Genomic DNA, 114077 nt, shown 5'->3' with positions numbered 1-114077 from the left:
AGCGCGTGAGGTCCGTGCCGTGCGGGTCCGGGTTCACGTAGACGTCTCCGGCCTGGCCGTAGGACGTGAAGTTGGAGGAGGAGGTCTCGCCATCGTCCAGGTAGCCGGCCTTCAGCGCGGTCTTGTTCGGGGAGTACACCGGGTGCGAGGACTCGTTGAACAGGTACGCCATGTGGCCCTCGTGCTCGTAGGTGTGGCGGGGGGCCAGCGGCTGGTTCACCGGCAGGTGGCGGTAGTTCGGCCCGATGCGGTAGCGGTGGGCGTCCGCGTAGGCGAACACGCGACCCATGAGCATCTTGTCCGGGGAGAGGCCCACGCCGGGAACCAGGTTGGAGGGATCCAGCGCGAGCTGCTCGATCTGCGCGAAGAAGTTCTCCGGGTTGCGGTTGAGCACGAAGTAGCCGACGTCGATGCGCGGGTAGTCCTTCTTGGACCAGGTCTTGGTGAGGTCGAAGGGGTTGAAGCGGTAGTTCTCCGCCTCCGCGAAGGGCATGATCTGCACCTTGACGTCCCAGATCGGGTAGTCGCCGCGCTCGATGGCGTTGTACAGATCCTCGCGCAGGTAGTCGGCGTTCTTGCCGGCCATCTCCTCGGCCTCGGGGCCGGTGAAGTTATGCACGCCCTGGCGGGAGAGGAAGTGGTACTTCACCCAGAAGGCCTCCCCGGCCTCGTTGACCCACTGGAAGGTGTGGGAGCCGTAGCCGTTCATCTCGCGCTCGGAGCGGGGGGTGCCGCGGTCGCCCATGAGGTAGGTGACCTGGTGCGCGGACTCGGGCGTGCGGGTCCAGAAGTCCCACTGCATGTCCGCGTCGCGCAGGCCGGAGCCGCCCAGGCGCTTCTGGGAGTGGATGAAGTCCGGGAACTTCATCGCGTCGCGCAGGAAGAAGGTGGGGGTGTTGTTACCCACGATGTCGTAGTTGCCCTCGGTGGTGTAGAAGCGCAGGGCGAAGCCGTGCACGTCGCGCCAGGTGTCCGGGGAACCCTGCTCGCCCGCCACCGTGGAGAAGCGCGCCGCCATCGGGGTGACGGTGCCCTTCTGGAATAGCGCGGCCTTGGTGTACTGGGACACGTCCTCGGTGATGTGCAGCTCGCCGAAGGCGCCGTTGCCCTTGGCGTGCGGGTTGCGCTCCGGGACGCGCTCGCGGTTGAAGTGCGAGAGCTTCTCGATGAGGTGAATGTCGTTGAGCACGGTGGGGCCCTGCGGACCGGCGGTCACCGACAGGTTCTCGCTGGGAACCGGGGCGCCGTTCTCGCGGCGGGTGCACCCATCGTGATTGTCCACGCGGCCCTTGGCCAGGACCTCGTCGGCCGCCGACTTCTCGATAGCCATAGTGATAACCTCCCTGAAATAGTGGCTAGAAAATTCATAGCCTTCAGAGTCCGAGCCTATCGCCGCGCGGAGCGGGGCGGCAACCACAAGGGGGTAAAATCAACCTTTTGTACGACTCGCCGAAATCCCGCCCTGAGCAGGGATAATCATTCCTGCTGGTAACGTAGTTCCGCGTGAAGTACCACTCCGACAGCGACGACGCTCGCGTCACCGACCTCGCCCTGCGCGCGGGGCGAGGCGACCGCGCCGCGCTCACGGACTTCATCCGCGCCACGCAGACGGACGTGTGGCGGCTGCTCGCCCACCTCGGCGGCGCCACCAACGCGGACGACCTCACCCAGGAGACCTACCTCCGCGTCATGCGCGCGCTGCCCCGCTTCGCCGCCACCGCCCCCGCCCGCACCTGGCTGCTCGCCATCGCGCGGCGCGTGTGGGTGGACAGCGTGCGCCACGACATGGCCCGCCCCCGCACCTCCCACACCGAATACCAGGACCTCACCGGCACCCACGAGCCCGCCGAATCCACCTGGTCCGACTGGATCGACACCCGCACGCTCATCGACGCCCTCCCCGCCGAGCGCCGCGAAGCCCTCGTGCTCACCCAGGTCCTCGGCTACACCTACGAGGAGGCCGCCAAGATCGCCGGGGTCCGCGTGGGCACCATCCGCTCCCGCGTGGCGCGCGCCCGGCGCGACCTCATCGCCGCCGCCGACGGCGCGAACCCCGCCGGAAGCGTCCCCTGAGATCACAAAACGATCACAACTTGGCCACAATGTTAAACGTCGCTTCCTGCGTATATAACGATTAGCGGGGCGTCGATAAGCGAAAAATGGTCCATGCGCAGCGCGGCCGCCAGATTCCTTGTGTTGAATAGTTACTCGAATCGAGTTCATAGGAGATCTGTATCGTGTTCAAGAGAGCCATCGGAATCGCTCTTGCCCTGATCGGCTTGATCGTGGGCGCCGGCTTTGCCTCCGGCCAAGAAATGCTGCAATACTTCGTTGCCTTTGGCACCAACGGGCTGTGGGGCGTGGCCCTGGCCGCCATCATCATGATCATCGGCTCCATCGCCATGATGCAGCTCAGCAGCCACCTCCAGGCCCGCGAGCACACCATGGTCTTTGACCGCGTCACCCACCCCATCGTGGCGCGCTTCCTGGACGTCGCCACGCTCGTCACCCTCTTCGGCATCGGCTTCGTCATGTTCGCCGGCGGCGGCGCCAACCTCAACCAGCAATTCGGCTGGGCGCCCTGGGTGGGCACCACCCTCATGATGCTGCTGGTCATGGCCGTGGGCATGCTGGACGTGGACAAGGTCTCCACCGTGATCGGGGCCGTGACCCCCTTCATCATCCTCATGATCGTGGGCACCGCCGCCTACACGCTGGCCACTGCGGACTTCGACCTCTCCGGCCTCGGAGCCGTGGCCAGCGCCGAGGTAACCAGCAGCCTGCCCAACTGGTGGCTCTCCGCCTTCAACTACGTGGGCCTCTCCCTCATCGTGGCCGTGTCCATGGCCATGGTGATCGGCGGCAACAACCTCGACAGCCGTGCCGCGGGCATCGGCGGGCTGCTCGGCGGACTGTGCTTCGCGCTGCTGCTCGCCGCCGCCACCCTCACCATCTTCCTGCGCGTGGACGACGTGGCGCACGACGACATGCCCATGCTCAGCGTGGTCACCGACATCCACCCGGCGCTCGGCATCGTCATGACCTTCACCATCTTCATGATGATCTTCAACACCGCCCTGGGCCTCTTCTACGCCCTGGCCAAGCGGCTGACCCGCAACAACCCCTCGCGCTTCCGCGTGGTGTACATCGCCAGCGTGCTCGTGGGCTTCGTGCTCGGCTTCCTGCCCTTCAAGGAGCTCGTGGCCTACGTCTACCCGGTGCTCGGCTACGCCGGCATCATCCTGGCCCTGACGCTCTCCATCGCCTGGCTGCGCGGCCGCGCCACGATCCGCAAGGAATACCGGCGCCGCCACCGCATCCGCGAGCTGCTCACCCGCAAGCTCGACCCCGCGCAGCGCTTCAGCCGCAAGGACGCCGCCGCGCTGTCCAAGGCCACCGCCGCCTCCAACCTCCCCGACGACCAGCTCACCGAGGCCATGACCCAGGAGGTCACCGAGGAACTCAGCGACGACTCGGAGGACGCGGAGAGCGCCGGGGGCCCAGGGGCCCCCGGGCAGCAGCCCCGCGCCTAAGGGGTGCCACTTACGCCCCTTCTCGACGCCCCGCCCGCCCACTGGCACCCCTCGTGCCGGGGCCGGCGGGGCGTCGTCGCGTGCGGCGTCGTGGGTGTGCTGGGCTGCGTGCGATGGGCGGCGTCGCCCAAGGGGTGCCACTGCCGCGCCCCGAGGCGGCCTGACCCCCGCGCTGGCACCCCTTCCTGACCCCCGCGCTGGCACCCCTTAGAGTCGGCCGGGTAGGCGCGGACGGACGAAGGGGTGCCAGCAACCCGGCGGGCGCGCCGCGCTCGCGTCCAGTGGCACCCCCAAGCGCGCCAACGCCCACCAACCCCCGCGTCCCATATCCTCGCCTCCCCTCGGCCCCAGCCTGCGCGGCGCAAGGGGTGCCATTGCCGCCCGATCGCGCCCCGCCCCCTCCCTACCGGCACCCCTCAGCGCGCCGCCGCCACCGCCACCACCCGGATACCCACCAGAGACACAAAAAGGGCGCCGGGCCGCAAAGCCCGACGCCCCGCAACAACCGGCCGGTTACACCAGCAGCTCCGCGATCTGAATGGCGTTGAGCGCGGCGCCCTTGCGCAGATTGTCCCCGGAGACCACGAACACCAGGCCGTGGTCCCCGTCCACGGACTGGTCTTGGCGGATGCGGCCCACCAGGGAGTCGTCGATCCCGGCGGCCTGCAAGGGGGTGGGCACCTCCGTGAGCGTCACGCCGGGGGCCGCCTCCAGCACCTCGCGGGCGCGCTCGGGGGTGATGGGCTGGGCAAACTCCGCGTGCACCACCATCGTGTGCCCGGTGAACACCGGGATGCGCACGCAGGTCCCGGCCACCCGGAGGTCCGGCAGGCCCAGGATCTTGCGGGACTCGTTGCGCAGCTTCTGCTCCTCGTCGGTCTCCCCGGTGCCGTCGTCCACCAGGTTCCCGGCCAGGGGCAGGGCGTTGTAGGCGATGGGGGCCGCGTAGGGGCCCAGCTCGGCGGGGTCGAGCACGGAGCCGTCGTGGACCAGCTCCACGTTGCGGTCGCCCACCTCGGCCACCTGCTTGGCCAGGGCCTCCACCCCGGCCAGCCCGGAGCCGGATACGGCCTGGTAGGAGGCCACGTGGAGGCGCTCCAGTCCGGCGGCGTCGTGCAGCGCCTTGAGCACCGGCATGGCGGCCATGGTGGTGCAGTTGGGGTTGGCGATGATGCCCTTGGGCACCTCGCGGGCGGCCTCCGGGTTGACCTCGGAGACGATGAGCGGCACCTCGGGGTCGCGGCGCCAGGCCGAGGAGTTATCCACCACGGTGGCGCCGGCGGACGCGAACACGGGTGCCCACTGCTTGGAGGTTCCGCCACCGGCGGAGAAGATCGCGATGTCCACGTCCGCCACGGACTCCTCGGTGATGGCGGTGAGGTCCTCCACCTCGATCTCCTCGCCCCGGAAGGTGAGCGTGGTGCCCGCCGAGCGCGGGGAGGCGAAGAAGCGGACGGTATCGGCGGGGAAGGCGCGCTCCTGGAGGATCGCGCGCATCACGCGGCCCACCTGGCCGGTGGCGCCTACTACGGCAAGGGTGGTCATTGTGGGGTCCTCTTCCTTTATCGTCCGGTTCCGGCGTACACCACGGCCTCGGTCTCCCCGCCGAGCTGGAAGCGCTCGTGCAGTGCCCGGGCGGCCTTATCCAGGTCCCCCTCGCGGATCAACACGGAGATGCGGATCTCGGAGGTGGAGATCAGCTCGATGTTGATCTGGTCGTCGCGCAGGGCCTCCATGAAGTCGGCGGTCACGCCGGGGTGGGACTTCATGCCCGCGCCCACGAGGGATACCTTGCCCACCTGGTCGTCGTAGAGCACGTTGGCCCAGTTGCCCTCGGCCTGGAGCTTCTTCATCATCTCGGTGGCGCGGGGGGCGTCGGCACGCGGGCAGGTGAAGGTGATGTCCGTGGTGTTGTCCTCCAGGGAGGAGACGTTCTGGAGCACCATGTCGATGTTGATCTCCGCGTCCGCGAGCGCCCGGAATACCTTGGCGGCCTCGCCCGGCTTATCGGGGATGCCCAGGACGGTGATCTTGGCCTCGGACTTATCGGTTGCCACGCCGGTGAGTACTGCTTCTTCCACGGGAATATCCTCCATCGAGCCGGACACGAGGGTGCCGGCGTCATTGCTATACGACGAGCGTACCCGCAGCGGTACGCCGAAAGCGCGCGCGTATTCCACGCTGCGCAGGACCAGAATCTTGGAGCCCACCGCCGCCATCTCCAGCATCTCCTCGAAGGAGATCTTGTCCAGCTTCTGGGCGTTGGGCACGATGCGCGGGTCGGCGGTGTACACGCCGTCCACGTCGGAGTAGATCTCGCACACGTCCGCGTTCAGGGCCGCCGCGAGCGCCACGGCGGTGGTGTCCGAGCCGCCCCGGCCCAGGGTGGTGACGTCGCGCGTCTCCTTGTTCACGCCCTGGAAGCCCGCCACGATGCAGATCTTGCCCTCGTCCAGGGCCTCGCGCACGCGCCCCGGCGTCACGCCCACGATCCGGGCGTTGCCGTGGCGCTCCGTGGTGAGCACCCCGGCCTGCGAGCCGGTGAAGGACTGCGCCTTGGCGCCCAGGGAGTCGATCGCCATGGCCACCAGGGCGTTGGAGATGCGCTCCCCGGCGGTCAGCAGCATGTCCATCTCGCGGGCCGGGGGCACCGGGGCCACCTCGGCGGCCAGGTCCAGCAGCTCGTCGGTGGTATCGCCCATCGCGGAGCAGACCACCACCACGTCGTGTCCCTGCTTCTTGGTGGCCACGATGCGCTCGGCCACATGCCTGATTCGCTCGGCGTTCTCCAGCGAGGAACCACCGTATTTTTGAACGATTAACGCCACCGGGACCGTCCACCTTTCACGCTCTGATCACGCCTTCTAGCGATCCTGATCCAGAGTACCTGCCTGCGGGCGCGCCCCGAAAGGTTTGGATTCACGCTCCTTACGGCGCCGCCCACTACAATGCAGCCCGTGCATAGCAACCTCCTGGCCATCCTCTTCGCGCTCGCCTCCGCCCTCACCATCGCGTGGGGCACGGTGGTGCGGCACCGGATCGCCGAGGAGGCCCCCGCCGACGGCTCCCTCAAGGGCTCCCCCTTCTGGAACGCCATCTCGCGCCCGCTGTGGTGGGCGGGCACCGGCACCGCGCTGCTGGGCTACGGGCTCCAGGTGGTGGCGCTGGGGTTTGGCACCCTGCTGGTGGTGCAGCCCATCCTCGTGCTCTCCCTCATGTTCACGCTGCCGCTGTCCGCGCGCTACGACGGCCGCCGCATCTCCGTCACCGAGATGAGCTGGGCGGGGCTGCTCACCGCCGCCGTGGCGATCCTCGTGATCCTGGGCAGGCCGCTGGCGGGCAACCCGCACCCGCCGCTGGACCGGTGGGTGCCCGCGCTCATCGCGGGGGCGGTGGCGCTGACGCTCATCGAGCGGCTCGCCCAGCTCCAGATCCGCCGCCACAAGGCCCTCCTGCTCGGAGTAGTCACCGGCGCGCTCTTCGGCTACGTGGCGGTGCTCTCCAAGGCCGTGGTGGACGTGTTCCTCCAGGGGTCGGTCATGGGGCTTATCACCAACTGGGAGACCTACGGCCTGATCCTGGGCGCCACGCTGGGCACCATCGTGCAGCAGTACTCCTTCAACGCCGGGGCACTCAAGAACTCCCTGCCCGCCATGACTATCACGGAGCCCATCGTGGCCTTCAGCCTGGGCTACGCGGTGCTGGGGGAGCGCTTCCAGGTGACCACCGCGCTGGGCTGGTCCCTGATGGGGGTGGCGCTGCTGGCCATGATCGCCTCCACCGTGGTGCTCTCCCGGCGCGGGGTGGGGTAGGCAGGGCCGGGGCCGACGGCCCCGAGGGGCGCCGCGCCCCTAGATCGCCCAGGGGAACACCGCGAGCATGTAGGCGGAGAACCACGCCCCCACCAGCACCCAGGCGCTCAGGCCCCAGGCCAGCGCCCGACCGCTCGCGCGCCTCTCCCAGCCCAGCACCAGGGGCACCAGCGCGATCGCGGCGGGCAGCAGCAGGCGGGGCCGCGAATGCATGATGCCGTCCGAGAGCAGGATGTTGGCGCTCAGGGCGGCCGCGAAGAGCCACACGGGCAGCCACATCGGCATGGGTGCCCTGTTCCAGGTGAGCGCCAGGGCCGCCACCGCGGCGATCATCACCGCCACGCTGAGGAAGTACCCCAGCTCCTGGCTGCCCAGCAGGGTGTTCCAGGCGAACCTGACGCTGGCCGCGCCGAAGTCCACGCCGGTGTGCCACCCCTCCTTCTGGAGGCCAAAGTACCCGCCCACCTCGCCGGTGTGGCGGGAGGCCCACCACACGTAGCCCAGGGCGGACAGGGGGCTTAGCGCCAGCCCCGCCCAGGCGCGCCACTGGGTGCGGGCGCGCAGCAGCACCATCACGGCCAACACGGCCGCGAGGTCCACCGCGGTGAGGCGCACGAAGCCACAGAGGAAGATGAGCGCCCCGGCCAGCAGCCAGCGGCGGTCCATCATGGCCACCAGGGACCACATCGCCAGCGCCCCGAAGGGGGCCTCGGTGTAGGGCATGGAGAAGGTGATGGCCATGGGCGCGGAGGTGACCACGAGCGCGGACGCAAACGCGCCGCGCCGCCCCGCGCCCAGGCGGGCGGCGATGGCCGCCACCCCGGCGGCCATGACCACGCCAAAGACCGCGTTGAGCGCCATCCCCACCGCCGCGTAGTCCAGGCCCGTCAGGGCGTGGCCCGCGCGCATGAGCAGCGGCAGGGCCGGGAAGAAGGCGAGGAGGCGCTGCTGCGGGGGCACCGAGTCGATGGCGGGGCCGTCGAAGTAGCCGCTCTCGGCAATGCGCTCGTAGTGAGCGGTGTCCCACTTGGTCATGAGGTCGCCCAGGTGGGAGTCGTTGACCTGCGCAAAGACCGCCAGGGCGAGCACCCGGACCGCCGCGCCCGCGGCGAAGGCGATAAGGCCGTACAGCCACACGAGCCGGGCGGGGATGGTGCCTGTGGTACGCAAGGAAGTCACGCGCCACATGCTAAACCACCCTCCGCGTCCCGCATCGCCTGGTGGAAGCAAATGTGATGCGCTACACTTGATCACCATGTTCACGCGAGCGAATCTCCTCCTTATTCGCCGCGGCGGGAATCCATCCTGACCCTGAAGCATGGTCGGCAGCCCGTCGCGGAGTGTTGTTGTCGGCCACGCCCCCATCTCAAGGAAGAGGATCCTCCCGTGAATACCCAGCAGCCCTCCCCCATGCCCGCACACCGCTACCTGCCGTACGCGCAGGAGGTGGAGGACTTCACCCTGCCGGACCGCACCTGGCCGGACAAGAAGATCACCGCCGCCCCGCAGTGGTGCGCCGTGGACCTGCGCGACGGCAACCAGGCGCTGGTCAACCCCATGAGCCCCGAGCGCAAGCGCCGCATGTTCGAGCTGCTGGTGCGCATGGGCTACAAGGAGATCGAGGTGGGCTTCCCCTCCGCCTCCCAGACGGACTTTGACTTCGTGCGCGAGATCATCGAGCAGGACATGATCCCGGAGGACGTGACCATCCAGGTGCTGGTGCAGGCGCGCGAGCACCTGATCCGCCGCACCTTCGAGGCCTGCGAGGGCGCCAAGAACGTGATCGTGCACTTCTACAACTCCACGTCGATCCTGCAGCGCCGCGTGGTGTTCCGCAAGGACAAGGAGGCCATCAAGAAGCTGGCCACGGACGCCGCCCGCCTCATCAAGGACATCGCCGCCGACTACCCCCACACCAACTGGCGCTGGGAGTACTCCCCAGAGTCCTACACCGGCACCGAGGTGACCTACGCCCGCGAGGTGTGCGACGCCGTGACCGAGATCATGGAGCCCACCCCGGAGCGCCCCATGATCATCAACCTGCCCTCCACGGTGGAGATGATCACCCCCAACGTCTACGCGGACTCCGTGGAGTGGATGTCGCGCAACCTGGCCCGCCGCGACTCCATCGTGCTCTCCCTGCACCCGCACAACGACCGCGGCACCGGCATCGCCACCGCGGAGCTGGGCTACATGGCCGGCGCGGACCGCATCGAGGGCTGCCTGTTCGGCAACGGCGAGCGCACCGGCAACGTGGACCTGGTGACCCTGGGCCTGAACATGCTCTCCCAGGGCGTGGACCCGCAGATCGACTTCTCCGACCTTCCCAGCATCCGCGCCACCGTGGAGTACTGCAACCAGCTCCGCGTGCCGGAGCGGCACCCCTACGGCGGCGACCTGGTATTCACGGCCTTCTCCGGCTCCCACCAGGACGCCATCAACAAGGGCCTGGACGCCCTGGCCGCCACGGTGCGCCCAGGCGCGCGCAACACGGAGGTGGCCTGGGAGGAGCTGCGCGACACCGTGTGGGAGGTGCCCTACCTGCCCATCGACCCCAAGGACCTGGGCCGCGACTACGAGGCCGTGATCCGCGTGAACTCCCAGTCCGGCAAGGGCGGGGTGGCCTACATCATGAAGACCGACCACGGCCTGCACCTGCCGCGCGCCCTCCAGGTGGAGTTCTCACAGGTGGTCCAGGCCGTGACGGACACCGAGGGCGGCGAGGTGAACTCCAAGAACATGTGGGACATCTTCGCCGCCGAGTACCTGGACCGGGACGCCCCGCTGGCGGTGGAGTCCCTGCACCTCGACGGCGAGGAGGACGTGCAGGCCACGGCGCGGGTGCGCTACCGGGGCGAGTCCCGCGAGGTGCGCGGTCAGGGCAACGGCCCGGTGGCGGCCTTCGCCGCGGCGCTGGGGCAGGCGGGCGTGGAGGTCGAGGTGGAGGACTACTCCCAGCAGTCCCGCTCCGCGGGCGACGACGCCGAGGCCGCCTGCTACGTGCTGGCCCAGGTCAACGGCGCGAGCGCCTGGGGCGTGGGCGTGGCGGGATCGACCACGGCGGCGTCGGTACGCGCCATCGTCTCGGCGGTCAACCGGGCCGATAAGGCTTAGCCGATGGCCCCGCCCCGGGTCCCTTGCCATACCCTTATGGGTGAATAAACTAGTAGGGACCCTGACGCACGCGAGGAGAATCGTCGATGAGCCAAACCCCCTATCTGCTGCCACTCTTTTCCGATGGCGGTGGTGCCACCGTACCGGTGGAGGGCAGCAGCCAAGCGATCCTCTTCTCGCTTCTTGGCTCCCAGGTGGCTCAGGACGGCTACACCCGCACCACCTTTACCCTCCTCCCGGATCGCGCCTCGGGGGGCTTTCTGGTTAACCACGAAAAGACCATCCTAGGGCGCCTGCCGCGCAACCTGCGCGATACCTACCCGCAGCTCGACCACATCATCACCCGGGGCGGCATCCCCGAGGTGCACGCCACGATCTCCCTGGCTCAGGGATCGGGGCGCATCAGCGGCAACCTCTACTTCCCCGCCCCGGTCTTTGTGATGCCCACCAACTTCCCGCCCAAGGAGGAGTGGGCGATGATCCCCGAGGGCACCCCCCGCCCCGTGGACATCTCCCGGGGCGACGCCCAGCGCCTGGTGGACCTCAACATCCCCTCGCACTGGCTGGCCACCCTGGGGATCGTGGACGACCTCATCGTGGCGGTGATCGACAATCACGTCCTGGGCGTGCTCAGCCCCGAGGACTCCCAGGACGTGCGCCTGCTGGTGGAGCACTACGAGATGCTGGGGCTCACCCCCGTGGCCCGCGTGTTTTGCTACGACAAGGACGGCGAGCGCTACGTGGTGCTCAACGCCCTGTCCGCCCAGGACATGACCGACGAGGACCTCGAGCCCGCCGTCTCCCCCCTGGCGGCCATCGACCCCTACCAGCCCGCCACCGGCGAGCTCCCGGTGATCAGCGACGCCCCCATGGAGCACGCCTGGGCCGTGACCATCTCCGGCGAGCAGGTCATGGAGGCCTTCGCCCCCCGCCCGGACAAGGAGCTGCGGCCCATCACCTCCCCGGCGATGTTCGCGCTCAACCCGGACGGCACCAAGGTCCTGGAGGCGGGCCGCAGGCAGCCCTCCGCGCCGGACTCCCTGCCCGAGGTGCAGCGCGTGCCTGACGCCCCGGGCTTGCCCGAGCCCGAGCCGCTGCCCGACTTCGCTCCCGCCGAGGAGGCGGAAACTGAACAGCCGGGGCAGCCGGTGCAGCCCGAGCAACCCGAGGTGGAGGCCGTGCCCGCCGTGGCGGTGGCGGCACCCGTGGAGCCGGTAGAGCCCGTGGCGGCGCCGGAGGACACGGCCCCCGCGCCGGCCCCCGAGGAGGACTACCCGCCGTTGCCCTACCCCCACGCCCGCCTGGGCGACCAGTTCCGGGAGGAGCCGGAGGACGAGGAGCTGCCGGAGCCCACCTCCGAGCCGGTGGAGGGCGTCGAGGACTCCCTCCCGGAGATCCAGCGGGTCCCGGCGGCCACCGCCCTGGCCGCCGACGCCGAGAGCACCGGCACCCTGCCCGTGGTCCCAGACCCCGAGGAGGACGCCGAGGAGCCCCTGCCGGAGGACGAATACGAGGACTACGAGGACGATTACGCGGACGAGCAGGGCATCCAGTGGCTGCCCGCCATCGGCGTGATCCTGGGCGCGCTGGCCATCACGGTGGCCGCGCTCGGATACTTCAAGGTCACCCCGGATCTCTCCCTCGACACCGCCCCCGCCTTCATGCTGCTCGGCGGCGGAATGCTCATGGTGCTGGGCAGCCTGTGGTTCATGTTCCGGCCGCAGGACTAGCCGATGACCCCCCGCAACGGCGAACAGCACGAACAGCACGGCCCCACCGCAGCCCCCTACGTGGTCCTGACGCTCCAGACCACCGGCATCCACCCCGCCACCGGCCGGGTGGTGGCCATCGACGCCCTGGTGTGCGACGAGCACGGCGCCCCCGTGGAGGACTTCCACGCGGTGCTCAACCCCGGCCCGCAGACCAACCTCGGCCCCGTGCACTATCACGGGCTAACCCCGGAGGAGATCGCCCAGGGGCGGCGCTTCAGCGGCCTGCTCAAAAAGCTCGATAGGCTCCTCGACGGGCGCACCCTCATCGTCCACGACGCCCCCCTTACCTGGGGCTTCCTCGTCTCCGAGGCCAAGCGCGCCATGAGCGCCGCGGCCCGCGCCAACCGCTCCCGCTCGCGGGGGCGCGGCCGGGGCAACCAGGGGCGGCGCAGGCAGCGCGTGGGGCACGTCCCCCAGCCGGAGCGCATCGTGGACACCCTGGCTACCGCCCACCGCGCCGGGGCCGAGTTCCACGACACCCGCCTGGCCGCCGTGGCCGCCGCGATGGGCATGGAGGCGGAGTCCCCCGTGGCGTCGATACGCCGGGCGCAGCGCCCGGAAGAGGAGGTCACGCGCGAGTCCACGGCCCTGCTCGCGGCGCTGTTCTGGCACGCGCGGCGCAAGGGCGCGCCCCTGGCGCAGTACGCGCCCGGCGACCTGAAGGCGGACCCCTTTGGGCTGCAGCGCTCCGTGGTGCGCGTGGAGGCCGCCCAGGCCCTGCGCGTGCACGAGAACCCCGGGCCCTACCGCCCCGGCGGGGCGCTGCTGCCCGGCATGGAGGTGGTGATCTCCCCGGAGATCGCGCTCGACCCGGACGACCTCATCGCGGCGCTCACGCGCGCGGGCCTCAACTACTCGGAAAAGCTCACCCGGGCCACCTCCGTGGTGGTGTGCAACCGCACGCGCGAGCTGCGGGGAAAGGCCATGCACGCGCAGCGCAAGGGCATCCCCCTGCTGGGCGACTCCGCCTTCCTGGAGGCCGTGGAGCGGGTCCAAGGCCCCGCATAGGGCGGCGGCCTATTAAGGTAAGGGCCCATGAGCCCTGATCTATCCTCGGCCCTCCGCACGCTGCGGTCCTCCGCCGCCACCGCCGCCGCCACGCTGGCCACCACCGCCTCCCGGCTCACCGGGCGCGGCGCGGGCGGCATGATCGGCGGGCTGGTGGCCCAGGCCATCGACCCCAACGTGATGCGCAACCTCGGCGCGGGGCGGCCCACCGCGCTGGTCACCGGCACCAACGGCAAGTCCACCACCACGCGGATGCTCGCGGCCGCCGTGCGCCGCACCAGCACCGTGGCCACCAACTCCGGCGGGGACAACATGGACGCCGGGATCGTCTCCGCCCTCCTGGCGGGCAAGGACGCCGCCTCCGTGGTGCTGGAGGTGGACGAGCTGCACGTGCCCTCCGTGGCGGACCGCCTGAACCCCCAGGTGCTGGTGCTGCTCAACCTCACCCGCGATCAGCTCGACCGCGTGGGCGAGATCAACAAGATCGAGCGCGCGCTGCGCTCCTGCGTGGAGGCCCATCCGGACATGCTCGTGGTGGCCAACTGCGACGACGTCCTGATAACCTCCGTGGCCTACGACGCCCCCAACGTCGTGTGGGTCTCCGCCGGGGCGGGCTGGGTGGGCGACGCCACCTCCTGCCCCCGCACCGGCGGGCACATCGTCCACGACGGCGCCGACTGGTACGCCGTCAAGCCGCTCCCCGACGGCCGCCCCTTCCGCCGCCCCGAGCCCACCTGGGCGGTCTCCGAGGAGGGGCTGACCACCCCCGACGGGCGCCGCGACCTCTCGCTGCCCCTGCCCGGGCGCGCCAACCGTGGCAACGCCGCCCAGGCCATCGCCGCCGCCACGGGCATGGGGGTGCCGCTGGACGAGGCCGTGGCCGCCGCCGAGGGCGTGGACAACGTGGCCGGGCGCTACTCCACCGTGCACCTGGAGGGACGCGACGTGCACCTGCTGCTAGCCAAGAACCCCGCCGGGTGGCAGGAGGCGCTGTCCATGGTGGACCGCAGCGCCGACGGCCTGGTCATCGCCGTCAACGGCCAGGTGGCCGACGGGGAGGACCTCTCCTGGCTCTGGGACGTGCGCTTCGAGGACTTCGGCTCCCTCTCCGTCAAGGCCGCCGGGGAGCGCGGCACCGACCTGGCCGTGCGCCTGCTCTATGCGGGCATCCACCACGACCTCACGCCGGACCCCCTCGACGCCATCCGCGCCTGCCCGCCCGGCCGGGTGGAGGTGCTGGCCAACTACACGGCCTTCCGCGACCTCAACAAGGCCCTGCGCGCCGCCACGAAAGGAGACAAATAAATGACCGAGCTGCACATCGGCCTCATTCTCCCCGACGTACTGGGCACCTACGGCGACGACGGCAACGCCCTCGTGCTGCGCCAGCGCGCCCGCATGCGCGGGCTAAGCGCGGAGATCCACCCGGTCAAGCTGGGCGAGGCCGTGCCCACCGGCCTCGACGTGTACACCCTGGGGGGCGGGGAGGACACCGCCCAGATCCTCGCCGCGGAGCACCTGCTCGCAGACGGCGGCCTCTCCCGCGCCGCCGAGGCGGGCCGCCCCATCCTGGCCATCTGCGCCGGGTTCCAGGTGCTCGGGGAGTCCTTCCGCGCCGGGGGCCGCGTGGTGGACGGCTTAGGGCTCATCGACGCCACCACCACCGCGCTGCACAAGCGCGCCATCGGGGAGGTCACCTCCGCCCCCACCGGGGCCGGGATGACCGCCGACCTCACCGAGCCGCTGACCGGCTTTGAAAACCACATGGGCGCCACCGTGCTCGGCCCCGGCGCCACCCCCCTGGGCACCGTGCGGCGCGGGATGGGCAACTGCGACCGTCACGGGGCCGAGGGGCTGCCCGACGCCGACGCCCAGACCGCCGCCGAGGGCGCCGTCCAGGGCTCCGTGGTGGCCACCTACATGCACGGGCCGGTGCTGGCGCGCAACCCGCAGCTCGCGGACCTCCTCCTGGCGCGGGCGATGGGGATCGCCCCCGCCGAGCTCGAGCCCCTGGACATCCCCGTGGTGGACAAGCTCCGCGCCGAGCGCCTGGGCTGAGCGCTTTTTGGGGGTTGTGCGCCGGTTGTGTCGGCGCTTAGGGGTGCCACCTCGGGGCCGCTCGCTGCGTGCCCACGGCCGGTGGCACCCCTTTGGCGTCGGTGGGGGCGGCGTCGTCGGCGGCCGTAGGGGTGCCGGTGCCCGCCCGGCGGGGACGGGGCGTCGACTAGCGGCACCCCTTCGGGTTCGCAGGGCGCGCCGCGCCGACGCGAAGGGGTGCCATTGCCCGCTTCTCGACGCCCCCTCCCCTCCCACTGGCACCCCTTGAAGCGGGTGGACCAACCTGCCGCTCGGTGGAGCGATGGGGCGTCGAAAAGCACGAAGGGGTGCCACCGACCGGCTTCCGCGCCCGCGGGACCGGAGATGGCACCCCTTCGAGCGGCGGCCTAGCTGCCCGCGCCGCGGCGTCGCAGGGTGAAGGCCACGTACCACAGGGCCACGGCCACGAGAGCCAGGGCCGCGCCCGCCAGCGCCGGGGCGGAGTAGCTGTACCCGGCGGCGATCACCGCGCCGCCCATGGAGGCCCCGGCGGCGTTGGCGATGTTGAGCGCGGAATGATTGAGCGCCGCCGCCAAGGTCTGGGCCTCCCCGGCGACGTCCATCAGGCGGATCTGCAGGGAGGGAATGAGCGTGGAGCCGGACATGCCGATCAGCCCGAAGCAGATAATCCCCGCGATGGCGTTGGTGGAGGCCACGTAGAAGATCAGCAGGGTGGCGCAGATCGCCCCGAGGGCCACGAGGATGCCCAGCTCCAGGTTCCAGTCGGAGAGGCGGCCGCCCACCCAGGTGCCCGCCACCATGCCGATGCCGTAGACCATCAGCACCAGCCACATGTGCTTGGGGTCGAGCCCCGCGCGGTGCGTCATGGTCCAGGAGATGTAGGTGTACACGGCGAACATCCCGCCGAATCCCACCGAGCCGATGGCCAGGGAGAGCCACACCTGCCCGCGCCTCAGCGCGCCGAGCTCCGTCATGGGGCTGGTGGGCGTCATCCGGGACATGTGCGGCATGAGGAACCACAGCGCCGCCAGCGTGGCGAGCCCGATCGCGGAGACCACCACGTAGGCGCTCTGCCACCCCACGGCGTGCCCCAGCGCCTGCGCCACCGGCACACCCAGCACCGTGGCAAAGGGCAGGCCGAGCCCCACGAAGGCCAGGGCGCGGCCGCGCTGCCCCTCGGGGGCCATCGACGCCGTGGCCAGCCCGGATACCGAGAAGAACGCCCCGTGCGGCAGGGCCGCGAGGAAGCGGGAGACCACCAGCACGCCGTAGGAATTGGCGTACACGCCCGCGAACACGGTCAGGGCGTTGCCCACGGTAAAGGCCGCCATGAGGATGAGCAGGAGGCGACGCCGCGGCACCGACCCCGTCAGGGCCGCGATGAGGGGCGCGCCGATGACCACGCCCATCGCGTAGGCGGTGATGATGTGCCCGGCGGTGTCCTCCGAGATGTGGAAGTCCGCGGCGATGTCGCTGAGCAGCCCCATGGAGACGAACTCCGTGACGCCGATGCCGAACCCGCCCAGGGCCATGGCCACCATGACGATGTAGCGGCGGGTCTGCGTGATGTCCGTCTGGCGGGGCACGGCGCGTCGCCGGGCGCGCGAGGATGGTGCGGTGAGATTGTTATCAGGGGTACGAGGCACGGCGTGGAACCTTACCCTTTTTGCCCCCCGAGCGCACGGCGCAAAGAACTTCGACCGCCTAATTACCTGGGCTTTATTCCCCACGGAGAACTATAGGCTAGGCTTACCTCATACTTTTGTACGACGTAGAGAAAGGTTGCCATGCCGCTCCCCGAGCACCCCTCGACGCCCCCGGCCCCGCCCGCCGCGTTACGGCACGAAAACCGGGTGATCCTCCCGTGACCTTTCTGCTCACCGGCCCCACCGGCACGCTCCACGCCACGGGGCGCGACGCCGCGTGGCACGGCGTGGATCAGGCGCTGCACGGCCTGCGCCACGGCTCTCCGATCGTGGTGGGGGCGCTCCCCTTCCACACCTCCGAGCCGCCCGCGCTGTGGACCCCGAGGCAGTTCTGGTTCTCCCCCACGCCACCCACCGCGCCCGACGGCGCGGCCCCCACGGTGGTCGAGAGGACGGACGACCCCGGCCCCGAGGAGCACGCGCGGCGCGTGCGCGAGGCCGTGCGCGCCATTAAGGCCGGGGCATGCGAGAAGATCGTGCTCTCCCGCGCCGTGGAATACCGCTGCCGCGAGGAGATCGACCCGCTCTGGCTCTTCTCCCGCTTCCTCGCCCGCTCCGGCACCGGGCACGCGCACCTTACGGACCTCTCCAGCGCGGGCCCGCCCCACGCCGGAACCTGGCTGGTGGGCTCCAGCCCGGAACTCCTGCTGCTCAAGCGCGGGCGCTACATCGAGTCCCACCCGCTGGCAGGGACCGCGCCGCGACGCCTCGACCCGGTACAGGACCAGGCCCAGGCCACGGAGCTGCTGCTCTCCGCGAAGAACAACGAGGAGCACTCCTACGTCACCCGGGAGATCCGGCGCGTCCTGCAACCCTGGTGCGCCGACCTCGACGTCCCGGAGCGCCCCTCGCTCACCGCCACCTCGCACACCTGGCACCTGGGCACCCGCATCCGGGGCACGCTGCGCGACGACGCCCCCGCCACAGCCCTGGAACTCGTCGCAGCCCTGCACCCCACCCCGGCCGTCTGCGGCTACCCCACCGCCGCGACCCGAGAACTACTGAGAGACGCCGAGCCCCACCGCGGCTTCTACGCGGGCGCAGTGGGATGGGCGGACGAACACGGCAACGGCGAATGGCGCGTATCCATCCGCGGCGCCGTGGTCCGCGGCTCCACGGCGCTCGCCCACGCCGGAGGAGGCATCGTGGCCGACTCCGACCCCGAGGCCGAGGTGCTCGAGACCGAGACCAAGCTCGGGCCGGTGTGGGAGGCGCTGGGGGTGGAAGAATAATTTATGCAACAGTTTGGGCGCCGAATTTGGGATACTCTGGCGGCACAGACAGTCTCCAGTAGGGGCTGCTGGTTTACAGCTGGCACGCTGCGGCAAGATTATGCTCTTCCTATGATTCTTCCCCGAAGAATGACAGAAACGTGGCCGCACAAGGTGTAGGCGGTTCAGGTGTCCTGCACGGTTGTCCAATACTCGGTGATGGCCAACCTTATCGGCCGTAACCCGGTAAGTGTCAAAGGCGGCGGTGACGGCCAGGGCACCCCTCTGAGATAAGCGTCCAGCTGCGGGGGCGCTGGCGAGAGCGGCAAGGCTCACGGCGGTAAGGGGCGTGGTAGGGGGTTATTCAACGTGTGCGCATGGTGTTTCCTCTCTGGCGAGGGTTAGGGTAGGGGTGATTCCCCGGTTCAGGATGGTTAGGTTTCCTAAACCGGGGAATCTTTGTGTCACCGCTTGCGGTACCTGCCCTTGGGGCAGCCCCGTCTCCACTCGCTGATCTGGATTGCCAGGCTGAGCACTTGGAGGACGGCGGCGATACAAGGGCATTTCTTCCCTGCCTAACTCTCCGCCATGTCCACTGCCCGACTAAAAATGAAAGAATCCTCTACAACCAATAACTTTCCGCATAAACACAAACCCTTCTATGTAGAGAACGCGGGAAAGGTTAGCGCTGACGAAGCTCATTGCTCAGCCAGCCGATGGGGGTAATACGCTGCGGTCTTCTATTCTGCGGCCTGCTTGGCTTCCTGGACTTCGTCGTACCTGGCAGCGTTGATCTTATACTCGCCATAGTCGCGGTATCGTGCGCACTCGCGGGTTAGACGAGCCTCGACGATGCGGTCCAGATCCTCTTGGGCGGCCGGGCTGGTAGTCTCTCGTGTCGGCCTGGTCCGGTGTGGGAGTGTCCGGGGCCTCGGTGGTTTCGGTGGTCATGGTCTCTCTTTCTTCTCCCCCACTACAAAGGCGGGGTGGCTATGGGGTCCGCCCCTCCCCTGGCGCGAGTAGGGCCGTGGTGCTTCCACCCGCGCATGACTAAACCCCGGCCACCATGACGGTGATCGGGGTTTAGCTAGGGGTGTAGTGCCTCGCCCGGGAGTCGAACCTGGCGCGTCTACCTAACTAGACAGTGAGGATGTTTAGCTGGCTCGGGCCAAAAGGGGTCTGTGCTTCATGGCTACGCCAGTACGCTCGCACAGTGCGGGGACGTCGTCATATCCCGTCCACAGGTCCCAAGACGTTGTCTGAGCTAGATAGGCGTAGACGGAGTCAAAGGCTCGGAAAGCCTCTTCGCTGTTGTCGCCGTCATGGTTCAGGAGATCGATCCAAATTTCTCCAGGATCGGCTTCTTCTACCGTCATGTAGGCTTCCCCCAGATGAATCACTCCATCGCGAGCGTGCGCCTGGGATTGAGACAGCACGGCCTGCTGTACCTGTTCGACAGTCAGGCCAGGTGCCGAAGCGGTCAAATATACCTCTGCAGACATTACGGCCTCCTTTCTACGGCCATGATAAGACGAAATCGTCCCCAATGACAGTGATCCTGTCAAGATCCCCGCCATAGTTCCGAATCGCTGCACGCATGCCTTCTTGTGCTTCTTCCAATGAGATAGAGGCCTCGCGTGCGTCCATGACGACGCAGCTCGATTGCTTCAAGCCACGGCGTGCTTGTTTCTGGATGCTAGTTGAGGACACGACTCGTTTCACCTCTACAGGGGTGCTGCCATCCACAAGGAAATCAGGCATTGAGCGATCTACCTCATGGACTTGCTGAACCGTAGTGGCGCCCGATTCGAGTATCCATTGAGCTACCCGTTTTTCGGCGGCGCGATCCTCTTTTTGCTGCTTGCTTGATCCTTCATCCCATTGCCCAGTATCACGAGTATTCTTCCGGACGCTCGCCAGGCTGGGCTGCTGTGTACGGTATCCGCGAGGTTCTCCTACCGGTGTGGCGCGGTCTAGGCTGATGTAACTAGTTGGTCGCCACATAGCGCGGTGTTTCTTCTGAACATATTCTTGCCATGCTTCCCTTTGATCTGCCACAGGTCTACGGTCGGTGTGAGCCACCTCGTACCACTTAGCCTCCAGGTCTTTGACGATCAGGGCACGTCGGCGTCGCTGGACACCCCCCTAGCACCACACATGCAGTTGTCATGATACCGTGCGCGCTCCGAGTGCTTCGCCTTCTTCGCGTCCTTGACATACACCACGCCATAGGTAGCCAACATGAGGAAGAACGTGCACACCCTGTGGCCGGGAACCCGGATGTACCCAAGTCCCCGGGCATCCTTTCCCAGGTCCACAAACCGTAGCGCATGCGGCCAGGTAGTGTTAGAAAATTCGTTTCAGGCAGTACCGGGTCCCGCATACGCGGGGAACACGCGCGGTTGCGGTGCGCGGTGTGCGGGAGGGTGGGCTCACCCCCGCATACGCGGGGAACACTACGAGGTCACGAAGCACCACCAGGCCCGGGAGGGCTCACCCCCGCATACGCGGGGAACACGGCGGCGGTGTATTCGGCTGGGGTGAGGAGTGCGGCTCACCCCCGCATACGCGGGGAACACACTTCCTGACCAGCAGAAACAAGAGCCGATTCCTTATTCTAGCTACAACTTCCCTTCACGCCCCTCCACTGCCCTGGCCGCACCAACGGTTCGCGCCAATCAACCGCCCCACCGCTGCCTTCACCTCCGTGCCCGGCGCATGTTCCTCGCCGTGCTCCACCCCGTCCTGCGCCTGGCCTCGGGCGGCTTGGCGTGGGGCCGCAGCATGAGTGTGAGCCCTTCGTAGTCGGTGGGCTGCCAGTCGTGGCGGTGCGTCCTAAACTCCATTCCCTGTTCGTTGTGGGCGCTGTACACCAGCAGGGCCCGCCCGTCCTTGACCAGCGTCACGGTGCGGTCCCATAGGCTCTCGCGTAGCCGCGCGGTGGGGTTCCCCACGAACACGCCTGGGGATATTTCCATGAGCCACCTGGTGAGGTCGCCGCGGAGACCCGCGGGGCAGGCGGTTACTACCAGGACCATCATGGGTATTCCCCCACGTCTTCTCCCCAGTTCATCCCGGCGGCGATCACCTCGAGCTCGCTCCAGAGCTTGAGTTCCACGTCGAGGAGGTCCTCGTCCTCGGCCACGCCCATGAGCGCGTAGAGGTCCTTGACCATGCGTTCCATCAGGCGCAGCCGCACCACGCTGTCGCGGATGCGGCGTCGCACGTCGGTGGTGAGTGGGGCGCTCTCGGTGCAGCCTTCCTGGATGGCGGCGGCCACGGCGTCAAAGGCGGCGGGGATGGTCACCTCGGCCTTGTACAGGTCCGCGATGTCGTACACGAAGGAACGGTCGGTTCCCGTGTGCACCACGCCCAGGGCGGGGATGAAGCCCAGGCCCACGATCACGGCGTGGGCGATGCCGTACAGGGCGGCGTTGGCGGCGGTGAGCGCCCGGTTGATGGGGTCGCCGGAGTCAAAGTCCGCGGGGTCGTAGTTGCGCCTGGTCCAGGCCACCCCGGTGCGCCGGGCGTGCTCGGCGTAGATTCTTTTCATCCGCGCGCCCGCGCAGCTGCGCCATGCTGAGGGCCTGGACGTCCTCGCCGGGGAAGCGCAGGCCGTACATGGCCCGCGCGCAGTGAAGTCGGGTGCGCTGGTTGGTTACCACGCGCGCCTGCCGCTGCGCCATGCGCGCGGTCTTGGCGGCCGGGCGGCCGTGCGCGTAGTACCGCACGCCCCGCTCGCCTACCCAGAGGATGGAGCAACCGGCGTCGCCAAGCAGGGCCATCGCCTTGTGCGTGACCTTGGTGCCGGGGCCCAGCAGGAGCGCCGCGAGCGCGGTGGCGGGCACGTGCGCCACGCCGCGCTTGTCGGTGATGGTCAGGGCGTTGTCGGCGCAGTGGAGGGTGGCCCGCTCGACGTAGAGGAAGCACAGGCGGTTTTCCATCCGCGCGAGCTCCTGGCGCTCCAGCGGCACCTCGCTGGGGGTGGTCATGGCCGCGCGAGGGTGAGCAGCCCGCAGCCGTAGGCCCGGGCGCGGCCGATGCCGTGGGTGAGCGTGGCGCGCAGCCTGTCCGCGTCCTCGACCTCCATGACCCCGCTGAAGCGCGCGGTGCGCAGGATCACGTGGTTGCTCCCCCGGCCGCGCCGGAAACGCAGGTTCTCCTGGCCGGTAGTGGCGGCGTCGAGAAGCCTAAACCCCGCCTCCGGGGCGCGCTTGACCAGCCACTCCACCTGCCCCTGCCCCACCAACGGGATGATCTTGCCGCGCTGACCCTGCGCCCGGGAGGACTTCACGGGGTTGGCCACCAGCTCGAAGCGCCACTGCTGCCCGCGCAGGAGCGAGCCGAGCAGGGGCGCGTAGTCCGCGCTCTGTGCGGGGCGGGTATCCCAGCCCGCCTGCTCCACGATGTTCGAGGCGTCCGGCTTCTCCGGGCCCACGATGTAGAGGGCGTGCTCATGCCCCCGGTGATCCACCCGCCACAGCACGCGGGCATCCTCCTGGGAGATGTCCGGGGGGAAGGCGGAGCGCACGGCGGCGTGCATGGCCTGGGGATTGAGCAGGAGGGTGCGCGCGCCGCGCCGCTGCGGGTTGAGCAGCACCTTGGTGAAGGTGGTCACGCGGAGATCACCGCCTCCCAGTAGGAATCCGTGTCCCGGCCCTTCGGGTTCTCCACCGGGACGCCGGGCTCCTCCACCACGGTGCGCCACCCGTAGCGGCGGTGCTCCTGGGAAAAGGACAGCGGCACGTCCTGACGCTGCACTCCGGGCTCGGTGGGCAGGCCGTCGCGGTAGATGGGCAGCAGCACCTCCTTGGCACGCTCCTTACGGTGGCGCTCGTCGGCCTGCCACTCCAGGGCGCGCAGCGCCTCCACCGCGCCCACGTCTTCGATCCCGATCACCAGGTCCGGCGGGGCGGGGCAGGACCGACGCCCCAGGAACAGCGGGAAGCGCGGGCGGCGCAGCGCGGCCTCCAGACCCTCCAGCACCTCCCGGCGGGGGCTCTCGACGGCCGCGACGAAGAGCGCGTCGCTGAGGTAGTAGCGGGTGACCAGGCTGGCGTCCGCATTGGGGTTCTTCTGCCAGGGCTGGGCCGTCTGGTAATCGCGCAGCAGGTTGCCCGGCTGGTCCACGCGCACCGCGAAGGTGAGGCGGGCGAGATCCTCGACGGGGTCGGTGCGCCTGCGCCCCTGGGCGGCGGCCAGCAGCCCGATCACCCCGGACTTGGTGGGCACCTGTCCGGTGGCTCGGATCTTGTAGCGGCTGCGGTCGCCCCAGGACTGCATGGGGCCCTTCAGCTTGAGCAGCAAGGTGGAGGGCATCACGCCCCCTCGGCGGTCAGCGCCGCGCGCAGGGCGTCGCCAAGCTCCGGCAGGGTCACCCGTCGCGCGATGCCCTCGAACTTCCCCGGCAGATCGCCCAGGCCCGTCACGTAGGCGGCCAGGGGCTTGAAGCCATAAGCGCTCTCGATCTGCTCGGCCTCCTTGGCCAGGCGGGCCGCACCCTCCGCGCGGCGGCCCTCGGTGCCCTCCAGCACCGGCTGCTCGAAGGCGTTGACCAGGGACACCGAACGGGTATCGCGCACCACCACGTACACCAACTCCGGCAGGGTATTGTGCGCAAAGGTGTTCTGCTTGCCGGTGGGCAGGGACTCCACGAAGCTCTTGAGGAACTGCACGGAACCGGTCACGGCGGCCTCCCGATCCCCCAGGTTCTCGGCCAGGGAATCCAGGTCGATGGTGGCAAAGCGGTACAGGGTGGAGGACATCATCTGCACCGTGCCCATCATGCCCGCCCCGGTCTCCTGCTCGTCCTCCGCGAGGTCATCCACGGCGGTGAAGAAGTCAAACTCCGGCTCCGAGGGGTGAATGCCCAGCGCGTGCGCCACCTGCACGGCGGCGTCCACGTTGTAGTGGGGGTCGTCGGCCACCATGCGGCCGAACATGGCGATGTCCACGCTGTGCTCCTGGTTGAACAGCGCCTGGGCGTTCTTCTTGGCGATCTTGGTGCCCCCGGCCTCCGCCGCGATGATCGCCTCCGTGAGGCTCTCCACCTGGCGCGGGCTGACAAAGAGCAGGTAGCCCGTCTCCGCCAGGCGCTTGCGGGTCTCCTCGTCCGCGCCCGCCGGGTCGGCCTTGGGCTCGGTCTTGGGGTCGATCTTGGGCTCGGTGAGCTTGATCTTCAGGGTCTTGAACACGGCCTCCACGGCGGCGGTGGCGCGCTCCTCCGGCCACTCCTGCTCACCCGCGCGGTCCTGGATGGCCTCCACGATCTTGGACACCACCCGCTTGGTGCGGTACCCCACCCGGGAGGCGTCCCAGTTCTCCTCGAAGTCCTTGCGGATGGCGCGCTTCCACGCCTGGGAGGACACCCGCTGGCGCGGCACCCCGCCGAAGATCGCGGACTTGGGCGCGCCGGTGTCATCCCGGTTGATGAGGCTGGGCGGGAGGGTGTGCAGGGCGTGAATGTCGATGGTGATGGGCATGGGGTTGATTCCTTTCTTACTGGTTTTCGGGGGTTTCTTCGCTGTCGGTGGGGATCCACGCAAAGTCGCGCCCCCAGCGCATGAGCGTTTTCTTGCGCCGCGCCGGGTTCTCCAACGAGCGCAGGTCGAAGGCCAAGCGTCCGTAGTCGAAGCCGATCCGCGCGCCCCGCAGCATGGTGATGAGAGAGCGCATGTGGTGCAGGCGCGAGTACTCGTTGCGCGAGAGCACCATGGCGTCGAAGCGGGGCTTGAAGGAACCCGAGGCGTTACCCCGATACATCTGACCGCAGGCGGCGGCAAAGGACTTCTCCGGGACGTGCATCGGCTCCCTCGCGCTCTGCATGTGCAGGGAGAAGAAGGTAATCGCGTGGTAGGCGGCGCGCTCCGAGGCGGTGGCGGCGTCCCCCCTGCCCACGAGGTCGGCGTCGAGGGCGGGGTGCAACGCCATGAGCACCCGGGACAGACCCAGGGGATCGCTCTCCGGCGGGCGCCCCACGTTGCGGCGCAGCTGCGCCAGCGTAGCCCGGGCGCGGGCCTCCTCCCGATCCCCTCTTCCGCTCAGCACATTTTTCTGAAGCCACGCTGCCGTCTCCCCCACGGCCACGCTCAGGTTATCCGTCATCGCTTCTCCTCCTTTACCCGCTTGGTAGCGGGGAGTACCTCATCGAGTCGCTTCGTCAACGCCCGCCACGCGGTATGGGCGGACTTGACGTACGGCGTGTCCCCCTCGGTGGTCACCACGCTCGTCCTCCCCACGAGCACCTGTGGGGACGCGCCCTGAACGAGCACCCGGGCATCCGCGAGCACCCGCTGGCGCACGTAGCGCTGCCAGCGCTGGGCTCGCTCCTCTATGTCCGCCCCGGCGAGATCGCGCAGCCATGGCCGGAAGGGAATCTCCAACCGGGCCAGCAGGGTATCCGTGGGCGGCGCCTGAAACTCGTACTCCCCGCCGGCGGCCACCAGGAGCTGCCCGGCGAAGGAGCCCAGGGCCACGGCCGCGTCCAGGGTGGCCTTGGCGTTATCCAGTACCAGGCGGCGCTGCGTGCTGGCGTCCTCCCGCAGCAGCGCCACGGGGATCTCTATTCCGCTCGCCACCACCTCCGCCACCGAGGAGGCCTGGGGTCCGTACTCCACGGAGACCATCTGGATATTCGCCCAATCCGGGGCAATGCCCATGTTCTCGTTGAGGTCCGCCAGCTGGGTCAACGTCTCGGGGCGCCGGGGTGCCTTGTTCTTGTCCGTGAATCCGGGGTCGCTTTCCAGGGCTATCAGCGGCTCCAGGGAACGCCACATGGTGCGGTTCGAGTCAAAGGGGCGCGGGTAATACACGTCGAGGTCCCGCTTGGACTTGTTGGCACTATAGCGGTACGGGGTCATGGGATCGCTCTCAATGTTGGCCCCCGCGTCCGGGATCCGATCCCCGTTGCTCACCAGCACCCCGGTGACCCTCTCCCCGTCGTGAAAGAGCCGCACCCGGCGCGACTGCCACGTGGCAAGGTCCGCGGGGCCCTTGGGATACACGGCCTCCGCCGTGGGTTCGCGCTGCGCGGCCCCGTCGGGCTCGCGCTCCCACGCCGCCTCGTCCACGCGGCTCGCCTCGTCGATCAGGCAGCCCTGGGTGGTGTTGAGCACCAGCGTCTCCCGCAGCGTGCTCCCGACGAGGACGGTGCCGCCCGTCATGCCCGTCCATCCCGTGCCGATGGGGTACCCCTTGCCCCCCTTCACCCGGGGATCACCCACCGCGCCGGACTTGATCCCGGAGTAATCGTAGGCCTGGGTGTACAGGAGCCAGCGGGCGGCCTCCGCGAAGCTCAGGGTTTCCCGGGCCCGCCCCGCCCGCATGGTGAAGTACTGCGCCTCCGCCTCCGGCACGATGCGGCGCACCTCCGAGCGCGTTCCCTTCTCCGTGTGGAGGTCAGCCACCTGCATGAAGGGGTGCACCGGATGGAGCAGATCGAAGCGATCCCGGTAGCGCTCCAGGTAATCCAGCACGGCGGTGTCGGCTCGGTTCTCCCGCGCCCGGTCCCACTCGGCCTCGAACCATTCGTCGTGTACGTAGATCTCGCCCCGCGTCACCTCGTCGTCACCCCGGTGCGCCCGCCAGTACGCCGCCAACAACAGGCGCAACACCGCGTAGTCCTGCGCCGGGGAATCCCCACGCAGCCCCGCCACGGCGCGCTCGCCGTCGAAGATCTGCCTCATGCTCAGCAGAGCCTCGGAGCCATCGTGAAGCGTGCACGCGATCCAGGGCTCGTCGAGCAGCGAGAACGTCCGCCTCGTCATACTCATGCCTCCTCGTTTCTTACCTGTTCCAAACCCAACTCCTCCGAATAGCGCAGCCGCGTTCCCGCCAGATCGACCTCCCGGTTCTCGTCAAGCACCAGGGCCACCTGCCCCTTGAGGAGGTGGCTTTTCCGCCAGCCCACGGGGGTTTCCCGTTCGAGCTGGTCGATCACCCGCTCAAAGTCCCTTTCGTACCTGGTTAATCTCGCGGGCAGGCGCAGGGTGTTACGCGCGAGCCGCAGACCCAGGGGGCCTTCGGGGGTAGCGCCCTCCGCGATCTCCGCTCCCTCGTACCCCAGCGGCCGGTACCCGTACTCGGTGCCCATGATGGGGATGACCTCGATGGAAGGGTCGGCGTCGCGCACCTGCGCCACGCCCGCCTCCTCCCCCTTGCGCGCCTCTCCCCTGTGATAACGCCGGAAAAGGGAGTGGAACCTCGCCGCGGCGTGAACGCCCGGCACCTGGTATAACCCGGCGCGATGCTCGGATCGCTTCCGCGCCTCGGCGCTCTGAGCCCGCGCGGCGTCCCACGCCTCCCGCCACGCTTTCGGTGCCTCCGCCTCGGGGTCGTAGGTGGCGTAAACGAGCGGGGCGATGTCGTCGGGGCGGCGCAAGCCCTCGCTCAACACGCCACGTTCCAGCACCGCCATCGTGGCCAGCAGCAGGGCGGGATCGTAGATCGCCTCCGTCCCCCTCTCGAAGCGCGGCACCGGCTCCCGCTCCACCACTCCTCGGATAAACACCTGGGGTTGGCGCCATCGGCGCGGGCGATCCTCCTCGGGGCGGGCGTGACGGTGCAGGCGGCCCACGCGCTGAATGAGCAGGTCCATGGGCGCGATGTCCGTGATGAGGACGTCCGCGTCGATGTCCAGGCTCTGTTCCACCACCTGCGTGGCCACCACGATGCGCCGCTCGGGCCTCCCCTCCCCGCGGCGTGCCCTCGGGCCCAGTGCCGCGCGCAGAGCGTCCTCCTTCTTCGCCCGATCCGAGGCCATGAAGGCCGCGTGGTGCAGCTCCACCTCGCCGGGGTAGCGCTCATTGAGCGCCGCGTACGTCTCCTGCGCGCGGCGAATGGTATTGCACACCACGAGCGCGCACCCGCCGTCAGCCAGCAGGGGGATGAGGTCCTCGTCTGCGAGCAGCGCCACCTGCGCATGAATCTCCGTGGGCCGGGCCGCCACCGGGTATTCCCGCACGCCCTGATTATCGACGACCGTGAGCAGCGGGTATTCCCCTTCCCTACGCAACTCGCTCGTTCCCCCGTAGGCGCGAACCAGCGCCGCCTTTTGCTGCACCGGCAGGGTGGCGCTCATGAGGATCACCGAGGCCCCGTAGTACCGCAGCCATTCCAGCGCCTTGCCCAGGTAAGAGCTCATGTATGCGTCATAGGCATGGACCTCATCGACGACGATGATCTTGCCCGCCAGGCCCACGTGGCGCAGCATGGAGTATTTGGCCTGAAGCGCCAGCATGAGCACCTGATCCACCGTGCACACCACGAAGTTCGAGAGCACCCCGCGCCTGTTTCCCCTGAGCCACTGGGTGGCCACCACCGCACCGTGCTCGCCTCCGAAGTCCTCCCCGATGTTGCGATAGGCCTCCGACAGACCGCTCTTGGAATGCCCCAGGTACATCGAGGTCACCTCCGTGGGCGACGCCCCCTGCGCCCACTCCAGCACGCGCTCGAAGAGCCCGTTGGCGGTCGCCATCGTGGGGGCCGCGAACACCACCCCCTGCGCGCCGGTGCGCGCGGCGAGGATCTGGGCCGCGGCGAGCGCCGTCTCCGTCTTGCCCTCGCCCGTGGGGGCCTCCACGATGAAAAGGCCCGGTCCCTCCGCCTCGTCCAGCACCCTCATCATCTCCCGCTGGACGGGGCGCGCCTCATACCCCTCGGGCCAGCCAAAGGAGGCTCGATAGTAGGCGTCAACGAGATCATCCGTGGTGAGCGCACCCGGGGATCGCGGCCGCCACGGGGCGGTGAGGGCCACGGCGTCCATCCCACGCCGGGTGCGTTCCTCCTGGCTGCCGGAGACCACCATCGGGAAGGCCTGCGAGTTCGAGGCGATCCAATCCGCCATGACCACCAGACCCGTGAGAACCTGCTGGATAGGGGCATGGAGGCGGTGCACCCTGAGCAGCGCCTCCCGTGTGATCCCCGTGGCCTCCACGATCCGGCGGATCAGCTCGCCGTGCGCCGCCCTCCAGGGCTCCGCGTGCCGCGCCACCAGAGCCTTAGCCTCCCCGAGGAGACGAGGGTCCGTGGCTACCCCGTGATGCGCCCCCGGGATCTGCGCGATCGAGGACGCCCTTTTCCTCTCAACTCCCCGCTCCTCCAGCCACGCCCCCAGGATGACCTCAGAGGCCAGCTCGTGCCGCAGCTTCTTTTCCTTCAGGCTTTGCGCGAGGGAAAAGCCCGCGGCGCGGACCCCCTCGACGATGTGGGCGTGCTCAGCGCTCGGCTCGATCAGGCACTGGAATTGCGTGGTTGCCTTGCCTACATCGTGAACACCCGCCAGCCACGCCACCAGGGCGCGGGCCTCCCGCTCGCTCAACCCGGTTTTCTCCGCGATGAGGGCCCGCACTGGATCGGCCAGCCAGACATCCCAGACCTGCCCGGCCACGCAGGCCGCGTCCAGCATGTGCTGGGGAAGGGAAAGCCAGCCGGTCTCGTCACCGGACTTGGCCCAGAGGGCCTCGACCTGGGGCAACGGCGCAACGCCATCGCAAGACATATCTATCTTGCTCCTCCTAACACACTGCACCAGTTCAACCTCCTTCCAACATGATACGATACCCCATCGCAGTATTTACCTAATTTCTCTAAAATACCGGAGGCGCCTGAGCAATCTGTACCACCAGAACCAAGAGTGCAAGGAGGCATACTTTCGCGATTCTTGCCATGTAAGATTTTTCCTTCCATAAAAACTACCCACCGAGGCTCCTCTCCAGATATGCCATAGAGCCCCCTACTGTCCCCACCAGCATACACGTTATCGCTCTACACAGAAATACCTAGTTCAATATTTTACCTTGCCTGCCGATGGCAGGCGGTCACCATCTCAACTTTCAGGCGAAACTAGATCATGCTAGACATAGATGAGTCTGGGGCTCCCTGCGGCTAGCTGGGATGAGCCATAGGTCATTTCACGTTTGACTGCTCCCCGCACACGCGGGGTCTATCGGCTCCCCGGGCATCCCTTCTTTACTTCCACACCCACCCCTCCCTCGGCACCGCCCCCGGATCGAACTCCTCCAGCAGCCCCGCCAGGGAGTCGCAGCCCTCCACCCCCACCGAGGCCGCGAGGCGCGAGACCACCTGGGCCACGGGGGCGTCGGCAAGCATCTGACGCAGGGTGACGGCGCCGTCGCGCTTGGCCAGCCGCCTGCCCTCGGGCCCGAGCACGAGCGGCACGTGTATGTAGCCGGGGGCGGGCAACCCGAGCAGGTGCGCGAGGTAGGCCTGGCGGGGCGCGGAGGAGGCGAGGTCGTCGCCGCGGACCACCTGGTCGATGCCCGCGGCGGCGTCGTCCACCACCACCGCGAGGTTGTAGGCCCAGTCGGGCTGCTGGCCGCCGCGGCGCAGGATGAAGTCGTCCACCTCCCCCGAGTAGTCGCCCAGGAAGCCGTCGCGCACCCGCCACCGCCGCGCCTCCGCGCGCAGCCGCAGCGCGGGGACCCGGCCCTGCGCCATGAGTTCCATGCGCCGCCGCTCGCGCTCGCCGTCGGGCAGGTCGCGGCAGGTGCCGGGGTAGCGCCCGGGGATCGCGTGCGGGGCGCGGGCGGCCTCCTGGATGTCCCTGCGCGAGCAGTAGCACTCGAACACGTGCCCGCGTTCCGTGAGCGCGCGCAGCGCCGCCTCGTAGGCGCTGGTGTTGTCGGACTGGTAGGTGGGCTCCCCGTCGAAGTCCAGGCCCAGGGCCTTAAGGTCCTCGATCTGGCGCCGCGCGCTTTCCACCGAGGAACGCTGCGTGTCGATGTCCTCCACCCGCAGGTAAAAGCGCCGCCCCGTGCGCCGGGCAAAGAGCCACGCCAGCACGGCGGTGCGCAGGTTGCCAAAGTGCAGGTCCCCGCTTGGCGACGGCGCGTACCGCCCCGCCCCCCGCTCATTGTGCTCCAGGGGGCTCGGCTGCGTGATGGTGGCGTCCATGCTCGCCAGGATACGTCGCGCCCCCGGTGGCGGCCCTATCGGCAGGACCTGCTCGCGCCTCGCGGCGCGCCACCGACGCACGGGGTGCCAGTGGCGGGAGGCGGGGCGTCGAGAGCCCCGAGGCGGCACCCCTACGGCCACCGCACACCCCGACACCCGCCGCGCCCCAAGGGGTGCCGCCTCCCCCGGCGCGCCCGCCCTTCCCCCGGCGCTGGCACCCCTATGGCAGCATGGGACACCGTGACAGACTCCACAGAACCCAGATTCATTCCCATCCAGCGGTCGTTCTACCCGGTGATCGTGACGCTCTTCGTCGCGGTGTTTCTCATCTCCAACATCACCGCCACCAAGGGCGTGGCCCTGGGGCCGCTGATCACGGACGGCGCGTTCTTCCTCTTTCCCCTGGCCTACGTGCTCGGGGACGTCCTGGCGGAGTGCTATGGCTTCGCGGCCGCGCGGCGCGCGATCCTCACGGGGTTCGGCGTCACGCTGCTGGCGGTGGCGTCCTTTTACCTGGCCATCGCCCTGCCCGCGGCGGACTTCTACCCACACCAAGAGGAGTTCTCCCTCGTACTTGGCCTGGTGCCGCAGATCGTCCTGGCCTCCCTGGCCGGGTACCTGGTGGGCCAGCTCCTCAATTCCTACGTGCTGGTGGCCCTGAAGCGCCGCACCGGGGAGGGGCGCCTGTGGGCCCGCCTGCTGGGCTCCACCGTGGTCGGGGAGTTTGGCGATACGCTGCTGTTCTGCCTGATCGCCGCGCCCGTCATCGGGATCGCCACCTGGGGCGACGGCCTGAATTACCTCCTGGTGGGCTTCGCCTGGAAGACCGCCCTGGAGGTGATCCTGCTGCCGGTCACCTACGCGGCGATCGGCTGGATCAAGCGCCACGAGAACTATTAAGGCGCTGGCGGGCGCGGGCGGCAAGCTCGGCGCGGCCCACCGGGCGCGCCACGGCGGGGACGGGGGCCACCGCCGCCACCTCCAGCTCGGCCCCCGGGGCTGTATCGGTCAGGACGGAACCTGCGCCCTGCGGGCCGACGCTGCCAACGCCCCCCGGGCCTCCGGTTCCGGCCGACGCCTCCTCGGGCTCGGCCGCCCGGATGTCCTTCTCCCGGATGAACGCCACGCAGGCCGCGGCGCCGACCACGGCGAACACGGCGGCCATCACGAAGATCCCGTGCAGGCCCTCCACGAATACCTCGCGGGCGAGCGCCCCGAGCTGGGGGGCGAACTGGTCCACGAGGTCGAAGCGCCCGCCCTCGGTGGCCTCAACGATCTGCGCGGGCACGCCCTCCATGCCGTCCTCCACGTGGTCGGCAAGGTAGGCGCCGTAGAGGGCCACGCCGAAGCTGGTGCCCAGAGGCAGGGAGGTGTTGGCGATGCCGGAGGCGGTGCCCGTCTTTTCCCGGGGCACCACGGAGACCGCGAGGTCCATGAGGTGCGGCAGCATGATGCCGGTGCCGATGCCGATGACCACGTAGGAGGGCACCAGCGCGGGCCAGCTGGAGTCCGGCTGCACCATGAGGCCCAGCAGCAGGCCGCCCGCCACGATGAGCATGCCCAGGGCCTGCACGAAGCTCAGGCGCATCACTTTGCCCAGCGCCAGGCCCACGGCGGAGAACACCACGATGGGCCCGGCCAGGGTGGTGGACACGTAGCCGACCTCCAGGGCGGAGAGCCCCACGTGCCCGGAGAGCCACAGCACGATGAACGGCATCATGCCAAAGCTAAAGAGGCGGGCCGCGAACGCGGAGAACGCCACCGTGGAAAAGGAGGGGATGCGGAATAGGCGGATGTCGATCATGGCGTTATCGCCCTTGGACGTCTGGATCCAGGCCAGGATCACGCCCAGTTGCAGGGCGGCGGCAAAGCTCAGGACCACCAGCCAGTCCGTCCAGCCGCGCTCCGGGCCGGAGATGATGCCGTAGTTGAGGCTAAAGAGCATGCCCGCCGCGATGATCGTCGAGGGGACGTCGATGGGCGGCATCTCCGTGTTTCCGGCCTCGCGCGCCCGCTTGTGCAGGTCCGGGATGAACAGCAGCGTGGACACCAGCACGAACAGCCCGATGGGGACGTTGATGGCGAAGATCCACTCCCACCGCCCGTTTTCCACGAGCGCGCCGCCCACCAGCGGCCCCACGGCCGACGCCGCCGCCGAGAGCCCCATGAGCACCGCGATGGCCTTGGTGCGCTGCTCCTTCTCCGCGGGCGCGAAGGCGTCCGAGAGCAGCGGCACCGAGGTGCCGAACACCAGCGCCCCGCCCGCGCCCTGCACGGCGCGCGCCGCGATGAGCATGGTCTCCGTGTCCGCGTACATGCAGCCTATCGACGCCCCGAGGAAGAGCACGTGCCCGATGAGGAAGATCGAGCGGCGCCCGATCAGGTCCGAGATGCTGCCCACGCTGAGCATGAGGGAGGCGAACGCCAGGGAGTAGGCGTTAATGACCCACTGCCCGCCGGAGAGGCTGAGCTGAAGGTCCTCCGAGATGGCCGGGAGGGCGACGAGCACGATGGTGATGTCCAGCGTCATCATCACCGCGGAGATCGTGGACACCGCCGTGGACCACTTCTTGGGCGCCCCTGCCGGGGCGCCGGGGCGGCGGTGCTTACCGCGCTGGACTGTACTCGTCTGCTGCTTAGCCACCTGCGCATTTTCTCACACGGCGCGGGCGCGTGCTAATGCTGGCCGTAATAGCGCCCCAGGAACTCGTCGCGGAAGGCCTCGTACTCCCCCGCCGCCATCGCCGCGCGGATATTATCCACCAGCCCCACCATGAAGGCCAGGTTGTGCATGGTGCACAGGGTACCCGCGAGGAACTCCTTGGCCTTAAGCAAATGGTGAATATAGGCGCGCGAATAATTCTGCGAAACGTAACCCCCGAACTCTTCGTCAATGCCCCGGAAATCCCGTTTAAAGCGCGCATTGGTGAGGTTGAGGCGGCCGTCGAGGGTGTACACCCCGCCCCGGCGGCCCAGCCGGGTGGGGGCCACGCAGTCGAAGGTGTCCGCGCCCGCCTCGATGGCGGTGAACAGGTCGTCCGGCTCCGAGATGCCCAGCAGGTGGCGCGGCTTGTGCTCGGGCAGCTCGTCGCACACCCAACCCACGATGGTGCCCAGGTTCCCCTTCTCCAGGGCGCCGCCGATGCCGAACCCGCCGAAGCCGCGACGGCCCCGGGCCTCGGCGGCGTCGGACAGCGCCACCAGGTCCCGGGCGGCGCGGCGGCGTAGGTCCTCGTACTGGGCGCCCTGGACCACGCCCCACAGCGACTGCGGGGGGCGGTGGGAACGCTGGCGGGTCAGGCGGTCGTGCTCGTCGAGGCAGCGCTGCGCCCAGCGCGTGGTGCGCACCAGGGACTCCTCCTGGTACTCCCGCGTGTCCACGAGCGTGGTCAGCTCGTCGAAGGCGAACATGATGTCCGCGCCCAGGTGGTGCTGGATGCGCATGGAGACCTCGGGGGTGAAGCGGTGCGCGGAGCCGTCGATGACGGACTTGAAGTCCACGCCGTCCTCGTCCACCTTGGCCAGGCGCTCCTTCTTGGCCGCGCGCACGTCCTGCGGGGTCAGGTCCGCCACGTCCATGGCCAGCACCTTCTTGAAGCCCACGCCCAGGCTCATCACCTGGAACCCGCCGGAGTCCGTGTACGTGGGGCCGCGCCAGTTCTCGAAGGCCGCCACGCCCCCGGCCTCGTCAACGATCTCCGGGCCCGGCTGCAGGTACAGGTGATAGGCGTTGGAGAGGATCGCCTGCGCGCCCGTCTCCCGGATCTGCTCGGGTGTGAGCGTCTTGACCGTGGCCTTGGTGGCCACCGGGATGAAAGCCGGGGTGGCGATGTCCCCGTGCGGGGTGTGGATCACGCCGGTGCGCCCGTGCCTGCCCGGCTCCGAGTCGGGGAGGCGGGTGCCGATGTCAAAGGAAAGATCAGTCATGCTCACCTATTATCTTCTTTTCCAGGGCGGAGCCCTCCACGTCGAGGGAGGGCAGGACCTTATCCAGCCACCCCGGCATCCACCAGGTGGCGCGGCCTAGCACGAACATGGTGGCCGGGACGAGCGCCATGCGGACGAAGAAGGCGTCGAACAGCACCCCCATGCCCAGCGCGAAGCCGAAGATCTGGATGAAGGGAAGCGGCTGGTCGATGAAGGCCACGAACACCGCGATCATGATCAGCGCCGCCGCCGTGACCACGCGCGCACCCCGCACGAAGCCCTCCACCACGGACTCCTCCACGGCCGTGTACTCCGAGCCCGAGCGCCCGCCCGAGTGCGTGTAGTGCTCGCGCATGCGGGTGACCAGAAAGACCTGATAGTCCATGGCCAGGCCGAAGGTCACGCCGATGAGGAAGATCGGCATGAAGGAGATCAGCGGGGCCGGGGTGCCCACCAGGCCCCACAGGCCCTCCTGCCAGAACAGCACCGTCACGCCGAAGGCCGCGCCCACCGAGAGCAGGAAGCCCAGCCCCGCCACTACGGGCACCATGATGGAGCGGAACACCAACAGCAGCAGCACGATCGCCAGGCCCACCACGATGCCCAGGTACAGCGGCATCGCCTCCGCGAGCGTCTCCGTGATGTCCATCTGCACCGCCGTCAGGCCCGTCAGGCCCACGGTGGTGCCGGTGGCGTCCGCGATCTGGTGCGCCCGCTCGCGCAGCGCGTGCGAGAGCGCCACCGTCCGCTGATCGTCCGGGCCCGTGAACGGGGTGACCATGATCTGCGCCGCCGTGGAGTCCTCGTTGGCGCCCACGAGCTGCGCGTTCTTCACCCCGGCCATGCCGTCGATGGTGTCCACCGCATAGATAAAGGAACTCAAGGCCGCCGCGCGCTGCGGGTCCTTGGCGGCCGCCTCGCCCTGGGCCTCCATGAAGGTGCGCAGCGCGGGGGCCTGCGCGTTCACCTCGTGCGCGTCCACCACCAGCAGGAACGGGGCGTTCACGCCCCCTCCGAAGCCCTCCTCCATGAGGTCCGCGGACTTGCGCTGCGTGGTCTCCAGGTTGGAGGTGGAATCCGAGGGAAGCGCCATCTCCAGATGGCTCACGGGATACGTCAGCGCGCCCAGGCCCAGGACCACCACCGCGATCACCAGCCCCGGCACCCGGTGCACGAGGCGCACCCAGCGCCGCCCCATCGTGGCGGCCCCGGCGCGGCGAGACCGCCTGAGATGATGGCGGCTGCCCTTGCTGGTTTTGCGGTTTTTGTTGCCCCGGCCTCCCCGGCGCGGGTTGCCCGCGATCCCCGGGATGGCGCCTGCGAAGGCCCTCTCCCCCGCGATACCCAGCAGCGCGGGCACCAGCGTGAGCGCCACCAAAAGCGCCACGAACACCGTGAACGCGGCCAGCAGGCCCATCGCCGTGAGGAAGCCGATGTTGGCCACCGCCAGGGCCGCCAGCGCCACGATCACGGTCACCGCCGCGAACACCACCGCCGTGCCCGCCGTGCCCACCGCCATCCCGGCGGCCCGCTCCGGGTCGAGCCGGTCGCGCTCCGCCCGGTACCGCGCCAGGATAAACAGGGCGTAATCGATGCCCACCGCCAGGCCGATCATCACCGCCAGCGTGGGGGTGATGTTATTGAGCTCCACGAAGCGCGTGGTGATAAGGATCCCCAGCACGCCGATGCCCACCCCGATCACCGCCGTGATCAGCGGCCAGCCCGCGGCCAGCAGCGAACCAAAGGTAAACACCAGCACCACGAAGGCCACCACCAGGCCAATGACCTCGCTGGACGCCTTGATGGCGATGGGGTCGCCAAAGCCCGCCCCGCCGGCCTCCACCGTCAGGCCCTGGGCGCGGCCCTGCTCCATCGCGGCGGTCACGGCGTCGCGCTGCTCCTGCGTGACGTCCATGGACGTCTCCACGTCCAGCGCGAAGGTGGTGTACCCGATGGTGCCGTCCTCCGAGAGCAGGCGCAGGTTCCGGGCGTCCTCCACCGCCGTCTCCTCCGGCAGACCGGAGGCCACGGAGGTCTCTACCACCTGCTTCTCCAGCTCATCGGACTTGGTCACCGGGTTGCCAAAGCGCTGGGTATCCGTGATGAGGTCCCCCAGGCTGGAGCGCAGGGAGCCGATCACGGAATCGATGGCCTGGGAATTATGGGGGTCGCTGAGCTTCTGCCCCTCCGGGGCCTGGAACACCACGTTCACCGAGGCCGCCGTCACCGGGTTGCCCTGATCCGGGAAGTTCCGCACCAGCATCTTCGTGGCCTCGATGGAGGGGGAATTGTTGATGGAGAACTGGTTGGTGAACGGGCGCATGAAGGACAACGCCGCACCCGCCATGGCCACCAACACCAGCAGCCAGGTGCACAGCACCCACCACTTCTTGCGGAACGACCAACGCCCCAGCGAATACAACAGCTCAGCCACGAACGACGTCTCCTCCATCGACTAAAAGACTCCCCAAGTGTACAGAGGGGTGCCAGTGCGGCCGGTTCGCGGCGCTGCGCGGCCTAGGTGGCACCCCTTCGGCCCGCGCGGGGCGGACGGCGCGGGGTTGCCGGGGTTTCGGGCGCGGAGGGTCGGTGCCGACGCCGGGCGCGGCGTGAAGGTAGCCCGGCTCCGGGGAGGCGCAGCGCGGCGCAAGGGGTGCCACCTCCGGGCGGATCGACGCCCCGGCCCCTCCAATGGCACCCCTTCGGCCCGCGCGGGACCGCGCAAGACCGCACGAAGCCCCCACGCAGAACCCAGCACCCCGCCCCCTCATCTCCAACCCCACCTGCCCCAACCCACCCACAACAAAAACCCGGCCCCCGTGCGTATCGCTCCGGGGACCGGGTTGTGCTGGCGGTGGCGGCGGGATTTGAACCCGCGGTTGGGGGTTACCCAACAATCGCTTTCGAGGCGATCACCTTCGGCCGCTCGGACACGCCACCGCCAAGTAGGCTATCCGAGCCGGTGCTTCGGGTTCAAATCGCCCGGCTCGCGAGGGACCGGAATTAGTCCTTCTTGAAGGCGCCGAGCACCTCGTTGGCCTTGTCCTTGATGGCCTCGCCAGCCTCGGTGACCTTCTCCTTGATGTCGGACTTGACCTGGTCGGCCTTGCCCTCGTTCTCAAGGTCCTGGTTGTCGGTCACGTCGCCCACGGTCTCCTTGGCCTTGCCGGCCAGGCCCTCGGCCTTGTCCTGAATGTCGCCCATGTTACTTCTGCTCCTCTACCTTGTCCTTGGCCTCGGACGCCGCGTCCGCGGCCTTGTCCTTCAGATCGGAGGCGGTATCGGCCGCCTTGTCCTTGGCCTCGTTCAGCTTGTCCTTAGCGTCGTCTAGAAAACCCATAGTCTTCTCCTTTCGCTCCACCACGAGCATAGGAGCAAGACGGGGCCTTCGCTACCATCCCCGCCCACAATGTGATATTTCTGCCAAAAAATGTTAACCGCGCCGCTCCGAGAAGAAGCCACCCAGCAGGAGCGCGCATTCCGCCTCCAGCACGCCGCCGCGCACCTGCGGCCGGTGCAGCAGCGCGGGGTCGCGCACGGCGTCGAGCAGGGAGCCGCACGCCCCGGTCTTGGGCTCGAAGGCGCCGAAGATCAGCTCCCCCACGCGGGCCCCCACGAGGGCGCCCGCGCACATGGTGCAGGGCTCCAGGGTGACCACCAGGGTGCAGTCGGTGAGCCGCCACCCGTCGCCGCGCGCGCGGGCGGCCGCCCGGATGGCCAGGACCTCGGCGTGCGCGGTGGGGTCGGCGTCGGCCTCGCGCCGGTTGGTGGCGCGGGCGAGCTCGCGGCCGTCGGGGCCGAGGATCACCGCGCCCACGGGCACGTCGCCGGGCGGGGTGTGGCGCGCCACCTCCAGGGCGCGGCGCATGGCGCGCTCGGCGCGGCGCTGCCCCGCGGGCGTCGGCAGCACGGGCACTAGTCGTCGAGCCCGGTGGCGTCGAGCAGCTCCGAGTCGAAGTCCAGCTCCTCGGCGATGCGGATGAGCTGCTCGGAGGCCCAGGCCTCGTCGTCGTCCGCGATCACGCCCATGACCTGCTCGGACAGGCCCAGGTCCGCGAGGATGTCGAAGTCCCCGTCGGCCCAGGCGTCGTCCTCGGCGGCGTCGTAGGGGATCTCGGCGTCGAGCTCGTCGAGGACGGAGGCCGCGAGGTCGTCGTCCACGGCGGCCACGGCGTCGGAGATGAGCAACTGCACGCGCTGGGGGGTGGGGCGCACGATGACGAAGTAGTCGTCCTCCACGCACAGCAGCGCGAAGGCCGGGCCCTCGCTGCGCAGAGCGCGCACGGCGGCCACGGCGGTGGAGATGGTCTCCAGCTCGTCGTCGTACTCGCGCACCTGCCATTGGCCCCCCGTGCGGGTGACCGTCACGGCAAAGCTCTCGCCGTAGTCCTCGGGTTCCATACCCCGTAACGGTAGTCTGAATGTGCCACACTTGTCAGGTGACCTCCACCGTGATTTCTCGCCCCGTGTGCATCCTCGGCATCGGCCTCATCGGCGGCTCCCTCCTGCGCGATCTTCACGCCCTCGGGCACCCCGTGTACGGCTACAACCGCTCCCCCTCCGGCGCGCGCACCGCCGCGCGCGAGGGATTCGACGTCGGCTCCGACCTCCTGGCCACCCTGCGCCGCGCGGAGGCGGACGGCGCGCTCATCGTGCTCGCCACCCCGCTGCCCTCCTTCGAGGAGCTGCTCGACGCCATCGCCGACCACGCCCCCCACTGCGGCATCACGGACGTGGCCTCCGTCAAGGCCCCCGTGTACGCGATGGTGCGCGCCCGGGGCATGGCGGGGCGCTACGTGGGCGGGCACCCCATGGCGGGCACCGCCCAGTCCGGCTGGCGAGCCTCCCACCGGGGACTTTTCGACGCCGCCGCCTGGGTCATCTCCTTCGACCACGCCTTCGATCACGCCTGCGACGCCGCCCCCGACCCCGCCTGGGTGGACCTGTGGACCGACGTGGCGCGCATGATCGCCGCCGTGGGCGCCGAGGCGATCCCCGCGCGCGTGGGCGGGCACGACGCCGCCGTGGCCCGGGTCAGCCACCTGCCGCACCTGCTGGCTGAGGCCCTGGCCATCACCGGCGATAACGGCGGCGCGCTGGCGCTGTCCCTGGCCGCCGGGAGCTTCCGCGACGGCACCCGCGTGGCCGGCACCGCCCCCTCCCTCGTGCGTGCGATGTGCGAGACGAACTCGGAGGCCCTGGTGACCGCCCTGGACGAGGCCCTGGCCCTGCTCAGCGACGCCCGCGCCCAGCTCACCGGCCCGAGCCCCCAGCTGCACGAGCTCACGGACGCCGGGCACCGCTCCCGCGTGCGCTTCGAGGCCCGCTCCGGGGCGCTGAAGGACTCCGTGAGCCCCATCCGCATCTCCGCCCGCCCGGTGCTGCGCGTGCACCCCGGGGGCCCCGGGTGGGAGCGGCAGCTCATCCAGGCGGAGTCCCTGGGCGCGCGGATCGAGGTGTTCTAGGTGCGGCTGCTGCGCTCGCCGTTGGAGGAGATGGAGCCCGCCACGCTTTACCGCGTGCTCAAGCTGCGCGCCGACGCCTTCGTGGTGGAGCAGCGCTGCCCCTTCCCCGAGCTCGACGGCCGGGACCTCGAGCCCGGCGCCCTGCACCTCTGGGCCGCGGACGGGGAGCGCGTGGCGGCCGCCCTGCGCGTGCTGCGCGAGCCCACGGCGCTGCGGATCGGCCGCGTGGTGGCCCACCCCGACCACCGCGGCTCCGGGGTGGCCCGGCGGCTCTTTAGCTTCGGGGTGGACACCTGCCGCGAGCTCGACCCCGGCGCCCCCGTGGTGTTGGACGCGCAGGCCCCGCTCACACGGTGGTACGGCTCCTTCGGCTTCCGGCCTGCGGGCCCGGAATACGTGGAGGACGGCATCCCCCACGTCCCCATGCGCCTGGAGCCCCGGCCCGCGCCCTAAGGGGTGCCACTGAGGCCGCCCGGCGGGGGCTGCGCCCCGGAGGTGGCACCCCTTGGGCCGCGTGATGGCTCCGGTTCCGCTCGGCCAAGCGCTTAGGAGTGCCGGTGGGGGCCGTCGCCACGCTTTTCGACGCCCGCTGGCACCCCTTCGGTCGCCCGCCTAGGAGCTGAGCGGGGAGGGCGCGGGGGCGGCGTCGAGATGCACCGGGAGGTCGATGCGGGTCCCGGCGTCCGTGGTGATCGTCAGGGTCTGCTCCCCGGTCAGACCCGCGGGGATGGGCAGCGCCACGGTGGCCTTGCCGGCCTCGCCGAAGTCGGGGTGGCCGAAGTCCGGGTCGATGGGGGCACTGGCCTCGGACTCGCCCAGCCGCGCGGTCACGGTGGTGGCGGTCTCCCCCTGGGAGTACAGCAGGGAGGCCAGGTCGAGGGTCACCGTGGAGCCCGGCGTCCACGGGCCACGCGGGGTGACGGCCACGTTGGACTGCCCGGAGCGCGGCTTCAATCCGGGGTGGTTGCGCAGGTATTCGATGAAGGATTCCACGTCGATGTACCCGGTGGGGGCCAGGTCGGTGCCGCGGGTGAGGGCCTCGAAGCCGTCGCCGCCGCCGAGCAGGAAGGTGGAGCCCACCACCACGTACTCGCGCTCGGGGTCCAGGGGCGCGCCGTCGATGGTAACGGAGGTCACGCGGTCCCCGATGGGGCGGGAGGGATCGTAGGTGTAGGTCACGTTGTCGCTGAGCCCCAGGGACAGCGCCGGGCGGCTCTCCTGGGCCTGCCACTGCTGCTCCAGGGCCTCCCTGAAGTCCGCGCCCTTGAGCCGGGTGTAGGTGTTCTCGTTGCCGAAGGGCTGCACGGCGAAGGCGTCGGCGTAGGTGACCTCGCCCGCCTGCAGGTCGGCGCGCACCCCGCCGGCGTTCATCACGCCGATGTCCGCGGTGACGTCGGTGTTCTTGGTGATGCCCTCCCGGGCCACCTCGGCCAGGAGGTTGTTGAGCTGGGACTCCACGGCGCGGTTGGTGCCCCGATAGAAGGCGGAGCCCACGGTGCTCACCGCCTCCTTGCCCTCCTCCTCTGCCTGGGCCTCGGCGGCGGCGACGGTCGCGGCGATCTCCGGGTTGGGGCGCTCGCAGCCCCGGATGGCCTCGGCGTCCAGGAGGTGCACGCCCTCGACGGTGACGCGCCGCGCGGCCCTGTCCACGCTGAGGTCCACGTCCACGAGGTTGCGCCCGTACTGCCCGGCCTGCACCACGAGCGGGCCCTCCCCCTCGCCGCCGCCGGTGGGTTCGACCACGCGGTGGGTGTGGCCAGGAAAGACCACGTCCACGTTGGGCGACCAGCGTTCGTCGCCCTGCAGGCCCTCGTGGAGCAGGGCCACCACGACGTCGGCCTGCCCCTCCTCCACCAGGGTGTCGGCGGTGATGTTGACGGCCTCGATCGGGTCGGTGAAGGCCAGACCGGCCACGCCGTCCCCGGCCACCAGCTGCGGGGTGTCCGCGGTGACGGCGCCGACGAGGGCCACGCGCACGCCGTCGATCTCCTTGATGAGGAAGGGGTCCAGGGGGCGCTCGCCCCCGGAGACGTTGGCCCCGAGCAAGGCGAACCGCGCGTTGGGCAGCACGCGGTCGGTGAGGTCCGCGTAGCCCTTGTCGAACTCGTGGTTGCCCACGGCGGTGGCGTCCAGGCCCATCTGGTTGAGCACCTCGACGGTGGGCTCGTCGCCCAGGATCGCGGAGTTAAAGGGGGAGCCGCCGATGTTGTCGCCGGAGGCGGTGAGCACGCGGGGCCCGCCCTCGGCGGCCCGGTCCAGGGCGCAGGAGAGCCGCGCGGCCCCGGGATCGTCCTTGGTTTCGGAGAAGTGGCCGTGGAAGTCGGTGATGTTCTGCACGCTCAGGCGCACCGGTTCCTGGGCCAGGGCGGGGGCGGGCAGGCAGCCGAGCGCGAGGAGGGCCGCGCCGAGGGCGCCGGCGGTGCTGAGGGGAAGGAGACGCTGATGTTTCACGCGGATCATTGTGGCAGAGCACGGCGGTTTTTTCAGCGCGTAACCCCCGGATATGAAAAAGTGCGCCCGGAGGGATTCGAACCCCCAACCTTCTGATCCGTAGTCAGATGCTCTATCCGTTGAGCCACGGGCGCAGGCAACAACACTGTTGCTCTGGGAGAAGAAGTTACCCCGCCTCCCGGGGATCGACAAATTACCTGGTCACAGCCCGAGGATGGCCTTGGCGATGCAAAAGTACACCACGAGCCCCGTGGCGTCGCAGAAGGTGGAGATGAAGGGGTTGGAGAACACCGCGGGGTCCGCCCCCACGGCCTTGGCGATGATCGGCATGGCCCCGCCCACGGTGGCGGACATGGTGCACACCGCCAGCATGGTCAGCCCGATCACCGTGCCCATGGGCAGCCCGTAGACCACAGTGGCCAGGACGAAGCCGAGCGAGCCCAGCAGCGCGCCCAGCGTCAGCCCCACCCGCAGCTCGCGCCACATCACCTGGGCCACGTCCCGCTTGCGCACGTCGCCGAGGGCCAGCGAGCGCGTGACCGTGGTGGCCGCCTGGTTGCCGGTGTTGCCGCCCGTGCCGGTGAGCAGCGGGATGAACAGGGAGAGCACCACCGCCTGGGAGAGCGTGGCCTCGAAACTATCCAGCACCTTGACCGTGAGCAGCGCGGAGACCGCCAGCACCAGCAGCCACACCACGCGGGAGCGCACCAGCTTGAGCAGCGGGGTGGAAAGGTACGGCTGCTGCAGCGGCTCGGAGCCACCGGCGCGGGCGGAGTCCTCGGACTCCGCCTCCTCGGCGATGTCGGCGGCGTCGTCGAAGGTGAGGATGCCCACCAGCCGCGTGGAGTCGTCCACGATGGGGATGGCCAGGTAGTCCAGGGGGAGGAACCAGCGGGCGGTCTCCTCGGCGTCGTCGTGCGCGTTGGCGAACACCGGGGCCGCCATGAGGTCCGCCAGCGGGGCCTCCGGGTCGGCGGTGAACAGGGTGCGCAGCGAGCACACCCCCACCAGGGTGCGGTCCCGGTTGGTGACGGGGATGAGGTAGATCGTCTCCACGTCGTGCGCCTGACGGCGCAACTCGTCGAGGGCCCGGGCGGCCGTCATGTCCGCGTAGATGGTGGGTACCTCGGGGGACATGCGGCGGCCCACCGAGCCCCTGGGGTAACCCAGGACCACGCCGGTGATGTCGCGCTCGGTGGCGTCGAGGTCGCGCAGGAGCTGCTCGGCGATCTCGGCGGGCAGCTCGTCGAGGAGGGACACCCGATCGTCCGGGTCCATGTCCACGAAGAACTCGTAGGTCTCCTTGCTCTGCAGGGCGCCGATGAGGTCCGCCTGGTGCGCGGGGTCCAGGGCGTCGAACACCTCGATGGCGCGGCTGCGGGAGAGCAGGCGCAGCACCAGCGCGGCGCGGGTGGCGCTGCTGCGCTCCACCAGCTCGATCACCTCGTGGATGGGGGCGTCCGCCAGCTCCTCGGAGAGCTGCGGGGCGCGGGCCGGATCGAGGTCCAGGCGCGTGATGGTGGTCTTCTCGGCGGACATTGCGGTTCCCCATTCCCCTCGGCCGCCCGGTGGGGCGCCGTGACTAGCGTGCGGACAAGACGGCGTGGAGCTGCGTGCGGATCGTGTCCAGGATCTCCGCGACGGTATCCTCCGCGTGCAGCGTGGCCGTGGTGGTTAACTGCATAATCGCCGTCACCACCCGGGCCAGGGTAGCCGCCCGGGGCGCGTCAAGGCCAGCGCTGTCCACCAGCACGCCCGCCACGGACTCCTCCAGGGCAAAGGAGAGCTCCAGCCCCCGGGCCCGGTGCGGTTCCTGCGGGTTCCCGTAGAGCAGTTCGTTCATGTAGGCGCGGCCGTTGTGCGGCTGCTCGCGGATGCACCGGACCACCGGCTCCAGCAGCAGCATCACCCGCTGCACGGGCCCCTCGTCCGACACCGCCGCCGCCACTGCGGCCGCACCCTCACAGATGGCGGAGGCGAACTTGTCGTTCTTTGCCATGATGAGCAGCTCCGCCTTGGTGGCGGCATAGAGGTACAGGGTGCCGGTGGCCACCTCAGCCTCCCGCGCGAGGCGCTGCGCGGTGACGCAGTCCACGTCCTCCTCCGCGAAGAGCCTCTGGGCGGCGGCGACGATGCGCCTACGCTTCTCCTCCTTTGCCCGTTCGCGGCGCCCCGTGGGTGCGGCATCGGTGGTCATAGCGCCTCCTGAGGGTAGTTTCTTGACAGCATTCATGAACGCATTCATAATTGAACGCGTTCATCATACGGCGTCGCGCGACGCCCTCCCTCCACTGTCTACGAGGAACAACCAGTGTCAAATCCCCTCACCTCCTACGCCCACGCCACCACCTCCACCCTCACCACCCACGGCAAGACCTTCGCCTACCGGGAACTCGGCCCCGCCCAGGGCCACGACGACGTCCCCGTGGTGTTCTTCGCCCACCTCGCGGCCACGCTCGATAACTGGGACCCCCGCATCGTGGACGCCATCGCCCAGCGGCGCCACGTCATCACCTTCGACCAGCAGGGGGTGGGCGTCTCCGGCGGCGTCGTCCCAGGCACGATCGAGGAGGCCGCGCAGGACGCCTACGACTTCATCACCGGGCTGGGGTACCGCACCGTGGACGTCTTCGCCTTCTCCATGGGCGGCTTCATCGCCCAGGACCTCCTCCTGGCCCACCCCGACCTCGTGCGCAGGATCGCCCTCACCGGCACCGGACCCCGGGGCGGCAAGGACATCGACAAGGTCGTGGCCACCACCTACTGGGACATCCTGCGCGCCACCCTCACCCGCTCCGATCCCAAAGAGTTCCTCTTCTTCCACCGGGACGCGCAGGGCAAGCGCGCCGGCAAGGAGTACATCCGCAGGCTCCACGAGCGCACCGAGGCGCGCGACGCCCCCATCACCGTCGCGGCGTTCCGAACGCAGCTCAAGGCCATCCAGCGCTACGGGCGCTCCCGGCCCGCCGACCTCTCCGAGATCACCCACCCCACCCTCATCGCCAACGGGGACAACGACCGCATGGTGCCCATGCCCCTGTCCGGGGACCTGCACCGCCGCATCCCCCACAGCGAGCTCATCATCTACCCGAACTCCGGGCACGGCGGGATCTTCCAGTACTGGGAAAAGTTCGCCCCCCTCGCCGCCGAGTTCTTCCGCCCCTAATCCCACCACGCCAAGGAGCACCCATGACCACCCTCCGCCACACCAAGCACTTCACCTCCTCCATCCTCCTGTGGGCGCGCGCCGATCAGCCCCGCGCCGCCAGCATGGCGTACTGGAGCGGCCCCCACTCGCGGATCATCTCCGCCACGCCCGGCCTCCGCGAGTACCGCCAGGTCCACCTCGCGGAGAACAACCCCGGGCGCTGGCCCCACGCCGACGGACTGGAGACCCTCATCCCCGCCGACCGCCGCATCGACGGCATCGCGGAGGTCACCCACGCCCACGCCCTGGCCCCGATCAAGGGGCGCGCGCAGACCGCCCTGGCCTTTAGGGACGAGGTCAACGTGTTCCGCCGCACCCTGTACTACGGCGGGGCGCCCTATACCTCCCGCTGGTACCACGTCGCCCCCGGCCAGCCCACGCGCTCCCGGGCCGTCCTCTACCTGCGCCGCCGCCCGGGCGTCCATGCCCCGGCGCTCAACAAGGCGCTGTACCGGCAGCTCGTGCCCGCCCTTGTCCGCGAGGCCGCGCTGACGGAGCTGCGCACGCAGAGCTTCCTGCCCTGGAGCAAAAAGCTGTGGGACACCCCCAACGTGGCCCATGACAACCCCCGGGACCAGCGGCTCCATGCCAGCCTCATCCTCGGATTCCCCTCCGACGAGGAGCGCGAGGCCTTTTTCTCCCAGGAGAACGCGGCGCGCCTCAATCCCCTGCTCACCCCCGTGGTCTCCGCGATCCACGCCTACGACGTGGAATCCACCAAGACCTACGTGCGCGACGGCGTGGTACTGCCCGTCCCCGAGGAATAACCCGGGCTGGCGCGGTGCGGCCCCGGCTCCGCACTCGCCAGTCCGGCGCCACAGACACCACCCCGCGACACAGAAAAAGCCTCCCCGGTATCCGCCGGGGAGGCTGTGCGTGGTGCGCCCGGAGGGATTCGAACCCCCAACCTTCTGATCCGTAGTCAGATGCTCTATCCGTTGAGCCACGGGCGCGTGGCGGAGACGAGAGGATTTGAACCTCCGGTCCCCCGTTAAGAGGACAACTCATTAGCAGTGAGCCCCATTCGGCCGCTCTGGCACGTCTCCTAAGCCTCCTGGAATGCTACCCGGTGGAGCGTTGTGATGACAAACCGGCAGCACGATAGACTAACCGCATGATTCGCCCCGACCTCGATTCCATCCCCGCGTACGTCCCCGGCGAGAACCTTGAGCAGGCCATCAAGATCTCCTCCAACGAGATGTCCACCCCGCCGCTGCCCGCCGTGGCCGAGGCCATGAGCCGCGCCGCCGACGGGGCCAACCGCTACCCCGACATGGGCGTCAACGCGCTGCGCCACCGCCTCGCCGAGCACCTCGGCCTCCCGGTGGAGCAGGTGGCCACCGGCTGCGGCTCGTCCGCCCTGTGCCAGCAGCTCGTGCAGATCACCAGCGGCCCCGGGGACGAGGTGATCTTCCCCTGGCGCAGCTTCGAGGCCTACCCCATCTTCGCCCAGGTCGTGGGCGCCAAGCCCGTGATGGTGCCCCTGGATGACGCCGGGCGCCACGACCTCGACGCCATGATCGAGGCCATCACCGAGCGCACCACGCTCATCTTCCTGTGCAACCCCAACAACCCCACCGGCTCCACCATCACGCAGGCGGAGTTCGACTCCTTCATGCGGCGCGTCCCCGAGCGCATCACCGTGGCCCTCGACGAGGCCTACTACGAGTTCAACCGCGCCGAGGACACCCCCGAGGGCACCGTGGAGGTTGGCCGCTGGCCCAACCTCGTGGCGCTGCGCACCTTCTCCAAGGCCTACGGCCTGGCCGGGGCGCGCGTGGGATACGCCTTCGGGCCCGTGGAGTACATCGAGGCCCTCAACAAGGTCTGCATCCCCTTCTCCATCTCCTCCGTGGCCCAGGCCGGGGCGCTCGCCTCCCTGGACGCCCACGAGGACGCCATGCGCCGCCTCGACGAGGTCATCGCGCAGCGCGACCGCCTCTCCGAGGCCACCGGCGCGCTGCCCTCCCAGGGCAACTTCGTCTGGCTGCCCACCCCCGCCGACGACCCCGAGTACCCCACCCGCGTCTCCGACGCCCTGGCCGCCCGCAACATCCTCGTCCGCGCCTTCCCCGACGGCGTACGCATCAGCGTGACCACCACGGACGAGGTGGATCAGGTCCTCGCCGCCTGGCGCGAGCTGGGCCTGTAGGGTCTGCGGCGGCTCCGGCCCTCGCCTGCGGGGCTTCTGCCGCGCTAAGGGGTGCCATTGGCGGCCCACGCCGGGTCTTCCCCGCCGAGGTGGCACCCCTTCGGCGTCTCGACGCCCCTCACCCGAGCCTCGTTGCCGCCCCGCACGGCTTCTCGGTCCACTCCGCCCCGCACGGCGCTAAGGGGTGCCACTACCGCCGTCGGGCGCCACCTCACCCCGCCGCTGACACCCCTTCGGCCGCCGAGGCCGGAAGCAGGGGTGGGCGTCGATAAGCGGCGAGCGCGCGTAGGGGTGACGGTGCGGGGGTTCGGGAGGCCCCACCCGGCCCGGTGGCACCCCTTAGCGCGACGCGGCGCAGAAAAAAGCGGAGACGAGGGGATTTGAACCCCTGGGGCTGTGACACCCGCCGGTTTTCAAGACCGGTGCATTCGGCCGCTCTGCCACGTCTCCTCGCCGCCACGGCGGCACCCATTACCCTACCCAACCCGCGCGCACCCTCTACCCTGGGGGCCATGAAGGCAATCACCCTGACCGACCCCGCCGACGCCGCCTCGCTGGCGCTGCGCGACGCCCCCACACCCACGCCGCGCCCGGGGGAGGTGCTGGTGAAGGTGCACACCGCTGGGGTCAACCGCGCGGACCTGCTCCAGGCGCAGGGGCACTACCCGCCGCCCCCGGGCGCCCCGGAGACCATCGGCCTGGAGTGCTCCGGCACGATCGTGGACGCCGGGGACACCTCACGACGCCCCGGGGACAAGGTGGGCTGCCTGCTCGCCGGCGGCGGATACGCCGAGTACGTGGCCGTGCCGGAGGGGCAGCTCGCTCCGATCCCGGAGGGGCTTTCCCTGGCCGAGACCGGCTCGTTCATGGAGGTGGCCTGCACCGTGTGGTCCAACCTGGGCATGGTCGCCGGGCTTACCACCGGGCAGCGGCTGCTCATCCACGGCGGCGCGGGCGGAATCGGCGCCTGCGCGATCCAGGTGGCCAAGGCGCTCGGCGCGGAGGTGGCCGTGACGGCCGGGTCCGGGGAGAAGCTCGAGTTCTGCCGCGATCTCGGGGCGGACATCCTCATCAACTACCGCGAGCAGGACTTTGCCCAAGAACTGCGCGGCTCCTGCGACGTGATCCTGGACATCATCGGGGCCAAGTACCTGGACCGCAACATGCGCTGCCTGGCGCTCGACGGCCAGCTCGTCATCATCGGCCTCCAGGGCGGCACCAAGGCCGAGGTCAACCTCGGGGCGATGCTGCCGCGCCGCCAGAGCATCCACGCCACCACGCTGCGCGCGCGCAGCGTGGCCGACAAGGCCAGCATCGTGTCCGCCACCGTGGACAACGTATGGCCCATGCTCGCCAGCGGGGCGCTTCGCCACCGCGTGCACGCCACCTTCCCGCTGGCCGAGGCCGCACGGGCCCACGCCGCGCTGCGCTCCGGGGAGGTCACAGGCAAGGTGGCGCTGCGGGTCTCCGAGGACCCGGCGGCCTAACCGCGGCGCCTAGCCCAGGGAGGCCACCACGCGGGTGAGGTGATCCACGTCGTGGCCCTGGTTGAAGGGGGCCAGGGACACGGTGACCGCGCCCCCGATCTCCGTGAGGCCCATCGTGTCCAGCAGCGGGGTGTTCGGGGTCAGCGTGGTGTAGAGGTCGTTGTCCAGCAGGCGCTGGTAGACGGTGTGCGCCGGGACCCCCCGCACGGCGAAGGAGATGCGCGGCACCCGGTCCACGTGCGCCTCGGCGGCGGCCTCCCCGGACACCCCAATGATGTGGACGCTCGGCAGGGAGCCCAGGAAAAACACCAGGTCGCGCCCCAGGTCGCTGAGGTAGTAGTCCAGGTGATCCATGCAGTAGCGCAGCCGGTCGCGGCGGCTCCCCGCCGCGCCCTCCACCAGGGACGCCAGGTGATCCACCAGGGCCGATACCCCGCCCGCCAGCCCCGCCGAGATGGGGTCCTCCAGGCTCTCCGGGCGCTCCAGGCGGTGCAGCATGCGCTCGTCCCGGAATACCAGGGCGCCGAGCTGCGGGCCGCCCAGCGCGGCCAGGTCGAGGGCGATGATGTCCGCGTCCCATTCGTCGGCCTCGATGAGGCGGTACGGCGCGTAGGCCGAAGCGTCCACCAGGACCCACAGGCGGGAAAGCTGGTGGGCGGTCTCCACGATCTCCCGGACCGGGGTCACCACGCCGAGGAGATCGTGGGCGGCAGGCAGCGCCGCGAGCCGCGTGCTGCGGTCCACGAGGGTGGCGTACTGGTAGGCGGGCAGCTCCCCGGTGGCGAGGTCGGGCTGCGCCCAGCGCACGTCGGGGACGGCGTCGATAAGCGCCTGGGAGAGTTCGGGGCGATCCAGGCTGGAGGCCACCACGGAGGAGCCGTGGCGGAGCATGGGCCTCATGCACCGAAGCAGGTTGCGGTAGAGCGCCTCCACGCTGGAGCCCAGCACCACGCGCTCGGGGGTGGCGCCCACCAGGTCGGCCACCGCCACCCGGGCCGCGTGGATGTGGAGGTCGCGCTCGAGGCGCGCCACGTGGCCGTGCTTGGACGGGGCGCCGCCCCGGATCGGCGCGGGTGCCGTGCGGAAGGCCCGCGCCACGCCCGCCATGACCCGCTCCGGGATCTGGGGTTGTTCGTGCGCGTTGAGGTAGGTCCAACCATCACCGAGCGCGCTATACAGCCCCCGGACCCCCGCCACGTCGTAGCCCATAGCCTCCTCTTTCTCACAGCATCATCCTCAGAGTGTATTGCCAAGGCGTGGCCAACCACCACATGCGCACGTCAACGCCCTGATCCCCGCCGCCGCGACCCCGCTCCACTAGGCTGGAACACCATGCAACCCCTCAGAGCAGACATCGCCCGGATGACGGAGGATACCGGCGACGCCGCCCCCGCCTCCCGGTCCCGCACCTTCCGGGCCGCCTGGGCGGACCTGACGCGCGGTTTTCAGCAGCGCGAGCTGTGGCTTCAGCTCGGCTGGCAGGACATCAAGCAGCGCTACAAGCGCTCGGTGCTGGGCCCGCTGTGGATCACCATCGCCACGGGCGTGATGGCCCTGGCCCTGGGCTTCCTGTATTCAGTGCTGTTCAAGGTGCCGCTCGCGGAGTTCCTTCCGCACGTGACCGTGGGGCTTATCATTTGGGGGTTTATCTCCGGCTGCATTAAAGAGGGCGCGGACATTTTCATCGACAACGAGGGGCTCATCAAACAGCTCCCCTCCGCGCTGTCGGTGCACGTGTATCGCCTGGTGTGGCGGCAGACGCTCTTCCTCGCCCACAACCTGGTGATCTGGGTTCTACTCATGCTCATCTTCCCCCGGCACCTGGGCTGGGACGTGCTGCTGATGATCCCGGCGTTCGCCCTCCTTATTATTAACGGAATATGGGTGTCCATGTTCTTTGGCATCATCGCCACCAGATACCGCGATGTATCGCCATTGCTCGACGCCGGGACGCAGCTCCTCTTCTACGTCACCCCCATCGTGTGGATGACCTCCACCCTGCGCGATAACGTGGGCGGCTCCGACCAGCGCGCCCACCTCGCGCAGCTCAACCCGCTCTACCACTACCTGGAGATCGTGCGCGCCCCCATGATCGGCGCCCCGCTGCCCACCTATCACTGGTGGGTGGTCCTGGCGCTCACCGGGGCCGGGCTGGCGCTGACCCTGGTGGCCATGCGCACGTGGCGGTTCCGCGTGAGCTACTGGGTATAGGAAATATAGAGGAAAGGAGGTACATCATGGTTTCCATTGATACCCACAACGCCTGCGTGGATTTCCCCATCTTCGACGCCAAGTCCCGCTCCATGAAGAAGGCCTTCCTCGGCGCGGCCGGCGGGGCCATCGGCCGCAACACCCAGAACACCGTGGTGGTGGAGGCGCTGCGGGACATCAACCTGCACCTGCGCGAGGGCGACCGCGTGGGCCTGGTGGGCCACAACGGCGCCGGCAAGTCCACGCTGCTGCGCCTGCTCTCCGGCATCTACGAGCCCACCCGGGGATCCGCCACCGTGCGCGGCCGGGTGGCCCCCGTCTTTGACCTCGGCGTGGGAATGGACCCGGAGATCTCGGGATACGAGAACATCATCATCCGCGGGCTCTTCCTCGGCCAGACCCGGCGCGCCATGCGCCGGAAGATGGACGACATCGCGGAGTTCTCCGAGCTGGGCGAATACCTCAACATGCCGCTGCGCACCTACTCCACCGGCATGCGCGTGCGCCTGGCCCTGGGCGTGGTCACCTCCATCGAACCCGAGATCCTGCTCCTCGACGAGGGCATCGGCGCCGTGGACGCCGCCTTCATGGCCAAGGCCCGCGTGCGCCTCCAGGAGATGGTCAAGCGCTCCGGCATCCTCGTCTTTGCCTCCCACTCCAACGACTTCCTCGCCCAGCTCTGCAGCACCGCGCTCTGGGTGGACCACGGCACCATCCGGCAGGCCGGGCTAGTGGACGAGGTCGTGGAGGCCTACGAGGGGCCCGAGGCCGGTAAGCGCATGCGCGAGATGCTCGCGGAGTTCCAGGGGTAGCGGCTGTTTTTTTGGGGGGGTGAGGTGGTGTGGCGGGGGTTTGCGGGGCGTTGCGGCGCTAAGGGGTGCCATCTCGGGGGTTCGGCGGCTCCTTTCCCCACCGGTGGCACCCCTTCCGCCCCGTCGCCGCGTATCGACGCCGCCGGGTTGGCCCCTCCGGGCTGGTCCCAGGGACGGGTCCAACCGGTCCGCTCGCCGCCCCTGGCCTGGTGGCCGCGGCGAGTAGTCGGCCGCCTAACCACCCGGGCGCCGCGCTGCGGCGCTAGAGGGTGCCACCAGCGGGGCGTCGGCACCCGCCCCCTGCCCGGTGGCACCCCTACGGCCAGCATTATCCACAGCCGCAAACCCCCACGCACGTTATCCACAGCCCGCGCCGTCATTCGAACACTCGTGTCCCACCGCCGCGCTAGGGTGAGCAACAACCAAGATCAACACGGGGGTAGAGATGGTACGCATGGGAATCGGGGGCATCCTGGTGGTCTCCACCGCCGAGCTCAGGCGCATGGGAGAGACGCGGCACTCCATTGCGCGTCGGCTTCACAACGGCACGCTGCACAGGATTATGCGCGGGCTGTATTCGGAGCAGCGGCTCACCCCGCGCCAGCTCTGCGAGGCATACTCACTGCTCAAGCCCCACCTGGCCTTCACAGGGATCACCGCCATTCAGCTCTTGCTCGGCCAGGAGGTGACCCTGCCCCTCCACGCCGTGGTGCCCCGGGGCAAGTCGGACAAGGGGAATCGTTGCCTCGTCCTGACCCGTCGGCGCCGCATCCCCACCACCCTCGTGGACGGCATCTCCGTCATGTGCGCGGCGGCGGTGGTCCGCGACCTTTCTCTGCTCTCACCGCGCGCGCTCGTCTCGGCGCTCAAGCCCGTCCGACGCCGCCTGCGCGATAGCTCGCAGGACGTGCTCATGCGCGTCGTGGAACTCAGCTACGCCGGACGAAAAGGGCCGCCCGCCCTGTGCAGGGACCTCGCTCGGCTGGGAACCGCGTCCCGCAAGGCCCTCATGCCCATCCTGAACAGGGCGTCCATCGGCGCGGACAGCGAAACGGAGCGCAAGGTATTCCGCATGCTCAAACGCGAGGGGTGGAAGATCGCCCAAAACGTGAAGGTAGGGAGCCATTACTGGGACTGCCTTGTCCACGGCAAGAAAAAGGTGCTCATCGACATCGACGGAACAAGGTTCCATAGCGGCACCGAGGCCTTTGTCAAGGACCGCTGGAAAACCAACGACGCCATCAGCCAGGGGTACTACGCCCTGCGCTACACCTCGGAATGCGTGGATCATCACCTCAACGAGGTGGTGGCGGACATCATCGCCATTGCGCAGGGACGCCGCTCCCCGTTCGGGGATCATCCCGTGTGGCGGTGGCATAGGAGCGTGGCAGAATGTAGGGCATGATCCCGCCTCTGAACTGGTCTGATTCCGTTGCCGCCGTGATTGTCACGCACAGGCGCGTCGAGCAGTTGCGCGCCTCCTTGGAGAAGGTGTGCCAACAAACCAGGCCGGTGCGGTGGGTGATCGTGGTGGATAATGCCGCCGAGGATGCCGTGCGGGACCTCGTGAACGAGGTGGCCGGGGAGCGCGGCGTGTACGTGCCGAGCGCCACCAATCTCGGCGGGGCCGGGGGCTTCGCCTACGGGTTTTTCACGGCACTCGCGCTCGGTGCGGACTCCATATGGTGCGCGGACGACGACGGACGGCCCCAGGACGAGAGCGTGCTGGCCACGCTCACCGACGTGGCCCAGCGCCACGGGCTGCACGAGGTCTCCCCGGTGGTGTGCAACATCGAGCATCCCACCAGGCTGGCCTTCCCCCTGCGCCAGGGCCTGACGTGGAAACGCTCCGTGGATCAGCTTGAGGGGGACTTCCTCCCCGGGATCGCCAGCCTGTTCAACGGGGCGCTCATCTCGGCCCGCGCCATGGAAATCATCGGGGTGCCCGACTATCGGCTCTTCATTCGCGGCGACGAGGTGGAGTACCACCGGCGCCTCGCCCGCTCGGGCCTGCGCTTTGGCACGGCGCTGACCACGGCGTATCTGCACCCGGACGGCTCCGAGGAGTTCAAGCCCATCCTGGGGGGCCGCATGCACACCCAGTATCCCGGCAGCGAGGCCAAGCGGTTTTTCACGTACCGCAACCGCGGGTACCTCATGAGCCAGCCCGGCATGCGCAAGCTCCTTCCCCAGGAATATGCGCGCTTTGCCTGGTTCTTCCTCGTCCAGCAGCACGACCCCGCCGGTTTCCGGGAGTGGTTCCGGCTGCACCGCCTGGGCAGGAAGGAACGCTTCCACCGCCCCGACTAACCGGGGCGCTTTTCGACGCCGCGCAGCTCCCACCACGCACCCCCACCCGTGCGCGGACACCCCGCACCGCCGCCTCTCACGGCACTTTGGGGTGCCAGTGGCGCCCGCGGCGGCCCCGTCCCCCGCGCACTGGCACCCCAAAGCGCGGTGTCCCCGCGCCACCACGCCCCCCGACACAACGCGCCTAGCGCGTGCGGAAGATGAACGTGCGCTGCATCACGAAGTTGATGACCGTGGCCGTCCCCTGGGAGAGCACGAAGGCCACCAGCAGCGCGAGATTGTGGTCCCAGCCCCAGTCCTGGAAGAGCCGCTGGCACACGGTCTGGCCGCCCACGTTGATGCCGTAGGTGACGGCGTAGAGGCACATCACGGCGAGGAAGCGCCGCCAGGAGGGCTCGGCGCTGAACGTCCAGCGGCGGTTAATCATGTAGGCGACCAGGGTCCCAAAGACGAAGCCGATGGTGCGCGAGGCAGGGATGCTCATGCCCACCAGCACGTTGCACACCCAGGTCAGGCCCAGATCCACCACGGCGGAGATGCCGCCGCTGATCAGAAAACGAATACCCTGGCTCTTGAGATCCTGCACAAACCGTCAGCCTACTTCATTCGCGCGGGCGCACGCGCGCCCCGCCGTCTACTCGCCGCACCGGCCATTCCCCGCCATCCACGCCACCCAGGCACCGCGCCGCACTCCACCAACTCCACCAACCAAACCCGCACCCCACCAACCACGCCCCTACCCCCGATCCGGCAGGGACTCCAGCGCGGCGTTGATGGCGTAGAGGTCGAAGGGCGCGTGCCGGAAGCTCCCGGAGCCGCCCACGCACCTCGCCCGGGGCACCCGGGGGTCGCGCTCGGAGGCGTCGATGGTGTGGAGCCGCACCTGCCACAGCCCCCAGTGGTACGTCAGCTCCGCGCCCGCCGCGCCCAGGTGGTCGCCCACGAGGGCGTCGCCGCTGATCGCGTGGCCGGCCCGCGTGAATCCCCAGGGGGAGGGGGGCGTCGATAAGCCCAAAGCTCAGCCCGAGCACGCGGTGGAGGTCCCGCAGCGTCAGCGAGGAATCCACGCCGAGGTGCCGGTAGACCTCCACGTCCCCCTGCACGCTAGAGGTCTGGAGGACCACGGTGGCGCTATGCCTCGGCATGGTTCCGCAGCGGGAGGGGCCGGATCTCCCGCCCAAAGACCTCCTGAAGGTGCTTGCGGGAGCGGCGCTGGGTCTCCAGGGTGTGCCACTGCTGCACGAGCTGGGCCAGGGCGGTGGCGGTGACCCACGCGCGCTGGGCGACGGGCTCGCCCTGGTAGGCGGAGGCCAGGACGCCGAGGTCCGGCACCACCAGGGGGTCCAGGCGCAGCCCCTTGACCGCGCCCTCGCAGGCCTCGCGCACGCGGTCGCGCTCGGCGGAGATGGCGCGGGCGAGGTCCTCGACCACCTCGGCTCCCGGCTCCACCCGCACCGCGCCCACCAGCAGGTCGGCGGGGTCCTCCACGATCCACGCCCCGGACATCACGGCGGTATCGCCCACGGTGGTCTGCACGTGCCACACCACGGTGGCGTCGGGCCGCTCGTCGACCACCGCGATCATCGGCGCGCCTGCGCTTCCGAGACCACAAAGGTCACGGCGCCCACCGCCAGGCCCCAGGCCGTGTAGGGGCGGGCCACGCCCCGGCGGCGCAGCATCCCGGCGATCCGGTCGCGGCACCAGCCGCTGGTCTTGGAGGAGGCCGCCAGCGCGGCGACGCCCCCGAGGAAGGCGGCCCAGGTTTGGGCGGGCGTAAGGTCCACCTCCTCGAGCAGGGCGGCGGGGTCGTTGTTGGGGTCCTCGTCGTGCATGTTCAGCGCCGCCACGAGGCCAAGACCCCCGGCGAGCAGGGCGGTCCTGGCAAGGAGGCGGCGGGGGCGCGAGGGGATGTAATCCTGCAGGGCCTCCCAGGCTCCCGTGAACGCCGCCTGGGCGAGCCGGCCCGCGCGGGTATCGTCCACGCTGTAATAATCCGTCTGCGTCATGCCCACCACCCTAGCTATCCTTGGGAGCCATGTTCGGAAGAAAAGGCCACCCGGAGAGCCACGAGGCCGCGCAGCGCACCAACCTGCCCCTGGACGACTTCATGACGCGCCTGCTGGCCCAGGAGCTGCCGCTGCTCGACTCCGCCAGCCGGGTGCTGGTGTACCAGGAGCTGCGCGCCTACGAGGGGCCCGAGATCACCTCGCAGGAGGGGCTGCCCGAGCGCATCCGGGAGATCATGGACCTCTAGGGGCTCGCCTGCGGGGCGGTGCCGGGCCGGCGCCGCGACGGTGCCGGGTCGGGGGCGGCGTCGGACCCCGAGGCGCAGCGGGGCCACCGCACCCGCGCCCACCCGGCCAGGCACACCCGCACCCGCGCCCACCCACCTGTGATCCGCGCCTCCGCCCTTAAGCCCCGCCCCGCGGTGCCGCTAAGGTAGGTGCAGTATCTAGTACGCCTTTTCGGAAAGATTCCTGACACATCATGGCATTCCAGACCAAGGAACAGTCCCTCTACGGATGGGGCCGCACCGCGCCGTCCACGGCCCACGTGCTGTCCACCCCGGACGTGGAGACGATCATCGAGGCCGTGGCCCAGGTGGCGGACCAGAACTCCGCCAAGCCCGAGTACGCCCGCCGCGGCGTGATCGCGCGCGGCATGGGCCGCTCCTACGGCGACCCGGCGCAAAACGGCGGCGGCCTCGTGGTGGACATGCAGCCGCTCAACCGCATCCACTCCATCGACCCGGACTCCGCCCTCGTGGACGTGGACGCCGGGGTGACCCTCGATCAGCTCATGAAGGCGGCCCTGCCCTACGGCCTGTGGGTTCCCGTGCTGCCGGGTACCCGGCAGGTGACCATCGGCGGCGCCATCGGCCCGGACATCCACGGCAAGAACCACCACTCGGCAGGCTCCTTTGGCAACCACGTGGTGTCCATGGAGCTGCTGGTGGCCGACGGCCGCGTGCTGCACCTGGAGCCCGAGGGCTCCGCGGACGACCCCGAGGGCGAGCTGTTCTGGGCCACCGTGGGCGGCATGGGCCTGACCGGCATCATCCTGCGCGCCGCGATCCGCATGACCAAGACGGAGACGGCCTTCTTCATCGCGGACACCGACCGCACCGACACCCTGGACGAGACGATCGCCTTCCACTCGGACGGCTCCGAGGTGAACTACACATACTCCTCCGCGTGGTTCGACGCCATCTCCCCCGCCCCCAAACTGGGCCGCGCCACCATCTCGCGGGGCTCGCTGGCCACCCTGGATCAGCTCCGCGAGCTCTCCCCCAAGCTGGCCAAGGACCCCCTGAAGTTCCACGCCCCGCAGCTCATGACGGTGCCGGACGTGTTCCCCTCCTGGACGCTCAACAAGCTCAGCCTCTCCGCCGTGGGCCAGGCCTACTATCTGATGGGCGCCCCGGCGCGCAATCAGGTGAAGAACCTCACGCAGTTCTACCAGCCCCTCGACCTCATCGGCGAGTGGAACCGCGGCTACGGCTCCAAGGGCTTCCTCCAGTACCAGTTCGTGGTGCCCGTGGAGGCCGTGGAGCCGTTCAAGGACATCATCAAGCAGATCCAGGCCTCCGGGCACTACTCCGCGCTCAACGTGTTCAAGCTGTTTGGTCCCGGCAACCGCGCCCCGCTCTCCTACCCCATGCCGGGCTGGAACGTGTGCGTGGACTTCCCCATCCGCCCCGGGCTGGGCGCGCTGCTCGACGACCTCGACCGCCAGGTCATGGAGTTCGGCGGCCGCCTGTACCTGGCCAAGGAGTCCCGCACCTCGGCCGAGAACTTCCACGCCATGTACCCCGGCATGGAGGGCTGGCTGCGCACCCGCAACGCCATCGACCCCCACGGGGTCTTTGCCTCCGATATGTCCCGCCGCCTCGAATTGCGCTAAGGAGCACACCATGTTGAACGCAGTGGGCCAAGCCCAAAACATCCTCGTCCTCGGCGGAACCTCGGAGATCGGCCTGGCCATCGCCGCCGAGTTCCTCCAGCGCGGCCCCGCCCGCGTCACCCTGGCCGCCCGCGCCGACAGCCCGCGTATCGACGCCGCCGCGGCCCAGCTCACCCAGGCCGGCGCCACGGAGGTGGAGGTGCTGGACTTCGACGCCACCGCCTTTGATACCCACCCCGAGGTCATCGCCCGGGCCTTCTCCCACGGCGACGTGGACGTGGCCATCGTGGCCTTTGGCACCCTGGGCGACCAGGAGGAGCTGTGGCAGGACCAGGCCAAGGCCGTGGCCTCCGCGCAGGTGAACTACACCGGCCCCGTCTCCGTGGGCGTGCTCCTGGGCCAGGCGATGAAGAAGCAGGGCCACGGCAGCATCGTGGCGCTCTCCTCCGTGGCCGGCGTGCGGGTGCGCCGCTCCAACTTTGTCTACGGCGCGGCCAAGGCGGGCCTCGACGGCTTTTATACCCAGCTCGGGGAGGCCCTGCGCGGCTCGGGCGTGAAGGTCCTCACCGTGCGCCCCGGCCAGGTGCGCACCAAGATGTCCGCGGGCGTCAAGGAGGCGCCGCTGACCGTGTCCGCCGAGCGCGTGGCCAAGGACACCGTGGCCGCCGTGGCGGACGGCAAGGACATCATCTTTGTCCACCCGGCCTTCCGGTGGGTGACGGCGGCCTTCGCCTTCATCCCCCGCCAGATCTTCCGCCTCCTGCCCTTCTAAGGCGCGGCGGCACCACCCCAGGCGGCGTCCCCCGGCGGGACGCCGCTTTTTTGCGCCCCGGACGCGGGGCCGTTGGGGTGCCACCGGCCCCGCCGGGCGGCCCACCACGCCCCCACCGGCACCCCTTGGGCCGGGCGCGGGCCCCGCGGGAGGGGCGGCGTCGAGCGGCGGGGCGGCGACCCCCGCTCCACCCCACGGGGTGCCGCCTCCGGGGCGCGGGCCCCACCCGGGGCCGAGGTGGCACCCCTTGAGGCCCGGCGCGAGAGGGCAAGCACACACCGCTCCCCCGCCCGGCGCGCCGCGCGGGGCGGGGCGCGTGTGGGAGACTGTGCCCATGAGTTCTACAGACCGTTTGGGGCGGCGCGGCACCCTCGCCGCGATGGCGCTGGCCCCCGCGGCGGGGGCCGCGCTGACGCTGCTGCTCTGGTTCCTGGCCAAGCAGGTGTCCCTGCCCGCGTTTAGCACCTCGATGGTCACGCGCGCGCTCGCCACGGCGGGCAGCGCCGCCGTGATCGTGGTGGTGGGGGCGCTGATGGCCTGGTGGATGCGCGGCGGCGCGATACCCCGGTGGCACGCGGTGCTCACCCACGCCGCCGGGTACCTCGCGCCCGCCGCCCTAGTGTTTACCACCACGGGCATGCCGCTGGCGGCCACCCGCCTGTACATCGACGGGCTTCAGGTGGATCAGGCCTTCCGCACGCAGTTCCTGGGCCGGATGGCGCAGACCGCCTCGCTGTCGGACATGAACTACATCGACATGCCCACCTACTACCCGCCCACGTGGTTCTGGCTGGGCGGCCGCCTGGCCAACGCGCTGGGCATGCCGGGCTGGGAGGTGTACCAGCCGTGGGCGCTGGTGTCCATCTCGGCGGCGGCGTGCCTGCTGGTGCCGGTGTGGCAGCGCCTGCTCGGCTCGCTGCCCGCGGCCACGGGCATCGCCCTGGTGAGCACGTGCCTCATGCTGCAACTGGGACCGCAGGAGCCGTACGCGGTGATCGTGGCGCTCGGCGTGCCCGCGATGTCCGTGATCGCGCGCAGGGCGCTGGCGGGCTCCTGGTTCGCGGCGGCGGGGGTGTCGGTGTTCCTGGGCGTGTCCGCCACCATGTACACCCTGTTCACGGCCATCGCGGCGGGCTCGGTGGTGGTGCTGGCCCTGGCGCTGGCGGCGGCCCGGCGCTCCTGGCGGCCGGTGGCGCGCCTGGCGGCGGTGGGCACCGGCGCGGTGTGTCTCGCCCTGGTGACCTGGGGCCCCTACCTGTGGGCCACGCTGCACCGCCGGGAGCGCTCCGGGGCCACCGCCATGCACTACCTGCCGGGCGAGGGCGCGGAGTTCCCCATGCCCTTCCTCGCGGCCTCCATCGTGGGGGTGCTGTGCATGGTGGGCCTGGTGTATCTGCTCACCCGCTGGCGCCGGGCCGAGGAGGGGGCGCTGCTGCTGGTGCTGCTGTGCCAGTACTCCTGGTGCCTGGCCTCGATGGTGCTCACCCTGGTGGGGGTGACGCTGCTGGGCTTCCGCGTGGAGATGCTGGTGGCCCTGCAACTGGCCACGGCGGGCGTGATGGGCTTGGCCTGGATGCGCCGCCGGGGGATCAGCACGTTCTACCCCACGCTCTACGCGCAGCGGCTGGGGGCGGGCACCTGGCGGGCCACGCAGCGCGGCATCACGGTGGCGCTGGTGGTGGTGTTGTGCTTTGCCGGGGTGCGGTACGCGCAGAACATTCCCACCCATCACCAGGAGAACCTGGACTACGCCTACTCTGACACGGACGGGTACGGGGAGCGCGCGGATCGCTTTGCGCCCAACGCCACGCAGTACTACGCGGAGATCGACCGGGAGATCCAAAGCCACGGCCACGACCCCGCCGATACGGTGGTGCTGGCGGATGAGACGCGCTTCATGAGCTTCCACCCCTACTACGGCTTCCAGGCCTTTACCAGCCATTACGCCAACCCCCTGGGGGAGTTCGACCGCCGCAACGCCGCCATCGAGCAGTGGGCGCTGCGCTCCTGGGACGACCTCGCCACCCCGGAGGCCTTCGACGCCGCGCTGCACGAGAAGCCCTGGCGCGCGCCCGACGTCTTCCTCTTCCGCGGGGACCTGGAGGCCGAGCGCGACGCCGCCACGGACACCAAGACCGGGTTCAAGCTCCACCTGGCGGAGGACATCTACCCGAACCACCCCAACGTGCGGTACCGGGGCGTGTTCTTCAACCCGGACGCCTTCGCGGACCCGGACCGCTGGGCGGCCGCGCAGATCGGGCCGTTCGTGGTGGTCACGCGAGTCTCGCCGGAGGGGGATCGGGCCGGTGCCGTAGACTAACGGCCTGTGTCTGTTACCTCCGAAGCGTCCCCCGCACCACCACACGCTCCCGCGCAGCAGGCCCCGGGCTGGCTGAAGTATCTGGCCATCGTCACCGGCCTGCTCGGCTTCCTGCTCTTCCTGGCCACCCCGCTGCTGCCGGTGCACCAGGTGCAGTCCAGCCTCCAGTGGCCGCAGAACGGCAGCGTCAACTCCGTCAACGCGCCCCTGATCTCCTACACGCCGCAGAGCATGGAGGCGCAGATCCCGCTCTCGGCGGCGGGGAACCTGCGCGAGGGCCAGTCCCTGCTGCTGGGAACCCTGCCGGGCGACTCCACGGACGCCGCCCACCGCGGGCTGTTCGTGCGCTCCTTCGACGGCGCCATCGACGTCTCGGTGCGCGGCGAGGCCTTCTTCGAGCTGAGCGCCGATCAGGCCCGCGCGCTGCCGGACCAGGCCGTGCTCTCCCTAAGCTCCACCGAGGAGGAGACCAGGGCCTGGGTGGAGGGCACCGACTACTCCGCCACCGCGGATTCCACATCCAAGGAGGACGTCCGCCCCCAGGTCACCGGCCTGTACACGGAGCTCAACGACGACGCCGCGCGGGGGCTCATCGACGCCGGCTTAAGCGCCCACGTGGAGATCAACTCCCGCTTTACCTCCTCGCCCACGCTGCTCAAGCAGGCCGCCGGGTGGGTCGGCGTGGCCATGATGCTGGTCTCCCTGTGGTGCCTGCGCCGCCTGGATCGCCTGGACGGCGCCCGCCCCGCCGCGATGCTGCCGCCCCGGTGGTGGCGCCCCCGCGCCCTGGACGCCCTCGTGGGCTCCGTCCTGGTGGCCTGGCACTTCTTCGGCGCCAACACCGCCGACGACGGCTACATCCTCTCCATGGCGCGCCTGGCCGAGCACTCCGGCTACATGGCGAACTACTACCGCTGGTTCGGCGTGCCGGAGGCCCCCTTCGGCTGGCCCTACTACGACCTGCTCACCCTCATGGCGAAGGTCACCACGGCCTCGACGTGGATGCGGCTGCCCGCCCTGCTCTCCGGGCTGATCATCTGGTTCGTGCTCTCGCGCTACCTGCTGCCCCGGCTCGGCGGGCGGGTGGGCCAGCGCCGCCTGGCCCAGTGGACCGCCGCCCTGGTGCTGCTGGCGTTCTGGCTGCCCTACAACAACGGCACCCGCCCGGAGCCCATCATCGCCATGGGGTCCGTCCTCGCCTGGGCCGCCTTCGAGCGCGCCATCGAGACCAGGCGCCTGTTCCCCGGCGCGATGGGCGTGCTGCTCGCGGCGCTCTCCCTGGCCACCGGGCCCACGGGCCTCATGGCGGTGGCGGCGCTGTTCGCCGCCCTGTCCCCCCTGCTGCGCATCCTGTACGCGCGCCTGCCGCTGCTCGGCGGCGAGGAGCGCGCCACGGCGGGGGCCAACGTCGTGGCCGCCCTGGCGATGCTCGCCCCGGTGCTCGCCACGGGCACCGCCGTGCTGGTGGGGATGTTCGGGGACCAGACCCTGGCCGCCGTGCTGGAGGCCACCCGGGTGCGCTCGGAGATCGGCCCCGCCCTGCCGTGGCACGAGGAGTTCGCGCGCTACCAGTCGCTGCTGTCCACCTCCTCGGTGGACGGCTCGTTTACCCGCCGCTTCCCCATGTTCATGTTCCTCGCCTCGCTGGCGATCGTGGCCATCACGCTGCTGCGCAACAAGAAGATCGCGGGCGCGGCGTCCGGCCCCACCGTGCGGCTGGTGATCATCGTGGTGGGGACGTTCTTCTTCCTCATGTTCACGCCCACCAAGTGGACGCACCACTTCGGCGCCAACGCGGGCACCGCCGCGGCGCTGGCCGCCGTGGCCTCGGTGGCGCTCAGCGCGATGGTGGTGCGCTCGGCGCGCGCCCGCGCCATGACCATCGGCGGGTTCCTCCTGCTCTTCGCGCTGGCGCTGGCGGGCAACAACGGCTGGTGGTACGTGTCCAGCTTCCGCGTCCCGTGGTGGGATAAGCCGGTGCAGCTCCACGCGATCGAGGCCTCCTCCGTGGTCCTGTACGCCGCCATCGCCATCCTGGTGGTGGGCGTGGTGCTCTCCTTCCTCGGGGACATGCGCCGCGCCCGCGCCGAGGCGCTGGGCACCGTGGACGAGATGCTGGCCCAGCGGCGGCGTCGCAACGCCTCCTCGCGCTGGGCGGGCCTGGCCTCCGCGCCGATCGCCGTGCTCAGCGCCGTGGTGGTGGCGTTCTCCCTGCTGAGCTTCGGCAAGGCCTTCGCCAGCCAGTACCCGGCCTACACGGTGGGCGCGGGCAACCTGCGCAACCTGGGCGGCAATAGCTGCGGCCTGGCCTCGGATGCGCTGGTCGAGACCAACACGAACGACTCCTTCCTCACCCCCACCGACGGCATCCCCCTGGGGGAGTCCCTGGAGGCCGGGGAGAACCGAGGCTTCGGCCCGAACAACCTGCCGGGCAGCGTGGAGGACGAGTCCTCCGATTCCCGCGGGCCGGGCTCCGCGATCGCGGACCAGGTGGAGTCCGATAACGCCCAGGGCAGCTCCGACTCCGGGCAGGACAACGGCAACTCCGGCGGCTCCCGCTCCACCAACCAGCGCGGCGTGAACGGCTCCACCCACGAGCTGCCCTTCGACCTCGACTACGAGGTGGTCCCGGTGCTCGGCTCCTACCAGGAGGACAACCAGCGCCCGGCCAAGGTCACCACCGCCTGGTACGAGCTGCCCGCCGAACGGACCGAGGAGGCGCCGCTGGTGGTGGTCTCCGCCTTTGGCAAGATCAAGCACCACGACATCAACGGCGTGGAGCAGGACGGCCAGAACCTGGTTCTGGAGTACGGCACGCGCCAGGCGGACGGCTCCGTCACGGACACCGGCGCCGTGGAGATGCACGACGCCGGCCCCACCCCCAACTGGCGCAACCTGCGCTACCCGCTGGCCGACCTCCCCGAGGGCGCCACCGTGGTGCGCATCGTGGCCGAGGACGTCAACCTCGACGAGGACGAGTGGCTGGGCATCACCCCGCCGCGCGTGCCCACCCTGGACAGCATCGAGAGCGTCATCGGCTCCGAGCGCCCCGGCCTGCTGGACTGGCCCGTGCCGCTGCAGTTCCCCTGCCAGCGCACCTTCGACCACTACGCGGGCGTGACGGAGATCCCCTCCTACCGCATCTCCCCGGACTACCCCGGCAAGTCCACCCTGACGCCGGTGCAGAACTACACCGGCGGCGGCCCGATGGGCACCGTGGAGGCCGTCAACGAGTCCTACGAGCTGCCCAGCTACCTGCGCGACGACTGGGGCCGCGACTGGGGCTCCATCGAGATCTACGAGCCGCGCACCAACGCCGACGGCCGGGCCCCCGACACCGCCGAGATCACCCACCGCGAGGTCACCCGGTCCGGGCTGTGGAACCCCGGCGAGATGAACATCGACACCAAGCACTAGGGGTCGGGGGCTTGGGGGTTGGGGCGCCGCGCTCTTAGGGGTGCCACCGGGGCGGGGTCGGCGCGATCGGGGGCTAAGGTGGCACCCTTAAGCGCCGCCGCGCGCCGGCGTCTCGACCCCGCCCCGACCGGGCCTTCCCCTCGGGGCCGCGCCCCCTCGAACGACCGAAGGGGTGCCACCGGGCCCGGTGGCGGCTCCCCGCCCGGCCCAATGGCACCCCTTAGCGCCGTGGATAACCCCTACAGCGCCTCCAGCCGGGCCACCGCGTGCAGGGTGGCGGGCTTGCTGGTCTTGCGTAGCTGCAGGTCCCACGCGCCGCCCGTGCCCGCCTGGGCGTAGTAGGACACGCGCGCGGGAAGCACCACGGGCTTGGCAAACTCCACGCTGTAGCGCACGGCGTCCGCGATGCGCCCCTCCAGCCCGGAGAGCATGGCTGCGGCGGACCACATGCCGTGGGCGATGGTGGTGGGGAAGCCGAAGGCCTTGGCCCCCAGCGCGGAGACGTGGATGGGGTTCTTGTCCCCGGAGGCCTGCGCGTACCGCTTGATCTCCGCCGGGGTCACCCGCCACTGGGCCGTGGGGGTGCCGCCGGGGATCTCCGGGTGGCCGCCGAACAGGGAGCCGTTGTCCTCCGGCCGGGCACCGCCGGAGGCCGCGGGGCCGGAGAGCTTGGCCCCCTTGGCCAGGAAGCCGGAGGTCTGCCGCCACGCCAGCTCGCCGCCCACGGTCACCTCCGTGACCATGTCGATGAGCAGCCCCTTGCGGTGCGGGCGCAGGTTCTCCGCGTGCACCTTAATATCGAGGGCGTCGGTGAGCGCGATGGGGCGGTGCTGCTCGATCACGTTGGTCAGGTGCACGGCCCCCACGGCGTTGAAGGGAAAGTCCGGGGCGCCCATCACCTTGATGGCCAGGGGGAAGGCCAGCACGTAGGGGTAGGTCACCGGCACGGTGTTGCCCAGCCGCAGGCCGGTGGCCTGGGTGTACGCGGCGAGGTGGGCGGGGTCGATGGTCACCCCGCGCACCCCGTAGGAGGTGCTGGGGTCCCCGGTAGCGCGCCGCGTGGTTCCTACCACCGGCAGGAGGTCGCGCGCCGCGTTGCGGTATTCGGCCATCAGGTCCGGGATGGCGGGAAGGTCGTGGTGTGCCATTTACGCCCCCAGGAGGTTCTGGCCGCACACGCGCACGGTGTTGCCCGTGACCGCGCCGGAGGCGTTGCCCGCGAGGTAGGCGATGGTCTCGGCGACGTCGATGGTCTGGCCAGCCTGGGACAGGGAGTTCAGGCGGCGCCCCACCTCGCGCGGGCCGAAGGGCATGGCGGCGGTCATGGCGGTCTCGATGAAGCCGGGGGCCACGGCGTTGACCGTGATGTCGCGCTCCGCCAGCTCCTCGGAGAAGGTGTCCACCAGGCCCACCACGCCGGCCTTGGTGGTGGCGTAGTTGGTCTGGCCCCGGTTGCCCGCGATGCCCGCCATGGAGGAAACGCCCACCACGCGGCCGCCGTCGGCAAGCCCGCCGTTGGCCAGCAGGCCCTCGGTGATGCGCACGGGGGCCACCAGGTTGATGTTCTGCACCATCTTCCACTGGCCCTCGTTCATGTTGGCCAGCAGCTTGTCCCTGGTCACGCCCGCGTTGTGCACGATGATGTCGATGGGCCCGCCGTGGCGGTCGGCGGCGTGCTCGCGGAGGCGGTCGGCGGCGTCGGGGGCGGTCACGTCCAGCGGCAGGGCCGTGCCCTTGACCTTGTTGGCGGTCTCGGTGAGCCCCTCGCCCGCCTGGGGGATGTCCACGCAGATGACCTTGGCGCCGTCGCGGGCCAGGACCTCCGCGATGGTGGCGCCGATGCCGCGCGCGGCGCCGGTGACCACGGCCACCTTGCCGTCGAGGGGGCGCTCCCAGTCGGCGGTGCCGGGGGCGTCGGTGGTCACGCGGATGACCTGGCCGTCCACGTAGGCGGACTTGCCGGAGAGCAGGAAGCGCAGGGTGGACTCGGCGGCCTTGAGGGGGGCCTCGGGGGCGAGGTACACGAGCTGCGCGGTGGCGCCGCGCCGCAGCTCCTTGGCCAGGGAGCGGGTGAAGCCCTCCAGCGCGCGCTGGCAGATGTGCTCGTCGCGGTCCGCCACCAGCTCCGGGGTGGTGCCCAGCACCACCACGCGGGCGCAGGGGGCGAGCTTGCGCATCTGGGGCTGGAGGAAGTCGTACAGCTCGTGCAGGTCCTCGGGGCGGGCGATGCCGGTGGCGTCGAAGACGATGGCGCCGCGCTTGGTGTCGGCCTCGGGGCCGATGTACTGGTAGTCGCCGCCGAGCAGGTCCTTCAGCCCCGCCTCGTAGCGGCTACCGGGGGCACCCCCGGTGACCACGGGGGCGTCGAGAAGCGGCTCGCCGGGGGTGTAGCGGCGCAGCGGCTCGCCCTGCGGCACCCCCGCCTTGCCCGCGAGGGGGGAGTTAATCAACTGCTCTAGCAGGCCTTTTTGCTTGGAGGGCACGGTGTAATCTCCTAACTCTGTGGGGGACGGCGTTGTGCTCACGCCACATCTTTGTCTACCGTAGCAGCCAAGTCAGTGATTCACATTATAGATTTTCAACGCTTATGCTTTGAGTCACGTTAAGATGTCACGCAGAACCCTACAGGACGGAGCACACATGACTACCCCCCGCAAGGTTGCGATCCTCGGCGGAAACCGCATCCCCTTCGCGCGCTCCAACAAGGAGTACGCCAACGCCTCCAACCAGGACATGCTCACCGCCGCCATCGACGGTGCCGTGGCCCGGTACGGCCTCCAGGACGAGGACCTCGGCCTGGTCGTGGCGGGCGCCGTGCTCAAGCACTCGCGCGACTTCAACCTCACCCGCGAGTGCGTGCTCGGCTCCGCGCTCGGGTCGCGCACCCCCGCCTTCGACGTGCAGCACGCCTGCGGCACCGGCCTGACCAGCGCCATCCAGGTCGCGGACGCGATCGCCCTGGGGCGCATCGAGTCCGGCCTGGCCGGCGGCGTGGACACCACCTCGGACGCCCCCCTGGCCGTGGGCGACGACCTGCGCCGCACCCTCATCAAGCTCAACACCGCCAAGACGGCCGCCGACCGCCTCAAGCTGCTCGGCTCCATCCGCCCCTCGCAGCTCGCCCCCGAGCAGCCCCGCAACGGCGAGCCCCGCACCGGCCTGTCCATGGGCGAGCACGCGGCCATCACCGCCCGCGAGTTCGGCATCAGCCGCGCCGACCAGGACGAGCTGGCGGTGCAGTCCCACAAGAACCTGGCCGCCGCCTACGAGGCGGGCTTCTTCACCGACCTCATCACCCCCTTCCTGGGCGTGCAGCGCGACACCAACCTGCGCCCGGACACCAGCGCGGAGAAGCTCGCCAAGCTCAAGCCGGTATTCGGCCGCAAGGACGCCGAGCAGCACGGCGCCCAGGCCACCATGACGGCGGGCAACTCCACGCCGCTGACCGACGGCGCCTCCGTGGCCCTGCTCTCCTCCGAGGACTGGGCCCGCGAGCACAACATCCCCGTGCGCGCCTGGCTGGTGGACTCCGAGACCGCCTCCGTGGACTTCGTGCACGGCCCCGACGGCCTCCTCATGGCCCCCACCTACGCGGTGCCGCGCCTGCTGGCCCGCAACGGCCTGAGCCTCCAGGACTTCGACTTCTACGAGATCCACGAGGCCTTCGCCTCCCAGGTGCTGGCCACCCTGGCGGCCTGGGAATCCACCGACTACTGCCGCGACCGCCTGGGTCTCGACGCCCCCCTGGGCGCCATCGACCGCAGCAAGCTCAACGTCAAGGGCTCCTCGCTTGCCGCCGGTCACCCCTTCGCCGCCACCGGCGGCCGCATCCTGGCCACCGCCGCCAAGACCCTGGAAGAAAACGGCGGCGGCCGCACCCTGGTGAGCATCTGCGCCGCCGGCGGCCAGGGCGTCGTCGCCATCATCGAGCGTTAATCACTTTTTGTTAGGAGTTTCCCATCATGACTGACAAGAACCGCGCCACCCCGGAAAAGGGCAGCCCCCGCACCCTGCCCACCACCCCCGACCCCGCCGCCGCCAAGGACCTGCGCCTGCTCCTCGACGGCCGCTGGGCCAGCACCCGCGACACCTTCCGCAAGGCCATCAGCGGGGAGACCGGCGCGAAGCTGCTGCACGACCCCACGCTGAGCATGGACGAGGCGCGCGAGGCGATGCTGGGCAAGCTCGGCATCCTCGCGGAGACCGAGATGCAAAAGGGCGTGTTTGCCCCGGAGAACGGCGGCGAGGGCGACACCGGCGCCACCCTCACCGGCCTGGAGATGGTGGGCTACGCGGACCTCTCCACCATGGTCAAGGGCGGCGTGCAGTGGGGCCTGTGGGGCGGTGCCGTGGACGCCCTGGGCACCGAGCGCCACTCCCACTACGTCCAGGACATCATCGACCTCAAACTCCTGGGCTGCTTCGGCATGACCGAGCGCGGCCACGGCTCCGACGTCCAGAACATCGAGACCACCGCCACCTACGACCCGGAGACCAAGGAGTTCATCGTGGACTCCCCCACCCCCTCCGCGGAGAAGGTCTACATCGGCAACGCCGCCAAGCACGGGCGCATGGCCGCGGTATTCGCCCAGCTCTACACCCCCGGCGTCAAGGAATCCCACGGCGTGCACTGCCTGCTCGTGCCCATCCGCGACGAGGAGGGCAACACCCTGCCCGGCGTGACCATCGGCGACCACGGGCACAAGGGCGGCCTGCTCGGCGTGGACAACGGCACCCTGAGCTTTGACAAGGTGCGCGTGCCCCGCGAGGCCCTGCTCAACCGCTTTGGCGACGTCTCCGAGGACGGCGTGTACTCCTCCCCCATCGAGTCGCGCAACCGGCGCTTCTTCACTATGCTCGGCACGCTGATTCGCGGCCGCGTGGCCGTGGGCGCCGCCGGCGGCGCCGCCACCCGCGCCTCCCTGACGATCGCGCTGCGCTACGCGATGCGGCGCCGCCAGTTCGAGGGCCTGCCGGGCAAGGAGAAGCGCCTGATCGACCACCGCGCCCACCGCCTGCGCCTGCTGCCCCGCCTGGCCCGCTCCTACGCGCTGGCCATGCTGCAGAACCAGATGATCGAGCGCCTGCACGACCAGACCTCCGCCATCAACCGCGGGGAATGGGACGTGGCCAACCCCACCGAGGAGCAGCTGCGCAAGCAGCGCGAGACGGAGTCCCGGGCCGCCGCCGTGAAGGTGGCCGCCACCGCCCACGCCACCGACACCATCCAGGAGTGCCGCGAGGCCTGCGGCGGCGCCGGGTACATGGCGGAGAACCGCCTGACCATCTTCAAGGCCGACTCCGACGTGTTCACCACCTTCGAGGGCGATAACACCGTGCTCCTGCAGCTCGTGGGCAAGGAGATGATTACCGCCTACGCCCGCGACCTCTCCGAGCTCTCGCCCATCGACATGGTGAAGTTCAGCGTGGAAAGCATCAGCGACGTGCTGCGCCAGCGCACCTCCATCCCGCTGACCGTGCAGAGCCTCATCGACCGGGTGAGCGACCGCGAGGACAACTCCCTCTTCGACGCGGGCTACCAGATCAAGATCATCCAGGAGCGCGAGTACAACCTGCTCAAGTCCCTGGCCCGCCGCCTCAAGGACGCCAAGAAGATGGAGCCCGCCGACGCCGTGAAGCTGGTGGACAAGGCCCAGGATCACCTCATCGACCTGGCCTGGGCGCGCATCGACAGCATGCTCATCGAGGCCCTCGTCGAGGCCGAGGAGGAGCTGCCCAAGGACTCCCCCGCCTTCCCGGTGCTGGAGCAGGTGCGCCACCTCTTCGCCTTCTCCACCATCCTCAAGCACGCGGGCTGGTACCAGGAGCAGAACATCCTCACCGGCAACCGCACCAAGGCCGCCCGCGCGGCGGTCAACGACCTGGTGGACTCCATCGGACCGTGGTCCGGCGTGCTGGTGGATGCCTTTGGCATCCCCGACGTCCTGGTGGACGTTCCCATGCTGAACGACTCCGGGGTGGACCCGGTGAAGTAACCTCCCTGGTGCTTTCTTAAGAGGGCCGGTGCGTGCGCGCCGGTCCTCTTTTTATGTGCGGGGGCGGGGGCGGGGCGCCGCCGTAGGGGTGCCAGCGCGGGGTGTCGCCTGGTTTCTGCGGCCGCGGTGGCACCCCTACGGTCGCGCACCCCGGCAGGGGCTGTCCGATTTCGCGGCGCTGCGCTCCCCGTCACGCTCCCCGGCGGCGCTAAGGGGTGCCAGTTCAGCCCGAACCCGCCCCGGCTGATCCCCGGTGACACCCTCACGGCCGCGCGCCACGCGACTCCCCACGGCACGAACGACGCCACGACCCGCACCGCACGATCACACGCCGCAGCCGTGCGGCGCGGCGCGCCCGGCAACGCGCTAAGGGGTGCCACCTCGGGGCGTCGCCCGGTGTTCCGGGCTGAACTGGCACCCCTGCGGCCGTTTCCCCGCCATTCCCCAACGCGCTCGCGCCACCACGAGGCCACCTCACGTCCCCACCCCTCCCCCTCCTCACCCGCGCGCCCCGGCGCGAAAGGGTGCCAGTGCGCCCCACACACGGCCGTCCCGACCTCCAATGGCACCCCCACGGCCGCGCCCCACAGCCGCCAGAGCCCCGGCCCTAGACTGGTCTACATGGCCAAGAAAGCCCACCACGCACACGCCACACCCGCCACGCTGGCCCTGGAGAAGGCGGGCCTGCCCTTCGAGCCCCTGAGCTTCGAGCACGATCCCGCCAACCACCACTTCGGCCGGGAGGCGGCCGCCGCGCTGAAAGCACGCGGCATATCCCCGGATCACATCGCCAAGACGCTGCTGGTGGAGACAGACTCGGGGATCGCGGTGGCGGTGGTGCCGGTCACCCATCAGCTCAATCTCAAGGCGATGGCGTCCGCGCTGCGCTCCAAGAGGGCCACCATGTGCGATCCCGCCGTGGCGGAGCGGGTCACGGGGTACGTGGTGGGCGGGATCAGCCCGCTCGGGCAGAAGAAGCGCCTGCCCACGGTGGTGGATTCCTCCCTGGAGGGGCCTCCCGCCGTCGTGGTGTCCGGGGGCAGGCGCGGCTTCGATATCAGCCTAAGCCCGCAGGCGCTGGCGCGGGCTACCGGGGCGGTGTTTGCGCCGATCGCGCGGCAGGAGCAGCGGCGGTAGCGGAAGCCCCGCGACCACCCACGGCCACAGCCTCGGCCACCGTGCGCAGCGGTCGCTCGGTGTAGGCGTAGGTGTCGTCCCGGCGCGCGCGTCGATTGCCCCGGATGAACAGCCACACCGCCAGTGGGTACATCACCAGCGCCACGGCGATCATGTTGGCAATCTGGGCAGCCTCGTTGCCGTAGAGGAGGTTCCAGGAGAAGTGCAGGCCGAAGGCCACGAGGAACCAGCCGAGCACCCGGCAGAGCCGCCACATAAGAGAAACCTCGGCGGTGTAGAGGGCCAGCCCAATCCCCCAGCCAGCGATGCCGGTGAAGATGATGTGCAGGCAGGGGCCCGCCAGCAGCCGCAGGCCCCAGAGGCCAAGCGCGCCGGCGGTGTCGGAGTTCGGGTCGAGGATCGCGCCGGTGAGCCCGTAGACGAGGTTTTCTATCGTCTCGAAGCCCAGGCCCACCACGGCCCCCACGATGAGGCCGTGCCAGGGGCGGTTGAGGCGTCGGAAGCTCAGCAGGATGATCGCCACGCCCAGGGCCTTGCTGAACTCCTCGGGGTAGGCGCCGCCGATGGAGGCCGCCACGAGGTCCCAGCCCAGCTTCTCCGGGATCTCCGAGACGGGCAGCCCCACGGTGGTGGCCAGGCCCAGGGATACCCCGCCGCCCCACACGAGGGCGGGGAGCGCCCAGAGGTACGCGCCGCGCGGCCACATGGGGCTGCGGCCGAGCAGGAGCACCACGAGGAGCACGTAGAGGAGGCCCAGGCCCGCCCCAATGCCCAGGGAGACGGGGCTGATGATGAGGGCGGTGAGCAGCTGGAACGCCATCGCGCCCAGCCCGAGGACGGTGGCGATGCCCAGGGAGATCGCGCTCAGTCGGTTCATTCCTGCTCCTCCTTGTTCCCGGGGCCGTCCTGGGAGTCCGCGTCCAGTGCGTCGAAGATCTTGTCGAGCACCCCGTGCTGGGGCCCCTCCACAACCACGCCCAGGTAGTCCTCCTCGGGCCCGTGGTAGAGCAGGGCCACGGTGTCGCCGTCGATGAGCATGGGCACGCCGTTGTGCTCGGTGACGGTGGCGCCCTCGCTGGGGTAGAGCATGGCCTCGCTGGTGCCGCGCACGAGCCTGCCGAGGGTGACCTCCTCGTCCTGCACGCCGCCCACGATCGTCGAGTGCACGAGGGTATCGCCGCAGGTCCAGCTCTTGGTGAGGGAGAGGGCGCTACCGCGGCAGTCCAGGCCCGCCACGGGGATCTCCCAGTCGTAGCCGTCGGCGCCGAGGACCACGGGGTCCGCGGTGGCGGAGCGCTCCGGGATCGCGGCGTTGAGGGCGGCGGGGGCGCCAAAGTACGCGGCGGTGAGCGCCACGAGGCCCCACCACAGCAGCGTGGGCCTGTCCGGCTGGAGTCGGTATCTGGGCATGGACACCACAGTACAGTGGGGCCCATGCAGAATCTCTACGATTTTATTAACGGTCCCTGGCTGGCCACGCACACCATTCCCGCTGATCGCGGGGTGGATGGCATCTTCCACGCCCTGCGCGACGCCGCCGAGGCGGACGTCCACCGCATCCTCCAGTCCGACGAGGGGCTGGGCGGAACCCTCTACGCCTCCTTCATGGATACCGACGCCCTGACGGACGCCGGGGTGGCCCCGCTGCGGGAGGACCTGGCGCGCGTGCGCGCGGCCGCCACCCCCGAGGAGCTGGCCCGGGTGCTCGGGGAGCTGGACCGCGAGGGCGTGGGCGCGCCGCTGAGCTTCTGGGTGGCCAAGGACTCCGAGGGCGATACGGACGTGGCCTACCTGGTGCAGTCCGGCCTGGGCCTGCCCGACGAGGCCTATTACCGCGCCGAGGAGCACGCGGAGACGCTGGCGGCCTACCGGGAGCACGTGGAGCGCATGCTCGGGTTCCTGGAGCCGGAGGCGCTGGGCGCCGCCGACGCCCCCGCGAAGGCCGCCGCGACCGTCGTGGAGTTCGAGGCCCGCCTCGCCCGGGGCCACTGGGACGTGGTGGCCAGCCGCGACGCCATTAAGACCAACAACCCCACGGAGTTCGGCGATCTCCCCGCGATCGTCCAGACCCTGCTGCGCGGGGCGCGCCTGCCGGAGCGCCGCCTCATCGTGCGCGAGCCCTCCTACGTGGAGCACCTGGCCGGGCTGCTCACCCCGGAGCACCTGGAGGAGTGGAAGCTCTGGGCGGCCTGGCACATCCTGAGCAGCCGGGCCGGGGTGCTCAGCCCGGAGATCTCCGAGGCGAACTTTGACTTCTTCGGCCGCCGCCTCTCCGGGGCCACGGAGCAGCGCGAGCGCTGGAAGCGCGCGGTGGGCCTGGCGGAGTCCCTGGTGGGCCACCAGATCGGGCGCGCCTATGTGCAGGAGCGCTTCCCGGCCAGCTCCAAGGAGCAGATGCTCGGCCTGGTGGATTACCTCACGGCGGCCTACCGGGAGCGCATCGAGGCCCTGGATTGGATGACGCAGGCCACCAAGGAGCGCGCCCTGGACAAGCTGGGCCTGTTCCAGGCCAAGATCGGCTACCCCGCCACCTGGCGCTCCTACGAGGGCCTTTCCTTCTCCCCTGCGGGCGCGGACCTGGTGGCCAACGTGCGCGCGGGCTCGGCCTTCCTCCACGACTACGAGGTGGCCAAGGTGGGCAAGCCCACGGACCGCGCCGAGTGGGTGAGCACCCCGCAGACCGTCAACGCCTTTTATAACCCCACCGTCAACGACATCACCTTCCCCGCCGCGATCCTCCAGCCGCCGTTCTTTGACCCGGAGGCGGACGCGGCGGAGAACTTCGGCGCCATCGGCGCGGTAATCGGCCACGAGATCGGCCACGGCTTCGACGATCAGGGCTCGCAGTTCGACGGCCACGGCAACCTGCGGAGCTGGTGGACGGACGAGGATCGCGCCGCCTTCGGCGAACTGACAGAAAAGCTGGTGGAGCAGTTCGACGGCCTGGTGCCCACCGTGCTGCGCGAGTCCGGGGTGCAGGGCGCGGGCGTGAACGGGCGCTTTACCCTGGGCGAGAACATCGGGGACCTGGGCGGGCTGGGCATCGCCGTGGTGGCCTACAAGCGCTGGCTGACCGACCACGGCCAGGACGGCTCCGAGACGGCCCCCTTCGAGGTGGAGGGCGCCGACCCCGCCGTGGCGGGCGCGCAGTTCACCGGCTTCCAGCGCCTCTTCCTGGCCTGGGCCCGGGTGTGGCGCACCGCCATCCGCCCGGAGATGGCCACCCAATACCTGGCCATCGACCCCCACTCCCCCGCGGAGTTCCGCTGCAACGTGATCGCCGCCAACGTGGCGGAGTTCTACGAGGCCTTCCCCGAGGTGGGCCCGGATTCCCCGATGTGGGTGGCCCCGGAGGACAGGGTGCGCATCTGGTAGGCCCCTGAATTACCCTGGTGGCATGGACGAGACCCGTGAACGCCAGGACTTTCAGGTGGGCGGCGTGGACCGCCCCTTCACCGAGAAGCAGCAGCTCGAGCAGATCGGCACCTACATCGACGCCCACTATCCTCTGCCCTCCTTCGCCCCGCCGTGGGCCGGGGGCGCGGGCGACCCCCAGCCCGCCGATCGGTGGACCGCGCTGCTGCCCGACCGCCTCACCCACGCCGCCATGCTCATGCTCGGCGCGGGCCTGGATCACTCCATGCCGGGCGTGGCCTTCGGCTCCGGGGTGACCACCCGCGAGGCCCCGGAGGCGGCGGGGCGGGTGTTCGAGCCGCCGCGCCCCAGCGGCGCGTGGGCCGTGTCCCTGCACTCCGGCGGATGGTGGCGCGGCTCCGGGGAGGCCCTGGAGCACCAGTGGCGCCCCGAGGTGGCCGCCGCCGCGGCGCTGTCCGGCACCACCATCCTGGACCTGGACTATCCCCTGGCCCCCGCCCACACCCTCGCGGATATGCGCGAGGCGGTGCGCGTGGGCGTGGAGTACGCCCGCGCCCGCGGCGCCCGGAGCGTCACGGGCTGGGGGTACTCCTCCGGCGGGGCGCTCGCGGTCCTCGCCTCCCCGCTTTTCGACGCCCTCGTGCTCACCTTCCCGGACCTCGGATCGGTGGACAAGCTCCCGGAGGAGGTGCGCGGCGGTCTGAGCCTGCCGCCGGTGCGGCGGTGGCCGCGCGCCCTCGTGCAGGTCGCGCGCCAGGACGAGATCGCCGCCCGCCCGTCCGGCATCGACGGGGAGGCCCACGTGGAGGTGCAGGAGTTCACGGCCCGGCACCGCGTCTCCACCCCGGAGGTGGCGCGGGCCAAGGTGCGCGCGGTGGCGGAGTTCCTGCGCGGCGCGGCGTAGGATACGGCGCCGCCGGGCTGACCCGTCGCGGCGCTAAGGGGTGCCGGTAGCGGGGTGGGGCCGGGCGCTCCCCCGGTGCTGGCACCCCTTCGGCAACGTCCCGGGGCGCTGCGGGGCACTGCGGGGCACTGCGAGGGCGCAAGGGGTGCCATTGCGCGTGCCGACGCCCCCTCCGCGCCCCCAGTGGCACCCCTTAGCGTCGCGGCGGCCGGGCTGTTTAGGCGCAGCCGGGCAGCGCGCGCACCAGGGCGCCGGGGAGGGCGGCGTCGTCGGTGATGAGGGCGTCGCGCACGCCCAGGGGGTCCACGCAGGCCACGCGGTCCTTAAGCTCCTCGCCGGTGGCCATCTCGCTGGTCTCCGCCGTGGTGCTCGTCTCGTTCACCACGGGGGCCTCCGGGAGGACCGGGGCCAGCGGGGAGTCCGGGACCACGGCGCCCTGCACGTCCCGGGTGAGCTGGTCCGGCGGCCCATAGGTATTGGCCGCGATGCTAAAGCCGGGGCCGAAGGAGGCCGTGGCGTGGGCGCTGCGGTCGTCCGCCCAGCCGAACTTGGTGCCCAGCACGCCGGGCAGGCGTGCCGTGCCGTAGTCCTGGGCGTAGCCGTCGGCGGCGAAGGGGGCGGCGGTGCGCATGCCCTCGAAGAGGGGCTGGGCCACGGGGTCGTTGCGGGTGGCCTCCAGGAAGGCGGCCACATCGTTGGTGCTGGTGGTGGTGTTGCCCCAGAAGCCGTTGTAGTGGGTATCGCCCAGGCCAAACTGGGCGATGACCTCGGGAATCGCCTGCCTGTAGCGGGCATCCAGGGCGGAGGCCGTGTGGTCCTCGGAGTAGCGGATCATGTTTTCCACCCGGGCGGCGTCCTCGGGGGAACCGTGGGCCAGCACCCAGTATCCGAGGTAGAGCTTGGACAGGGAGAGCGCGGGGCGCGACTCCGAGGCGTTGGCGGTGGCGATGGTGGGGCCGCCGGTGACGTTCAGCGTCACCTGGGTGCGCTCGGGCACGAAGGCGGGGTCGATGGTCAGCGCCTGGGCGGCGGGGGCCGCGAGGGCGGAGCCCAGGGCGAGCGCCGCGCCGGAGAGGACGAGGGGGCGGAGGGAATTGTTCACATATATATGTATATAACGCCGGTCCGCGCGCGTTACAACGCCCCGAAGATGTCGTCTCCCTCCCGGATGTCCGGCTCCGTGTAGGGCTCCACCTCGCACAGCGTGACGGTGGCGCCGGTGGAGTCCGCGACGATCGCCAGCCGACCAAAGGGGCTATCCCAGGGGGCGCGGATCACCTCGCCGCCCAGCTCCGGCACCCGCCGCACCCCGGCGTCGATATCCTCGATGCCGAGGTAGCTCTGCCAAAAGCTGGGGACCTGGGGCGGGAACTGCCCCTGGGCGTCCACGATGCCGGCGAAGGCGGCGGAGTCGGCAAGCGCCGTGGCGTAGCCGTCCTGCGAGTCCACCGTCCAGCCCAGCAGCCCCCGGTAGAACTCCACCGCCTGCGCGTAGCGCGCGGTGGCGGTCAGCTCGTGCCACACCGGGGTGCCCGGCTCGCCCGCCGCCACGAAGGCCTCCCCCGGCCGGGGCTCCACCAGGCCCAGCAGGGCGCCGGAGGCGTCCGCCAGCACCGCCAGGCGGCCCACCTGCGCGGGCTGCGGCTCCCCGAGCACCCGCCCGCCGTGCTTTTCCACGTCCCCCACCTGGGCGTCGAGGTCGCGCGCCAGGAAGGAGGTGACCCAGGTGTCCGGCAGCGCGGCGTCCTCCGGCTGCGGCAGCAGCCCCGCCACCGGCAGGCCCTGCCGCTTGGCCACGCGCTGCCCCCGGTCCCCGACCTCCTCGAACTCCCAGCCCAGCAGCTCGCCGTAGAAGTGCTCGCTGCGGCGCGGGTCGGAGGTGTTGAGGTCGATCCAGTAGGGCATGCCGGGCTCGGCGTGAAAAGCGGGCATCAGAGGTTCCTCCACTTCTCGGGGTCGAAGTCGTCGTCCGCGGTGGCCTCGTCGAAGTAGTCATCCTCCGGGGCCTGGCTGGCGGCGAGCACGCGGGCGCAGGCGCCCTCCACGCACACCACGTCGCCGGAGCGCAGGGTGCGCCCCCGGCGCTGCTCCTGTTCCCCGTTCACGGTGACGATCCCGGCGGCGATCGCCTCCTTGGCCTCGCCGCCCGTGGCCACCAGGCTGGCGAGCTTGATGAACTGCCCGAGCTTGATGCTCTCTTCCCGGATGGGTACCTCAGCTACCTGCATGAGGGTTAAGTGTAGCGGGGCGCGGGGAGAGAATCCGCCCCGCGGAGGCGCGTAGGGTTCGCAGCACCATTCATCATGGACTCACACCACCGCCCCGAACCCCTCCACCACCATGTAGGCGGCGAGCAGGAGGAAGATCGCGCCGGTGACCACGTCGATGGCCGCCCCGTTGCGGGCGATCCTCGCGGACAGCGCGCGCACCGCCAGGGCAAAGCCCACGAACCAGGCCAGCCCCACCGCCACGAGCACGGCGGCCACGATGATGGTCCAGTGCGCGCCCATGTCCGGGCGGATGAACTGCGAGAACACGGCGCCGAAGAACACGATGGCCTTGGGGTTGGCCATGTTGGTGGCCAGGCCGGAGCGCCAGGCCCGCGCGGGGCTTAACTTGGGGCTCGACTCGGTGCTGGGCGCGGAGCCCCGTCCGGCCCCCTCCCCGGGACTCGCGGCGGACGCCCGGGAAAACTCCTCCGCCCCGCGCCGCTGACTTCTGCTCCGCAGCCCGGCGCGCAGCGCCTTGTACCCCATCCAGCCGAGGTAGGAGCCGCCGACGAGCTGGAGCCACCCGAGGATGGCGGGGTAGGCCTGCATGAGGGCGGCCAGCCCGGCGAGCGAGGCGACGATCCACACGGCGTTGCCGGTCATAATGCCCACGGCGCACCACACCCCGGCGCGGCGGCTGCGCGCGCCCACGCGGGTGATCTGCACGATGTCGGGCCCGGGGCTGACGATCGCGGTGCACCAGGTGACCAGCAGCGCGAGGAAGGCGGTGGCCGTCACGCCTGGTCCTTGGGCATGAGGTGCAGGTGGTCCACGTTGACGTGGGCGGGCAGGGAGGCCACCCAGCGCACGGCCTCCGCCACGTCCTGCGCGGTGAGGCTGAGCACGTCGCTGTACACGGCGGCGGCGCGCTCGGCGTCGCCGCCGAAGCGGTTGAGGGAGAACTCCTCGGTGTGCACGCGGCCGGGGTCGATCTGGGTCACGCGCAGCCCCTCGGGGGCGGCGGAGGCCTCCTCGATGCGCTGCACCCGGGTAAGGGCGCGCAGGCCGAACTTGGCGGCGTTGTACCCGGCCCCGCCGGGGTACGGGGTGAGCCCGGCCACGGAGCCGATGTTGATGACGAGCCCGCCGCGCGGGGAGGCCGCCAGCGCCCCGTGCAGGGCGTTGCTCATGCGCAGGGTTCCCAGCACGTTGACCTCGTACATCCAGCGCCACTTCTCGATGTCGGCCTCCGTCACCGGGTCGAGCCCGCGGGCGCCGCCGGCGTTGTTGACCAGCAGGTCGCAGCCGCCGAGGTCGTCCACGCTCCGCGCGAGGGAGGCCACGGAGGCGTCGTCGGTGACGTCGAGGCGGTGGGGCTCGCCTCCGATCTCCTCGGCCAGGGCGGCCACCCGCTCGTAGCGGCGGGCGGCTGCGAGGACGTGCCAGCCGTCGGCCGCCAGCGCCCGGGCTGCGGCCTCCCCGATGCCGGAGGAGGCCCCGGTGACCACGGCTATCTTGCGCTTACGCTCACTCATGGCTCCTCACTATAGCGAGTCCCGCGTCACACCTTGTTCGTTTCTTTCGCGCCCCGTCCGCCACAATGGGGCTATGAGCACTCACCCCACCTCCCTGGCCCAGATGGCCTCCGGGGCCTGGCACCTGCCCGGCAGCCCGGAGCTGAGCGCGGAGCAGATGCGCAGCGCCCGGCTGCTGCGCGATCTCAACGCCCTGGGCAACACGGACCCGGACGCCGCCCGCGAGATCGTCCGGGAGCTGACCCGCGCCGACCACGCCACCGCCACCGTGATCGCCCCGGCCAGCGTCGAGTACGGCTGCCACCTGCGCCTGGGGCGCGACGTGTTCATCAACATGGGGGTCACGGTGCTCAGCAGCGCGCCGGTGACCATCGGCGCGCGTACCCTCGTGGGGCCCAACTGCCAGTTCCTCACCGTGGGACACCCGGTGGACGCGGTGGGCATGCGCAACGAGGGCTGGGAGAAGGCCGCGCCCATCGAGGTGGGCTGCGATACGTGGATTGGCGCGGGCGTGATCGTGCTGCCGGGGGTGCGCATCGGGGATCGGGTGACCATCGGCGCGGGCTCGCTGGTCACCCGCGACATCCCGGATGACTCGGTGGCCCTGGGCCAGCCCGCCCAGGTGGTGCGGGGCCGCGACCCCCGGCGCGCCCGGGCCGAGGAGGCGGAACTGGCGGAGCTAACAGACCTGTCGGAACGCGCCGAGAAAGCCGAGAAACCAGAACAGCCGGGGCGGCCCTAGCTCATGCGCCCCTTCGACCTCGACCGCATCGGCGCGGGCCTGCCCTTTGCCGCCGCGCTGCCCGCCCTGGAGGAGACCTGCGCCGCCCGGCGCCGCGCCGTGGTGCAGGCCCCGCCGGGCTCGGGCAAGACCACGCTGGTGCCCCCTGCCCTGGCGAACCTCCTGGCGCGCCGCGCCCCGGGCTCCCGGGTGCTCGTGTGCGCGCCGCGTCGGGTGGCGGTGCGCGCCGCCGCGCAGCGCCTGGCGCACCTGGACGGCTCCGCCCTGGGCGATCGGGTGGGGCACCGCATGCGCGGGCACAGCGTGGCGGGTAAGGCCGTGGAGTTTGTGACCCCCGGGGTGCTGCTGCGCATGGTGCTGCGCGATCCCGCGCTGGAAGGGATTTCGGCGGTGGTGGTGGACGAGGTGCACGAGCGGCACCTGGACGCGGACCTGCTGCTGGGCATGCTCGTGGAGGTCGCGGAGCTGCGCGAGGACCTGGTGCTGGTGGCGATGTCCGCCACCCTGCAGGCGCGGCGCTACGCGGAGCTGCTGGGGGGCGCGCCCGTGGTGGACAGCCCGGCGGCGATCCACCCCCTGGAGATCGGCTACGCCCCGCACCCCGGCCGCCTCACCGGCTCCCCGGGGTTCTACGAGCACCTGGCCGCCCTGGCGCGCCGCGAGGTGGAGCGCCACGGGGACTCCGTGCTGGTGTTCGCGCCCGGGGTGCGCGAGGTGGAGCGGGTGGTGGGCCACCTGGGCGGGCTGGGGCTGCCGCTGCACGGGCGCCTCGACGCCGCCCGGACCGAGGCGGCGCTGCGGCCGGGCGATGGGCCCCGGGTGATCGTGGCCACCTCCATCGCGGAGTCCTCCCTCACGGTGCCGGGGGTGCGGGCGGTGGTGGACTCGGGGCTGTCGCGCCAGCCGCGCCGCGACGCCGCGCGCGGGATGAACGGCCTGGTCACTCTCTCCTGCGCCCGGCCCACCGCCGAGCAGCGGGCGGGCCGGGCGGGGCGCGAGGGGCCGGGCCGGGTCCTCCGCGCCTACTCCGAGCAGGAGTTTCAGCGCCTGCCCGCCGAGCCCACCCCGGAGATCGCGGTGAGCGACCTCACCCAGGCCGCCCTGTGGCTGGCCTGCTGGGGCACCCCGCGCGGGGAGGGCCTGCCGCTTCTCGACGCCCCGCCCGCCCCCGCCCTGGACGCCGCCGAGGCCACCCTGCGCGGCATCGGCGCCCTCGCCGCCGACGGCTCCGCCACCGAGGCCGGGCGCGCCCTGGCGGCCCTGCCGCTGGACCCCCGCCTGGGCCGCGCGCTGCGGGAATTAGGCCCCGGCGCGGCGGAGACGGTGGCGGCGCTGGCGGGCTCCCCCTCGGGGGACGTGGCGGCGGCCCGGCCCCCGGCGCGCGAGGTGGAGCGGTTGTGTCGCCTGGTGCCCGGAGCGTCCGGAGCGCCCGGGGTTCCCGGCCAGCGGAGGCGCGTAACCCCGGGGGAGGTCACCGCGCTGGCGTACCCGCACCTGGTGGCCCGCCGCGAGGGCGGGGAGTACCTGCTGGCCTCGGGCACGCGGGCCCGCCTGCCCTCCGGCTCCGCGCTCGCGGACGCCCCGTGGCTGGCGGTGGCGGAGGTCTCGCGCGCGGGGTCGGGCGCGGTGATCCGGGCCGCCGCGCGGCTGGACGAGGCCGCCGCCGTGGCCGCCGTGGGGGTAACCGAGGAGCGCCGCGCGCTGGTGCACAAGGGAAAGGTGCGGGGGCGGCTGGTGCGCCGCCTGGGCGCCATCGAGCTGTCCGCCACCCCGGTGTCCGTGCCGCCCGAGCGGGCCGCCGAGGCGCTGGCGGCCACCGTGCGCGCGGACGGGCTGGGCATGTTCTCGTTGTCCGACGCCGCCAGCCGCCTGCTCGACCGCCTGGCGTTCCTGCGCTCGCGGTTGGGCGAGCCCTGGCCGGACGTGGCCGCCGCCGACCCCGCGGTGTGGCTGCGCCCGGAGCTAGACGCCCTGGCCGGGGGCGCCCCGGCGGGGCGGGTGGACCTCTACCCCGCCCTGACGAGGCTGCTGCCCTGGCCGGAGGCCGCCCGCATGGAGGAGCTGGCCCCGGAGCGGCTGGCGGTGCCCAGCGGCTCCCGGCCCCGGGTGGACTACGACGAGGGCCGCCCCGTGGTGCGGGTCAAGCTCCAGGAGTGCTTCGGCCTGGCGGAGTCCCCGACCTGCGCGGGGGTGCCGGTGCAGTTTAGGCTGCTCTCCCCCGCCGGGCGGGACCTGGCCATCACGGACGACCTCGCCAGCTTCTGGTCCGGGCCCTACGCCCAGGTGCGCGCGGAGATGCGCGGACGCTACCCCAAGCACCCGTGGCCGGAGGACCCGTGGAGCGCCCCCGCCACGGCGCGGACCAAGAGGCGGATGTAGGTCCCCGCCTACGCCGCCACCGGGTACTCCACCCGGGCGAGCCGCAGGAGGAAGGGGCCGTCCACCAACACCCCGCGCCGCTCGCAGGCGCCGCGCTGGCAGAGCTGGAACCCGGCGGGCAGCTCCTCGCCGGAGCGGGCGGCGGCCACCGCCAGGGCGGGGAGGTCCCCGGCCTCGGCCACCAGGTGGGCGTCGATAAGCCCCAGGAGGCGGGAGGCCCGGCACAGCCCCCTGATGATGTCCTCACCGTGCCGCTCGCCCCATCCCCGGGGAACCCGCGCCACGAGGGCGTCCGTACTGTGCTTCATGCGCACCAGGCTAGGGCCTCACCCTGCCGCCTAGCTGCCAAGGAACTGCTGGTATCCCAGGTATGCGCTCATCACCACCACGAGGGCCAGCAGGGCGTAGCGCACCAGCCTGGTGCCGCCGCCGAGCACGGTGCGCGCCCCCAGCTGCGCGCCGCAGACGTTGGCCGCCGCCAGCGCCAGGCCGAAGGCCCACCACACGTGGCCGCCCGCGAGGAACACGCACAGCGCGCCCAGGTTGGTGGCGGTGTTGATGACCTTGGACATCGCGGCGGATTCGAGGAAGGTGCGGCCCAGCAGCGCGGTGAAGGCCATGATGAGGAACATGCCGGTGCCGGGGCCAAAGAAGCCGTCGTAGGCGGCGATCACGCCTACCGCCGCCAGCACCGCCGCCGCGCGCCACCCCGTCCAGGGGCGCGGGCGGGCCCGCGCGCCGAAGTCCGGGCGCAGCGCCACGAAGATCCCCACCCCCACCAGCAGCGCGATGGTCACCGGGCGCATGACCGCGCTGTCCAGGCTGGTGGCCAGCAGCGCGCCCGCCACGGCACAGGCCAGGGCCAGCGGCACGGCGGGGAGCAGCACCCTCAGCGGCGGGCGCACCCGCAGGCTCAGCGTCACCGCCGCCGACGCCGTCCCGCTCACCGAGGCCAGCTTGTTGCTGGCCAGCACCGTGGCGTAGGGGATCTGCGGCGCCCCGGCCAGCAGCAGCGGGATGAGGATGAGCCCGCCGCCGCCCACCAGGGCGTCCACCCAGCCCGCCAGCGCTGCCCCGCCGAGGAACAGCGCCCAGGTGTGCAGTCCCAGATCCATCGTCATGGGGGACACTCTAATACCCTTGGGTGGCATGGTAAGCCTTCCCGATCGCAGCACGGCCCGCGCCTGGGCGGCGGTGGTGCCGCTCTCCGTGGCGGCGGGCGCGCTGCTGAGCCACTGGCGCGTCCCGGCGGCGTGGATCGTGGCGGCCATCGCGGTCTCCGGGGCGGTGGCCCTGGGCCGGGGGCGGGAGCTGCGCGTGAACACCCACTACTACCGCTTTGGGCGCGGGATCATCGGCATCATGGCGGGGCTGCCGCTGGTGGGCGTGGCCCCCGGCGCCCTGGCCCCCTTCCTCCTGCCGGGGCTGCTCTTCTCCGTGCTCACCCTGGGGCTCGGGGTGGCGGTGGGGCTGCTGCTGGCGCGCTCGCAGAGCGAGGTCAGCCGGGAGACGGGGGTGCTGGCCATGCTGCCGGGCGGGGCCTCCACCATGCCGATCATGGCCCGGGACCTGGGGGCGGACTACCGCTTCGTGGCGCTCACCCAGTACCTGCGGCTGCTGGTGGTCTCCGTGACGCTGCCGCTGGTGGCGCACCTTTTCACCCCGCCGGATGCTGCAAGCGCTGCGGGCACTGCAAGCGCTGCGCAGGAGGGCTACCACTTTCACCTCGGGGCCACGGCGCTGATCCTCGCGGTAGCCCTGGGCGGGGACGCGGTGGGCAGGCTGCTGCGGCTGCCCGCCGCCGGGGTGCTGGGGCCGCTGCTGCTCACCGTGGCGTGCGGGCTGGTGCTGCCCCCGGAGTGGTCGCTGGAGCCGCCGCCCGTGTTCGCCGTCATGGCCTTCCTCTCCATCGGCTGGATCTGCGGCGGCGGGCTCTCCCTGCCCGCGCTCAGGCTCTTTGCCCGCCAGCTCCCCGCCACCGTGGCCTTCATCCTCGGGCTGATGGCGCTGTGCGCGGGCGCGGGGTGGGTGCTGGCGCGCTGGATGGGGGCCAGCGGCCTCGAGGGCTACCTGGCCACCACGCCCGGCGCGCTGGAGACGGTGCTGGCGATCTCCCACGAGGGCGGGGCCGGGGCCGTGGTGGTGGCCATGCAGATGATCCGGCTCATCGCCGTGTTCGCCCTGGCCGGATGGCTGCCCCGGGCGCTGCGCGCCTGGGATCGGTGGCGGGGTTAGCGGCGGCGGAGGATGCCGGTGACCAGCACGATCACCCCGATGAAGCCCACCGCCAGGGAGATATAGGCCCAGTACAGGATCCACTCGGAGGTGGGGCCCGGCATGATTCCCCGGGCCTCCAGCCTGCGGTATTCCTCCCCCATGGCGAGCAGCGCGCACAGGAGGGACACGCCGGAAAGAACAAACGCCGCGAGGCCGGACTTGACGAGGGTGTTCATCGGATTCCCCATTCCCCTAGGACGGTGGGCAACGGGGGCCGCGCGCCCGCGCCGCCCCGAGCAACGCCGATGCTACCCCAGCACCTCGTCCCGCAGCACGGACATGGGGATGGACCCCAGGGCCAGCGCCTTGGAGTGGAACTCCGGCAGGGTCATGCCCGCCGCCAGGGCCTCGTCGCGCACGCCCTCCCACATGCGCTGCCCCAGGGAGTACGAGGGGGCCTGGCCCGGCCACCCGAGGTAGCGGTCCAGCTCGAAGGCCAGGTTGGCCTCCTCCATCGCGGTGTTGTCCCGCAGGAAGGCCTTGGCGTAGGAGGCGTCCCAGATCCCGGAGCCCTCCGGCACCTTCTTGCCCAGGTGCACGCCGATGTCCAGCACCACGCGGGCGGCGCGCAGACGCTGGGCATCGAGAAGCCCCATGCGGTAGCCCAGGTCCTCCTCATAGCCGAGGTCGGCCATGAGCTGCTCGGCGTAGAGCGCCCAGCCCTCGCCGTGGCCGGAGATCCAGCAGCAGGAGCGGCGCCACAGGTTTAGCGCGTCCCCCTGGAGCAGCGCGGTGCCGCACTGGAGGTGGTGGCCGGGCACGCCCTCGTGGAACACGGTGGTCAGCTCCTGCCAGGTGTGGAAGGTCTCCTGCCCCTTGGGCACGGACCACCACATCTGGCCGGGGCGGGAGAGGTCGTCGCTGGGCGGGGTGTAGAAGATGCCGCCGGTGCCGGCGGGGTCGATCCTGGCGTCCACGCGGCGCAGCGCCTCGGGGATGTCAAAGTGGGGGCCCGCCAGGTCGCGGATCGCACCGTCGGCGGTGTCCTGCATCCAGGCGCGCAGGTTCTCCGTGCCGGTGATGCGGTAGCGCTCCTCCTTATTCAGGCGGTGCATGGCCTGGCGCACGGTGAGGTCCTCGCCGTAGAGCCTGCGGGCCACCTCCTCCTGCTGCGCGGTGATCTCGCGCAGGCGCTCCAGGCCCCAGCAGTAGGCCTCGTCGAGGTCGACCTCGTCGCCCACGAACTCGTGGGAGAACAGCTCGTAGCGCTCGCGGCCCACGGCGTCGCAGGTGGGGGCGGCGGGCACGAGCTGCTCGCCCAGCCAGTCCGCCATCTCCGCGAAGGCCTCCTTGGCGCCCTCCACCTCGGGGGACTCGGGCTCCACGCCCAGGTTCTCCAGCATGGAGCCGGAGTCCGCCAGGGCCTCGCACTGGCCGATCACGGCGTCGATCTGCCGCAGGGGGGCCACCTTGCCGCAGCCGGAGGCCAGGGAGAGGGACTCGCGGTAGCCCTGGAGGGCGGCGGGCACCTTGGACAGGCGGGAGCGCACCTGGTCGCGCTGCTCCGGGGTGTCCGTGCCCATCACCAGGAATACGTCGCGGATGGTCTGCACCGGGGAGTCGATGTTGTTGAGCAGGCGCAGGTCCTCGTTCTGGTGGTGCTTGTCCAGCTCGATGCCCAGGCGGTCGCGCAGCGCGGCGGCGGTGACGTAGTCCACGGCGTCGAAGTCGTCCTCGTCGTCGCACTCGTCGGTGCCCTCGTCGAAGGCCACCACGTCCATCACCATCTCGCGGGTGCGCTCGGCCACGGCGGACCAGTACTCCGGGGAGAAGTCCTGAAGCTCGCCGTCGTAGCCCTCGATGCCCAGGTGCGTGGCCGCGGTGGGGGTCAGCGCCGCCGTGTCCCGCACGAAGGCCTCGCAGGAGGCGTCAAGCAGGGAGGGCTGGCGCGCAGGCTGGGGTGCCGCCGGGCGCACGGAATCCAGGGAACTCATAGCCCGCTATCTTAACCACACTTCTTTGGGGCGTGCCAGCGGCCACACAGAGGAAACAATGCCCTCCAACTTTATGTTTAGGCGGTCATTATTCTTTCAATCTCTTAGAGATGCAGCTAAGAATCCATAAAAGGAAAAGCCAGGTAGGCAGCACCGTACCGCCCACCCGGCTGCGCTATTGCGCTGTTACGCCGCTGCGCTGTTGCGGCGCACCCCTCTCCTAAATAACAAAGGACCACTGATTGTTACCCGGGGCCGGGTTGGTAATCAGGCGCAGCAGGTCCTTCTCGCTCGCGTGATAGGCCTCGTCGTTCACCATCGCGGGATCGTTGACGGTAAAGGTCTTGGTGCGCGCGTCATACCCGGAGACGTACACAAAGTGCCCGCCGCCGGGGCCGCCCTTGGCGTTGGGAACCTGGCCGCTCTGGATGAGCACCACGGCCTTCTTCCCCTGCTTAATCAGGTCCACGATCTCCACGGTCTTGTCCTTGGAGTACACGGTTCCCTGCACGCCGTGGTCCTGCAGAATGGTGACGATGTCCCCGACAAACAGGAAGTGCTTCTTGGACTTCTCGGGGTTGGGGACCTCGCCGCGCAGCTCGGTCATGGCCGCGGCCTGGCTATCCCGGCTGTAGCTCTTGGGCAGCCGGCCGCCGTTGTCCAGCAGGGCCATGAGGATGGCCGCCGGGCCACAGTCCGCGGACTGATACTGCTGCCCCTGCTCCTGCTGGACGAGGTGAAAACGAGGGGAGGTGGACGTGGTGGAGGACGACGCCCAGGAGGCGACATCGCCCAGACCCAGGGCGTGGGCCTGGGCGGCGGTGCCCGTCACGCCCATCGCGCCCGTGGCGGAGAAGGACGCGACGAGGGCGGCGGCGGTGAGGGCGCGCTTGAAGCGAAGCAGCATGTAACTTCCTTGCGTGGTGGGGGGCGGGAGGCCACAGGGGTTCCCCCGCGCCCTCCCAAGACCCCGCCACGATAGGCGGAAAAAAGGGGCAGGTCAAGGGGGACGAGGCGCAGGGTGACCGAAGGGCGCCGGGGCCGCCGCCGGACCCGCGCGCGGGGCGCCCCGGCGCCCTCCTCGCGGCCCCATGCGGGGATCGCACCCCACAGACCCTACAGTGATGTGCATCGACTCACATTGAGAATCTTCCCGAACGAAAGGTCGCTCATGCACACACCCCTGGGCCTCACCCTCGCCGGGCTGGCCATCATCGCCCTCACCGTGGGCCTGCTCATCCGAGGCAAGACCAGCCCGGTGGTGGCCATGACGCTCGTGCCCGCCGCCGGGGCCCTGCTGCTGGGGTTCAGCGCGGCGGAGATCGGGGAGTTCTTTGGCACCGGCCTGACCTCCGTGATGAACGTGGTGGTGATGTTCATCTTTGCCATCATCTACTTTGGCATCCTCCAGGACATCGGCCTGTTCACCCCGGTGGTCACCGCACTCATCCGGGCCACGCGCGGCAACGTGGTCCTCGTGACCCTGGGCACGGCGGCCATCGCCACCGTGGCGCACCTCGACGGCGCGGGGGCCACCACCTTCCTGCTCACCATCCCCGCCCTGCTGCCCCTGTACCGGGCCATGCACATGAGCCGGTACGTGCTGCTGGCCATCGTCTCGCTTGCGGCCAGCGTGATGAACATGGTGCCCTGGGCCGGGCCGGTGGGGCGCACCTCCTCGGTCATCGAGCTGTCCCCCACGGAGATCTGGCGTCACCTGCTGCCCATGCAGGGCGTGGCGCTGGCCCTGGTGTTCGTCGTCGCGCTGCTGCTGGGCCTCTCGGAGCGGCGTCGCATAGCGCGGCTGCGCCGCAGCCCGGAGTTCGTAGGGCGCGGGGAGGTGGACGTGCACGCGATTGCCCGCGAGTTCGTGGAGTCGCAGCGCGCCGAGCGGGCAGCGCAGGGGTATCGCGTCCGCCGGGCCCGCTGGGCCTCGGCCGCCACGGCGCTCATCTCCGTGGCGCTGCTCGCGGTGCTGGTCACCGGACTGCTACCCCCGGCCCCGGCCTTCCTCATCGCCACCACGCTGATCCTGCCCCTGAACTTCGAGTCCCCCACGGAGCAGACGGACGCGATGCGCCGCCACGCCCCCTCGGCGCTGGCGATGGCCTCGGTCATCATCGCGGCGGCGATGTTCCTGGGGGTGCTCGGCGGCTCCGGGATGCTCAAGCAGATCGCGCTCTCCCTGCTGAACGTCCTGCCCGCCTCGGTGGGGCCGTGGGTGCACGTCATCGTGGGCTACCTGGGCGTACCCCTGGACCTGGCCACCTCCACGGACGCCTACTACTTCTCCGTGCTGCCCATCGTGCAGGAGACGGCGGGGAGCTTCGGGGTCTCGGCCCTGGGGGCGGCCTCCGCGCTCATCATCGGCAACATCATCGGAACCTTCGTCTCCCCCTTCTCCCCCGCGCTGTGGCTGGCCATCGGGCTGGCCCGGGCGGACATGGGGCGCCACCTCCGGCTCTCCTTCCCGCTGGCGTGGGGGCTGTCCGCCGTGCTGGTCACGGTGGCGCTGCTGGGCGGGGTGCTGGCCTAACGGCGGCCTGGTGGTGGCCTAGTGCTGGCCTCGTGTTGGCCTAAAAAGCGCAGCCCAGACTGCTTTGTCTGAGGAAACTCGGGGCCAACTAGACTATGCGGTTCATCATGCCTAGTATGTGACCATGCCACACAGCATCACCTCGAAGCCCTTTGCCCGCCCCTTAAGCCCCGCGGCTCAGTGCCTTCAGGTGATGCGCCAGTCCGCCACCGCCACCCGCCTGGAGCTCATCGAGGCCACCGGCTTCTCCCAGTCCACCGTGACCCGGGCGGTGTCGGCGCTTCTCGACGCCGGCTACATCACCCGCCGCCCGGACCTCGCGGAGATCGGCCACCGGGGCCGCCCCACCATCCCCCTGGAGCTCAGCCTCGACGACTCCATGTTCGCGGGCATCGCCGTGGGCACCTCGGAGACCACCGTGGGGCTCTACGACCTGCGCGGCCAGCTCCTGCGGCGCACCCGGGTGACCGCCTCGGCGGCGTCGGTAAGCAGGTATGACTTCCTGGAGCACATCATCGCCGCCCTGCACCGCGTGCTCACCCCCATGAGCCGCCGCCTGGTGAGCATGGGGGTGACCGTCTCCGGGCACGTGGACGAGGCGGGCCGGGTGGACGCGCCCAACCTGGGCTGGACGGACACCGACATCGCGGCGGACCTGCGCTACTACTTCCACGTCCCCGTCACCGTCTCCGGCGTGGCCCCGGCCATCCTGGCCGCCGAGCGCCTCACCGACGCCCACCCGGCCGCCACCCAGACCACCCTGGTGCTCTTCGCGGACGATTCCCTCAGCGCCGCCCTGGACTCCCCCACCGGAGTCACCGCGCTGAGCAACCCCGGCACCCCGCTGACCACCTCCTGCCTGCTGCGGGAGGTCCGCAACCTCGGGGTGGAGGCCCCCACGCTGGCCGACGCCGTAGCGCACCCGGCGGCGCGCCCGCTGCTGGACGACCGCGCCGTGGGGCTGGCCCAGCTCGCGGTGGAGCTGGTGCGCCGGCACCGGCCGCAGCGGCTGGTCATCGCCGGGAGCGCCTTCACGGAGGACCCGGAGGCGCCCCGCCTCTTCGCCTCCACCGTGCGCGAGTCCCTGGGCAACTTCGGCTGCCGCAACCGCAGCGTGGAGCTGCGCATGCTCCCCTCGCACGCGGAGATCGTGCACGCCATCATGCGCGCGGCCGCGCTGGATCTGGTGCTGCGCGAGCCGCTGAGCCTCAGCCTGGTAGCCTCTTCTTAGACTCCCTCCGGTAGACAGATCGGTTCTTAAAAGACGAACCATCCTGTCAGTTTGCTCACAACCGGGGCCCGCGCGGGCATAACGGCCCCCGGCGCCGCGTTGGGCGGAGGGTACGCATGATCCGACGGTGATGAAAAGGTGCCGCATGACCTCCTCCCCCTCCTCCACACGCCGGCTCCCGGCCTGGATGACCAACTTTGGCGCCCAGGTGGTAGCGGGCCTTATCCTCGGCCTGGTTTTGGGCTTGAGCGCCCGCGCGATGGCCGAGGGCAACTGGCTCACCGCCACCCTGGACGCCGTGGGCTCCACCTACGTGCAGCTGCTCAAGCTGCTCATCCCCCCACTGGTCTTTGCCGCCGTGGTCACCTCCGTGGCCAACCTGCGCAAGGTCACCAACGCCGCCCGGCTGGCCGCCTCCACTCTGCTGTGGTTCGCCATCACGGCGTTCCTCTCCGTGCTGGTGGGCATCCTCGTGGCCCTGGTGCTCCGGCCCGGCGAGGGCACCGCGATCGACCCCGCCACGGCGGCCGACCCCTCGCGCACCGGAAGCTGGCTGGGCTTCCTCGAGTCCATCGTGCCGGTGAACTTCCTCGGCCTCTCCGCCGCCGAGGGCTCCTCCGGGGGCGTCTCGCTGAGCTTCAACGTGCTCCAGATCCTGGTGCTCTCCCTCGCCCTCGGCGTGGCCGCCGTGCGCGCGGGCAAGGCCGCCGAGCCCTTCCTGGCCTTCACGGAGTCCTTCCTCAAGGTCATCCAGGAGGTGCTGTGGTGGATCATCCGCCTGGCGCCCCTCGGCACCGCCGCGCTCATCGGCAACGCCGTGGCCAGCTACGGCTGGGACGCCCTGGGCTCCCTGGGCAAGTTCGTCATCGCCATCTACGTGGGCCTGGCCCTGGTGCTCGGCGTGGTCTACCCGGCGGTGCTGCGCCTGACCGGGCTGCCCGTGGTGGGCTTCTACCGCCGGGTATGGCCGGTGACCTCCCTGGGCTTTGTCACCCGCTCCTCCATGGGCGTGATGCCGGTGACCCAGCGCGTCTCCGAGGAATCCCTCGGCGTGCCGCGCGAGTACGCCTCCTTTGCCATCCCGCTGGGGGCCACCACCAAGATGGACGGCTGCGCCGCCGTGTACCCGGCGGTGGCCGCGATCTTCGTGGCCCAGTTCTACGGGGTGCACCTCGACCTCACCCACTACCTGCTCATCGTGTTCGTCTCCGTGATCGGCTCGGCGGCCACGGCGGGCACCACCGGGGCCACGGTGATGCTCACCCTCACGCTGTCCACCCTGGGCCTGCCCCTGGCGGGCGTGGGCCTGCTGCTGGCCATCGAGCCGATCATCGACATGGGCCGCACCGCCGTCAACGTCACCGGCCAGGCCCTGGTGGCCGCCGTGGTGTCCAAGCGCGCGGGCATCCTCGACGAGCAGCCCTGGCGCGCCCCCGCCGCCGCCTAGCGGCGGGCTTTGTAGGATGAGCGGCATGGAACTGACCATCCGCCGGGAAACGGAGGCGGACATCACCGCCATCCGAGCCCTCATCACCCGCGCCTTCGCGGACGACTACCACTCCTGGCACAACGAGCAGGAGCTGGTGGAAGAGCTGCGCGACGCCGACCGGCTCGCCCTAAGCCTCGTGGCCATCGCGGAGACGGACATCGTGGGATTCCTCGGCGCCACGCGGGTGCGCCTCGGGGACGCCGCAGGCTGGAGCGTGCTCGGCCCCCTGGTGGTGGAGCCCCCGGCGCGCCGCCGTGGCGTGGGCACCGGGCTTGTTACCCGGGCCGTCGAGGAGCTGCGCGACGCCGGGACGAGCGGCGTGGCGGCCCTGGGCAACCCGGAGTTCTACCGCAGGTTCGGCTTCCGCCCCGCGCCCGGCATCCGGCTCGACATCGAGCGGGGCACCGGCCCCGAGGTCGAGGTCCTCGCCCTGCCGCTGCGCGGCGACCGCGTCCCCAGCGGCGTGATCCCGCCCCTGGCGCACCGAGGGGACGGTGCATAGCGTGGGCGCTCTCTGGAACTTCCTCGTCCGTTCGGCGGGCACGGCGGTGGCGCTGTGGGTGGTCACCGAGGTAGTCGCGGGGCTGTCCGTCTACGGCGCCCATCCCGAGCAGCGCTGGGTCTCCTTCCTCGGCTCCGCCGCCGTGATCGTGGTGCTCAACATGACGGTGCGCCCGGCGCTGCGGCTGCTGGGCCTCCCGCTGACCATCCTCACCCTGGGCCTGTTCGCGCTGTTCATCAACGCCGCCGTGTTCCTCCTGGCGGGCTCCGTCTCCTCCGCCCTCGGGCTGGGCCTGAGCGTGAGCGGGTTCCGCGCGGCCTTCCTTGGCGCCCTGGTGATGGGACTGGTGAACTGGCTGCTCGGCCCGCTCGCCGGGGCGCTGCGCACGCGCCGCTGACCCCGCTTATCACTGCCGCGCCCCGTGCAGCCGGGGCGCCGCTCCACGGGCCCGCGCGGCCCCGACGACCCGAAGGGGTGCCACCGTGATCGACTTCTCCGCCACCGCCGACGCGGTGGCACCCCAACTGCTCGGCTGCGCCCTCACCCACGCCGGGGTGACCGTGCGGCTCACCGAGGTGGAGGCCTACCTCGGCGCCGAGGACGCCGCCGCCCACACCTACCGGGGCATAACCCCACGCAACCGGGCGATGTTCGGCCCCGGCGGACACATGTACGTGTACCTCTCCTACGGGATTCACCGGGCGGGCAACATCGTGTGCGCCCCCGAGGGCGTCGGGCAGGGCTGCCTGCTGCGCGCGGGGGAGGTCATCGACGGCGAGGAGATCGCCTGGCAGCGCCGAGGCGACGTCCCCTTTCACCGCCTGGCGCAGGGGCCCGGCAACCTCGGCTCGGCGCTGGGCCTCGACCTGGCGGACAACGGCGCCCCGGTGACCGGGCCGGACTTTGTGTTACGACCGCGCACGGAGGAGCCGGAGTGGGTGCGCGGGCCGCGCATCGGGATCACCAAGAACGCCGAGGCCCCGCTGCGGTTCTGGATACCGGGGGACAAGACCGTGAGCGGGCGGCGGGGGCGGCGCTAAGGGGCGGAATACGCACAGGAGGCTCAGGAGTCTTAGGCCGTGAGCGCCGCCAAGGCCGCGCGGTTCACAAAGATCTTCTCCCTGCCCACCCTGACCTCACGCAGCAATCCCAGCTCCACGAGGCTGGCTAACCACGCGGAGGCCGTCTGCCGCTTGGCCAGGCCCTCGTCCACCACATCCCCGATGCGCACGTAGGGGTTACGCATGAAGATCTCCGCCAGCTTTTCCGGCGCGGCCACCCTACCCTCCTCGCGCATGCGTCCGGCGAGTTCCTCCTGAATGAGCCGCAGGCGATCGATCATCTCCGTGGCCTCCCTCGCCGCGGACTCCACCGCATTAACCATGTAGAGCAGCCACGGCTCCCATTCCCCATGCGTGGTCACCCGGCGCAGGCGGCGATAATACTCAGACTTGTTGCGCACGATGTAGCCGGAGAGGTAAAGGACGGGGAGCCTCAACACCTTTTCCTGCATGAGAAAGAGGATGTTGAGGATACGCCCGGTGCGTCCGTTGCCGTCCGGGAATGGATGGATGGCCTCGAACTGGTAATGAGACACCGCCATCAGCACCAAAGGATCGAGGCCATGCTCCGAATAGAGAAAGCGCTCCCACGCCGAGAGGTGCCGCTCGATCACCTCCTTGCCCTCCGGGGGCGTGTACACGTGCCGCTTGGAGGACGGATCACCGATGTAGGTGCCGGGAAAGGGCCGCACCCCCACGGTGGTTCCATGAAGAACGGAGCAGATTTCCGCGGCCAACTTTGCGGATACACCCCCACGCTCCCGGAGGCGTCGCTGGCCCAGGAAGAGGGCGTCGTTATACCTCAGCGCCTCCTTCGTGGCCGGGGTCTGAATGGCCTCCACCCGCCACGCCGCGCGGAACAACTCGTCGTTGGTGGTCACGATGTTCTCGATCTCCGAGGACGCCTGGGCCTCCCGCAACGGAATAGTGGTGGTAATAATCTGCGGGTTCGGGATAAGCTCGCAGGCCTTGTCCAGGGCCGCGAGCCGACTGCGGGCTCCGATCACCGCCTTGAGCACGGGAACCGTTTCCAGGGGAACGCCCGGCGGCAACGGAGGCAGCTCGTTGTAGGGAGTGCTTGGATCAAAGGCGGCGGCGGTCATGCACCGAGGATACCCTCCCTCGAAAACCGATATGTCGAAATTTTCCCGAAAAATCGACATATCCGCCCCACGTGTCGATCGCATCGACATATCCCCGCGACGTGTCGATTTTCCGCCGATATTTCGACACGTCACTGCGCCCGCAGCACCCCACCGGCGGCCTCGAACTCCTCCCGCGCGGCTTCCAGCAACGCGGGTTCCCCGAGCGCGTCCAGGGCCACCTGGGCCAGGCCGATCGCGGAGTCCACGGCCGCGTCCACCGCCTCCTCCGAGCGCGCGTATTCCGCAAAGGCCCGGGTGTGCAGCGCCACACCCTCCGGGGCGATCTTCACCATCGGGTGGATGCCGGGCACGAGGTGGGAGACGTTGCCGAAGTCCGTGGAGGCCGCCAGGGTGTCCGGCACCACCCCGCCGGGCAGGGCGCGCCGCCCGCGCCGCTCCTGGGTGGCGGCCCAGCGCTGCGCCAACGCGCGGTTGTTGCGCACCGGCAGGCTGGCGGGGTGGCCGTCCCACTCCTTGCTCACCTCCACCCCGGCCATGAGCGCGGCGCCGTCGAGCACGGCATCGATGCGCCCGGAGAGGTCGCTCAGGGTGCGGGCCATGAGCGAGCGCACGTAGATGGTCATGGTGGCGGTGTCCGGGATCACGGAGGGGCGCTGGCCGCCCTCGGTGATCACGGCGTGCAGGCGGTCCGAGGGCGGCATCTGCTGGCGCAGCAGGCCGAAGCCCTGGTAGGCCAGGGTGGCGGCGTCGAGGGCGTTGCGCCCCATGAAGGGCTCGGAGGAGGCGTGGGCGGCCACGCCGCGGAACGTGGCGGTCAGGGTGCGCCGCCCCACCCAGGCGTGCTCCGCGAGGTCGAAGGAAAAGGGGTGCACCATCATGGCGGCGTCGATACCCTCGAACGCCCCCGCGCGGATCAGGTACTCCTTGCCCGTGTGCCCCTCCTCGGCGGGGGTGCCCAGCAGCACGATCCTGCCGCACGCCGCGCCCGCGCTTCTCGACGCCGCCAGGAACGCCCCCACCCCCGCCGCCGCGATGATGTTGTGCCCGCAGCCGTGGCCGATGCCCGGCAGGGCGTCGTACTCCGCGAGGATCGCCACGGTGGGATCGCGCTGGGGGTCGAAGCCCGGCGCGCGGTGCTCGGCGCGCAGGGCGGTGTCCAGCCCGCCCACCCCCACCTCGACCTCGTGGCCGTGCGCGCGCAGCAGCGCGGCAATGCTCCGCGCGGCGTGACGTTCCTCGAACGCCTCCTCCGGGTGATCGTGCAGGTCAAGGGCCAGGTTCCGGAGGTCATCGCGTAGCTCCTCCCCGGCCCGGGCCGCCCGGTCCCAGGCGCGGCGCTGGCCCGGGTACGCCTCCCCCGCTCCGGCGCCGGGGCCTGCGCGCGGGCCCGCCGGGCGCGGCGCTCGATCCCCTCCCTCATCGCGTCGAGGTAGGCGGTGGAGGGCTGGGCAGGCATGGGCGTCCTTTCGTGTGTCGGCGTCACCCAGGGTAGAGGGGGCGGCGGGTCGGCGCTATGTTTTTCTGCCGACGCGCTGCGCGGGCGCGGCCACGTGCGCGCCGCGATGTTTCACGTGAAACGCCCCTCAAGGCCGCGCGGCGCTATCCCAGGAATATCCCCGCGCCCGGCCCCAGCGGGAGATCCGCGTAGAACCAGAGCGCCAGCAGCAGCACCCAGGTCAGCCCGAAGGGAACAACAAAGACGAACATGCGGGACATCAGGGTGCCCAGCCCCGCCCGCGGCTCGTAGCGGCGCAGCATGCCCAGGATCACGATCATGTACGGGTTGAGCGGGGTGATGATCTGGGTGGCGGAGTCTCCCACGCGGAACGCCGCCTGCACAAAGCCCGGCTCGTAGCCCAGCAGGGCGAACATCGGCACGAACACCGCCGCCATGAGCGTCCACATCGCGGAGCCGGAGATGATGAGGAGGTTCAAAACGCTCGCCAGAACGATGAAGGCCAGCACGGCGGCAAAGCCCGTCAGCCCCACGGACTCCAGGCCCGCCGCGCCCTTGACCGCCGTCCAGGTGCCGATGCCGGTCCAGTTGAACAGGGCCACGAACTGCCCCAGGATGAAGGCCAGCACCAGGAACTCCAGCATCCCCTTGAAGGACTCCGTCATCATGTCCACCGCGTCGTCCACGCTGCGGATCGTGCCCGCCACCACGCCGTAGGAGACGCCCATGACAAAGAAGAAGAGCATGACCAGGAACACGATGGAGTTCAGCAGCGGCGACTGCGGCAGGAAGCCGCCGCTCTCGTTGCGCCACGGGGAGCCCGGCAGCATCACGGCCACGAGCGCCGCGGCGGTCACCAGCAGCGTGCCCCACAGGGACACCTTCAGCGCCAGCCACTCCCGGGGGTCCAGCTCCGCTGAGAGGTCCTCCTGCCCGGGGTCCTGGGGATCGTCGTCCAGCGCCCGCTGCTCGGTGGGCACGTTCTGGCGCGCCATGCGCGGTTCCAGCACGCGGTCGATGAGGAATCCCGCGATCACGCCCAGCAGGATCGCGGACGCGATGTTGAAGTAATAGTTGGATACCGGATTGACCTCCTGGGCCGCCAGGCCGGGCAGGCCCTCCATCACTGCGTTGGTGATCCCCGCGAAGAGGGCGTCGAGGCTGCTGGGCACCAGGGAGGTGGAGTACCCCGCCCCCACGGCGGCAAAGCCGCCGAGCAGGCCCGCCACGGGGTGCCGCCCGGCGGCCTTGAACACCATCGCGGCCAACGGCGGCACCACCACGAAGGCGGCGTCCGCCATCACCGAGGCCGTCACGCCCGTCACGCCCACGGCGTAGGGCAGCACCGTCTTGTTCGCGGAGCCAAAGAGCTTGCGGATCAGCGCCGCGAGCATCCCGGAGCGCTCCGCGATGCCCACCGCCAGCATGATGGGCAGCACGGTCACCAGCGGCGGAAAGCCCAGGTAGTTCTCCCCGATGTTCTCCGTGAACCACACCAGGCCCTCGTTGGTAAACAGACCCTTAATGCTGAGGGTCTCCCCCGATCCGGGCACCTCCACCGCGGCACCCGACCACGCCATGAGCGAGGAGGCCACGGCGGTGAGGAGAAAGAGAATAAGAAAGAGCAAAAAGGGCGTGGGCAGCTTGTTGCCCACGGCCTCGATGGTGCCGAGGAAGCGATCCCCCCATCGACCCAATGCGGTGCGTGGTTCTGCCGTGGTTTCTGCGGTGGTTTCCGTGGACATCAGGAGCCTTCCGGTTGTGTGGGTGGCTCGGCACCCCGTCGTGCAATGTGGTACACGATACACAGGGCGGTCCGGGAGGCGTCACCCGACCATCGCCGCCGGGCCCTCTCCCGCCCCTATCGACGCCCTGCAACCACCGGCGGCGGTGACCGGTGCCCCTAGCGGTGGCGAAACTCCGGCTCGCGCTTGTCCACGAAGGCCGCCATGCCCTCCTTCTGATCCTCCGAGGCAAAGACCGAGTGCACCAGGCGGCGCTCGAAGAGCAGCCCCTGGGACAGGTTCGCCTCGAAGGCCGCGTTCACGGCCTCCTTGACCATCGTGGACGCCACCTTGGACTTGGAGGCGATCACCCGGGCCGTCTCCAGGGCCTCCTCCAGCAGGGAATCGTCCGGCACCACGCGGGCCACCAGGCCGGAGCGCTCCGCCTCCCGGGCGTCCATCATGCGCCCGGTCAGGCACATCTCCATCGCCTTGGCCTTGCCCACCGCGCGAACGAGCCGCTGGGAACCGCCCATGCCCGGCAGGATGCCCAGGTTGATCTCCGGCTGACCGAAGCGCGCACCCTCGGCGGCGATGATGAGATCGCACATCATGGCCAGCTCGCAGCCCCCGCCCAGGGCGTAGCCGGAGACCGCCGCGATGATGGGGGTGCGGGCCCGGGTCAGGGCGTCCCAGCCGCCGAACCAATCGGCGTTGTACATCTCCGTGGCGCCCTTCTCCGCCATCTCCTTGATGTCCGCCCCGGCGGCAAAGGCCTTGGCGGAGCCCGTGAGGACGATCGCGCCGACCTCCGGGCTGGCGTCCAGGCGGGTCACCGCCTCCGTCACCTCCCCCATGAGCTCCGCGTTGAGAGCGTTGAGCGCCGTGGGGCGGTTGAGCGTAATGAGCGCCACGCGGCCGCGGCGCTCCTCGGTGATGGTGTTCTGAGTCATAGTTCCTCCTTCCCACGCCAGTGTAGGGGGTGGCGTTTCCCTGCGCGCAGCGGCGCCGACCGGCGCGAGCCCTTGGCTTCCGCCCCGCGCAATACGCACGTAGTACAGTGAGTCGTGTGGTCGATTGGTCCTATCGCTCCGGTTACATAGCCAAGCACGGCGTCACCGTCGCGGAGGCCAACGAGGCGCTGGCCGATCCCCGCGCCGTCACGTACAGCCCCGATCCCGCGAGCCTCAGCGGGGTGAGCGACCGCACCATCGGCTTTTCCGCCGGGGCCAACGCCATCCTTACCGTCATCACCGTCACCGAGGACGGCGCGGTCTACGGGGTCAACTGCTGGCGCTCCAACCCGCGCGATCAAGCCCGCTACCGAGAGGAAGACCCATGATCCCCCCCAAGCTGCAGCAGGCCATCGAGGAAACCCCGCAGGTGGAATCAGGTGCCGCCGCCCGAGCGGATACCGTTATTTCCCGCCCCGGCACCTCCAGGAATAGGACCCTCCAGATCCGCCTCTCCGAGGAGGAGTTCCTGCGTCTCACGCAGGCCGCAGGCCAGCAGCCCCCCTCGTCCTTTGCCCGGAGCCTCCTGCTCGGCTCGCTGACCCCGAACGCCCTCGACGCCACCCTCGTCAGCGCCCTGCACACGGCCCTCGACCAGGCGGGATATCACATCGCCAAAAACGACGCCGCCTAGCGCCTACCTAAACGGCACCTCCCCGATGGCGCGCCGCAGCTTGCGGGTGCGCAGCCGCTCCGGGTCCTGCGCCAGGTACTCCATCGCCCGCACCGCGCACATCACGTGCGCCTCCTTGGAGGAGGAGTAGAAGGCCTGCGCCTGCGCGGGCAGCTTGGGCACCGCGTGCAGCGGAAGATCCGAGACGCTCAGCAGCGTGCCGTAGGGCACCCGGTAGCGGTAGCCGTTGGCCGCCAGCGTGCACGATTCCATGTCCACGGCCACGGCGGTGGAGTCGCGCAGCCATTCCCACAGCTCGCGGGCGGTGTGCCACTCCCAGTTGCGGTCGTCGGTGGAGAGCACGGTGCCGGTGCGCATGAGGGAATGATCCTGGCCGTACACGGCGTCCACGCTGGATTCCAGGGCGCGCTGGATCTCCGGGACGGCGGGGATGGGGACGTCGCGGCGGATGCGCCCGTCCATCACGTGATCCTCGCGCTGGTAGGCGTTGCCCAGGATGAGGTCGCCCATGCGCATGCGGCCGTCCAGCCCGGCGCAGTGGCCGATCATGATCCAGGCCTCAGGGCGCAGCACCGCCAGGCAGTCGGTGATGGTCTTGGCGTTGGAGGGGCCCACGCCGATGTTGATGATGCTGATGCCGTCGCCGCCGGGCGTGCACAGGTCGTAGCGGGGCATCTGGCTGGTGGCGGTCTTATCCACCCGCTCCTCGCCGCCGGTGGCGCGCTGCCCGCTGGGCAGCACCAGCTCGGTGTAGCGCGAGCCCTCCCGGCCTAGTTCCCGCAGCCCGAAGTCCACGAACTCGCTGGTGTGCATGGGGTAGTTGGTAAACAGGATGTACTTTTGCAGCGTGTCCACCGGGATTCCGGTGTAGTGCTCGATGCGCGCGCAGGCGATGTCGCAGCGCTGCGGGCCAAAGTGGAACAGCGGCTTGACCGGCCCGTGAAAGGCCTCCCAGTGGCCATCCACGATCCCGTCGTCCACCTCGTCCAGGGAGGGCCGGGGCACCGCGTCCCCGAGGTCGCCCGCCCGGCGCGCCTCGTCCACGTTTTCCAGGCCCCGGATGTACTCGGGCGGGATGCGCGTGCGGGAGGGGCCCACGGAGATCTCGCAGGGGTAGTTGCCCACCAGCCGGGTGAGCTGTTCCCGTAGGTATCCGCGCAGCAGGCGGGGCTTGGTGAACTCCGCGCCGTAGCGCCCGGCCTCGTCCACGTAGCCGAAGGGGGCGCGGCGGTCGATGGGCCGCCACCGCGTGACCTCCACCTCCAGGCGCGGGTAGGTCACCTCCCGGTACGCCTCGTAGTCCCCCGACGCGAAGATGTCCGCTGCCCGCGCCGTGGCGGCGTCGTACAGCTCCACCAGGCGGGCGATCGCCTCGTCTACCCCGGCCATGCGTTCCATGTTTCCCGAGGGTACCGCTAGTTCCTCGCGCCCGGCCCGGCCGCACACCGGCGCAGGTCGCTCGGGGTTAATTTTTTCCTCCCCCTCCCCGCAGGCCACTACACTATCCCCATGAATAGCACCGAGGGCCGTACCTTCCTGGGCCAACCGTGGGGGCTGGCCAATCTCTTTGGCATCGAGCTGTGGGAGCGCTTCAGCTACTACGGCATGCTCACCATCCTGGGCTACTACCTCTATTACTCCACCACCAAGGGCGGCCTGGGCATGGACGAGGGCACCGCGCTGTCCCTCGTGGGCGCCTACGGCGGCTTCGTGTATATCACCTCGGTAGTGGCGTCGCTCGTCAGCGACCGCCTCCTCGGCCCCGAGCGCACGCTCTTCTTCTCCGCCATCCTGGTGATGGCCGGGCACATCGCCCTGGCCCTCGTGCCGGGCTTTCCTGGCCTGATCCTGGGCGTGGGCCTCATCGGGCTCGGCTCCGGCGGCGTCAAGACCGCCTCCCAGGTGGTGCTGGGGGATCTCTATTCCCGCTCCGACCCCAAGCGCGACGCCGGCTTTTCCATCTTCTACATGGCCGTGAACATCGGCGCGCTCATCGGCCCCCTCGTCACGGGCGAGGCCTGGGGCCGGGGCGGGTTCCACTGGGGGTTCGGGCTGGCGGCCATCGGCATGGCCGTCGGGTTGGCCCAATACGTTGTGATGCGCAAGGGCACCATCAACCCGGACAGCCGCCGGGTGCCTAATCCCCTGGAGCGCGGCCGGTACCTGACCTATGCCCTCGGCGGGATCATCCTGGTGGCGCTGCTCGTGTCCCCCTTCGTCTTTGGCCTCCTCCCGCTCAAGGCCCTCTCGCACTACGTGGCCCTGCTGGCCTTCCTGGCGGCGGTGATCCTGCTGACGCAGATGCTCCGCTCCCCGCACACCACCGCGCAGGAGCGCTCCCGGCTCGTGGGCTACCTGCCGCTGCTGTTCGGCTGCGTGATGTTCTTTGCCATCTTCCAGTCCCAGTTCACCATCCTGGCGCTCTACACGGATACGAGGGTGAACCTGGACCTCAACCTGGGCTTCTTCGAATACCGCCTCAAGCCCAGCCAGGTGCAGTCCGTCAACCCCTTCTTCATCGTCCTGCTCTCCGGCGTCTTCGCCGCGATGTGGACGCACCTGGGCGAGCGCCAGTGGTCCAGCCCCGTCAAGTTCGGCGTCTCCAACCTCATCATCGGGGCCTCCCTGCTGCTCTTCCTCCCCTACGCCGGGGGCGAGGAGGGCTCCACGCCGCTGCTCATGATCGTGATCCTGCTCCTCCTGTTCACCCTGAGCGAGCTGCTCGTCTCCCCGGTGGGCAACTCCCTGGCCACCAAGGTGGCCCCGGAGGCGTTCAAGTCCCGCATGTTCGCCGTGTGGCTCATGGCCCTGTCCATGGGCACCTCGCTGGCCGGGGTGCTGGGCACCCAGTACGAGGCGGCTATCGACGCCGGACCCGGCGCCGAGCGCGCCTTCTTCCTCGCCGCCTCGGGCGTGACGATGGTGCTCGGCGTGGCGCTCATCCTGCTGCGCGGCTGGGTGGTGCGCAGGTTCGGGGATGTGCGGTAGAAGCGCCCTACTCGCCGCCCAGGACGCACTGGGCGATGAGGTTATCAATGCGCCGGATGTCCACCCCACGGCCGATCTTGATCTTCACCTTCCCGGCGCGCGTCCATAGCTCCACCTCGGCGTTAAAGTCCAGGGTTCCCGCGTTTTCCGTGGACCACATGTTGATGGAGCTATAGGGCAGGGAGTACACCTCGACCTTCTTGCCGCGCAGCCCCTGGGCGTCTCGCACGATGAGGCGCTTGCTGGTAAAGATCGCGGAGTCCCGGAACGTCTTGAAGGCCGCATGGGGCCGTTCCCCCGGCACCAGCATGGAGAGCACGTCCTCGGGCACGGGGACCTCGGAGACAAAGGTCCATTCGGTTATCGCGGAGATTTCCACGGCTTTCCCCTCACTATGTTTCTCATTGCACACTTATCCTCCTCATGCTAGCCTCGGCTCGCCCATAATGGAACCCATGCCTCTCTACGACCGCCTCTACGACGACGCCCTCGCCCTGCTCCAGGAGCTGATCCGCAACGCCTGCGTCAACGACCTCACCCCGGACTCCGGGCAGGAGGTCCGCAACGTGGAAACCCTGGAACGCTTCTTCGCCGGTTCCGGGGTGACCTCCCGGCGCTTCGAGCCGCACCCCGGGAGGGCGTCGATCGCCTTCACCGTGGACGGCAGCGACCCGGAGGCGGAGCCGCTGACCCTGCTGGGGCACATCGACGTCGTCCCGGTGGACGAGGCCCGGTGGACCACCGATCCCTTCGGCGCGGAGATTGTAGACGGCAAGCTCTACGGGCGCGGCGCGGTGGACATGCTGTTTATCACCGCCGCGATGGCGGCCGTGACCCGCGAGGTGGCCCGCACCGGTCGCCCGAGGGGCACCCTTACCTTCGTGGCCCTGGCGGACGAGGAGGCGCGCGGCGGCCTGGGGGCGGGGTGGATCGCCCAGCACATGCCCGAGGCGCTGAGCTGGCGCAACTGCCTCTCGGAGACGGGCGGCTCGCACCTGCCCACTGCCGACGGCTCCGACGCCGTGGTCATCAACGTGGGTGAGAAGGGCGCGGCGCAGCGTCGGCTGCACGTCACCGGCGACGCCGGGCACGGCTCCACCCCCCACGGCAAGGACTCCGCGATCGCGCGCGTCGCCGAGGTGGCGCGCCGCATCGCCGCCGCCGAGCCCCCGGTGACGGACAACGAGGTGTGGCGAGGCTTCGTCCGCGCCTTCCGCTTCGATCCCGACACGGAGCGCGCGCTGCTGGAGGGCACCGGGGACTACGAGGTCTTTGGCGAGCTCACCTCCTACGCCCAGGCGTTCTCGCACCTCACGCTGGCCCAGACGGTGCTGCGCGCCGGCGGGGCCATCAACGTGCTGCCCTCCCACGCCTGGCTGGACATGGACATCCGCCCCCTGCCCGGAACCACACAGGACGAGGTGGACGCCGTGCTGCGGGAGGCCCTGGGAGACCTCGCGGACGAGGTGCGCATCGAGCGCCTCATCTCGGAGCCCGCCACGCAGTCCCCCGCCGAGGGGCCGCTGTGGGACGCCCTGGTGGCCACGATCCGCGAGGAGTTCCCCGAGGCGGCCGTGGTGCCCGTGCTCGCCACGGGCGGGTCCGACCTGCGCTTTGCCCGCCGCCTCGGCGGGGTGGGCTACGGCTTTGCGCTGCACGCCCGCGAGCGCACCCTGGCGGAGGCCAACAGGCAGCTCCACTCCCACGACGAGCACCTGCACCTGGAGGACCTGCGCCTCACCGTGCGGGCCTACCGGCGCGTGGTGGAGCGGTTCCTGGGGGTCTAGTCCGCCTAGCCGCCTTAATCTCACACGATTCCGCCCCGCGCCAATTCTTTGTGAGATTAAGGGGGTACCTAATCTCACAATTCGCTGCTACGCTGCACGTATGCTCGTCTCCAGGACCTCCTCCCTGCGCCACCAGCTCGAGCAGCAGGTGGCCGCAGTCCTCGCCACGGCCAAGGGAGGGGCCCTCACCCACACTGAGGAAACCCAGCAGGTGGACTTCAAGGAGGAGGCGGGGCGGCGCGGCCGGGGCGGCACCATCGAGCCCGGCGAGCGCACCAACCAAACGGCCGCCACAAAGTTGGCCGACGAGGTGGCCTGCATGGCCAACTCCCCCGGCGGCGGGGCCCTCATCTACGGCGTAGAGGATCATTCCGGCCGGATCATCGGCACGGAGCTAGACATTGACTGGTTGCGCCAGCGCATCTATTCCGCCGTGTCCGTGGCCCCCGATATCGTGAGTACCCAGGTGGAGGGGCTGCGCGTGCTCGTCGTGTACGTGGCGGAGGCCCGCGAGCCGGTGGAAAACACCGGCGGCCAGATTCGGTGGCGGGTGGGGGCCTCCTGCGAGCCCGTGGACCGCGCCGAGTGGTGGCAGCACCGCGACGCCACCGCGCAGGCGGACGTCATGGCGCAGCCCTCCGACCTTGGCGTCGATGCCGTGCGCCCGGGGGCCGTCGAGATCGCCCGCCGGTGGTTTTCCCCCGATGGGGGTGCCCTGACCGCCACGGACCTGCTGCGTCGCTCCGGCGCGCTGCGCTCGGATAATCGCCTCACCCAGGCCGGCGCGCTGCTCTTCTGCGCGCTGGATGCGTCGGCCTTAGAGGTCACCGTCTTTAACGTGCCCGGCGGCTCCATCCTCAACCGCGTGGTGCCCCCGGCCGATCTTTCCCTGATCGAACAGCTCGACATCGTCGAGCGCGCCCTCGGTGCCGTCAATACCTTTGCCACGCATCAGGCCGGGCTGCACCACGAGCTCGTCCGCCGCGTGCCCGAGCAGTCCATTCGTGAAGCCCTGCTCAACGGGGTGATCCACCGCGATTGGAACCGCAGCGAGCCCACCGACGTCCGCTGGGTCGAGCTCGATAGCTCGCTCACGGTGCGCAGCCCCGGCGCGTTCCCCGGGGCCATCACGGAGAACAACGTGCTCAGCAACCGCGAGGCCCGCTACCCCGCCCTGGCCGACCTCTTCCGGGCCCTCGGGCTGGTGGATAAGCAGGGCGTGGGCGTGGATCGCATGTACCGGGACATGATCGTGCTGGGCCACCGCCCGCCCACCATCAAGGAAATCGCGGGACCACACGTGGAGTGCTCCCTGCACGGCGGGCAACCCATCTACCCGGTGCTGGACTGTGTGCGGGCCATCACCCCGGCGGAACGCCAGCAGGACTATCGCGTGGCCATCGTGCTCAACCTCCTGCTGCGCTTGCCCTTCATCACGGTGGAGTCCACCGCGGCCGCTCTCCAATCGGACCGCGAGGCCGCGCTCATCGCCCTCGAGGCCGCCCGCCAGTCCACGGTGCGCTCGCAACCCCTCATCCGGAAATACAAAAACACCTGGATCCTGGGGGACACCGCCCGCAAGCTCATGGTGCAGGCCTACGACGCCACCAGCACCTACCCCCTCATGGACTACCTCTCCACCGAGATCGAGAATCAGGCCGCCACCGTGCATGCCTGGCTCTCCACCGCCGACGCCATCACCACCGGCGATCTCGCCCTGCTCACCGACACCTCGCGGGGCACCGCCAAGAGAACCCTCGATGCCCTCGCGGCGGAGAGCGTGGTGGTGGCCCGCGGTTCCGGGCGCGCGAGCCGCTACGAGAAAACTCACACGATTCCGCCCCGCGCCGATTCTTTGTGAGATTAAGGGGGTACCTAATCTCACAAAAAGTACAGGCCCGTATGTAGGGCGCACCCGGGATTGAACGGGTGCCCGCACCCGGGGCACCCGGCCGCACCGTGGTAGTCCGCGTACCCCATGCGGTGCCCGCACGCCCCGCACAGCACAGCGTCGGCCGCCTCCCTGCTCACCCGCCCAAAGGCGTGTTCCGCCGCTTCCTCATGGCAACGATGGCACGCCCACCACTGTCCGCAGGTGGCACACCGGTTGGCCACCACGTCCCAGTGCTGCCGATAGTGCGCGCAGCGCCCCTGCGCGTCTACCTCGCTGCCGCAGATGTTCTCCGCCAGAAACATGGGGCTTAGCCTAGCCCGCGCGAAGGGGTGCCAGCGCGCCTCCCGCGTGGCGCTTATCGACGCCACCGTCACCCCTTCGCGCACACACCCCGCCGCCCGCCGCGCCATTGTTCCCAGGCGTCCAGGCCGCCAGGGTTCTCCCCTTCCCGCGCCCGCCCCACCCTGCTCCGCTCCACGGGGTGCCACCTCCGCCCGCGCTCGCCCGCCCCACCCTGCGCTGGCACCCCTTCGCGCCGCCAACCCCCGGCAGGGCACCTGGCTCACTCCCCAAAGCGGACCCGGCGCGGGCGCGCGCTGCGGCACCACCACACAAGCACCGGAGGTGCCAGCCGAACACCCGAGATACCCCGGCGGTACATAGTCGGCGGGGCTCACGCGCAGGCATTCCCCACCGCAACCTCACCCCCAAAGCCGTACCGACAAAAAAGATCCCACCCGCTCCCCGAGGGGAACAGGTGGGATCTCATCTGTGGGCGAAGGGGGACTTGAACCCCCACGTCCAAAAAGGACACTGGCACCTGAAGCCAGCGCGTCTGCCAATTCCGCCACTCGCCCAAATCAAGTGGCCGCCGTTGCGACTCCTAAGACTCTATACGCAGCACCACACCCATGACAAACACGCAGGTCAAACCCCACTATCGCGCCGCGCACCACCCCCTCGTATGCGCCCGCGCCTATCTATCCCCCTTGCCTTGCCCCTATACTGGTCTGTACGTATGCGCGCCTCATCCGGGTGTGTGGGGTCATCCGTGATCCCTCCATGCGTCCTAGGCCCCTCATCGCGGCGGCCTCGGCGGCCCCGAGCGGGGCGTCGGGTGCGTCGCCGCGCGCCGCCACGAACGGCGTCGGGGGCGGAATTGTTCAGGGAGAAGCAAGAGGAGGTTGAGCACGTGTCGATCATGGCTCGCTTTGCCAAGTTCGATAGCGCCATGCAGCGCGGCCTGGATAACGGCTTTGCCCTCGTCTTTGGCGGCAGCGTGGTGCCCGCGGAGATCGAAGAGCTTCTCAAGCAGGAGATCGAGGACAACGTGGAGGCGGTGGACGGCCGCCCGGAGGCCCCCAACGTCTTTATCGTCGGGCTGTCCCAGAGCGACGTCCGCAACCTCGCGCGGCAGAGCGCGAGCCTGCCCGAGGACTTCGCGGATCGCATGACGCGCTACTGCCGCAACCAGGGCCTGGCGCTGCCCGGCCCGGTGGTGGTGCGCATCGCGGAGGAGTCGGGGATGCGCACGGGCCAGCTGCGGGTGTCCTCCTACGCCAACCCCTCCCCCGATCAGCCGACCGGCTTCGACTGGATCGGGGCCCCCGCTCCCGCTCCCGCCTCCCCCGGCAAGCGCGACAAGCCCTACCAGAACGCCACGAACGCCCACGAGAACGAAAGAGAGCAGATGAACCATCCCCAGCCTGGACCGTCCGGGCGCGACGCCGCCACCGAGTTCATTCCTCGCCAGGCATCCGCGGCGGGCGCCCCGACGCAGCAGCGGCAGCCGGATCGCCCCACGGTAAGCCTGCTCCTTCAGGACGGCTCCTCGCGCACGTACCTGGTGCAGGAGGGGTCGAACATCCTCGGGCGCTCCCACGACGCGGACTTCCGCCTCCCGGACACGGGGGTCTCCCGCCAGCACGCGGAGGTCACCTGGGACGGGCAGGACGCCGTGCTGGTGGACCTGCAGTCCACCAACGGCACCACCGTCAACGACACCCCGGTGGATAACTGGCTGCTGGCGGACGGGGACATCATCACCATCGGCCATTCCCACATCGAGGTCCGCGTCATCTGGCCTCGGCAGAACTAGCACCCAAGGAGAGCACTCATGGACTCACTCGTCCTCACCGGGTTCCGCATCGGGGTCCTGGTGTTGCTGTGGCTTCTCATCCTCGTGGCGCTGCGCGCCATGCGCCGGGATACCGCGCTGGTGGGCGGCGCGCAGCCGGGCAAGCGCTCCCGGCGCGGCGCGGCCCCCGCCCCGCGCAAGTCCGCCCCCATCAATAGGATCACCATCGTGGAGGGCCCCCTGCAGGGCTCCCACATGGAGATCGCCTCGGTGGGCGAGGTGGTGCTGGGGCGCAGCCCGGACTGCGACTTTGTGCTTGGCGACGACTTCGCGTCCGCACGGCACGCGCGCCTGTTCCGGCGCGGCTCGGACTGGTTTGTTGAGGACCTGGATTCCCGCAACGGCACCTTCGTGGCCGGTACCCGCATCGATCAGCCGGAGCGGGTGGACACCGGGACGTCGATACGCGTGGGTCGAACCACGGTGAGGTTGGTGCCGTAATGCTGCGCTTGAATTACACGGTGGCCTCGGACCGGGGCCTGGTGCGGGGCAACAACGAGGATTCGGCCTACGCCGGGCCCTACCTGCTGGCCCTCGCGGACGGCATGGGCGGCCACGCCGCGGGCGAGGTGGCCTCGCAGATCATGATTACCCACCTGGAGCACCTGGACAAGGACACCGGGGATAATGACATGCTGGCGCTGCTGGCTGCGGGCGCCGACGAGGCCAACCGCGCCATCGCGGACGAGGTGGGGGCGCACCCGGAGACGCAGGGCATGGGCACCACGCTCACGGCCCTGGCCTTCAACGGCCGCGAGTTTGGCCTGTGCCACGTGGGGGACTCCCGGGGCTACCGCCTGCGCGGGGGAGCGCTGGAGCAGCTCACGGTGGACGACACCTACGTGCAGTCCCTGGTCAACGAGGGTCGCCTGCTGCCGGAGGACGTCTCCACGCACCCGCAGCGCTCCCTGATCCTCAAGGCCTACACGGGGCGCGACGTGGAGCCCACCCTCACAACCCTCGACGCCAAGGCCGGGGATCGCCTGCTGCTGTGCTCGGACGGGCTCTCCGACCCCGTCACGCACTCCACCATCGAGGAGACCCTGGCCCAGGGCACCCCGGCGGAGGCCGCGAACCGGCTCGTGGAGCTGGCGCTGCGCTCGGGCGGCCCGGACAACGTGACCGTGGTGGTGGCGGACGTGGTGGACGCGGACGCGATGGATGAGGGGGCGCTCGCGGAGCTGCCCACCGAGCCCGCCACCGGCGGCGCCCTGTGCGGGGAGCCCTCGGAGGATTCCCACCCGGATACCGCCGCGGGCCGCGCGGCGGCCCTGCGCACCAAGGTCACCACCATCTCCCCCGACGGCCAGGTGAGCGCGCAGCCCCTGTCCGGGGTGCCCGATCCCCCCGAGGCCGCCGAGGACGAGGAGGCGGACGCCGATCAGGGGTCTGAGCGTGGTTCAGCGTGGCGCTGGGGCACGCTCATCGTCGCTTTATTGGTGCTCATCGCGCTGATCGTGGGCGGCTGGTGGGTGTACCACACCGCCAAGGAGCGGTACTTCCTCGCCACGGATGACGCCGGGGCGATCGTCGTGGAGCGCGGCCTGGACTACACGGTGCTGGGACGGGACCTGCACGAGGAGTATCAGCACGCCTGCCTGGGCGCGGACGCCTCGGTGCGGCTGACCGACCCGCAGGAGGTCTCCGAGAAGGATTGCCACCGCTTTAGCCTGAACGATCTCCCGGCCTCGGCGCGCTCCTCGGTGGAGGCCATGCCGTCCGGAACGTACGAGGAGATCAACCAGCAGCTCCGCCGCCTGGCGGATCAGGCCCTGCCCGCGTGCGTGACCGTGCGCAAGGAGTCCGATCCGGCGCAGACGGAGGAGTCGTCCCGCCCGGGCGAGCTAGCCAAGCCCGGGGTGGATTGCCGGGAGGTGAAGTAACCATGAGCGTGTCGCAGATCTTTCATCGCCGCACGGAGCTGGGGCTGCTGGTGCTCTCCGCGTTCTTCGTCTCCGCAATGCTCATCAACCTGGAGCTGTCTCAGGGCAACACGCTCACCTCGGAGCTGGCCTGGGTCATCGGCGGCTTCGTGGTGATCTTCCTGGCCGCGCACTGCGTGCTGTGCTTCGTGGCGCCGCACGCGGATCAGATCATGCTCCCGGTCACGGCCACCCTCAACGGCCTGGGCCTGGTGATGATCTACCGCATCGACGAGGCCAACGGCACCTCCCTGGTGACCCGCCAGGTGCAGTGGACCTTCGTGGGCGTGGTGCTGCTGGTGCTGGTGCTGGTGTTCCTGCGCGAGTACCGCTCGCTGTCGCGCTATTCCTACCTGCTGGGCCTGGTGGGCCTGGCCCTGTTGGCGCTGCCCCTGGTGTGGCCGCAGCCCGCGGACGCGGAGGCGCGCATCTGGATCACCTTCGGCCCGTTCTCCCTGCAGCCGGGCGAGTTCTCCAAGATCCTGCTGCTGCTCTTCTTCGCGCAGCTCCTGGTGAATAAGCGCGCGCTGTTCACGGTGGCGGGCTACCGCGTGCTGGGGCTTTCCTTCCCCCGGCTGCGGGACCTCGCCCCGATCCTGGCGGTGTGGGCGATCGCCATCCTCATCATGGCCGGGACCAACGACTTCGGCCCGGCGCTGCTGCTGTTCGCCACGGTGCTGGGGATGCTGTACCTGGCCACGGGCCGGGTGTCCTGGCTGTTCATCGGCGTGGTGCTCGTGGCCCTCGGCGGCACCGGGGTGTACATGATCTCCGCCAAGATTCAGGATCGCGTGAGCAACTTCCTGGATCCCTTTTCCACGTATGATAGCTCCGGCTTCCAGCTCGCCAACTCGCTCTTCGGCATGTCCTGGGGCGGGCTGACGGGCACGGGCATCGGCCAGGGCCACCCGGACATCATCCCGGTGGTGTGGACGGACTTCATCCTGGCCGCCGTGGGCGAGGAGATGGGGCTGGTGGGCCTGTCCGGCGTGCTCGTCCTCTTCGCGCTGCTGGTCACCCGGGGCTTCCGCACGGCGCTGCTGGCCCGGGATTCCTACGGCAAGCTGGTGGCCTCGGGTCTGTCCCTCACCATCGCGATCCAGGTGTTCGTGGTGGTGGCCGGGATCAGCGCGCTCATGCCCATGACCGGCCTGACCACGCCGTTCATGTCCGCGGGCGGCTCCTCCCTCATGGCCAACTACATGCTGCTGGGCATCCTGCTGCGCATCTCCGATGCGGCGCGCAGGCCCGCCGCCGCGCCCGCGGACTCCACCGACGGCTCCGCCGGGCTCTCCCCCGTCGGGGGCGCGGAGGGCCGCACCCCGGAGGGCGGCGAGGGCACCGGCTACATGCCCGCCGTAGGGAAGGTGAACTAGGTGAATCGCTCTATTCGTTTTACTGCGGTCTTTGCCCTGCTGCTGACCCTGGTGCTGCTGGTCAACCTCACGGTGATCCAGGTGTTCCGCCACGATCAGTACGCGGCCAACCCGCTCAATCAGCGCAACTTCCTGGAGACCAAGTCCATCCCCCGCGGCCAGATCACCGCGGGCGGGCAGGTGCTGGCCTCCTCCTACGAGGGGGAGGACGGCCTGTATCACCGCAGCTACGAGGCCGCCCCGGTGGCCTTCAGCCCGGTGGTGGGCTACCTCTCCGACGTGTACGGGGCGGCGGGCATCGAGTCCTCCTACAACGGAGTGCTCAACGGCACGGACGCCACCCCGGGTCGGGTGCTCGACCAGCTCCTGGGCGCGGACCCCACCGGCAACAACGTGGAGCTGACCCTGGTGCCCGAGGTGCAGCAGGTGGCCTACGACCAGTTGGTGGGCAACGGCTACGAGGGCTCCGTGGTGGCCATCCGCCCCTCCACCGGGGAGATCCTGGCGATGGCCTCCAGCCCCGGCTACAACCCCAACTCCATCGTGGACCCGCAGACCTCGCAGGACGCCTGGGCGCAGCTCAACGCGGACCCCGGCAACCCGCTGCTCAACCACTCCACGCAGGAGACGCTCCCGCCCGGGTCGATCTTCAAGATCATCACCACGGCGGCGGGCCTGGAGAACGGGTACTCGGCGCAGAGCACGCTCACCGGGGCCCCGGAGATCACCCTGCCCAACACGCAGCAGACCCTGACCAACTACGCGGGCCAGGCCTGCGGGGGCGGCGGGGACGTGACGCTGCACACGGCCTTCGCGCTCTCCTGCAACACCGCGTTTGTCCAGATGGGCATCGACGTGGGCAGCGACGCCCTGCGCTCCACGGCGGAGGCCTTCGGCGTGGGCCAGACCTACGACCTCGGGCTGTCCATGGCCCCCGGCTCCCTGGGCGACCTGCCGGACGACGCCTCCCTGGGCCAGTCCGCCATCGGGCAGCGCGACGTCACAATGTCCGCGCTCCAGGCCGCCGTCATGGCCGCCACGGTGGCCAACGGGGGCACCCGCATGGAGCCGCACGTGGTCTCCCGGATCACCGCCCCGGACCTCCGGGAGCTGGACCGGGTGAACGCAAAGGAACTGAATCAGGCCGTAAGCCCGGAGATCGCCGCGCAGC

General features: G+C 70.2%; 100 protein-coding genes, 6 tRNA genes and 2 pseudogenes (2 of these 108 cut by a window edge). 49 read left to right on the top strand and 59 right to left on the bottom strand.

The genetic code is table 11. The features are described from left to right. Positions 1-1330 carry the 5' portion of a catalase gene (locus B140_RS0105120; RefSeq protein WP_018118276.1) on the bottom strand. 227 nt of this gene lie to the left of the window's left edge, so only the first 1330 of its 1557 coding nucleotides appear in the window; its start codon is at positions 1328-1330; the stop codon falls past the left edge of the window. A gap of 173 nt (positions 1331-1503) precedes the next feature. Between B140_RS0105120 and B140_RS0105115 the strand changes: the two genes are divergently transcribed. After that, on the top strand, positions 1504-2073 hold the full coding sequence (locus B140_RS0105115) for an RNA polymerase sigma factor (protein ID WP_018118275.1): 570 nt from the start codon (positions 1504-1506) through the stop codon (positions 2071-2073). Positions 2074-2237: 164 nt separating this feature from the next. Next, positions 2238-3533: a YkvI family membrane protein gene (locus B140_RS0105110; RefSeq protein ID WP_018118274.1), complete on the top strand. Its 1296-nt coding sequence runs from the start codon at positions 2238-2240 to the stop codon at positions 3531-3533. A 513-nt stretch (positions 3534-4046) separates the two neighbouring features. On the opposite strand, the gene B140_RS0105105 is transcribed toward B140_RS0105110, so the two are convergent. Both B140_RS0105105 and B140_RS0105100 read right to left on the bottom strand, forming a co-directional pair. After that, positions 4047-5078 carry an aspartate-semialdehyde dehydrogenase gene (locus B140_RS0105105; protein WP_018118273.1) on the bottom strand — a complete coding sequence of 344 codons (1032 nt, stop codon included), beginning with the start codon at positions 5076-5078 and terminating at the stop codon, positions 4047-4049. A 17-nt stretch (positions 5079-5095) separates the two neighbouring features. After that, positions 5096-6361, bottom strand: coding sequence for an aspartate kinase (locus tag B140_RS0105100; RefSeq protein WP_026166012.1), 1266 nt, complete (start codon positions 6359-6361; stop codon positions 5096-5098). A gap of 129 nt (positions 6362-6490) precedes the next feature. Between B140_RS0105100 and B140_RS0105095 the strand changes: the two genes are divergently transcribed. Beyond that, positions 6491-7345: a DMT family transporter gene (locus B140_RS0105095; protein ID WP_026166011.1), complete on the top strand. Its 855-nt coding sequence runs from the start codon at positions 6491-6493 to the stop codon at positions 7343-7345. Between the two features lie 39 nt (positions 7346-7384). On the opposite strand, the gene B140_RS0105090 is transcribed toward B140_RS0105095, so the two are convergent. Continuing rightward, the gene (locus B140_RS0105090) at positions 7385-8533 is read right to left on the bottom strand and encodes a hypothetical protein (RefSeq protein WP_018118270.1); all 1149 of its coding nucleotides are present in this window, start codon (positions 8531-8533) and stop codon (positions 7385-7387) included. A gap of 222 nt (positions 8534-8755) precedes the next feature. Between B140_RS0105090 and leuA the strand changes: the two genes are divergently transcribed. The 5 genes from leuA to B140_RS0105065 all read left to right on the top strand — a co-directional run bounded on the left by leuA (position 8756) and on the right by B140_RS0105065 (position 15297). Further along, a complete protein-coding gene (leuA, locus tag B140_RS0105085; RefSeq protein WP_083912243.1) occupies positions 8756-10459 on the top strand; it encodes a 2-isopropylmalate synthase in 1704 nt (567 codons plus the stop codon). A gap of 86 nt (positions 10460-10545) precedes the next feature. Beyond that, positions 10546-12189 (top strand): hypothetical protein, encoded by a 1644-nt coding sequence (locus B140_RS0105080; protein ID WP_026166010.1) that lies wholly within the window; start codon positions 10546-10548, stop codon positions 12187-12189. A 3-nt stretch (positions 12190-12192) separates the two neighbouring features. Next, positions 12193-13239, top strand: a complete 1047-nt coding sequence (locus tag B140_RS0105075; RefSeq protein WP_018118268.1) for an exonuclease domain-containing protein — start codon at positions 12193-12195, stop codon at positions 13237-13239. 27 nt (positions 13240-13266) lie between these two features. Then, entirely contained in the window at positions 13267-14544 is a 1278-nt protein-coding gene (locus B140_RS0105070; RefSeq protein WP_018118267.1) for a Mur ligase family protein, read from the top strand. Then, complete coding sequence (locus B140_RS0105065; RefSeq protein WP_018118266.1) at positions 14545-15297, top strand: type 1 glutamine amidotransferase; 753 nt, start codon at positions 14545-14547, stop codon at positions 15295-15297. It abuts the gene before it with no gap. Positions 15298-15683: 386 nt separating this feature from the next. Here the strand turns inward: B140_RS0105065 and B140_RS12015 are convergent, their stop codons facing one another. Continuing rightward, positions 15684-16943, bottom strand: a complete 1260-nt coding sequence (locus tag B140_RS12015; RefSeq protein ID WP_051069245.1) for an MFS transporter — start codon at positions 16941-16943, stop codon at positions 15684-15686. 218 nt (positions 16944-17161) lie between these two features. On the opposite strand from B140_RS12015, the gene B140_RS12010 reads away from it, so the two are divergent. Beyond that, positions 17162-18235: an isochorismate synthase gene (locus B140_RS12010; protein WP_018118264.1), complete on the top strand. Its 1074-nt coding sequence runs from the start codon at positions 17162-17164 to the stop codon at positions 18233-18235. Between the two features lie 1133 nt (positions 18236-19368). Here the strand turns inward: B140_RS12010 and B140_RS0105050 are convergent. The 12 genes and pseudogenes from B140_RS0105050 to gluQRS all read right to left on the bottom strand — a co-directional run bounded on the left by B140_RS0105050 (position 19369) and on the right by gluQRS (position 31126). Then, complete coding sequence (locus B140_RS0105050; RefSeq protein WP_018118263.1) at positions 19369-19716, bottom strand: hypothetical protein; 348 nt, start codon at positions 19714-19716, stop codon at positions 19369-19371. 13 nt (positions 19717-19729) lie between these two features. Next, positions 19730-20296, bottom strand: coding sequence for a CdiA C-terminal domain-containing protein (locus tag B140_RS13715; RefSeq protein WP_156801661.1), 567 nt, complete (start codon positions 20294-20296; stop codon positions 19730-19732). Positions 20297-20328: 32 nt separating this feature from the next. Beyond that, entirely contained in the window at positions 20329-20532 is a 204-nt protein-coding gene (locus B140_RS14685; protein ID WP_018118261.1) for a VG15 protein, read from the bottom strand. Between the two features lie 381 nt (positions 20533-20913). Beyond that, positions 20914-21255: a type I-E CRISPR-associated endoribonuclease Cas2e gene (cas2e, locus tag B140_RS0105035; RefSeq protein WP_018118260.1), complete on the bottom strand. Its 342-nt coding sequence runs from the start codon at positions 21253-21255 to the stop codon at positions 20914-20916. Next, positions 21252-22206: pseudogene (cas1e, locus tag B140_RS12005) on the bottom strand (type I-E CRISPR-associated endonuclease Cas1e). The gene cas2e and the pseudogene cas1e overlap by 4 nt, the downstream one beginning before the upstream one ends. Beyond that, entirely contained in the window at positions 22203-22832 is a 630-nt protein-coding gene (cas6e, locus tag B140_RS0105025; RefSeq protein WP_018118259.1) for a type I-E CRISPR-associated protein Cas6/Cse3/CasE, read from the bottom strand. Before cas6e ends, cas1e begins: the two are co-directional and overlap by 4 nt. Then, positions 22829-23533 (bottom strand): type I-E CRISPR-associated protein Cas5/CasD, encoded by a 705-nt coding sequence (gene cas5e / locus B140_RS0105020; RefSeq protein WP_018118258.1) that lies wholly within the window; start codon positions 23531-23533, stop codon positions 22829-22831. The genes cas6e and cas5e overlap by 4 nt, the downstream gene beginning before the upstream one ends. Further along, complete coding sequence (gene cas7e / locus B140_RS0105015) at positions 23533-24696, bottom strand: type I-E CRISPR-associated protein Cas7/Cse4/CasC (RefSeq protein WP_018118257.1); 1164 nt, start codon at positions 24694-24696, stop codon at positions 23533-23535. The genes cas5e and cas7e overlap by 1 nt, the downstream gene beginning before the upstream one ends. 16 nt (positions 24697-24712) lie before the next feature. Further along, positions 24713-25318 (bottom strand): type I-E CRISPR-associated protein Cse2/CasB, encoded by a 606-nt coding sequence (gene casB, locus B140_RS0105010; RefSeq protein WP_018118256.1) that lies wholly within the window; start codon positions 25316-25318, stop codon positions 24713-24715. Then, positions 25315-26979, bottom strand: a complete 1665-nt coding sequence (gene casA / locus B140_RS0105005; protein WP_018118255.1) for a type I-E CRISPR-associated protein Cse1/CasA — start codon at positions 26977-26979, stop codon at positions 25315-25317. Before casA ends, casB begins: the two co-directional genes overlap by 4 nt. A gap of 2 nt (positions 26980-26981) precedes the next feature. After that, positions 26982-29711 carry a CRISPR-associated helicase/endonuclease Cas3 gene (locus B140_RS12000; protein WP_018118254.1) on the bottom strand — a complete coding sequence of 910 codons (2730 nt, stop codon included), beginning with the start codon at positions 29709-29711 and terminating at the stop codon, positions 26982-26984. Between the two features lie 470 nt (positions 29712-30181). Further along, entirely contained in the window at positions 30182-31126 is a 945-nt protein-coding gene (gluQRS, locus tag B140_RS0104995; RefSeq protein ID WP_018118253.1) for a tRNA glutamyl-Q(34) synthetase GluQRS, read from the bottom strand. A 222-nt stretch (positions 31127-31348) separates the two neighbouring features. On the opposite strand from gluQRS, the gene B140_RS0104990 reads away from it, so the two are divergent. Then, positions 31349-32026 (top strand): queuosine precursor transporter, encoded by a 678-nt coding sequence (locus B140_RS0104990; protein WP_051069244.1) that lies wholly within the window; start codon positions 31349-31351, stop codon positions 32024-32026. Here the strand turns inward: B140_RS0104990 and B140_RS11995 are convergent. From B140_RS11995 to B140_RS0104950, 8 genes are all read right to left on the bottom strand, one after another. After that, complete coding sequence (locus tag B140_RS11995; RefSeq protein ID WP_244874384.1) at positions 32004-33770, bottom strand: MFS transporter; 1767 nt, start codon at positions 33768-33770, stop codon at positions 32004-32006. The genes B140_RS0104990 and B140_RS11995 overlap by 23 nt on opposite strands. Positions 33771-33802: 32 nt before the next feature. After that, positions 33803-35053, bottom strand: coding sequence for a tRNA guanosine(34) transglycosylase Tgt (tgt, locus tag B140_RS0104980; protein ID WP_018118250.1), 1251 nt, complete (start codon positions 35051-35053; stop codon positions 33803-33805). Beyond that, positions 35046-37487 (bottom strand): MMPL family transporter, encoded by a 2442-nt coding sequence (locus tag B140_RS0104975; protein ID WP_026166008.1) that lies wholly within the window; start codon positions 37485-37487, stop codon positions 35046-35048. Before B140_RS0104975 ends, tgt begins: the two co-directional genes overlap by 8 nt. 415 nt (positions 37488-37902) lie before the next feature. After that, positions 37903-37993: transfer RNA gene (locus B140_RS0104970), tRNA-Ser, on the bottom strand. A 63-nt stretch (positions 37994-38056) separates the two neighbouring features. Next, positions 38057-38257 (bottom strand): CsbD family protein, encoded by a 201-nt coding sequence (locus B140_RS14185; RefSeq protein ID WP_018118248.1) that lies wholly within the window; start codon positions 38255-38257, stop codon positions 38057-38059. Between the two features lies 1 nt (position 38258). Next, complete coding sequence (locus B140_RS14530; protein WP_256458706.1) at positions 38259-38393, bottom strand: hypothetical protein; 135 nt, start codon at positions 38391-38393, stop codon at positions 38259-38261. A 93-nt stretch (positions 38394-38486) separates the two neighbouring features. Further along, positions 38487-38969, bottom strand: a complete 483-nt coding sequence (locus tag B140_RS0104955; protein ID WP_020397805.1) for a nucleoside deaminase — start codon at positions 38967-38969, stop codon at positions 38487-38489. Beyond that, positions 38969-39454, bottom strand: a complete 486-nt coding sequence (locus B140_RS0104950) for a tRNA adenosine deaminase-associated protein (protein ID WP_018118245.1) — start codon at positions 39452-39454, stop codon at positions 38969-38971. The genes B140_RS0104955 and B140_RS0104950 overlap by 1 nt, the downstream gene beginning before the upstream one ends. Before the next feature lie 38 nt (positions 39455-39492). On the opposite strand from B140_RS0104950, the gene B140_RS0104945 reads away from it, so the two are divergent. Together B140_RS0104945 and B140_RS0104940 are read left to right on the top strand one after the other, a co-directional pair. Beyond that, entirely contained in the window at positions 39493-40518 is a 1026-nt protein-coding gene (locus B140_RS0104945) for a prephenate dehydrogenase (protein WP_018118244.1), read from the top strand. Beyond that, positions 40519-40971, top strand: a complete 453-nt coding sequence (locus B140_RS0104940) for a GNAT family N-acetyltransferase (protein WP_018118243.1) — start codon at positions 40519-40521, stop codon at positions 40969-40971. It begins immediately after the preceding gene. Between the two features lie 159 nt (positions 40972-41130). On the opposite strand, the gene B140_RS11990 is transcribed toward B140_RS0104940, so the two are convergent. From B140_RS11990 to B140_RS0104915, 4 genes are all read right to left on the bottom strand, one after another. Then, positions 41131-42969 carry a bifunctional metallophosphatase/5'-nucleotidase gene (locus B140_RS11990; RefSeq protein ID WP_018118242.1) on the bottom strand — a complete coding sequence of 613 codons (1839 nt, stop codon included), beginning with the start codon at positions 42967-42969 and terminating at the stop codon, positions 41131-41133. A gap of 61 nt (positions 42970-43030) precedes the next feature. Further along, positions 43031-43103 (bottom strand) — tRNA-Arg (locus B140_RS0104925). A 67-nt stretch (positions 43104-43170) separates the two neighbouring features. Then, complete coding sequence (gene mgtE / locus B140_RS0104920) at positions 43171-44508, bottom strand: magnesium transporter (RefSeq protein WP_018118241.1); 1338 nt, start codon at positions 44506-44508, stop codon at positions 43171-43173. Positions 44509-44551: 43 nt separating this feature from the next. Then, positions 44552-45166 (bottom strand): TetR/AcrR family transcriptional regulator, encoded by a 615-nt coding sequence (locus B140_RS0104915; RefSeq protein ID WP_018118240.1) that lies wholly within the window; start codon positions 45164-45166, stop codon positions 44552-44554. 114 nt (positions 45167-45280) lie between these two features. On the opposite strand from B140_RS0104915, the gene B140_RS0104910 reads away from it, so the two are divergent. Further along, positions 45281-46135, top strand: a complete 855-nt coding sequence (locus B140_RS0104910; RefSeq protein WP_018118239.1) for an alpha/beta fold hydrolase — start codon at positions 45281-45283, stop codon at positions 46133-46135. A 23-nt stretch (positions 46136-46158) separates the two neighbouring features. Beyond that, complete coding sequence (locus B140_RS0104905) at positions 46159-46944, top strand: hypothetical protein (RefSeq protein ID WP_018118238.1); 786 nt, start codon at positions 46159-46161, stop codon at positions 46942-46944. Positions 46945-47054: 110 nt separating this feature from the next. Here B140_RS0104905 and B140_RS0104900 read toward each other — a convergent pair. After that, positions 47055-47130 (bottom strand) — tRNA-Arg (locus tag B140_RS0104900). Between the two features lies 1 nt (position 47131). Continuing rightward, a tRNA-Ser gene (locus B140_RS0104895) sits at positions 47132-47223 on the bottom strand. Positions 47224-47291: 68 nt separating this feature from the next. On the opposite strand from B140_RS0104895, the gene B140_RS0104890 reads away from it, so the two are divergent. After that, entirely contained in the window at positions 47292-48329 is a 1038-nt protein-coding gene (locus tag B140_RS0104890; protein WP_018118237.1) for a histidinol-phosphate transaminase, read from the top strand. A gap of 365 nt (positions 48330-48694) precedes the next feature. Here the strand turns inward: B140_RS0104890 and B140_RS0104885 are convergent. After that, positions 48695-48779, bottom strand: a tRNA-Ser gene (locus tag B140_RS0104885). Positions 48780-48841: 62 nt separating this feature from the next. Between B140_RS0104885 and B140_RS0104880 the strand changes: the two genes are divergently transcribed. Then, entirely contained in the window at positions 48842-49816 is a 975-nt protein-coding gene (locus tag B140_RS0104880; protein ID WP_018118236.1) for an NAD(P)H-quinone oxidoreductase, read from the top strand. A 9-nt stretch (positions 49817-49825) separates the two neighbouring features. Here the strand turns inward: B140_RS0104880 and B140_RS0104875 are convergent, their stop codons facing one another. Beyond that, positions 49826-51025, bottom strand: coding sequence for an aminotransferase class V-fold PLP-dependent enzyme (locus B140_RS0104875; RefSeq protein ID WP_018118235.1), 1200 nt, complete (start codon positions 51023-51025; stop codon positions 49826-49828). 123 nt (positions 51026-51148) lie between these two features. On the opposite strand from B140_RS0104875, the gene wzm reads away from it, so the two are divergent. From wzm to glfT1, 4 genes are all read left to right on the top strand, one after another. Continuing rightward, on the top strand, positions 51149-52027 hold the full coding sequence (gene wzm / locus B140_RS0104870; RefSeq protein WP_026166007.1) for a galactan export ABC transporter permease subunit Wzm/RfbD: 879 nt from the start codon (positions 51149-51151) through the stop codon (positions 52025-52027). Positions 52028-52053: 26 nt separating this feature from the next. Beyond that, positions 52054-52839, top strand: coding sequence for a galactan export ABC transporter ATP-binding subunit Wzt/RfbE (gene wzt, locus B140_RS0104865; protein WP_018118233.1), 786 nt, complete (start codon positions 52054-52056; stop codon positions 52837-52839). Positions 52840-53284: 445 nt separating this feature from the next. Then, positions 53285-54244: an endonuclease domain-containing protein gene (locus B140_RS0104860; RefSeq protein ID WP_083912236.1), complete on the top strand. Its 960-nt coding sequence runs from the start codon at positions 53285-53287 to the stop codon at positions 54242-54244. After that, positions 54241-55149 (top strand): galactofuranosyltransferase GlfT1, encoded by a 909-nt coding sequence (gene glfT1, locus B140_RS0104855; protein ID WP_026166006.1) that lies wholly within the window; start codon positions 54241-54243, stop codon positions 55147-55149. The genes B140_RS0104860 and glfT1 overlap by 4 nt, the downstream gene beginning before the upstream one ends. Positions 55150-55333: 184 nt before the next feature. On the opposite strand, the gene B140_RS0104850 is transcribed toward glfT1, so the two are convergent. The 4 genes from B140_RS0104850 to B140_RS13710 all read right to left on the bottom strand — a co-directional run bounded on the left by B140_RS0104850 (position 55334) and on the right by B140_RS13710 (position 57155). Continuing rightward, complete coding sequence (locus B140_RS0104850; protein ID WP_018118230.1) at positions 55334-55735, bottom strand: GtrA family protein; 402 nt, start codon at positions 55733-55735, stop codon at positions 55334-55336. A 150-nt stretch (positions 55736-55885) separates the two neighbouring features. After that, the gene (locus B140_RS11985) at positions 55886-56164 is read right to left on the bottom strand and encodes a hypothetical protein (protein ID WP_018118229.1); all 279 of its coding nucleotides are present in this window, start codon (positions 56162-56164) and stop codon (positions 55886-55888) included. A gap of 116 nt (positions 56165-56280) precedes the next feature. Beyond that, positions 56281-56733: a hypothetical protein gene (locus B140_RS0104840; protein WP_018118228.1), complete on the bottom strand. Its 453-nt coding sequence runs from the start codon at positions 56731-56733 to the stop codon at positions 56281-56283. Continuing rightward, complete coding sequence (locus tag B140_RS13710; RefSeq protein ID WP_156801660.1) at positions 56730-57155, bottom strand: hypothetical protein; 426 nt, start codon at positions 57153-57155, stop codon at positions 56730-56732. Before B140_RS13710 ends, B140_RS0104840 begins: the two co-directional genes overlap by 4 nt. 29 nt (positions 57156-57184) lie before the next feature. Here B140_RS13710 and B140_RS0104830 point away from each other — a divergent pair, with 29 nt between their 5' ends. From B140_RS0104830 to B140_RS0104810, 5 genes are all read left to right on the top strand, one after another. Further along, positions 57185-57403, top strand: a complete 219-nt coding sequence (locus B140_RS0104830; RefSeq protein WP_018118226.1) for a hypothetical protein — start codon at positions 57185-57187, stop codon at positions 57401-57403. A 233-nt stretch (positions 57404-57636) separates the two neighbouring features. After that, on the top strand, positions 57637-59052 hold the full coding sequence (gene dprE1 / locus B140_RS0104825; protein ID WP_018118225.1) for a decaprenylphosphoryl-beta-D-ribose oxidase: 1416 nt from the start codon (positions 57637-57639) through the stop codon (positions 59050-59052). 10 nt (positions 59053-59062) lie between these two features. Further along, positions 59063-59824 carry a decaprenylphospho-beta-D-erythro-pentofuranosid-2-ulose 2-reductase gene (gene dprE2 / locus B140_RS0104820; protein WP_018118224.1) on the top strand — a complete coding sequence of 254 codons (762 nt, stop codon included), beginning with the start codon at positions 59063-59065 and terminating at the stop codon, positions 59822-59824. A gap of 334 nt (positions 59825-60158) precedes the next feature. Continuing rightward, a complete protein-coding gene (locus tag B140_RS0104815; RefSeq protein ID WP_083912234.1) occupies positions 60159-62144 on the top strand; it encodes a galactan 5-O-arabinofuranosyltransferase in 1986 nt (661 codons plus the stop codon). A gap of 6 nt (positions 62145-62150) precedes the next feature. After that, complete coding sequence (locus tag B140_RS0104810) at positions 62151-65561, top strand: arabinosyltransferase domain-containing protein (RefSeq protein WP_018118222.1); 3411 nt, start codon at positions 62151-62153, stop codon at positions 65559-65561. 239 nt (positions 65562-65800) lie between these two features. Here B140_RS0104810 and B140_RS0104805 read toward each other — a convergent pair whose 3' ends face one another. Together B140_RS0104805 and B140_RS0104800 are read right to left on the bottom strand one after the other, a co-directional pair. Further along, entirely contained in the window at positions 65801-66709 is a 909-nt protein-coding gene (locus B140_RS0104805; protein WP_018118221.1) for a MaoC/PaaZ C-terminal domain-containing protein, read from the bottom strand. After that, positions 66710-68044, bottom strand: a complete 1335-nt coding sequence (locus B140_RS0104800; RefSeq protein ID WP_018118220.1) for a 3-oxoacyl-ACP reductase — start codon at positions 68042-68044, stop codon at positions 66710-66712. 157 nt (positions 68045-68201) lie between these two features. On the opposite strand from B140_RS0104800, the gene B140_RS0104795 reads away from it, so the two are divergent. The 3 genes from B140_RS0104795 to B140_RS0104785 all read left to right on the top strand — a co-directional run bounded on the left by B140_RS0104795 (position 68202) and on the right by B140_RS0104785 (position 72694). Next, positions 68202-69497: an acetyl-CoA C-acetyltransferase gene (locus B140_RS0104795; RefSeq protein ID WP_018118219.1), complete on the top strand. Its 1296-nt coding sequence runs from the start codon at positions 68202-68204 to the stop codon at positions 69495-69497. Positions 69498-69523: 26 nt separating this feature from the next. Then, positions 69524-71557: an acyl-CoA dehydrogenase family protein gene (locus B140_RS0104790; RefSeq protein WP_018118218.1), complete on the top strand. Its 2034-nt coding sequence runs from the start codon at positions 69524-69526 to the stop codon at positions 71555-71557. A gap of 621 nt (positions 71558-72178) precedes the next feature. Beyond that, a complete protein-coding gene (locus B140_RS0104785) occupies positions 72179-72694 on the top strand; it encodes an aminoacyl-tRNA deacylase (RefSeq protein WP_018118217.1) in 516 nt (171 codons plus the stop codon). On the opposite strand, the gene B140_RS0104780 is transcribed toward B140_RS0104785, so the two are convergent. Continuing rightward, complete coding sequence (locus B140_RS0104780; protein WP_018118216.1) at positions 72645-73571, bottom strand: PrsW family intramembrane metalloprotease; 927 nt, start codon at positions 73569-73571, stop codon at positions 72645-72647. The two genes, B140_RS0104785 and B140_RS0104780, sit on opposite strands and share 50 nt — an antisense overlap. After that, positions 73568-74104 (bottom strand): hypothetical protein, encoded by a 537-nt coding sequence (locus tag B140_RS0104775; protein WP_156801659.1) that lies wholly within the window; start codon positions 74102-74104, stop codon positions 73568-73570. Before B140_RS0104775 ends, B140_RS0104780 begins: the two co-directional genes overlap by 4 nt. Before the next feature lie 24 nt (positions 74105-74128). Here B140_RS0104775 and B140_RS0104770 point away from each other — a divergent pair, with 24 nt between their 5' ends. Further along, positions 74129-76069, top strand: coding sequence for a M13 family metallopeptidase (locus B140_RS0104770; protein ID WP_018118214.1), 1941 nt, complete (start codon positions 74129-74131; stop codon positions 76067-76069). 22 nt (positions 76070-76091) lie between these two features. Continuing rightward, on the top strand, positions 76092-76973 hold the full coding sequence (locus B140_RS0104765) for an alpha/beta hydrolase (protein WP_018118213.1): 882 nt from the start codon (positions 76092-76094) through the stop codon (positions 76971-76973). A 217-nt stretch (positions 76974-77190) separates the two neighbouring features. Here the strand turns inward: B140_RS0104765 and B140_RS11980 are convergent, their stop codons facing one another. The 5 genes from B140_RS11980 to B140_RS0104740 form a co-directional block, all read right to left on the bottom strand. Beyond that, positions 77191-78075, bottom strand: a complete 885-nt coding sequence (locus tag B140_RS11980; protein ID WP_018118212.1) for a hypothetical protein — start codon at positions 78073-78075, stop codon at positions 77191-77193. Positions 78076-78107: 32 nt separating this feature from the next. Continuing rightward, positions 78108-78905 carry a VOC family protein gene (locus tag B140_RS0104755; protein WP_018118211.1) on the bottom strand — a complete coding sequence of 266 codons (798 nt, stop codon included), beginning with the start codon at positions 78903-78905 and terminating at the stop codon, positions 78108-78110. Continuing rightward, positions 78905-79201 carry an RNA-binding S4 domain-containing protein gene (locus tag B140_RS0104750; RefSeq protein ID WP_018118210.1) on the bottom strand — a complete coding sequence of 99 codons (297 nt, stop codon included), beginning with the start codon at positions 79199-79201 and terminating at the stop codon, positions 78905-78907. The genes B140_RS0104755 and B140_RS0104750 overlap by 1 nt, the downstream gene beginning before the upstream one ends. An 81-nt stretch (positions 79202-79282) precedes the next feature. After that, complete coding sequence (locus B140_RS0104745; RefSeq protein WP_018118209.1) at positions 79283-79981, bottom strand: LysE family translocator; 699 nt, start codon at positions 79979-79981, stop codon at positions 79283-79285. Further along, the gene (locus B140_RS0104740; protein ID WP_018118208.1) at positions 79978-80718 is read right to left on the bottom strand and encodes an SDR family oxidoreductase; all 741 of its coding nucleotides are present in this window, start codon (positions 80716-80718) and stop codon (positions 79978-79980) included. Before B140_RS0104740 ends, B140_RS0104745 begins: the two co-directional genes overlap by 4 nt. A gap of 73 nt (positions 80719-80791) precedes the next feature. Here B140_RS0104740 and B140_RS0104735 point away from each other — a divergent pair, with 73 nt between their 5' ends. Then, on the top strand, positions 80792-81460 hold the full coding sequence (locus tag B140_RS0104735) for a sugar O-acetyltransferase (RefSeq protein ID WP_018118207.1): 669 nt from the start codon (positions 80792-80794) through the stop codon (positions 81458-81460). A 3-nt stretch (positions 81461-81463) separates the two neighbouring features. Further along, a complete protein-coding gene (locus tag B140_RS0104730) occupies positions 81464-83839 on the top strand; it encodes an ATP-dependent RNA helicase (RefSeq protein WP_018118206.1) in 2376 nt (791 codons plus the stop codon). Between the two features lie 8 nt (positions 83840-83847). Here B140_RS0104730 and B140_RS0104725 read toward each other — a convergent pair whose 3' ends face one another. Further along, positions 83848-84147 (bottom strand): hypothetical protein, encoded by a 300-nt coding sequence (locus B140_RS0104725; protein ID WP_018118205.1) that lies wholly within the window; start codon positions 84145-84147, stop codon positions 83848-83850. Between the two features lie 30 nt (positions 84148-84177). Then, entirely contained in the window at positions 84178-84960 is a 783-nt protein-coding gene (locus tag B140_RS0104720) for a TSUP family transporter (RefSeq protein WP_018118204.1), read from the bottom strand. A 28-nt stretch (positions 84961-84988) separates the two neighbouring features. Here B140_RS0104720 and B140_RS0104715 point away from each other — a divergent pair, with 28 nt between their 5' ends. Continuing rightward, a complete protein-coding gene (locus B140_RS0104715) occupies positions 84989-86074 on the top strand; it encodes an AbrB family transcriptional regulator (RefSeq protein WP_018118203.1) in 1086 nt (361 codons plus the stop codon). Here the strand turns inward: B140_RS0104715 and B140_RS0104710 are convergent. The 3 genes from B140_RS0104710 to B140_RS0104700 all read right to left on the bottom strand — a co-directional run bounded on the left by B140_RS0104710 (position 86071) and on the right by B140_RS0104700 (position 88957). After that, positions 86071-86292, bottom strand: coding sequence for a hypothetical protein (locus B140_RS0104710; protein ID WP_018118202.1), 222 nt, complete (start codon positions 86290-86292; stop codon positions 86071-86073). The two genes, B140_RS0104715 and B140_RS0104710, sit on opposite strands and share 4 nt — an antisense overlap. A 72-nt stretch (positions 86293-86364) precedes the next feature. Next, positions 86365-88050 (bottom strand): DUF885 domain-containing protein, encoded by a 1686-nt coding sequence (locus B140_RS0104705; RefSeq protein ID WP_018118201.1) that lies wholly within the window; start codon positions 88048-88050, stop codon positions 86365-86367. Between the two features lie 220 nt (positions 88051-88270). Further along, positions 88271-88957, bottom strand: a complete 687-nt coding sequence (locus tag B140_RS0104700) for a C39 family peptidase (RefSeq protein ID WP_018118200.1) — start codon at positions 88955-88957, stop codon at positions 88271-88273. A 264-nt stretch (positions 88958-89221) separates the two neighbouring features. Between B140_RS0104700 and B140_RS0104695 the strand changes: the two genes are divergently transcribed. The 6 genes from B140_RS0104695 to B140_RS0104670 all read left to right on the top strand — a co-directional run bounded on the left by B140_RS0104695 (position 89222) and on the right by B140_RS0104670 (position 94848). Beyond that, positions 89222-90586 carry a CitMHS family transporter gene (locus tag B140_RS0104695; protein WP_018118199.1) on the top strand — a complete coding sequence of 455 codons (1365 nt, stop codon included), beginning with the start codon at positions 89222-89224 and terminating at the stop codon, positions 90584-90586. A gap of 124 nt (positions 90587-90710) precedes the next feature. Beyond that, positions 90711-91817 carry an ROK family protein gene (locus B140_RS0104690; protein ID WP_026166003.1) on the top strand — a complete coding sequence of 369 codons (1107 nt, stop codon included), beginning with the start codon at positions 90711-90713 and terminating at the stop codon, positions 91815-91817. 145 nt (positions 91818-91962) lie between these two features. Beyond that, positions 91963-93264, top strand: coding sequence for a dicarboxylate/amino acid:cation symporter (locus B140_RS0104685; RefSeq protein WP_018118197.1), 1302 nt, complete (start codon positions 91963-91965; stop codon positions 93262-93264). 25 nt (positions 93265-93289) lie between these two features. Then, entirely contained in the window at positions 93290-93808 is a 519-nt protein-coding gene (locus B140_RS0104680) for a GNAT family N-acetyltransferase (protein WP_018118196.1), read from the top strand. A gap of 1 nt (position 93809) precedes the next feature. Next, positions 93810-94205 carry a phage holin family protein gene (locus B140_RS0104675; RefSeq protein WP_018118195.1) on the top strand — a complete coding sequence of 132 codons (396 nt, stop codon included), beginning with the start codon at positions 93810-93812 and terminating at the stop codon, positions 94203-94205. Positions 94206-94290: 85 nt separating this feature from the next. Continuing rightward, the gene (locus tag B140_RS0104670) at positions 94291-94848 is read left to right on the top strand and encodes a DNA-3-methyladenine glycosylase (protein ID WP_018118194.1); all 558 of its coding nucleotides are present in this window, start codon (positions 94291-94293) and stop codon (positions 94846-94848) included. A 32-nt stretch (positions 94849-94880) separates the two neighbouring features. Here B140_RS0104670 and B140_RS0104665 read toward each other — a convergent pair whose 3' ends face one another. From B140_RS0104665 to B140_RS0104650, 4 genes and pseudogenes are all read right to left on the bottom strand, one after another. After that, entirely contained in the window at positions 94881-95972 is a 1092-nt protein-coding gene (locus B140_RS0104665) for a Fic family protein (protein ID WP_244874383.1), read from the bottom strand. A gap of 131 nt (positions 95973-96103) precedes the next feature. Then, positions 96104-97431 (bottom strand): annotated as a pseudogene (locus B140_RS11975) (M20 family metallopeptidase). A gap of 143 nt (positions 97432-97574) precedes the next feature. After that, positions 97575-99176, bottom strand: a complete 1602-nt coding sequence (locus tag B140_RS0104655; protein WP_083912232.1) for an AbgT family transporter — start codon at positions 99174-99176, stop codon at positions 97575-97577. Between the two features lie 158 nt (positions 99177-99334). Then, positions 99335-100108, bottom strand: coding sequence for an enoyl-CoA hydratase (locus B140_RS0104650; protein WP_018118189.1), 774 nt, complete (start codon positions 100106-100108; stop codon positions 99335-99337). A gap of 116 nt (positions 100109-100224) precedes the next feature. Between B140_RS0104650 and B140_RS0104645 the strand changes: the two genes are divergently transcribed. After that, positions 100225-100497: a BrnT family toxin gene (locus B140_RS0104645; protein ID WP_018118188.1), complete on the top strand. Its 273-nt coding sequence runs from the start codon at positions 100225-100227 to the stop codon at positions 100495-100497. Next, positions 100494-100802, top strand: coding sequence for a hypothetical protein (locus tag B140_RS0104640; protein WP_018118187.1), 309 nt, complete (start codon positions 100494-100496; stop codon positions 100800-100802). The genes B140_RS0104645 and B140_RS0104640 overlap by 4 nt, the downstream gene beginning before the upstream one ends. A 3-nt stretch (positions 100803-100805) precedes the next feature. Here the strand turns inward: B140_RS0104640 and amn are convergent, their stop codons facing one another. Then, positions 100806-102200, bottom strand: a complete 1395-nt coding sequence (amn, locus tag B140_RS0104635) for an AMP nucleosidase (protein ID WP_026166000.1) — start codon at positions 102198-102200, stop codon at positions 100806-100808. A 111-nt stretch (positions 102201-102311) separates the two neighbouring features. Here amn and B140_RS0104630 point away from each other — a divergent pair, with 111 nt between their 5' ends. After that, positions 102312-103790, top strand: a complete 1479-nt coding sequence (locus B140_RS0104630) for a peptide MFS transporter (RefSeq protein WP_018118185.1) — start codon at positions 102312-102314, stop codon at positions 103788-103790. Between the two features lie 7 nt (positions 103791-103797). Here the strand turns inward: B140_RS0104630 and B140_RS0104625 are convergent, their stop codons facing one another. Then, entirely contained in the window at positions 103798-104169 is a 372-nt protein-coding gene (locus B140_RS0104625) for a PH domain-containing protein (protein ID WP_018118184.1), read from the bottom strand. A gap of 76 nt (positions 104170-104245) precedes the next feature. Between B140_RS0104625 and B140_RS0104620 the strand changes: the two genes are divergently transcribed. Then, the gene (locus B140_RS0104620) at positions 104246-105577 is read left to right on the top strand and encodes a M20/M25/M40 family metallo-hydrolase (protein ID WP_018118183.1); all 1332 of its coding nucleotides are present in this window, start codon (positions 104246-104248) and stop codon (positions 105575-105577) included. Between the two features lie 100 nt (positions 105578-105677). Continuing rightward, a complete protein-coding gene (locus B140_RS0104615; RefSeq protein ID WP_018118182.1) occupies positions 105678-107438 on the top strand; it encodes a DUF5635 domain-containing protein in 1761 nt (586 codons plus the stop codon). A 20-nt stretch (positions 107439-107458) separates the two neighbouring features. Here B140_RS0104615 and B140_RS0104610 read toward each other — a convergent pair whose 3' ends face one another. Next, entirely contained in the window at positions 107459-107773 is a 315-nt protein-coding gene (locus B140_RS0104610; RefSeq protein ID WP_026165998.1) for a CHY zinc finger protein, read from the bottom strand. A gap of 470 nt (positions 107774-108243) precedes the next feature. After that, positions 108244-108328 (bottom strand) — tRNA-Leu (locus B140_RS0104605). 335 nt (positions 108329-108663) lie between these two features. Here B140_RS0104605 and B140_RS0104600 point away from each other — a divergent pair. The 5 genes in view from B140_RS0104600 to B140_RS0104580 are tightly spaced (at most 18 nt apart) and all read left to right on the top strand, a layout consistent with a single transcriptional unit that may run on beyond the window. Then, the gene (locus B140_RS0104600; protein ID WP_018118180.1) at positions 108664-109569 is read left to right on the top strand and encodes an FHA domain-containing protein; all 906 of its coding nucleotides are present in this window, start codon (positions 108664-108666) and stop codon (positions 109567-109569) included. Between the two features lie 18 nt (positions 109570-109587). Beyond that, the gene (locus tag B140_RS0104595) at positions 109588-110049 is read left to right on the top strand and encodes an FHA domain-containing protein FhaB/FipA (protein WP_018118179.1); all 462 of its coding nucleotides are present in this window, start codon (positions 109588-109590) and stop codon (positions 110047-110049) included. Then, complete coding sequence (locus tag B140_RS0104590; RefSeq protein ID WP_018118178.1) at positions 110049-111491, top strand: PP2C family protein-serine/threonine phosphatase; 1443 nt, start codon at positions 110049-110051, stop codon at positions 111489-111491. Before B140_RS0104595 ends, B140_RS0104590 begins: the two co-directional genes overlap by 1 nt. 2 nt (positions 111492-111493) lie before the next feature. Next, on the top strand, positions 111494-112906 hold the full coding sequence (locus tag B140_RS0104585) for an FtsW/RodA/SpoVE family cell cycle protein (protein ID WP_018118177.1): 1413 nt from the start codon (positions 111494-111496) through the stop codon (positions 112904-112906). After that, positions 112907-114077, top strand: the 5' portion of a protein-coding gene (locus tag B140_RS0104580; RefSeq protein ID WP_018118176.1) for a peptidoglycan D,D-transpeptidase FtsI family protein. Its footprint extends 266 nt past the window's final position; 1171 of the gene's 1437 nt are visible here — the first part of the coding sequence; the start codon lies at positions 112907-112909; its stop codon lies beyond the right edge, outside the window.

Origin of the sequence: Corynebacterium mastitidis DSM 44356 (genome assembly GCF_000375365.1) — a bacterium.
In the GTDB taxonomy this organism is placed as follows: domain Bacteria; phylum Actinomycetota; class Actinomycetes; order Mycobacteriales; family Mycobacteriaceae; genus Corynebacterium; species Corynebacterium mastitidis.
The sequence above is the reverse complement of the archived record's forward strand: the minus strand, read 5'-3'. Positions and strand labels throughout refer to the sequence as shown.

Excerpts from the sequence above, each read along its gene's own strand:
- B140_RS0104585 (WP_018118177.1), top strand. The coding sequence starts at position 111,494 with ATGAGCGTGTCGCAGATCTTTCATCGCCGCACGGAGCTGGGGCTGCTG.
- B140_RS0105080 (WP_026166010.1), top strand. The coding sequence starts at position 10,546 with ATGAGCCAAACCCCCTATCTGCTGCCACTCTTTTCCGATGGCGGTGGT.
- B140_RS0104875 (WP_018118235.1), bottom strand. The coding sequence starts at position 51,025 with ATGGGCTACGACGTGGCGGGGGTCCGGGGGCTGTATAGCGCGCTCGGT.
- B140_RS0104650 (WP_018118189.1), bottom strand. The coding sequence starts at position 100,108 with ATGACTCAGAACACCATCACCGAGGAGCGCCGCGGCCGCGTGGCGCTC.
- B140_RS0104780 (WP_018118216.1), bottom strand. The coding sequence starts at position 73,571 with ATGAACCGACTGAGCGCGATCTCCCTGGGCATCGCCACCGTCCTCGGG.
- B140_RS0104915 (WP_018118240.1), bottom strand. The coding sequence starts at position 45,166 with ATGACCACCGATGCCGCACCCACGGGGCGCCGCGAACGGGCAAAGGAG.
- B140_RS0104880 (WP_018118236.1), top strand. The coding sequence starts at position 48,842 with ATGAAGGCAATCACCCTGACCGACCCCGCCGACGCCGCCTCGCTGGCG.
- B140_RS0104815 (WP_083912234.1), top strand. The coding sequence starts at position 60,159 with ATGAGTTCTACAGACCGTTTGGGGCGGCGCGGCACCCTCGCCGCGATG.
- B140_RS0105050 (WP_018118263.1), bottom strand. The coding sequence starts at position 19,716 with ATGTCTGCAGAGGTATATTTGACCGCTTCGGCACCTGGCCTGACTGTC.
- B140_RS0104620 (WP_018118183.1), top strand. The coding sequence starts at position 104,246 with ATGCCTCTCTACGACCGCCTCTACGACGACGCCCTCGCCCTGCTCCAG.
- dprE1 (WP_018118225.1), top strand. The coding sequence starts at position 57,637 with ATGGCATTCCAGACCAAGGAACAGTCCCTCTACGGATGGGGCCGCACC.
- B140_RS0105075 (WP_018118268.1), top strand. The coding sequence starts at position 12,193 with ATGACCCCCCGCAACGGCGAACAGCACGAACAGCACGGCCCCACCGCA.
- B140_RS0104615 (WP_018118182.1), top strand. The coding sequence starts at position 105,678 with ATGCTCGTCTCCAGGACCTCCTCCCTGCGCCACCAGCTCGAGCAGCAG.
- B140_RS0104860 (WP_083912236.1), top strand. The coding sequence starts at position 53,285 with ATGGTACGCATGGGAATCGGGGGCATCCTGGTGGTCTCCACCGCCGAG.
- B140_RS0104770 (WP_018118214.1), top strand. The coding sequence starts at position 74,129 with ATGCAGAATCTCTACGATTTTATTAACGGTCCCTGGCTGGCCACGCAC.
- B140_RS14530 (WP_256458706.1), bottom strand. The coding sequence starts at position 38,393 with ATGGGTTTTCTAGACGACGCTAAGGACAAGCTGAACGAGGCCAAGGAC.
- mgtE (WP_018118241.1), bottom strand. The coding sequence starts at position 44,508 with ATGTCCGCCGAGAAGACCACCATCACGCGCCTGGACCTCGATCCGGCC.
- glfT1 (WP_026166006.1), top strand. The coding sequence starts at position 54,241 with ATGATCCCGCCTCTGAACTGGTCTGATTCCGTTGCCGCCGTGATTGTC.
- B140_RS0105065 (WP_018118266.1), top strand. The coding sequence starts at position 14,545 with ATGACCGAGCTGCACATCGGCCTCATTCTCCCCGACGTACTGGGCACC.
- B140_RS0104950 (WP_018118245.1), bottom strand. The coding sequence starts at position 39,454 with ATGGAACCCGAGGACTACGGCGAGAGCTTTGCCGTGACGGTCACCCGC.
- B140_RS0104755 (WP_018118211.1), bottom strand. The coding sequence starts at position 78,905 with ATGCCCGCTTTTCACGCCGAGCCCGGCATGCCCTACTGGATCGACCTC.
- wzt (WP_018118233.1), top strand. The coding sequence starts at position 52,054 with ATGGTTTCCATTGATACCCACAACGCCTGCGTGGATTTCCCCATCTTC.
- B140_RS0104695 (WP_018118199.1), top strand. The coding sequence starts at position 89,222 with ATGCACACACCCCTGGGCCTCACCCTCGCCGGGCTGGCCATCATCGCC.
- tgt (WP_018118250.1), bottom strand. The coding sequence starts at position 35,053 with ATGACTGATCTTTCCTTTGACATCGGCACCCGCCTCCCCGACTCGGAG.
- B140_RS0104680 (WP_018118196.1), top strand. The coding sequence starts at position 93,290 with ATGGAACTGACCATCCGCCGGGAAACGGAGGCGGACATCACCGCCATC.
- B140_RS0104735 (WP_018118207.1), top strand. The coding sequence starts at position 80,792 with ATGAGCACTCACCCCACCTCCCTGGCCCAGATGGCCTCCGGGGCCTGG.
- B140_RS0104775 (WP_156801659.1), bottom strand. The coding sequence starts at position 74,104 with ATGCCCAGATACCGACTCCAGCCGGACAGGCCCACGCTGCTGTGGTGG.
- casB (WP_018118256.1), bottom strand. The coding sequence starts at position 25,318 with ATGACGGATAACCTGAGCGTGGCCGTGGGGGAGACGGCAGCGTGGCTT.
- B140_RS0104790 (WP_018118218.1), top strand. The coding sequence starts at position 69,524 with ATGACTGACAAGAACCGCGCCACCCCGGAAAAGGGCAGCCCCCGCACC.
- B140_RS0104710 (WP_018118202.1), bottom strand. The coding sequence starts at position 86,292 with ATGAACACCCTCGTCAAGTCCGGCCTCGCGGCGTTTGTTCTTTCCGGC.
- B140_RS0104655 (WP_083912232.1), bottom strand. The coding sequence starts at position 99,176 with ATGTCCACGGAAACCACCGCAGAAACCACGGCAGAACCACGCACCGCA.
- B140_RS0104840 (WP_018118228.1), bottom strand. The coding sequence starts at position 56,733 with ATGATCGCGGTGGTCGACGAGCGGCCCGACGCCACCGTGGTGTGGCAC.
- leuA (WP_083912243.1), top strand. The coding sequence starts at position 8,756 with ATGCCCGCACACCGCTACCTGCCGTACGCGCAGGAGGTGGAGGACTTC.
- B140_RS0104715 (WP_018118203.1), top strand. The coding sequence starts at position 84,989 with ATGGTAAGCCTTCCCGATCGCAGCACGGCCCGCGCCTGGGCGGCGGTG.
- casA (WP_018118255.1), bottom strand. The coding sequence starts at position 26,979 with ATGACGAGGCGGACGTTCTCGCTGCTCGACGAGCCCTGGATCGCGTGC.
- B140_RS0104830 (WP_018118226.1), top strand. The coding sequence starts at position 57,185 with ATGTTCGGAAGAAAAGGCCACCCGGAGAGCCACGAGGCCGCGCAGCGC.
- B140_RS0104725 (WP_018118205.1), bottom strand. The coding sequence starts at position 84,147 with ATGAAGCACAGTACGGACGCCCTCGTGGCGCGGGTTCCCCGGGGATGG.
- B140_RS0104720 (WP_018118204.1), bottom strand. The coding sequence starts at position 84,960 with ATGACGATGGATCTGGGACTGCACACCTGGGCGCTGTTCCTCGGCGGG.
- B140_RS0104700 (WP_018118200.1), bottom strand. The coding sequence starts at position 88,957 with ATGCTGCTTCGCTTCAAGCGCGCCCTCACCGCCGCCGCCCTCGTCGCG.
- B140_RS0104730 (WP_018118206.1), top strand. The coding sequence starts at position 81,464 with ATGCGCCCCTTCGACCTCGACCGCATCGGCGCGGGCCTGCCCTTTGCC.
- B140_RS0105090 (WP_018118270.1), bottom strand. The coding sequence starts at position 8,533 with ATGTGGCGCGTGACTTCCTTGCGTACCACAGGCACCATCCCCGCCCGG.
- B140_RS0104665 (WP_244874383.1), bottom strand. The coding sequence starts at position 95,972 with ATGACCGCCGCCGCCTTTGATCCAAGCACTCCCTACAACGAGCTGCCT.
- B140_RS0104750 (WP_018118210.1), bottom strand. The coding sequence starts at position 79,201 with ATGCAGGTAGCTGAGGTACCCATCCGGGAAGAGAGCATCAAGCTCGGG.
- cas7e (WP_018118257.1), bottom strand. The coding sequence starts at position 24,696 with ATGCCCATCACCATCGACATTCACGCCCTGCACACCCTCCCGCCCAGC.
- B140_RS0104705 (WP_018118201.1), bottom strand. The coding sequence starts at position 88,050 with ATGAGTTCCCTGGATTCCGTGCGCCCGGCGGCACCCCAGCCTGCGCGC.
- wzm (WP_026166007.1), top strand. The coding sequence starts at position 51,149 with ATGCAACCCCTCAGAGCAGACATCGCCCGGATGACGGAGGATACCGGC.
- B140_RS0104640 (WP_018118187.1), top strand. The coding sequence starts at position 100,494 with ATGATCCCCCCCAAGCTGCAGCAGGCCATCGAGGAAACCCCGCAGGTG.
- B140_RS0104890 (WP_018118237.1), top strand. The coding sequence starts at position 47,292 with ATGATTCGCCCCGACCTCGATTCCATCCCCGCGTACGTCCCCGGCGAG.
- B140_RS12000 (WP_018118254.1), bottom strand. The coding sequence starts at position 29,711 with ATGTCTTGCGATGGCGTTGCGCCGTTGCCCCAGGTCGAGGCCCTCTGG.
- B140_RS0105105 (WP_018118273.1), bottom strand. The coding sequence starts at position 5,078 with ATGACCACCCTTGCCGTAGTAGGCGCCACCGGCCAGGTGGGCCGCGTG.
- B140_RS0104740 (WP_018118208.1), bottom strand. The coding sequence starts at position 80,718 with ATGAGTGAGCGTAAGCGCAAGATAGCCGTGGTCACCGGGGCCTCCTCC.
- B140_RS0104805 (WP_018118221.1), bottom strand. The coding sequence starts at position 66,709 with ATGGCACACCACGACCTTCCCGCCATCCCGGACCTGATGGCCGAATAC.
- B140_RS0104630 (WP_018118185.1), top strand. The coding sequence starts at position 102,312 with ATGAATAGCACCGAGGGCCGTACCTTCCTGGGCCAACCGTGGGGGCTG.
- cas5e (WP_018118258.1), bottom strand. The coding sequence starts at position 23,533 with ATGCCCTCCACCTTGCTGCTCAAGCTGAAGGGCCCCATGCAGTCCTGG.
- B140_RS0104690 (WP_026166003.1), top strand. The coding sequence starts at position 90,711 with ATGCCACACAGCATCACCTCGAAGCCCTTTGCCCGCCCCTTAAGCCCC.
- dprE2 (WP_018118224.1), top strand. The coding sequence starts at position 59,063 with ATGTTGAACGCAGTGGGCCAAGCCCAAAACATCCTCGTCCTCGGCGGA.
- B140_RS0104785 (WP_018118217.1), top strand. The coding sequence starts at position 72,179 with ATGGCCAAGAAAGCCCACCACGCACACGCCACACCCGCCACGCTGGCC.
- B140_RS14185 (WP_018118248.1), bottom strand. The coding sequence starts at position 38,257 with ATGGGCGACATTCAGGACAAGGCCGAGGGCCTGGCCGGCAAGGCCAAG.
- B140_RS0105070 (WP_018118267.1), top strand. The coding sequence starts at position 13,267 with ATGAGCCCTGATCTATCCTCGGCCCTCCGCACGCTGCGGTCCTCCGCC.
- B140_RS0104990 (WP_051069244.1), top strand. The coding sequence starts at position 31,349 with ATGGCAGCATGGGACACCGTGACAGACTCCACAGAACCCAGATTCATT.
- amn (WP_026166000.1), bottom strand. The coding sequence starts at position 102,200 with ATGGAACGCATGGCCGGGGTAGACGAGGCGATCGCCCGCCTGGTGGAG.
- B140_RS0104765 (WP_018118213.1), top strand. The coding sequence starts at position 76,092 with ATGGACGAGACCCGTGAACGCCAGGACTTTCAGGTGGGCGGCGTGGAC.
- B140_RS0104685 (WP_018118197.1), top strand. The coding sequence starts at position 91,963 with ATGACCTCCTCCCCCTCCTCCACACGCCGGCTCCCGGCCTGGATGACC.
- B140_RS0104610 (WP_026165998.1), bottom strand. The coding sequence starts at position 107,773 with ATGTTTCTGGCGGAGAACATCTGCGGCAGCGAGGTAGACGCGCAGGGG.
- B140_RS0104590 (WP_018118178.1), top strand. The coding sequence starts at position 110,049 with ATGCTGCGCTTGAATTACACGGTGGCCTCGGACCGGGGCCTGGTGCGG.
- B140_RS0104595 (WP_018118179.1), top strand. The coding sequence starts at position 109,588 with ATGGACTCACTCGTCCTCACCGGGTTCCGCATCGGGGTCCTGGTGTTG.
- B140_RS0104795 (WP_018118219.1), top strand. The coding sequence starts at position 68,202 with ATGACTACCCCCCGCAAGGTTGCGATCCTCGGCGGAAACCGCATCCCC.
- cas2e (WP_018118260.1), bottom strand. The coding sequence starts at position 21,255 with ATGATGGTCCTGGTAGTAACCGCCTGCCCCGCGGGTCTCCGCGGCGAC.
- B140_RS13710 (WP_156801660.1), bottom strand. The coding sequence starts at position 57,155 with ATGACGCAGACGGATTATTACAGCGTGGACGATACCCGCGCGGGCCGG.
- gluQRS (WP_018118253.1), bottom strand. The coding sequence starts at position 31,126 with ATGGACGCCACCATCACGCAGCCGAGCCCCCTGGAGCACAATGAGCGG.
- B140_RS0104905 (WP_018118238.1), top strand. The coding sequence starts at position 46,159 with ATGACCACCCTCCGCCACACCAAGCACTTCACCTCCTCCATCCTCCTG.